The sequence below is a fragment of the Streptomyces sp. NPDC041814 genome (assembly GCF_055590565.1).
Genome location: NZ_JBVJAM010000010.1, coordinates 165128 through 276622, shown reverse-complemented (window position 1 = coordinate 276622; position 111495 = coordinate 165128). Strand labels below are relative to the sequence as shown.

Annotated in this window: 105 protein-coding genes and 1 pseudogene (1 of these 106 running past the window's edge); 48 read left to right on the top strand and 58 right to left on the bottom strand. The window is 72.9% G+C overall.

Going from position 1 to position 111495, the window contains the following annotated elements; genetic code table 11:
• Together ACZ6C6_RS25475 and ACZ6C6_RS25470 are read right to left on the bottom strand one after the other, a co-directional pair.
• Positions 1 to 990 carry the 5' portion of an amino acid adenylation domain-containing protein gene (locus tag ACZ6C6_RS25475; protein ID WP_469205620.1) on the bottom strand. 5499 nt of this gene lie to the left of the window's left edge, so only the first 990 of its 6489 coding nucleotides appear in the window; the start codon lies at positions 988 to 990; its stop codon lies beyond the left edge, outside the window.
• Positions 972 to 7415: an amino acid adenylation domain-containing protein gene (locus tag ACZ6C6_RS25470; RefSeq protein WP_469205618.1), complete on the bottom strand. Its 6444-nt coding sequence runs from the start codon at positions 7413 to 7415 to the stop codon at positions 972 to 974. Before ACZ6C6_RS25470 ends, ACZ6C6_RS25475 begins: the two co-directional genes overlap by 19 nt.
• A gap of 364 nt (positions 7416 to 7779) precedes the next feature.
• On the opposite strand from ACZ6C6_RS25470, the gene ACZ6C6_RS25465 reads away from it, so the two are divergent.
• Positions 7780 to 9411 carry an AMP-binding protein gene (locus ACZ6C6_RS25465; protein WP_469205616.1) on the top strand — a complete coding sequence of 544 codons (1632 nt, stop codon included), beginning with the start codon at positions 7780 to 7782 and terminating at the stop codon, positions 9409 to 9411.
• Positions 9412 to 9476: 65 nt separating this feature from the next.
• Here ACZ6C6_RS25465 and ACZ6C6_RS25460 read toward each other — a convergent pair whose 3' ends face one another.
• Entirely contained in the window at positions 9477 to 10739 is a 1263-nt protein-coding gene (locus ACZ6C6_RS25460) for a beta-ketoacyl-[acyl-carrier-protein] synthase family protein (protein WP_469205614.1), read from the bottom strand.
• A gap of 34 nt (positions 10740 to 10773) precedes the next feature.
• Complete coding sequence (locus tag ACZ6C6_RS25455) at positions 10774 to 11823, bottom strand: ferritin-like domain-containing protein (protein WP_469205612.1); 1050 nt, start codon at positions 11821 to 11823, stop codon at positions 10774 to 10776.
• A gap of 218 nt (positions 11824 to 12041) precedes the next feature.
• Here ACZ6C6_RS25455 and ACZ6C6_RS25450 point away from each other — a divergent pair, with 218 nt between their 5' ends.
• Positions 12042 to 13766 (top strand): acyl-CoA dehydrogenase family protein, encoded by a 1725-nt coding sequence (locus ACZ6C6_RS25450; RefSeq protein ID WP_469205610.1) that lies wholly within the window; start codon positions 12042 to 12044, stop codon positions 13764 to 13766.
• Between the two features lie 185 nt (positions 13767 to 13951).
• Positions 13952 to 14941, top strand: a complete 990-nt coding sequence (locus ACZ6C6_RS25445; protein ID WP_469205608.1) for a helix-turn-helix transcriptional regulator — start codon at positions 13952 to 13954, stop codon at positions 14939 to 14941.
• A 1-nt stretch (position 14942) separates the two neighbouring features.
• Here the strand turns inward: ACZ6C6_RS25445 and ACZ6C6_RS25440 are convergent, their stop codons facing one another.
• On the bottom strand, positions 14943 to 15254 hold the full coding sequence (locus tag ACZ6C6_RS25440) for a hypothetical protein (protein WP_469205606.1): 312 nt from the start codon (positions 15252 to 15254) through the stop codon (positions 14943 to 14945).
• A gap of 446 nt (positions 15255 to 15700) precedes the next feature.
• Between ACZ6C6_RS25440 and panD the strand changes: the two genes are divergently transcribed.
• Positions 15701 to 16072 (top strand): aspartate 1-decarboxylase, encoded by a 372-nt coding sequence (gene panD / locus ACZ6C6_RS25435; protein ID WP_469205604.1) that lies wholly within the window; start codon positions 15701 to 15703, stop codon positions 16070 to 16072.
• Between the two features lie 101 nt (positions 16073 to 16173).
• A complete protein-coding gene (locus ACZ6C6_RS25430) occupies positions 16174 to 17574 on the top strand; it encodes an ATP-binding protein (RefSeq protein WP_469205602.1) in 1401 nt (466 codons plus the stop codon).
• Between the two features lie 31 nt (positions 17575 to 17605).
• On the opposite strand, the gene ACZ6C6_RS25425 is transcribed toward ACZ6C6_RS25430, so the two are convergent.
• Genes ACZ6C6_RS25425 through ACZ6C6_RS25400 form a run of 6 tightly spaced genes read right to left on the bottom strand, consistent with a single transcriptional unit; the run spans position 17606 to position 28074 of the window.
• Entirely contained in the window at positions 17606 to 18862 is a 1257-nt protein-coding gene (locus ACZ6C6_RS25425; RefSeq protein ID WP_469205600.1) for a beta-ketoacyl-[acyl-carrier-protein] synthase family protein, read from the bottom strand.
• A 40-nt stretch (positions 18863 to 18902) separates the two neighbouring features.
• Positions 18903 to 19109 (bottom strand): MbtH family protein, encoded by a 207-nt coding sequence (locus tag ACZ6C6_RS25420; RefSeq protein WP_469205598.1) that lies wholly within the window; start codon positions 19107 to 19109, stop codon positions 18903 to 18905.
• Complete coding sequence (locus ACZ6C6_RS25415; RefSeq protein WP_469205596.1) at positions 19109 to 25342, bottom strand: amino acid adenylation domain-containing protein; 6234 nt, start codon at positions 25340 to 25342, stop codon at positions 19109 to 19111. Before ACZ6C6_RS25415 ends, ACZ6C6_RS25420 begins: the two co-directional genes overlap by 1 nt.
• A 35-nt stretch (positions 25343 to 25377) precedes the next feature.
• Positions 25378 to 25641, bottom strand: a complete 264-nt coding sequence (locus tag ACZ6C6_RS25410; protein WP_445063645.1) for an acyl carrier protein — start codon at positions 25639 to 25641, stop codon at positions 25378 to 25380.
• Positions 25638 to 26420, bottom strand: coding sequence for a thioesterase II family protein (locus tag ACZ6C6_RS25405; RefSeq protein WP_469205594.1), 783 nt, complete (start codon positions 26418 to 26420; stop codon positions 25638 to 25640). The genes ACZ6C6_RS25410 and ACZ6C6_RS25405 overlap by 4 nt, the downstream gene beginning before the upstream one ends.
• A gap of 4 nt (positions 26421 to 26424) precedes the next feature.
• Entirely contained in the window at positions 26425 to 28074 is a 1650-nt protein-coding gene (locus tag ACZ6C6_RS25400; protein WP_469205592.1) for a condensation domain-containing protein, read from the bottom strand.
• Positions 28075 to 28284: 210 nt separating this feature from the next.
• Here ACZ6C6_RS25400 and ACZ6C6_RS25395 point away from each other — a divergent pair, with 210 nt between their 5' ends.
• The gene (locus tag ACZ6C6_RS25395; RefSeq protein WP_469205590.1) at positions 28285 to 29601 is read left to right on the top strand and encodes an MFS transporter; all 1317 of its coding nucleotides are present in this window, start codon (positions 28285 to 28287) and stop codon (positions 29599 to 29601) included.
• Positions 29602 to 29641: 40 nt separating this feature from the next.
• On the opposite strand, the gene ACZ6C6_RS25390 is transcribed toward ACZ6C6_RS25395, so the two are convergent.
• The 3 genes from ACZ6C6_RS25390 to ACZ6C6_RS25380 are packed head-to-tail and all read right to left on the bottom strand — an operon-like array spanning position 29642 to position 31569.
• Positions 29642 to 30187, bottom strand: a complete 546-nt coding sequence (locus tag ACZ6C6_RS25390; protein ID WP_469205588.1) for a GNAT family N-acetyltransferase — start codon at positions 30185 to 30187, stop codon at positions 29642 to 29644.
• A gap of 60 nt (positions 30188 to 30247) precedes the next feature.
• Positions 30248 to 30844 carry a TetR/AcrR family transcriptional regulator gene (locus ACZ6C6_RS25385; RefSeq protein WP_469205586.1) on the bottom strand — a complete coding sequence of 199 codons (597 nt, stop codon included), beginning with the start codon at positions 30842 to 30844 and terminating at the stop codon, positions 30248 to 30250.
• Positions 30832 to 31569, bottom strand: coding sequence for an enoyl-CoA hydratase family protein (locus ACZ6C6_RS25380; RefSeq protein WP_469205584.1), 738 nt, complete (start codon positions 31567 to 31569; stop codon positions 30832 to 30834). Before ACZ6C6_RS25380 ends, ACZ6C6_RS25385 begins: the two co-directional genes overlap by 13 nt.
• A gap of 233 nt (positions 31570 to 31802) precedes the next feature.
• Between ACZ6C6_RS25380 and ACZ6C6_RS25375 the strand changes: the two genes are divergently transcribed.
• Positions 31803 to 32420, top strand: coding sequence for an HAD-IA family hydrolase (locus tag ACZ6C6_RS25375; RefSeq protein ID WP_469205582.1), 618 nt, complete (start codon positions 31803 to 31805; stop codon positions 32418 to 32420).
• A gap of 21 nt (positions 32421 to 32441) precedes the next feature.
• On the opposite strand, the gene ACZ6C6_RS25370 is transcribed toward ACZ6C6_RS25375, so the two are convergent.
• The 6 genes from ACZ6C6_RS25370 to ACZ6C6_RS25345 all read right to left on the bottom strand — a co-directional run bounded on the left by ACZ6C6_RS25370 (position 32442) and on the right by ACZ6C6_RS25345 (position 38829).
• Positions 32442 to 33644, bottom strand: coding sequence for a hypothetical protein (locus tag ACZ6C6_RS25370; RefSeq protein ID WP_469205730.1), 1203 nt, complete (start codon positions 33642 to 33644; stop codon positions 32442 to 32444).
• Positions 33645 to 33649: 5 nt separating this feature from the next.
• Complete coding sequence (locus tag ACZ6C6_RS25365; protein ID WP_469205580.1) at positions 33650 to 34825, bottom strand: serine/threonine-protein kinase; 1176 nt, start codon at positions 34823 to 34825, stop codon at positions 33650 to 33652.
• A gap of 4 nt (positions 34826 to 34829) precedes the next feature.
• Entirely contained in the window at positions 34830 to 35771 is a 942-nt protein-coding gene (locus ACZ6C6_RS25360) for a trypsin-like peptidase domain-containing protein (protein ID WP_469205578.1), read from the bottom strand.
• A gap of 8 nt (positions 35772 to 35779) precedes the next feature.
• Positions 35780 to 36262: a hypothetical protein gene (locus ACZ6C6_RS25355; protein WP_469205576.1), complete on the bottom strand. Its 483-nt coding sequence runs from the start codon at positions 36260 to 36262 to the stop codon at positions 35780 to 35782.
• Positions 36263 to 36388: 126 nt separating this feature from the next.
• On the bottom strand, positions 36389 to 37129 hold the full coding sequence (locus tag ACZ6C6_RS25350; protein ID WP_469205574.1) for a phosphotransferase family protein: 741 nt from the start codon (positions 37127 to 37129) through the stop codon (positions 36389 to 36391).
• A gap of 32 nt (positions 37130 to 37161) precedes the next feature.
• Positions 37162 to 38829, bottom strand: a complete 1668-nt coding sequence (locus ACZ6C6_RS25345) for a hypothetical protein (RefSeq protein ID WP_469205572.1) — start codon at positions 38827 to 38829, stop codon at positions 37162 to 37164.
• Positions 38830 to 38983: 154 nt separating this feature from the next.
• Here ACZ6C6_RS25345 and ACZ6C6_RS25340 point away from each other — a divergent pair, with 154 nt between their 5' ends.
• Complete coding sequence (locus tag ACZ6C6_RS25340; RefSeq protein WP_469205570.1) at positions 38984 to 39568, top strand: hypothetical protein; 585 nt, start codon at positions 38984 to 38986, stop codon at positions 39566 to 39568.
• Positions 39569 to 39713: 145 nt separating this feature from the next.
• On the opposite strand, the gene ACZ6C6_RS25335 is transcribed toward ACZ6C6_RS25340, so the two are convergent.
• Positions 39714 to 40310, bottom strand: a complete 597-nt coding sequence (locus ACZ6C6_RS25335) for a CGNR zinc finger domain-containing protein (protein ID WP_469205568.1) — start codon at positions 40308 to 40310, stop codon at positions 39714 to 39716.
• Between the two features lie 101 nt (positions 40311 to 40411).
• Between ACZ6C6_RS25335 and ACZ6C6_RS25330 the strand changes: the two genes are divergently transcribed.
• Together ACZ6C6_RS25330 and ACZ6C6_RS25325 are read left to right on the top strand one after the other, a co-directional pair.
• Positions 40412 to 41152, top strand: coding sequence for a metallophosphoesterase (locus tag ACZ6C6_RS25330; RefSeq protein ID WP_469205566.1), 741 nt, complete (start codon positions 40412 to 40414; stop codon positions 41150 to 41152).
• Between the two features lie 5 nt (positions 41153 to 41157).
• Positions 41158 to 41766 (top strand): LysE family translocator, encoded by a 609-nt coding sequence (locus tag ACZ6C6_RS25325; protein WP_469205564.1) that lies wholly within the window; start codon positions 41158 to 41160, stop codon positions 41764 to 41766.
• Between the two features lie 11 nt (positions 41767 to 41777).
• Here ACZ6C6_RS25325 and ACZ6C6_RS25320 read toward each other — a convergent pair whose 3' ends face one another.
• On the bottom strand, positions 41778 to 42743 hold the full coding sequence (locus ACZ6C6_RS25320) for an SDR family NAD(P)-dependent oxidoreductase (protein WP_469205562.1): 966 nt from the start codon (positions 42741 to 42743) through the stop codon (positions 41778 to 41780).
• Positions 42744 to 42797: 54 nt separating this feature from the next.
• Between ACZ6C6_RS25320 and ACZ6C6_RS25315 the strand changes: the two genes are divergently transcribed.
• Complete coding sequence (locus ACZ6C6_RS25315; RefSeq protein WP_469205560.1) at positions 42798 to 43214, top strand: MerR family transcriptional regulator; 417 nt, start codon at positions 42798 to 42800, stop codon at positions 43212 to 43214.
• Positions 43215 to 43239: 25 nt separating this feature from the next.
• Here ACZ6C6_RS25315 and lspA read toward each other — a convergent pair whose 3' ends face one another.
• From lspA to ACZ6C6_RS25270, 9 genes and pseudogenes are all read right to left on the bottom strand, one after another.
• Positions 43240 to 43773: a signal peptidase II gene (lspA, locus tag ACZ6C6_RS25310; RefSeq protein WP_469205558.1), complete on the bottom strand. Its 534-nt coding sequence runs from the start codon at positions 43771 to 43773 to the stop codon at positions 43240 to 43242.
• Positions 43774 to 43871: 98 nt separating this feature from the next.
• Positions 43872 to 44196: pseudogene (locus tag ACZ6C6_RS25305) on the bottom strand (Uma2 family endonuclease); the annotation flags it as partial.
• Positions 44197 to 44246: 50 nt separating this feature from the next.
• Positions 44247 to 45824, bottom strand: coding sequence for an AMP-binding protein (locus tag ACZ6C6_RS25300; RefSeq protein ID WP_469205556.1), 1578 nt, complete (start codon positions 45822 to 45824; stop codon positions 44247 to 44249).
• Between the two features lie 56 nt (positions 45825 to 45880).
• Positions 45881 to 47041: an acyl-CoA dehydrogenase family protein gene (locus ACZ6C6_RS25295; RefSeq protein ID WP_469205554.1), complete on the bottom strand. Its 1161-nt coding sequence runs from the start codon at positions 47039 to 47041 to the stop codon at positions 45881 to 45883.
• Positions 47038 to 48990: an acetyl/propionyl/methylcrotonyl-CoA carboxylase subunit alpha gene (locus tag ACZ6C6_RS25290; protein WP_469205552.1), complete on the bottom strand. Its 1953-nt coding sequence runs from the start codon at positions 48988 to 48990 to the stop codon at positions 47038 to 47040. The genes ACZ6C6_RS25295 and ACZ6C6_RS25290 overlap by 4 nt, the downstream gene beginning before the upstream one ends.
• A 6-nt stretch (positions 48991 to 48996) precedes the next feature.
• A complete protein-coding gene (locus ACZ6C6_RS25285; protein WP_469205550.1) occupies positions 48997 to 50595 on the bottom strand; it encodes an acyl-CoA carboxylase subunit beta in 1599 nt (532 codons plus the stop codon).
• Positions 50592 to 52292: an acyclic terpene utilization AtuA family protein gene (locus ACZ6C6_RS25280; RefSeq protein ID WP_469205548.1), complete on the bottom strand. Its 1701-nt coding sequence runs from the start codon at positions 52290 to 52292 to the stop codon at positions 50592 to 50594. Before ACZ6C6_RS25280 ends, ACZ6C6_RS25285 begins: the two co-directional genes overlap by 4 nt.
• A complete protein-coding gene (locus tag ACZ6C6_RS25275) occupies positions 52289 to 53083 on the bottom strand; it encodes a TIGR03084 family metal-binding protein (RefSeq protein ID WP_469205546.1) in 795 nt (264 codons plus the stop codon). Before ACZ6C6_RS25275 ends, ACZ6C6_RS25280 begins: the two co-directional genes overlap by 4 nt.
• A 111-nt stretch (positions 53084 to 53194) precedes the next feature.
• Entirely contained in the window at positions 53195 to 53962 is a 768-nt protein-coding gene (locus ACZ6C6_RS25270) for a helix-turn-helix domain-containing protein (RefSeq protein ID WP_469205544.1), read from the bottom strand.
• An 88-nt stretch (positions 53963 to 54050) separates the two neighbouring features.
• Here ACZ6C6_RS25270 and ACZ6C6_RS25265 point away from each other — a divergent pair, with 88 nt between their 5' ends.
• Positions 54051 to 54440: a nuclear transport factor 2 family protein gene (locus tag ACZ6C6_RS25265; protein WP_469205542.1), complete on the top strand. Its 390-nt coding sequence runs from the start codon at positions 54051 to 54053 to the stop codon at positions 54438 to 54440.
• A gap of 15 nt (positions 54441 to 54455) precedes the next feature.
• Here the strand turns inward: ACZ6C6_RS25265 and ACZ6C6_RS25260 are convergent, their stop codons facing one another.
• On the bottom strand, positions 54456 to 55421 hold the full coding sequence (locus ACZ6C6_RS25260; protein WP_469205540.1) for an EamA family transporter: 966 nt from the start codon (positions 55419 to 55421) through the stop codon (positions 54456 to 54458).
• A 250-nt stretch (positions 55422 to 55671) separates the two neighbouring features.
• Between ACZ6C6_RS25260 and ACZ6C6_RS25255 the strand changes: the two genes are divergently transcribed.
• The 8 genes from ACZ6C6_RS25255 (at position 55672) to ACZ6C6_RS25220 (ending at position 63002) form a co-directional block, all read left to right on the top strand.
• A complete protein-coding gene (locus ACZ6C6_RS25255; protein ID WP_469205538.1) occupies positions 55672 to 57114 on the top strand; it encodes a sensor histidine kinase in 1443 nt (480 codons plus the stop codon).
• A complete protein-coding gene (locus ACZ6C6_RS25250; RefSeq protein WP_425816062.1) occupies positions 57111 to 57548 on the top strand; it encodes a roadblock/LC7 domain-containing protein in 438 nt (145 codons plus the stop codon). The genes ACZ6C6_RS25255 and ACZ6C6_RS25250 overlap by 4 nt, the downstream gene beginning before the upstream one ends.
• On the top strand, positions 57545 to 57910 hold the full coding sequence (locus ACZ6C6_RS25245) for a DUF742 domain-containing protein (RefSeq protein WP_161211670.1): 366 nt from the start codon (positions 57545 to 57547) through the stop codon (positions 57908 to 57910). Before ACZ6C6_RS25250 ends, ACZ6C6_RS25245 begins: the two co-directional genes overlap by 4 nt.
• Entirely contained in the window at positions 57891 to 58541 is a 651-nt protein-coding gene (locus ACZ6C6_RS25240; protein WP_469205536.1) for a GTP-binding protein, read from the top strand. The genes ACZ6C6_RS25245 and ACZ6C6_RS25240 overlap by 20 nt, the downstream gene beginning before the upstream one ends.
• A complete protein-coding gene (locus ACZ6C6_RS25235) occupies positions 58538 to 59773 on the top strand; it encodes a cytochrome P450 (RefSeq protein ID WP_469205534.1) in 1236 nt (411 codons plus the stop codon). The genes ACZ6C6_RS25240 and ACZ6C6_RS25235 overlap by 4 nt, the downstream gene beginning before the upstream one ends.
• A complete protein-coding gene (locus ACZ6C6_RS25230) occupies positions 59770 to 61002 on the top strand; it encodes a cytochrome P450 family protein (protein WP_469205532.1) in 1233 nt (410 codons plus the stop codon). The genes ACZ6C6_RS25235 and ACZ6C6_RS25230 overlap by 4 nt, the downstream gene beginning before the upstream one ends.
• Before the next feature lie 104 nt (positions 61003 to 61106).
• Positions 61107 to 62225 (top strand): phosphoserine transaminase, encoded by a 1119-nt coding sequence (gene serC, locus ACZ6C6_RS25225; protein WP_469205530.1) that lies wholly within the window; start codon positions 61107 to 61109, stop codon positions 62223 to 62225.
• A 150-nt stretch (positions 62226 to 62375) separates the two neighbouring features.
• Positions 62376 to 63002: a Uma2 family endonuclease gene (locus tag ACZ6C6_RS25220; protein WP_469205528.1), complete on the top strand. Its 627-nt coding sequence runs from the start codon at positions 62376 to 62378 to the stop codon at positions 63000 to 63002.
• A gap of 4 nt (positions 63003 to 63006) precedes the next feature.
• On the opposite strand, the gene ACZ6C6_RS25215 is transcribed toward ACZ6C6_RS25220, so the two are convergent.
• The gene (locus ACZ6C6_RS25215) at positions 63007 to 63501 is read right to left on the bottom strand and encodes a GNAT family N-acetyltransferase (RefSeq protein WP_469205526.1); all 495 of its coding nucleotides are present in this window, start codon (positions 63499 to 63501) and stop codon (positions 63007 to 63009) included.
• 82 nt (positions 63502 to 63583) lie between these two features.
• On the opposite strand from ACZ6C6_RS25215, the gene ACZ6C6_RS25210 reads away from it, so the two are divergent.
• Positions 63584 to 63979 carry a PPOX class F420-dependent oxidoreductase gene (locus tag ACZ6C6_RS25210; protein ID WP_469205524.1) on the top strand — a complete coding sequence of 132 codons (396 nt, stop codon included), beginning with the start codon at positions 63584 to 63586 and terminating at the stop codon, positions 63977 to 63979.
• A gap of 24 nt (positions 63980 to 64003) precedes the next feature.
• Here ACZ6C6_RS25210 and ACZ6C6_RS25205 read toward each other — a convergent pair whose 3' ends face one another.
• The 3 genes from ACZ6C6_RS25205 to ACZ6C6_RS25195 all read right to left on the bottom strand — a co-directional run bounded on the left by ACZ6C6_RS25205 (position 64004) and on the right by ACZ6C6_RS25195 (position 65945).
• Entirely contained in the window at positions 64004 to 64204 is a 201-nt protein-coding gene (locus ACZ6C6_RS25205; protein ID WP_469205522.1) for a hypothetical protein, read from the bottom strand.
• Positions 64173 to 64844 (bottom strand): DUF6338 family protein, encoded by a 672-nt coding sequence (locus ACZ6C6_RS25200; protein ID WP_469205520.1) that lies wholly within the window; start codon positions 64842 to 64844, stop codon positions 64173 to 64175. Before ACZ6C6_RS25200 ends, ACZ6C6_RS25205 begins: the two co-directional genes overlap by 32 nt.
• 108 nt (positions 64845 to 64952) lie before the next feature.
• Positions 64953 to 65945: an SdiA-regulated/phytase-like domain-containing protein gene (locus ACZ6C6_RS25195; protein WP_469205518.1), complete on the bottom strand. Its 993-nt coding sequence runs from the start codon at positions 65943 to 65945 to the stop codon at positions 64953 to 64955.
• A gap of 58 nt (positions 65946 to 66003) precedes the next feature.
• On the opposite strand from ACZ6C6_RS25195, the gene ACZ6C6_RS25190 reads away from it, so the two are divergent.
• The 3 genes from ACZ6C6_RS25190 (at position 66004) to ACZ6C6_RS25180 (ending at position 67642) form a co-directional block, all read left to right on the top strand.
• Positions 66004 to 66690, top strand: a complete 687-nt coding sequence (locus ACZ6C6_RS25190; protein ID WP_469205516.1) for a GDSL-type esterase/lipase family protein — start codon at positions 66004 to 66006, stop codon at positions 66688 to 66690.
• An 88-nt stretch (positions 66691 to 66778) separates the two neighbouring features.
• Positions 66779 to 67198 (top strand): hypothetical protein, encoded by a 420-nt coding sequence (locus ACZ6C6_RS25185; protein WP_469205514.1) that lies wholly within the window; start codon positions 66779 to 66781, stop codon positions 67196 to 67198.
• 105 nt (positions 67199 to 67303) lie between these two features.
• Positions 67304 to 67642, top strand: a complete 339-nt coding sequence (locus ACZ6C6_RS25180; protein WP_469205512.1) for a hypothetical protein — start codon at positions 67304 to 67306, stop codon at positions 67640 to 67642.
• Between the two features lie 18 nt (positions 67643 to 67660).
• Here the strand turns inward: ACZ6C6_RS25180 and ACZ6C6_RS25175 are convergent, their stop codons facing one another.
• From ACZ6C6_RS25175 to ACZ6C6_RS25160, 4 genes are all read right to left on the bottom strand, one after another.
• The gene (locus ACZ6C6_RS25175; RefSeq protein WP_469205728.1) at positions 67661 to 68254 is read right to left on the bottom strand and encodes a helix-turn-helix domain-containing protein; all 594 of its coding nucleotides are present in this window, start codon (positions 68252 to 68254) and stop codon (positions 67661 to 67663) included.
• A gap of 44 nt (positions 68255 to 68298) precedes the next feature.
• Positions 68299 to 68973, bottom strand: coding sequence for a TetR/AcrR family transcriptional regulator (locus tag ACZ6C6_RS25170; RefSeq protein ID WP_469205511.1), 675 nt, complete (start codon positions 68971 to 68973; stop codon positions 68299 to 68301).
• 95 nt (positions 68974 to 69068) lie between these two features.
• Positions 69069 to 69947 carry a hypothetical protein gene (locus ACZ6C6_RS25165; protein WP_469205510.1) on the bottom strand — a complete coding sequence of 293 codons (879 nt, stop codon included), beginning with the start codon at positions 69945 to 69947 and terminating at the stop codon, positions 69069 to 69071.
• Between the two features lie 211 nt (positions 69948 to 70158).
• Positions 70159 to 70584, bottom strand: coding sequence for a hypothetical protein (locus ACZ6C6_RS25160; protein WP_469205509.1), 426 nt, complete (start codon positions 70582 to 70584; stop codon positions 70159 to 70161).
• A 117-nt stretch (positions 70585 to 70701) separates the two neighbouring features.
• Between ACZ6C6_RS25160 and ACZ6C6_RS25155 the strand changes: the two genes are divergently transcribed.
• The 4 genes from ACZ6C6_RS25155 to ACZ6C6_RS25140 all read left to right on the top strand — a co-directional run bounded on the left by ACZ6C6_RS25155 (position 70702) and on the right by ACZ6C6_RS25140 (position 73222).
• Positions 70702 to 71484: a helix-turn-helix domain-containing protein gene (locus ACZ6C6_RS25155; protein ID WP_469205726.1), complete on the top strand. Its 783-nt coding sequence runs from the start codon at positions 70702 to 70704 to the stop codon at positions 71482 to 71484.
• A complete protein-coding gene (locus ACZ6C6_RS25150; RefSeq protein WP_469205508.1) occupies positions 71474 to 71713 on the top strand; it encodes a DUF397 domain-containing protein in 240 nt (79 codons plus the stop codon). The genes ACZ6C6_RS25155 and ACZ6C6_RS25150 overlap by 11 nt, the downstream gene beginning before the upstream one ends.
• 79 nt (positions 71714 to 71792) lie before the next feature.
• A complete protein-coding gene (locus ACZ6C6_RS25145; RefSeq protein WP_469205507.1) occupies positions 71793 to 72368 on the top strand; it encodes a carboxymuconolactone decarboxylase family protein in 576 nt (191 codons plus the stop codon).
• Positions 72365 to 73222 carry an RNA polymerase sigma-70 factor gene (locus ACZ6C6_RS25140; RefSeq protein WP_469205506.1) on the top strand — a complete coding sequence of 286 codons (858 nt, stop codon included), beginning with the start codon at positions 72365 to 72367 and terminating at the stop codon, positions 73220 to 73222. The genes ACZ6C6_RS25145 and ACZ6C6_RS25140 overlap by 4 nt, the downstream gene beginning before the upstream one ends.
• Before the next feature lie 25 nt (positions 73223 to 73247).
• Here the strand turns inward: ACZ6C6_RS25140 and ACZ6C6_RS25135 are convergent, their stop codons facing one another.
• Positions 73248 to 74051, bottom strand: a complete 804-nt coding sequence (locus ACZ6C6_RS25135) for a carboxymuconolactone decarboxylase family protein (protein WP_469205505.1) — start codon at positions 74049 to 74051, stop codon at positions 73248 to 73250.
• A 94-nt stretch (positions 74052 to 74145) separates the two neighbouring features.
• Here ACZ6C6_RS25135 and catA point away from each other — a divergent pair, with 94 nt between their 5' ends.
• A complete protein-coding gene (catA, locus tag ACZ6C6_RS25130; protein WP_469205504.1) occupies positions 74146 to 74799 on the top strand; it encodes a type A chloramphenicol O-acetyltransferase in 654 nt (217 codons plus the stop codon).
• A gap of 55 nt (positions 74800 to 74854) precedes the next feature.
• On the opposite strand, the gene ACZ6C6_RS25125 is transcribed toward catA, so the two are convergent.
• A complete protein-coding gene (locus tag ACZ6C6_RS25125; RefSeq protein ID WP_469205503.1) occupies positions 74855 to 75244 on the bottom strand; it encodes an SH3 domain-containing protein in 390 nt (129 codons plus the stop codon).
• A gap of 331 nt (positions 75245 to 75575) precedes the next feature.
• Between ACZ6C6_RS25125 and ACZ6C6_RS25120 the strand changes: the two genes are divergently transcribed.
• The 8 genes from ACZ6C6_RS25120 (at position 75576) to ACZ6C6_RS25085 (ending at position 80093) form a co-directional block, all read left to right on the top strand.
• Positions 75576 to 76001: a hypothetical protein gene (locus ACZ6C6_RS25120; protein WP_469205502.1), complete on the top strand. Its 426-nt coding sequence runs from the start codon at positions 75576 to 75578 to the stop codon at positions 75999 to 76001.
• A 140-nt stretch (positions 76002 to 76141) separates the two neighbouring features.
• Entirely contained in the window at positions 76142 to 76552 is a 411-nt protein-coding gene (locus ACZ6C6_RS25115) for a hypothetical protein (RefSeq protein WP_469205501.1), read from the top strand.
• A 77-nt stretch (positions 76553 to 76629) separates the two neighbouring features.
• The gene (locus ACZ6C6_RS25110; protein WP_469205500.1) at positions 76630 to 77034 is read left to right on the top strand and encodes a hypothetical protein; all 405 of its coding nucleotides are present in this window, start codon (positions 76630 to 76632) and stop codon (positions 77032 to 77034) included.
• Positions 77035 to 77155: 121 nt separating this feature from the next.
• A complete protein-coding gene (locus tag ACZ6C6_RS25105; RefSeq protein ID WP_469205499.1) occupies positions 77156 to 77470 on the top strand; it encodes a hypothetical protein in 315 nt (104 codons plus the stop codon).
• Positions 77439 to 77963 (top strand): DUF6879 family protein, encoded by a 525-nt coding sequence (locus ACZ6C6_RS25100; protein WP_469205498.1) that lies wholly within the window; start codon positions 77439 to 77441, stop codon positions 77961 to 77963. Before ACZ6C6_RS25105 ends, ACZ6C6_RS25100 begins: the two co-directional genes overlap by 32 nt.
• Before the next feature lie 12 nt (positions 77964 to 77975).
• Positions 77976 to 78827, top strand: a complete 852-nt coding sequence (locus ACZ6C6_RS25095; protein WP_469205497.1) for a helix-turn-helix domain-containing protein — start codon at positions 77976 to 77978, stop codon at positions 78825 to 78827.
• Positions 78828 to 78893: 66 nt separating this feature from the next.
• Entirely contained in the window at positions 78894 to 79349 is a 456-nt protein-coding gene (locus ACZ6C6_RS25090) for an NUDIX domain-containing protein (RefSeq protein WP_469205496.1), read from the top strand.
• 225 nt (positions 79350 to 79574) lie between these two features.
• Positions 79575 to 80093 carry a hypothetical protein gene (locus tag ACZ6C6_RS25085; RefSeq protein WP_469205495.1) on the top strand — a complete coding sequence of 173 codons (519 nt, stop codon included), beginning with the start codon at positions 79575 to 79577 and terminating at the stop codon, positions 80091 to 80093.
• A gap of 28 nt (positions 80094 to 80121) precedes the next feature.
• Here ACZ6C6_RS25085 and ACZ6C6_RS25080 read toward each other — a convergent pair whose 3' ends face one another.
• Entirely contained in the window at positions 80122 to 80964 is an 843-nt protein-coding gene (locus ACZ6C6_RS25080; RefSeq protein WP_469205494.1) for an oxidoreductase, read from the bottom strand.
• Positions 80965 to 81030: 66 nt separating this feature from the next.
• Between ACZ6C6_RS25080 and ACZ6C6_RS25075 the strand changes: the two genes are divergently transcribed.
• Positions 81031 to 81675: a DNA-binding response regulator gene (locus ACZ6C6_RS25075; RefSeq protein WP_469205493.1), complete on the top strand. Its 645-nt coding sequence runs from the start codon at positions 81031 to 81033 to the stop codon at positions 81673 to 81675.
• 53 nt (positions 81676 to 81728) lie between these two features.
• Here ACZ6C6_RS25075 and ACZ6C6_RS25070 read toward each other — a convergent pair whose 3' ends face one another.
• From ACZ6C6_RS25070 to ACZ6C6_RS25045, 6 genes are all read right to left on the bottom strand, one after another.
• On the bottom strand, positions 81729 to 82082 hold the full coding sequence (locus ACZ6C6_RS25070) for a hypothetical protein (protein ID WP_469205492.1): 354 nt from the start codon (positions 82080 to 82082) through the stop codon (positions 81729 to 81731).
• 123 nt (positions 82083 to 82205) lie between these two features.
• Positions 82206 to 82907, bottom strand: a complete 702-nt coding sequence (locus ACZ6C6_RS25065; RefSeq protein ID WP_469205491.1) for a VOC family protein — start codon at positions 82905 to 82907, stop codon at positions 82206 to 82208.
• A gap of 105 nt (positions 82908 to 83012) precedes the next feature.
• Positions 83013 to 84017, bottom strand: a complete 1005-nt coding sequence (locus ACZ6C6_RS25060) for an endonuclease/exonuclease/phosphatase family protein (RefSeq protein ID WP_469205490.1) — start codon at positions 84015 to 84017, stop codon at positions 83013 to 83015.
• Positions 84014 to 84694, bottom strand: coding sequence for a TetR/AcrR family transcriptional regulator (locus tag ACZ6C6_RS25055; RefSeq protein WP_469205489.1), 681 nt, complete (start codon positions 84692 to 84694; stop codon positions 84014 to 84016). Before ACZ6C6_RS25055 ends, ACZ6C6_RS25060 begins: the two co-directional genes overlap by 4 nt.
• Positions 84691 to 85365 (bottom strand): DUF4166 domain-containing protein, encoded by a 675-nt coding sequence (locus tag ACZ6C6_RS25050; RefSeq protein WP_469205488.1) that lies wholly within the window; start codon positions 85363 to 85365, stop codon positions 84691 to 84693. The genes ACZ6C6_RS25055 and ACZ6C6_RS25050 overlap by 4 nt, the downstream gene beginning before the upstream one ends.
• A complete protein-coding gene (locus tag ACZ6C6_RS25045) occupies positions 85362 to 86063 on the bottom strand; it encodes an SRPBCC family protein (protein WP_469205724.1) in 702 nt (233 codons plus the stop codon). The genes ACZ6C6_RS25050 and ACZ6C6_RS25045 overlap by 4 nt, the downstream gene beginning before the upstream one ends.
• Positions 86064 to 86253: 190 nt before the next feature.
• Between ACZ6C6_RS25045 and ACZ6C6_RS25040 the strand changes: the two genes are divergently transcribed.
• Complete coding sequence (locus ACZ6C6_RS25040; protein ID WP_469205487.1) at positions 86254 to 87729, top strand: collagen-binding domain-containing protein; 1476 nt, start codon at positions 86254 to 86256, stop codon at positions 87727 to 87729.
• 7 nt (positions 87730 to 87736) lie between these two features.
• On the opposite strand, the gene ACZ6C6_RS25035 is transcribed toward ACZ6C6_RS25040, so the two are convergent.
• Positions 87737 to 88228 (bottom strand): hypothetical protein, encoded by a 492-nt coding sequence (locus tag ACZ6C6_RS25035; protein ID WP_469205486.1) that lies wholly within the window; start codon positions 88226 to 88228, stop codon positions 87737 to 87739.
• A 64-nt stretch (positions 88229 to 88292) separates the two neighbouring features.
• Between ACZ6C6_RS25035 and pip the strand changes: the two genes are divergently transcribed.
• Positions 88293 to 89261, top strand: coding sequence for a prolyl aminopeptidase (gene pip, locus ACZ6C6_RS25030; protein ID WP_469205485.1), 969 nt, complete (start codon positions 88293 to 88295; stop codon positions 89259 to 89261).
• Positions 89262 to 89311: 50 nt separating this feature from the next.
• Complete coding sequence (locus tag ACZ6C6_RS25025) at positions 89312 to 90307, top strand: aldo/keto reductase (RefSeq protein ID WP_018101512.1); 996 nt, start codon at positions 89312 to 89314, stop codon at positions 90305 to 90307.
• A 199-nt stretch (positions 90308 to 90506) separates the two neighbouring features.
• On the opposite strand, the gene ACZ6C6_RS25020 is transcribed toward ACZ6C6_RS25025, so the two are convergent.
• Positions 90507 to 91841, bottom strand: coding sequence for an MFS transporter (locus tag ACZ6C6_RS25020; RefSeq protein ID WP_469205484.1), 1335 nt, complete (start codon positions 91839 to 91841; stop codon positions 90507 to 90509).
• Positions 91842 to 91900: 59 nt separating this feature from the next.
• The gene (locus tag ACZ6C6_RS25015; protein WP_469205483.1) at positions 91901 to 92341 is read right to left on the bottom strand and encodes a MarR family winged helix-turn-helix transcriptional regulator; all 441 of its coding nucleotides are present in this window, start codon (positions 92339 to 92341) and stop codon (positions 91901 to 91903) included.
• A 177-nt stretch (positions 92342 to 92518) separates the two neighbouring features.
• On the opposite strand from ACZ6C6_RS25015, the gene ACZ6C6_RS25010 reads away from it, so the two are divergent.
• The gene (locus tag ACZ6C6_RS25010; protein ID WP_469205482.1) at positions 92519 to 92743 is read left to right on the top strand and encodes a hypothetical protein; all 225 of its coding nucleotides are present in this window, start codon (positions 92519 to 92521) and stop codon (positions 92741 to 92743) included.
• A 27-nt stretch (positions 92744 to 92770) separates the two neighbouring features.
• On the opposite strand, the gene ACZ6C6_RS25005 is transcribed toward ACZ6C6_RS25010, so the two are convergent.
• Positions 92771 to 94225, bottom strand: a complete 1455-nt coding sequence (locus ACZ6C6_RS25005; protein WP_469205481.1) for an NCS2 family permease — start codon at positions 94223 to 94225, stop codon at positions 92771 to 92773.
• A 189-nt stretch (positions 94226 to 94414) separates the two neighbouring features.
• Between ACZ6C6_RS25005 and ACZ6C6_RS25000 the strand changes: the two genes are divergently transcribed.
• Both ACZ6C6_RS25000 and ACZ6C6_RS24995 read left to right on the top strand, forming a co-directional pair.
• On the top strand, positions 94415 to 94681 hold the full coding sequence (locus ACZ6C6_RS25000; protein ID WP_469205480.1) for a DUF2530 domain-containing protein: 267 nt from the start codon (positions 94415 to 94417) through the stop codon (positions 94679 to 94681).
• A 97-nt stretch (positions 94682 to 94778) separates the two neighbouring features.
• Entirely contained in the window at positions 94779 to 97169 is a 2391-nt protein-coding gene (locus ACZ6C6_RS24995; protein ID WP_469205479.1) for an HAD-IC family P-type ATPase, read from the top strand.
• 19 nt (positions 97170 to 97188) lie between these two features.
• On the opposite strand, the gene ACZ6C6_RS24990 is transcribed toward ACZ6C6_RS24995, so the two are convergent.
• The 3 genes from ACZ6C6_RS24990 to ACZ6C6_RS24980 all read right to left on the bottom strand — a co-directional run bounded on the left by ACZ6C6_RS24990 (position 97189) and on the right by ACZ6C6_RS24980 (position 102599).
• Positions 97189 to 98124 carry a hypothetical protein gene (locus ACZ6C6_RS24990; RefSeq protein WP_469205478.1) on the bottom strand — a complete coding sequence of 312 codons (936 nt, stop codon included), beginning with the start codon at positions 98122 to 98124 and terminating at the stop codon, positions 97189 to 97191.
• Positions 98125 to 98281: 157 nt separating this feature from the next.
• Entirely contained in the window at positions 98282 to 101461 is a 3180-nt protein-coding gene (locus tag ACZ6C6_RS24985) for a sacsin N-terminal ATP-binding-like domain-containing protein (RefSeq protein ID WP_469205477.1), read from the bottom strand.
• A gap of 235 nt (positions 101462 to 101696) precedes the next feature.
• Positions 101697 to 102599 (bottom strand): DUF3027 domain-containing protein, encoded by a 903-nt coding sequence (locus ACZ6C6_RS24980; protein ID WP_469205476.1) that lies wholly within the window; start codon positions 102597 to 102599, stop codon positions 101697 to 101699.
• A gap of 435 nt (positions 102600 to 103034) precedes the next feature.
• On the opposite strand from ACZ6C6_RS24980, the gene ACZ6C6_RS24975 reads away from it, so the two are divergent.
• The 4 genes from ACZ6C6_RS24975 to ACZ6C6_RS24960 are packed head-to-tail and all read left to right on the top strand — an operon-like array spanning position 103035 to position 106528.
• Positions 103035 to 104474, top strand: a complete 1440-nt coding sequence (locus ACZ6C6_RS24975; RefSeq protein ID WP_469205475.1) for an MFS transporter — start codon at positions 103035 to 103037, stop codon at positions 104472 to 104474.
• Positions 104475 to 104501: 27 nt separating this feature from the next.
• Positions 104502 to 104984 (top strand): DUF2771 domain-containing protein, encoded by a 483-nt coding sequence (locus ACZ6C6_RS24970; RefSeq protein ID WP_469205474.1) that lies wholly within the window; start codon positions 104502 to 104504, stop codon positions 104982 to 104984.
• Position 104985: 1 nt separating this feature from the next.
• Complete coding sequence (locus tag ACZ6C6_RS24965; protein WP_469205473.1) at positions 104986 to 105690, top strand: futalosine hydrolase; 705 nt, start codon at positions 104986 to 104988, stop codon at positions 105688 to 105690.
• Positions 105665 to 106528 carry a 1,4-dihydroxy-6-naphthoate synthase gene (locus ACZ6C6_RS24960; RefSeq protein ID WP_469205472.1) on the top strand — a complete coding sequence of 288 codons (864 nt, stop codon included), beginning with the start codon at positions 105665 to 105667 and terminating at the stop codon, positions 106526 to 106528. The genes ACZ6C6_RS24965 and ACZ6C6_RS24960 overlap by 26 nt, the downstream gene beginning before the upstream one ends.
• Here the strand turns inward: ACZ6C6_RS24960 and ACZ6C6_RS24955 are convergent.
• The gene (locus tag ACZ6C6_RS24955) at positions 106441 to 106986 is read right to left on the bottom strand and encodes a hypothetical protein (RefSeq protein ID WP_469205471.1); all 546 of its coding nucleotides are present in this window, start codon (positions 106984 to 106986) and stop codon (positions 106441 to 106443) included. The genes ACZ6C6_RS24960 and ACZ6C6_RS24955 overlap by 88 nt on opposite strands.
• 88 nt (positions 106987 to 107074) lie before the next feature.
• The gene (locus tag ACZ6C6_RS24950) at positions 107075 to 111085 is read right to left on the bottom strand and encodes a golvesin C-terminal-like domain-containing protein (protein WP_469205470.1); all 4011 of its coding nucleotides are present in this window, start codon (positions 111083 to 111085) and stop codon (positions 107075 to 107077) included.
• Positions 111086 to 111495 lie beyond the last annotated feature (410 nt).

Genomic DNA, 111495 nt, shown 5'->3' with positions numbered 1-111495 from the left:
GCGGGCCTGCTGGTCCTGGAGCCGGGCCAGCATCGCGGACAGCGGCTCGTCCGGGTCGATGCGCAGCCGGGCGGGCACGGTGTTGATGAGCAGGCCGACCATGTGGTCGACGCCGGGGATCTGGGGCGGGCGGCCCGCGACGGTGGCCCCGAACACGATGTCGTCGCGCCCGGTGAGGGAGGCGAGGAGCAGCGCCCAGGCGCCCTGGACGACGGTGTTGAGGGTCAGCCCGCGCTGCCGCCCGGCCGTGCCGAGCGCGGCGGTCAGCTCGGCCGGCAGGTCCGCGATGACGCGCTGCTGGCGTCCCGGGGTGCCCGCGGCGGCGGCCGGGGCGACCAGCGTCGGTTCGGCGAGCCCGTCCAGCGCCTCGGCCCAGGCGCGTTCGGCCTCGGCCCGGTCCTGGGCGTCGAGCCAGCCCAGGTAGTCGCTGAACGGGGCGACCGCCTCCAGGTCGGGCAGGCCGGCGTCGCCCCGGGCGCGCCGGTAGAGGCGGAAGACGTCGCGCAGCACGATGGGCAGGGACCAGCCGTCGACCAGGATGTGGTGGTTGGTGATGACCAGGACGTGGCGTTCGGCGCCGAGGCGGACGAGGGTGAAGCGGACGAGCGGGGGCCGGGCCAGGTCGAAGCGGCGTTCGCGGTCGGCGGCGAGGAGCCGGGTGAGCCGAGCCCGCTGCTCGGACTCGCCGAAGCCGCTGAGGTCGCTCTCCTCCCAGGGCACCTCGACGGCACGGGCCACGGCCTGGACGGCCTGTCCCGAGCGGCGTTGCAGGAAGCCCGCGCGCAGACCGGAGTGGCGTTCCAGGAGCTGCCCGCAGGCGCGCTTCATGGCGTGCGCGTCCAGCGCCCCGGCCAGCTCCAGGGGCGTCTGCATGTTGTAGAAGTCGACGCCCTCGGTGTCGTAGAGAGCGTGGAAGAGCATGCCCTCCTGCAAGGGGGACAGCGGCAGCACCGCTTCCAGCGAGGTCTGCTTCACTTCGAGTTCTCCCATTGGGCTTCGAGCTCTTCGAGCTCGTCCAGGTCGAGCGGGACGAGGGGCTGCTGGGCGGGGGTCCAGGCGTCCTCGCCCGCCGCGACGTCCTTGGCGTGGGGGGCGAGCGCGGCGACGGTCTTGTGCGTGAACACGTCGCGCGGGGTGAGGTCGAGCCCTTCGGTGCGGGCGCGGCCGGCCAGCCGGATCGACATGATCGAGTCGCCGCCGAGGCCGAAGAAGTCGTCGTCGATCGAGACGCGTTCCAGGCCGAGCACTTCGGCGTACAGGCCGCAGAGCAACGTCTCGCGGGCGTCGCGCGGTTCGCGTCCGGCGGGGGCCGCCGAGGACTCCGGTACGGGCAGGGCCTTGCGGTCCAGCTTCCCGTTCGGGGTGAGCGGCAGGGCGGCGACCTCCATCAGGACGGACGGCACCATGTAGCCGGGCAGCGAGGCGGCGAGGTGTTCCCGGAGCGCGTCCGCGTCCAGCGAGCCCGTGGCGGGGACGGCGTACGCGACGATGCGCGGGGCGCCCGCCCGGTCCTCCCGGACGATGACGGCGGCGCGGGCCACCGAGGGGTCCGCGGTGAGCACGGTCTCGATCTCGCCGAGCTCGATGCGGTGGCCCCGGATCTTCGTCTGGTGGTCGGCGCGGCCCAGGTATTCCAGCTCCCCGTCGGCCCGGCGGCGGCCGAGGTCGCCGGTGCGGTACATCCGGGTGCCGGGCGCGCCGTACGGGTCGGCGACGAAGCGTTCGGCGGTGAGGCCCGGCCGGCCCGCGTAGCCGAGGGTGACGCCGGGTCCCGCGATGCAGATCTCGCCGCTCACCCCCGGGGGCACCGGCCGCAGCCGGGCGTCGAGCACGTAGACCCGCAGGTTGGAGGCGGGGCGGCCGACGGGCACGGCGGCGGGTTCGGCGCCCGCGACCGCCAGGTGGCTCGTGGAGTAGACGGACACCTCGGTCGGCCCGTACAGGTTGTGCAGGGCGGCCCCGCTCACGGCGCGGAATCGTTCCACCAGGCCGGAGGTCATGGCCTCGCCGCCGCAGAACACCCGCCGCAGCCCGTCGCAGCGGTCCGCGCCCGGCTCCTGGACGAAGACTTCGAGCGTGGAGGGGACGAACTGGGCGACGGTGACCTTCTCCCGGCGGATGAGGTCGGGGAGGTAGCCGGGCCGGGTGTGCCCGTCCGGCTCGGCGATCACGACGGCGGCGCCGGTGATCAGCGGCCAGAAGATCTCCCACACCGAGGGGTCGAAGCTCATCGAGGTGCGCTGGAGAACCCGGTCGCCGGGGCCGAGCGGGAACGCGTCCTGCATCCAGTGCAGGTAGTTGGCGACCCCGGCGTGCGCCACGACGATGCCCTTGGGGCGGCCGGTGGAGCCGGAGGTGTGGATGACGTAGGCCGGGTGCAGCGGCAGCGGGCGGACCGGGGCCGGGCCGTCGGCGGCCGGGGCGCCCGCGGTCAGGGCGTCGTAGTTCGCCGGGTCGATGACGAGGACCGGGTCGGCGTCGCTGAGCATGTTGCGGACCCGCTCCGCCGGGTACTCCGGGTCGATCGGCAGGTAGGCGGCCCCGGCGCGGTGCACGGCGTGCAGGGCGACGATCAGCTCGACCGAGCGGGGCAGGCTCACCCCGACGACCCGGCCGGGCCCGGCGCCCTTCGCGGCGAGCGCGGCGGCGAGGCGGCCGGCCCGTGCGTCGAGTCCGGCGTACGTGACGGTCTCGGCGCCGCACACGACGGCGACCGCGTCCGGGGTGCGGGCGGCCTGGGCCGCGAACAGCTCGGGCAGGGTGGCGTCCGGGAAGGCGCGGACCGGGCCCTCGCCCGCCGCGAGCGCCCCGGCCGTCTCCTCGGCGGTGAGCAGGGAGATCCCGGCGACCGGCCGGTCCGGGTCGGCGGCGAACGCCGCGAGGGCGAGCCGGAGCCGGGTGAGGACGGCGTCCGCCTCGGCCGCGCCGTACAGGTCGGCCCGGTAGGTGAGTTCCAGGCGCATCCGGTCGCCGGGGGCGGCGATCAGGCTGAGCGGGTAGTGCGTGGCGCCGGTGGCGTCGGACTCCTCGACGCTGATCCGCAGCCCCGGGACGGCCCGGCCGATGGACGCGCGGTCCACCGGGGCGTTCTCGAAGACGGTGCTGGTGTCGAAGAGTTCGGGCATCCCGGTCAGCCGTTGCAGCGCGGCCAGGCCGAGGTGGTGGTGCCCGGTCAGCGCGGCCTGCTCCGACTGCACAGTGGCGAGGAGCGCGGCGAACGGCTGCGCGGGGTCGACGCGGACCCGGACCGGGACGGTGTTCATCAGCATCCCGACCATCTCCTCGACGCCCGGGAGCAGGGGCGGCCGGCCGGAGACGGTGGTGCCGAACACGACGTCGTCGCGGCCGGTGAGCAGCGCGAGGAGCAGTGCCCAGGCGCCCTGGACGACGGTGCTGGTGGTCAGGCCCCGGGTGCGGGCGGCCGCGTTCACCGCCCGGGTCAGCTCCTCGTCCAGCTCGGTGACGGCGAGGGCGGGGGTGCCGGTGGCGGCCTGGGCGCCGGGGGCGACGAGGGTCGGCTCGTCCAGGCCCGCGAGCGCGGTGCGCCAGGCGTCCTCGGAGGCCGTGCGGTCCTGCGCGGCGAGCCACGCGAGGTGGTCGGAGACCGGGACGGCGGGCGGCAGCGCGGACCCGGTGCCGCCGTTCGCGTAGAGCAGGAACAGGTCGCGCAGTACCAGCGGCAACGACCAGCCGTCGTAGAGGATGTGATGGTTCGTGAGGACGAGCAGGTGCTCGTCCGGAGCGGTGCGCACGAGGCCGAAGCGGATCAGCGGCGGCGTGTCCATCGGGAAGCGGCGGGCCTTGTCCGAGGCGAGCAGCCCGCTCAGCGCGGCGGCGCGCTCCGGTTCGGCCAGGTCCGTGAGGTCGTGGAACGCCCAGTCCGGTTCGAGGCCGCCGCAGATCACCTGCACGGGCACCCCGGACCCGGCGCGGTCGAACGCGGCGCGCAGCGCGGGGTGCCGGTCGAGCACGCCCCGGCAGGCCCGGCGCAGCGCCTCGGCGTCGAGCGGCCCGGCGAGCCCGAAGACCTTCTGCACGTTGTACGGGTCGGGACCGGCGTCCGCGTCGCCTTCGCGGAGGGCGGCGCCGGAGTAGAAGGCGTGGAAGAGCATGCCCTCCTGGAGCGGGGCCAGCGGGAGCAGCGCCTCCGCGTTCCGCCCGGCCCAGCGGGCGCGCAGGGCCGCCGCGTCCTCGGGGCCGACGGGCTCGGGGACCGGCGGGGCGGCCGGTGTCCCGCCGCCGGGGGCGTCGATGCCCGCCGCGTGGGCGGCCATGGCGGCGACCGTGCGGTGCGTGAAGACGTCCTGCGGGGTGAGGCCGATCCCGGCGCGGGCGGCGCGGGTGACGAACTGGACGGCCACGATCGAGTCGCCGCCCAGGTCGAAGAAGTTGTCGTCGATACCGACGGCGGTGGCGCCGAGGAGTTCGCCGATGAGCTCGCACAGCAGGCGCTCGCGGTCGTCGCGCGGGGCGCGGCTCTCGGCGGCGCCGGTGAACTCCGGTGCGGGCAGGGCGTTGCGGTCCAGCTTGCCGCTGGGGGTGAGGGGCAGCGCGTCGAGCACCACGACGGCGGCGGGCACCATGTATTCGGGCAGCCCGGCGGCGGCCAGCTCCCGCAGCGCGGCGGGTTCGGGCACCGCGTCCGGGGCCGGCACCACATAGGCGACGAGGCGGCGCACGCCGGGGGCGTCCTCGCGGACGACGACCGTGGCGTGCCCGACGGCCGGGTCGGCCGCGAGGACCGCCTCGATCTCACCGGGCTCGATGCGGAAGCCGCGCACCTTGACCTGGTCGTCGCCGCGCCCCAGGTATTCCAGCTCGCCGTCGGGGGTCCAGCGCGCGAGGTCGCCGGAGCGGTACATGCGGGCTCCGGGCTCGCCGTACGGGTCGGCGACGAACCGCCCGGCGGACAGGCCGGGGCGGCTCAGGTAGCCGCGCGCCAGGCCGGAGCCCGCGATGTAGACCTCGCCGGCCACGCCCGCCGGGACCGGGCGCAGCGCCTCGTCCAGGACGCGCACCCGGGTGCGGTGCACGGGGCGGCCCATGCGGGGGACGGTGCGCCCGGCGAGCGGGTCGCTCATGGTGGTGATGACGGTGGACTCGGTGGGCCCGTAGGCGTTGACCATGCGGCGGCCGGGCGACCAGCGCTCCACGAGGTCGGGCGGGCACGCCTCGGCGCCGACGACCAGGGTGACGTCCGGCGGGATCGAGCCCTCGGTCATCACGGACAGCGCGGAGGGGGCGAGCAGCAGGCAGCTGACGCCGGTCTCGGCGATCAGGGCGGCCAGGGCGGGCCCCGGCCGCAGGCGTTCGGCGGGGGCGACGACCGCGCAGCCGCCGGTGAGGAGCGCGGTGCACAGCTCCCACACGGAGGCGTCGAAGCTGGGCGAGGCGAACATCAGGACGCGTTCGCCGGGCCGCAGCGCGAGCCGCTCGGCCTGGGTGGTGGCGAGGGCGGCGATCCCGGTGTGCGGGACCAGCACGCCCTTGGGGCGCCCGGTGGACCCGGAGGTGTAGATGACGTACGCGGTGTGGCCGGGGCGCAGGGGCGCGGTCCGGTCCGCGTCGGTGAGGTCGCTGTCGTCGGCGTGCGGCGCCAGGGACGCCTCGTCCAGGACGAGTTCGTCCAGGAAGAGGTCGCCGACGAACAGCTCGTCCAGGAACAGCTGCTCGGGTACGCCGGCGAGGCCGTCGAGCCGGGCGGCGGCGGCGCGGGTGGTGAGCATGAGGGCGGGTCGGGCGTCGTCCAGCATGTACGCGATGCGCTCGGCCGGGTACGACACGTCGACCGGCAGGTGCGCGGCGCCCGCCTTCAGGACGGCGAGGACGCCCACGACCGCCTCGGGTGAGCGGTCCATGGCGACGGCGACCCGGGTGTCGGGCCCGGCGCCCTTGCGGGCGAGGAGACGGGCCAGCCGGTTGGCGCGGGCGTTGAGCCGTTCGTACGAGAGCGTGGTCTCCCCGGCCCGTACAGCGTCGGCGTGCGGGGTGGCCCGGACCTGGCGCTCGAACAGCTCGGGGAAGGTGGTCCCGGCGTCCGGCCGGCCGGTGTCGTTCCACTCCACGAGGACGCGGGTCCGCTCGTCGGGGCCGAGGAGCGGGACGCGGCCGATGGGGAGGTCGGCGGGGGCGGTGGCCAGCGCGGTGAGGTAGCGCAGGAAGCGCTCCTGGTGGGCGGCGAGTTCGTCCTCGGTGTAGCGGTCGGCGGGCGCCTCGAAGTCGATGGCGGCGCCCTGTCCGGTGCCCTGGGGGCGGACGCTGATGTTGAGGTCGGGGACCGGGCCGCCCTGGAGGGTGCGGGCGTAGGTGGGGTGGCCGTCGAAGAGCAGGTCGCCGCTGCCCGGGATGATGTTGACCTGCACCCCGAAGAGGTGGCCGCCGCTGCCGACGAGCTTCAGGTCGCGCCGCAGGTCGTCGTACGGGTAGTTCTGGTGCTCCAGGAGCTCGGCCAGCCGGGACGCGACCTGGCGCAGCAGCTGGGAGCGGGTGGTGGCCGGGTCGACGGTGAGCCGCAGCGGGAGCTGGTTGGCCATCATCCCGGGGTTGTTGCGGGCGATGTCGGTGCGCCGGGCCGCGACCGGGACGCCGATGGTGAGGTCGCGCTGCCCGGTCATGCCGTGCAGGTACGCGGCGACCGCGGCGAGCACCGGGACCGTCCAGGTGGTCCGGGCCTCGCGTCCGGCGGTCCGGAGGGCGGCCAGCGCGGATTCGGGCAGCTCGGCGGTGCGGGTGGGCAGCACCTCTCCGGCCCGGCCCGGCACCGTGCGGTCCGACAGCGTGGCGGTCTCCGGCTGCACCGCGAACCGGTCGAGCCAGTAGGCGCGGTCGCGGGTGAAGCGGTCGGAGGCGCGGTAGGCGGCCTCTTCGGCGACCAGCTCGGCGAGGGTGTTCAGCGGGGCGCCCGCGGGCTCCTCACCGGCGGCCTCGGCGGCGTACAGGTCGGCGACCCGGCGGGTGAAGAGGACGCTGCCGAAGCCGTCGATGAGGATGTGGTGGCAGCGCTTGTACCAGATGAAGTGTGCGTCCCCGAGCTTCAGCAGCACCTCGTTGAACAGCGGGTCGCGGACGATGTCCAGGGCGGTGTGCCGGTCCGCGGCCATCCAGCGCAGTGCCTCGGCGTGCGGGTCGGGCCGGTCCGAGAGGTCGATCTCCCGCAGCAGTTCGCCGGCCTGTGCGACGGCCGTCTGGTACGGGCCCTGCGGACCCTCGCCGAAGGCGACGTCGAAGGTGCCGCTCTCGACCTCGGCCCGGCGGACCGCGCGCCGGAGGATGCCGGCGTCCACCGGGCCCCGGATCTCCAGGTAGTCGGCCAGGTTGAACGTCGAGGTGGGTGAGGCGAGCCGGTGTGCGAACCAGACCCCGCGCTGGGCGGCGGTCAGCGGAAACGGGGTGCCTTCGGTGACGAGCGGAGTCATCGGACGACGACCACCTTCCCGGCGCGCTCCAGCGCGCCTCGGTCTGGTGCCCTGGGCCGGATCGCGGGGTGTTCGGCGCGGTCCGCAGGGCGGGACGTCCGGCGGTCGTGGGGCGCCGGGGTGACGGCGGGCGCGGCCGCCCCGGGACGTGCGGGGCGGCGACGGCAGGGTGTCGACGGGCCGGCGCCGTGGCATCGATGCTCGCCGAACGCACGTGCGGTCACCAGGAAAGCGACCGGCAACCGGCGTCGCCCGGCTGCCGGTCGGCCGCCGGGGCGAGTTACCGGATTCTTGCCTGGAAGGGGCCCGCCGCCGCTCGGCATGATGCGCAGCAATGCCCGCAGAGGCTGAGAGGACCACTGCTTTGACCCGTCCCGAGAGCTATCCCGACCGCGCCCTGCTGGAGTGGCTGACCGACGCGCCGGCCGACCGCGGGCTCTACTTCGCCGGACCCCGTGACAGCTGGGACTTCCACTCCTACCGGTCGCTCGCCCGGCTGACCCTCACCACGGCCGCCGCGCTGCGCGCGCACGGGGTGCGCCACAACGACGTGGTGGTCGTGGTGCAGCGTTCCAGCCCCGGTTTCGCGGCCAGCCTGTTCGGCTCGCTCGCGGCCGGGGCGACGCCGTCCTCGATCGCGCCGCCGTTCGCGTTCCAGCGGAGCGAGGACTACCAGCGCCACGTCGACCACCTCTTCCGCACGGCGGCCCCGGCCCTCACCATCTGCGACGAGGACTCCTTCGAGGCGGTCAGCAAGACGTGCGCCGGGCTCGGCATCCGCCAGCCGGTGCTCTTCGACGAGCTGGTGCGGGACGTCGAACCGGCGCCCGCCCCGTATCCGCTGCCGGACCACGCGCTGCTCCAGTTCACCTCCGGGTCGAGCGGCTTCTCGCGCGGGGTGCGGGTGGCGTCCGACGCGCTGCGCGCCAACATCACCGCGATGCGGCGCCGGCTGCGGTGGCGGCCCGAGGACGCCGGGATCAGCTGGATGCCCGTGCACCACGACTTCGGCCTCACCGGCTGCCTGATCAACATGGTGGTCACCGGGTGCGACGGCTGGCTGATGCAGCCCGAGCACTTCCTGCGCGACCCGCTCCGCTATCTGCGCTGCATCAGCGAGCACCGGATCGGCCTGACCGCGATGCCCAACTTCGGCCTGGCGTACATCCTGCGCCGGGTCCGCCCGGCCGCCCTGGAGGGCCTGGACTTCAGCGCCCTGCAATCGGTCAGCCTGGGCGCCGAGCGCATCGACCCGGACGCCCTGGAGGCGATCGAGGCGCTGCTCGGCCCGTACGGCTTCCGGCGCGGCGTCTTCACCCCGGCGTACGGGGGCGCGGAGGCGACCCTCGGGGTGACCGGTCTGGCCCCGGACGAGGGCTGGGCGGCCTCCGCGCCGGACGGTGAGGACGGGCGGCCCGGCACGGCCCGCATCGTGGGCTGCGGGCGCCCGATGGAGGGCGTCATGGTGTCCGTGCTGGACGAGGACGACCGGCCCGTGCCGGACGGCACCGTGGGCGAGATCGTGGTCGGCGGTACGTCGGTGCGCGGCAACAGCTATGTGGGCGAGGCCGGTTCGGCGTCCGGCACCAGCCTGGCGTCGGGTGTGCTGCGCTCGGGCGACGCCGGATTCCTGCGCGACGGCCAGCTGTTCGTGCTGGGCCGCCTCGGTGACGGCATCAAGATGAACGGCAAGATGGTCTTCGCGGAGAGTCTGGAGGGCCGGCTGCACGAGCTGGGCGTCACCGAGCGCCGGGCGGCGGTCCTGCTGGGCTTCCGCGACGGCGTCGCGACGGCCGCCGTGGTCATGGAGGGCGCGAAGCCGGAGTGGGACGCGGTCGCCCGGGAGGTCGTCACGGAGTCGCTGCCCGACGCGGAGCTGCTGCTCGTCCACGTCCGCCGCAGCGGCCTGGCGGTCACGTCGAGCGGCAAGCCGCGCCGACGGCTGATGTGGAAGCAGCTGTGCGACGGCACGCTCGCGGACACGGCGGCGGTCTGACCCGTACGCACGCACACGGATGTGGGGGGCCGGTCCGCGACCGGCCCCCCACATCCGTTCCGGCGCTACGAGCGGAACGCCAGCACCACGTTGTGGCCGCCGAACCCCGCCGCGTTGGACAGGGCCACGAGGTCACCGGCCGGCAGGGCGCGGGGCACGGTGCGCACCACGTCCAGCGCGATGGCGTCGTCCTGGTCGGCCAGGTTCGCGACGGGCGGGACCGTGCGGTCGCGCAGGGACAGCACCGCGGCGAGCGCGCCCAGCGCCCCGGAGCCGCCGATCAGGTGCCCGGCGGCCGACTTGACGGCGGAGACGGCGTAACCGGACTCCCCCAGCACATGGTTGAGCGCCCGGCTCTCCGCGATGTCGCCCTGCGGGGTCGACGTGGCGTGGGCGCTGACGTGCTTCACGTCCGCCGGGGTCAGCCCGGCGTCCGCGAGCGCCTTGCGCAGGGCGCTCGCCAGGCCGAGTCCGTCCGGTTGGGGCCGCACCATGTGGTGGGCGTCCGCGCTCACCCCGGCCCCCGCCAGCACGCAGTGGACCCGGGCGCCCCGGGCGCGGGCGTGCTCGGCGGACTCCAGGACGAGGACGGCGGCACCCTCGCCGAGGACGAACCCGTCGCGCTGCTTGTCGTAGGGGCGGGAGGCGCCCGCCGGGTCGTCGTTGCGCCGGGAGACCGCGTGCATCGAGGCAAAGGCGGTGAGCGTCAGCGCGCCGATGATGGCCTCGCTGCCGCCGACCGCGACCACGTCGGCCCGGCCGAGGCGGATCATGTCCAGGCCCGCCGCGACCGCCTCCGCCCCGGCCGCGCAGGCCCCCGCCGGGGAGAGGGCGGCGGCCCGGGCGTTGAGCGCGAGGCTGACCGCCCCGGCGGCGCCGTTCACCATGACCATGGGCACGGTGTACGGGGAGATGGCGCGCTCCCGTCCGGTGCGCAGCTGTTCCTGGGCGCGCAGGAGGGCGCCGACGCCCCCGATGCCGCTGCCCATGACGACGCCGACGCGCTCGGCGGGGGGCCCGCCGTGGTCGCCGGCCGGGCCGCGGAATCCGGCGTCCGCCCATGCCTCCTCGGCGGCGACGAGCGCGAACCGGGCGGCCCGGTCGAGCCGGCGCGCCCGCGTCCGGTCCAGGACGGTGTCGGGTTCGACGGCGGCCCGGGCGGCGATGCGGACGGGCAGCGCATCGGCCCAGGGCTCGGTGAGGGCGCGGGCGGCGGACCGGCCCGCGACGATGCCCTCCCAGGTGGCGGGGGCGTCGCCGCCCAACGGGGTGGTGGCGCCGAGGCCGGTGACGACGACCTCGGGCAGGCGCGTACGGACGACTGACATCGCCGGCCCTCTCCTTCCGCTTCGGGGTGCGGGGTCAGGCGGCGGTGCGCAGCGCCTCGGGCCGGGCCAGGTTCTCGGCGAGGAACAGGTCGCGCAGCTTCGGGGTGAGCAGGCCGAGCTGCCGCAGGACGTGGATCACCTGCTGGAACAGCAGCTGCCGGTAGCCGAACATCATCGGGTCGGTCCGGGCGAAGGCCAGGCCGCGTTCGACGTCGAGGCCCATGTTCTCCCAGACCTCGCGCAGCAGGAACCGGCGGGACATGAGGTGGACGGCCTCCAGCAGGAACGCCTCGCGCTCGTCGCGCTCCCGGGTCGTCATGTCGTTGTAGAGGCCGGTGAGCGAGACCACGCCGAAGCCGATGTGCCGGGCCTCGTCCTTGGCGATCATCCGGGTGATCGAGGTGATCAGCGGGTCGCCGAAGCCGCTGCTGGCGAGCCGGGTCGCGGCCAGGGCGAGCCCTTCCACGATGACCTGCATGCCGAGGTAGACGACGTCCCAGCGGGACTCGGCGAGCAGGTCGCGCAGCAGGGCCTTGAGGCCGGGGTTGATCGGGTAGGAGACGCCGATCTTCTCGTCGATGTACCGGGCGAACGCCTCGACGTGCCGGGCCTCGTCGGCGACCTGGGAGGCCGCGTACACCTTCGCCTCCAGGTCGGGGACGGTCTCCACCAGCCGGGCCGTGGTGACGAGGGCGCCCTGTTCGCCGTGCAGGAACTGGCTGACCATCCACGCCTGGTACTCCCAGCGGAAGCTGTTGAGCAGTTCGCGGGGGACGGGGCTGCCCTCGGAGACGACGAACGAGGCGAGACCGGCGCTCTGGTCGTCGGAGAGGGGCGCGCCGAAGCGGACGTCGTAACTCCAGTCGATGTCCGTGTCGGCGTCCCACTGGTTCTGCTTGTTGCGCTGGTACAGCTTCCAGATACGGGTGTCGCGCCCGTCGTAGTCCCAGGTGAGGCAGGCGCGGATGGAGGCGTCGACCTCCATCAGGTCCTCGCGGGCCCGGTCGAGGGTGAAGAGCGTCGGGTCGGCGGAGCCGTCCTCGGCGCGCGGAGGGGCCGAGCCCTCAACGGAAACGTCGGTCATCGGGAACGCGATCCTTTCATCCACCGTGGCCCGTCGGCCCCGGCCCACACCCTCGCCCGCCCGGGCGCACCCGGCCAGGAAGGCCCTGGGCAATTTGCGGGCATCAACAGCTGCCGGTCGGTTGCCTGGTGGCCCGCGCGCCCGCGCCCCGAGCATGGGCGCCACCCGCCCCCGTGACCCGGTGGGCACACCTCCCACACCCTCATGGAGCTGTTCCGATGACGCTGGAGCACGCCCGGCCCACCCTCGCCACCGTCGCCTCGCTCGAACGGCTCCTCGGCGACCCGGTCGACGGCGATGGGCCCTTCTCGTTCGCCGCGATCGTCCCGGCCGAGGAGCGCGACGAACTGCCGGCCGGCGCGAAGAAGCTGTTGCTGGACTGGGGGTTCGCCGACTTCCTGGTCCCCGAGGGCGACGGCGGACGGCTGCGGAACCTGGAGTCGGCCTTACTGCTGACCCGCACCCTGGCCCGGCGCAACCTCACCTTCTCCGTGCTGTTCGGCTCGACCCTGCTGGGCGCCGCGCCCGTGTGGCTGTGGGGCACCGACGAGCAGCGCGCCCCGGTGGCCGCGGGGCTGGCCGCCGGGGCCATGGCGTGCTTCGGCATCTCGGAGCGCGACCACGGCAGCGACCTCGCGGCGAGCGGCACGACGGCCGTGTCGGACGGCGACGAGATCGTCCTCAACGGGGAGAAGTGGCCGGTCGGCAACGCGACCAGGTCGCGGTTCGTCAGCGTCCTCGCCCAGCACGACGGGCGCGGGCTCTCGCTGTTCCTGGTGGACAAGGAGCGGCTGGCGGACGGGGCGTGGACGAACACCCCGTTCGTGAAGGGCGCCGGTCTGCGCGGCCACGACCTGAGCGGGATCACGTTCCACGACGCGCGCGTCCCCCGCTCGGCACTGGTCGGCCGGCCGTACCGGGCGCTCGCCTCGGTGCTGAAGACCCTCCAGATCACCCGGACCGCCATCGGCGCGATGTCCCTGGGCACCATGGACTCGGCGCTGCGGATCGGGGTGCGGTACGCGAATGAGCGGGTGCTGTACGGGTCACCGGTCAAGGAGCTCCCCGTGGTGCGTGAGCACCTGGTGGGCGCCCATCTGGATCTCCTGATCGCGGAGTGCGTGGCGCTGCCCGTGGCGCGGGCCCTGTCGGTGGTGCCGTCGCGGATGAGCCTGTGGTCCTCGGTCGTGAAGTACCTGGTCCCGGTGATGGGCGAAGAGGTGCTCGACCACGTGGGCAAGGTGCTGGGGGCGCGTGGCTACCTGCGCGAGGGCGTCGCCTCGGGGGCCTTGCAGAAGCTGCGCCGCGACCACGCCATCACGACGGTCTTCGAGGGCACGACCCACGTCAATCTGCACAGCATCGCCACGCAGCTGCCGACGGTCGCGGCCGTCGCGGACCGGCCGGCCGAAGGCGGCCGCGAGGTGCTGCGCGCCCTGTTCGACTGGTCGCGCGAGGCGCCGGTGTGGTCCCCGTCCGGCGACGCGCTCCAGCTGACCAGCGCCGCCCAGGACGAGATCACCCGGGGCTGGACGGAGGCCGTCGAAGAGTCGGCCGTCGTCGCGAAGGAGCGCCTGGACGAGCGGTCGGCGGCCGAACTCGCAGTCCTACTGGCGGAGCTGACGGTCCAGCGGCAGGCCCTGTACGCCGAGGTGACCGGGGCGGGCCGGGCTCCGGACTCGGTGGCGGCGTCCCGCACGGCGGCCCGGCACTGTGTGCTGCACGCAGCGGCGTCCTGCCTGTACGCGTGGCTGTACGGCGGCGAGCGGGCGGGAAGCGCGGTGCGCGGTGACGGATGGCTGGTTCCGGCGCTCCAGCGCCTCCTGCAGCGGCTCGACCCCGGCCGGCTGCCGGATGAGCGACACCACGACGAGTTTGTGCGTGGTGTGGAGGAAGCGTTGGCGAAAGGTGAAGACTTCTCGCTTCTGCCTACCGTCTCTTGACCCTCTTTTGACCGGCACTAGGCCAACCGTGCCGTCAAAAGGGTAGGACATATACGCATACACGCACCTACAGTCAACCCTTCACCGGAGCTACACTCCTGCGGGTCGAGGGGCCGAAGGACAGGGGCCCCATAGGGGTGCGCGCCTGTCGCGTCACCCCTCGGTATGCGTTGTGGGGGACAACAATGCTGAGCAGATTGGGCTTCGAATCCCATGAAGAGGATGTGTACCGGCTCATCCTCGAAAACCACGGGCTGCGGCCGAGCGATGTGCGGCAGCGGCTGAACCTGACCGAGGAGCAGGTGAGTCGGGCGGTCGACCAGCTGATCGACCGCAAGCTCCTGGCGGTCCCGCGCCATGACGAGCTGCGGCCCGTGGACCCGAACCTGAGCCTGTACTCCCTGTTGAGCGACCAGCTCACCGAACTGCACGACCGGCAGAAGGAGTACGAGCGCACCCGGGCAGACATCCGCGCGATGCTGGCGGAGTTCGGGCATCTGTACCCGTCGCGTTCACAGCCGGACGCGGAGCGCCTGATCGGCATGGACTCCGTACAGGAGCGCATGCAGGATCTGGCGGACGCGGCCCGGCAGGAGTGCATGACGTTCAATCCGGGCGGCGGCCAGTCGGCCGCGAGCCTGGCCGCCAGCAAGCCGCTCGACAGCGACGTCATCGGACGCGGGGTGCGGATGCGCACGGTCTACCTGGACAGCGTGCGCAACGACCCGACCACCGTGGAGTACGCCGGCTGGCTGACCGGCATCGGCGGCCACGTCCGGACCGTGCCGGTGCTGCCGATACGGATGGCGGTGATCGACCGCGCGGTGGCGATCCTGCCCATGGACCCGGACCACACCCGCAAGGGGGCCGTCCAGATCAACTCGCCCGGCGTGGTGAAGGCGCTCGTGGAGCTCTTCGAACGGGTGTGGGCGGACGCGGTCCCGCTCGGCGACGGCCACGACCGCTGCGAGGAGCTGGACGAGCACGGACTCGCCCGCCGCGAACAGGAGCTGCTGCGGCTCCTCGCCCAGGGTCTCACCGACGCGGCCGCGAGCAAGAGCCTGGGTGTCTCGCTGCGCACGGTGCGCAGGATGACGGCCGACCTGAGCGAACGCCTCAACGCCCGGAGCCGGTTCGAGGCCGGTCTCCGGGCGGGGCAGCGCGGCTGGCTCTGAACTAGTTGACCCCGGCGGCGGCCGTGCAGACGGGCGCCGAGTCCCAGTTGAGGTTGCCGTCGGGCAGCTCCACGTCGAGACCGAGGTCCAGGTCCAGGCCGTCCGGCACGGAGTCCCAGTTCAGGTTCCCGTCGGGCACCAGGTCCCAGTTCAGGTTCCCCTCCAGCGACCCGCCCGCGGCCTCGCAGCGCAGGGAGACCCCGGCGTCCGCGGGACCGGCGCCGGTGTCGGCCTGGGCGGTCGCACCCAGGGAAGCGAATGAGAAAACAACCGCGGCGGTCGCGAAGCCCAGAATTCGACCAGCGCTGCTCATGTCTTTGTCCCCCAATTGTCATCCCCCGCCCGCCGGTGGTCCTGTAACCGGGCGGCAGCGGGCAACTCTGCTCTGTCCGTGATCCATTCTGGGCGAAAGGGAGGCGGCAGGAAAGGTTTCCCGGTGGCAGGAAAGGACCAGCGGCAGCCTCATGCCACCTCGGCCTCCGGGCCGAACGTCGCCGCAGATGGCGAGGGGTGCGGCGGGCCGGCGGGCCCGGACCCGCGCCACGCCGTTGGCACGGTGCTGCCACCGGGAAAATGCTGCCACCAATACCCCCTTCCGCGCGTGTGTTCGCATGAGCAGAATCCACCCGGCGGGGGTTTCTTCCATCATGTACGGACGACCCCCCACCTGAAACGCCAACGTCAACATCTGGCCGGATTCCCTCCATCTCTCATTCGCTTCACCGGAATCCCGGCCCGCTTCGAAGGGGGAACTTCCCGATGCGCCGCACCATGCTCAAGTCCAAGATCCACCGGGCGACGGTCACCGAGGCCGACCTGAACTACGTCGGCTCACTCACCCTGGACCCCGACCTCATGGAGGCGGCGGACCTGCTGCTCGGCGAGCAGGTGGCCATCGTGGACGTCAACAACGGCGCGCGCCTGGAGACGTACATCATCGAGGGCGAGCGCGGCTCGGGCGTCGTCTGCATCAACGGCGCGGCGGCGCGGCTGGTCGCCCCGGGCGACATCGTCATCATCATCGCCTACGGGTCGGTGGAGGAGGACGAGATCGGCAAGCGGGAGCCCCGCGTCGTCTTCGTGGACGAGGCCAACCGCATCGCCCACATCGGCAGCGACCCCGCCTCGTGACCCGGTGACACCGGACGCCTCCGGCCTCGGTCCGCTCCCGGGCGGACGGGGCGGGGCGTCACACCGCCACGGCCACGAGAAGCAATCGGGGGATCTGGAACATGATCGAGGCCATCGAACAGCCCATGTCCGCGACGCCGGACGTCCGCCGCCTGCGCCATCTGCTCGCCGAGCGAAGACAGGCGCGCGGCTGGACCCAGGAGGAGCTGGCGGAGCGCTCCGGGGTCAGCGTGCGCACCATCCGCAATATCGAGACCGGCTCCAACAAGCGGCCCCGCCGCGCCTCCGTCGACCTCCTGCTGGGCGCCTTCGGGACCTCGCTCGCCGAACTCGCCGGCGCCGAGGGACTCCACCCCGGCCACGAGGTCACCCCGCTCTTCCTGCCCCGCCGGCACGACGCCTCCGGGCACTGGCCGCACCCGGTCGACCCGGACCGCTGGCGCGGCCCCCGCCCGCTCACCGAGGCCATGGCCGGGCGCGACGACGACCTCCGCCATGTCCTGGGCACCATGCGCCGGGGCAGGCTGCTCGTCCTCACCGGGCCCGGCGGCGTCGGCAAGACCCGGCTCGCCCTGACCGCCGCCGCCCGCCTCCAGGAACGCTTCCGCGACGGCGTCGGCGTGGTCGAACTCGGCCCCTGCACCCCCGAATCGGCGGACCCGGCCGCGGCGCGGGACCAGGTGCACCGGGCCGTGGACGCGGTCCTCGCGGACGCGGTCGCCCGCGAACCCGGCCGGGAGCTGGACCTGCTGCTCGTCGTGGACAACGCGGAGCACGTCGTCGCGACGGTCTCCCGGCTGGTCCTGCGGCTCGTCGTGACGCATCCCGGACTGCGGGTCCTGATCACCTCACGGCGGCCGCTGGCCGTGCTGTCGGCCGACGTGTGGGAGGTGTCCCCGCTCCCGGCGGGCGAACCGTGCGCGGACGAGGCGGCCTCCCCCGCGGCCGACGGCCGCACGGAGGACGGGGCGGCCCTGCCCGCCGCCGTCGAGCTGTTCCTGCGCCGCGCCAGGTCCACCGTGCCCACGCTCGACCTGGGCAGCCGCCTGCCGCAGGTGGCCGAGCTGTGCCGGCGCCTGGACGGGCTGCCGCGCGCGATCGAGGCGGCCGCGCACAGCATCCGGACCGTGTCGCTGGAGTCCCTGCTGTACAGCGGTCCCGCGCTGTACATGTTCGACCGCTTCGACCTGTCGGCGGTCTCGCACCACAGGACCCTCGCGGACAGCGTGCGCTGGAGCTACGACCTGCTCACCGCCGAACAGCGGGACCTGCTGCACCACTTGGCGCGGTCCTTCGACTCGTTCACCGTCGAGGACGTGGTGAGCGACCATCCGGCGGGCGCCTGGACGGCGGGCAGCGTCGTCTGCGGCCTGGCCGAGCTCGCCGACGCCTCCCTGATCCGCGTGCACCGCGGCACCCGCTACGGCTACCGGGTCTACGGCTGGATCAAGGCGTACATCGACACGCTCGACGAGGAGTCCGGCCGCACGCTCGGCGCCTGACGGTCCCGCCGCGCCCCCTCCCCCCTCCCCCTCACCCCGCCCGCAGGGCCAGCGCCACCTGGTGGCCGCCGAAGCCCGACGCGTTGCTCAGCACGGCGGCGGGCCCGGCGGGCAGGGGGCGGGGGGCCGCGCGGACCACGTCCAGCTCGATGGTCTCGTCCAGCTCCTCGATGTTCACGGTGGCCGGAGCCACCCGGTCCCGCAGCGCGAGCACCGCCGCCACCGCGGACAACGCCCCGGCGGCGCCCAGCAGATGGCCCGTCATCGACTTGATCGCCGAGACCGGGACCCCGTCCGGCCCGAACAGCGCGCCGATCGCCCGGCTCTCGATCATGTCGCCGCCCGGGGTCGAGGTGGCGTGCGCCCCGACCTGGACCACGTCGGCGGTGGTCAGGCCGCCGTCCACGAGGGCCCGCTCCATCGCCCGGGCCAGGGACTTCCCGGTCGGCTCGGGCCGGGCCATGTGGTGGGCGTCCGCGCTCATCCCGGCCCCGGCGACCTCGCAGTAGATCCTGGCGCCCCGGGCCCGCGCGTGCCCGGCCCGTTCCAGGATCAGCACCGCGGCCCCCTCCCCCATGACGAACCCGTCCCGCCCGGCGTCGAAGGGGCGCGAGGCCCGCTCCGGGTCCTCGTTGCGCCGGGACAGCGCGGTCATGTTCGCGAACCCGGCCATCGCCAGCGGGTTGATCGCCGCGTCGCTGCCGCCGACCGCGACCACATCGGCGCGGCCCAGCCGGATCAGGTCGAGCCCGGCCGCCACGGCCTCGGCGCCCGCCGCGCACGCGGTGGCCGGGGCCTGCGCGCAGGCACGGGCGCCGATGACCATGCTGGCCTGGGCGGCCGGGCTGTTGGCCATCAGCATCGGGATCGCGATCGGGGAGACCCGCCGGGGCCCGCCCGTCCGCAGCACCTCCTCGCCCGCGAGGGCCGTGCCGAGCCCGCCGAACGCGGTGCCGACGACCGCCGCCGTCCGGTCGGCGTCGGGGCCGCCGTCCTCCCCGGCCGGGGCGGAGAACCCGGCGTCCGCCCACGCCTCGCGGAGCGCGACGACGGCGAACTGCCCGGCCCGGTCCATCCGTCGCGCCTCGATCCGGTCCAGGACGGACGACGGCTCCACGGCGGCCCGGGCGGCGATCCGCACCGGCAGGTCCTTGGCCCAGCGCCCGGTGAGCGCGACCGTGCCGCCGCGCCCGGCGAGCAGCGCCTCCCAGGTGGCCGGGGCGGTGCCGCCGAGCGGGGTGGTGGCTCCGAGGCCGGTGACCACGACGTCGTGCAGGGTGCGGGGCATGGACTCGTTCTCCTCAGCGGCGTACGGCGGGGGCGGGGTGCTACGCGGTGGCGTCGATGAGGCTCTTGGGCCGCATGTCGGTCCAGTGGGCCTCGATGTACGCGAGCGCCGACGTCCGGTCGGACTCCCCGTGCGCGACGGTCCAGCCGGCCGGGACCTCCGCGAAGGACGGCCACAGCGAGTGCTGCCCCTCGTCGTTGACCAGGACCACGAAGGTCCCCTCCTCGTTGTCGAACGGGTTCGCCATCACTGACTTCCTTCCTGGTGGTCCTGTACGGGTACGAGCACGGCGGCCAGGGCGGCCGGAGTGCGGTGGCGGTGGATCTGTACGAGGTCCGGCTCGGCGCCCAGCGCCTCCCGGACGCGTCCGGCGAGGCGGAGCGCGCGCAGCGAATCGCCGCCCGCGTCGAAGAAGTCCTCGTCGGCGCCGTGGTGTTCGCGTCCCAGCACCGAGGCGAACAGCGCGCACAGCGCCTCGGTGCGCGGCGCCGGGGAACCGGCGGCGGGCGCGGGCGGCGCGACCGGCGCGGCACTCGCGTCCAGGACGGGCAGCACGGTCCCGGGCAGCGCCCCGGTCGCGGTCTCCGGGTCCTCGGCGAAGGCGGTGAGCAGGGCTGTGAGCCGGTCGAGCACGGCGGCGGCGTGTCCGGCGTCCACCAGCTCGGCGCGGTGGCTGACCTCCAGGTACATCCGGTCGCCGGGGACGGCCATCAGCTTGAGCGGGTAGTGGTAGGCGTCCCGGCCGTGGAAGTCCGCGACGCGCAGCCCCGCACCCGGCACGGCGGGCAGGGCTGCCGCCCTGGGGTAGTTCTCGAAGACGATCGACGTGTCGTACAGCGGCCCCGCGCCCGCGAGGCGCTGGACGTCGGCCGGTCCGAGGTGGTGGTGGTCCGCCAGTTCCGCCTGCGCGGCCTGTACGCGTACGAGCAGGGCGCGCAGCGGTTCGGCGGGGTCGGCCGCCTCGACGCGGACCGGCACGGTGTTGATGTACAGCCCCACCATGTCCTCGATGCCGGGGAGTTCGGGCGGCCGGACGGAGACGGTCGCGCCGAACACCACGTCCCGGCACCCGGTCAGCTCGGCGAGGAGCAGCCCCCAGACGCCCTGGACCACGGTGTTCAGGGTCACCCCGGCCGTGCGGGCGGCGGCGGTGAGCGCGGCCGTGAGGTCCTGCGGGAGCTCGGCGGTGATCCGCTCGGGAAGGGTCGTGAGGGTGCCGGTGTCGTGGCCGGGGGCGATCAGGGAGGGCCCGGGCAGGCCCTTGAGCGCGGTGCGCCACGCCTCGCGGGCGGCCTCGCGGTCCCGGTCGGCCAGCCAGGCGGCGTACTCCCGGGCGGGGACGGGCCGGGGCAGCGCGGCGGGGTCGCCGCCGTTCAGGTACAGCGTGAACAGGTCGCGCAGCAGCACCGAGGTGGACCAGCCGTCGGTCAGGATGTGGTGGCTGGTGAAGACCAGGGCGTGCCGGTCCGCCCCCGTCCTGAGCAGCGTGAAGCGCAGCAGCGGCGGACGGTCCATGGCGAACCGGGCCCGCCGGTCGCGGGCGAGGAAGGCGTCCAGGCGGGGGCGCGGCGGTGATCCGTCCGGGCGGGTCAGGTCCAGCTCGGCCCAGGGGACTTCGACGCGTGCGGCGACGGCCTGGACGGGTTCGCCGGAGTCGAGGAGCGGGAAGCCGGTGCGCAGGGCCTCGTGCCGGTCGGTGAGGGCCTGGCAGGCGCGGCGCAGGGCGGCGGTGTCGAGGGCGCCTTCGAGTTCGGCGACGAGCTGGACGTGGTAGACGTCGGCGGCCCCGCTGTCGTACCGGGCGTGGTGCAGCAGCCCTTCCTGGAGCGGGGTCGCGGGCAGCAGCCCGGTGGGCGGGCCCGCCGGCCAGGTTGCCTCCAGGGCCTCCAGCTCGTCCTGCCCGATGTCCACCAGCGGCACGTCGGAGGGGGTGAGCCCGCCCGCTCCGGGGCGCGCGATGCGGTCGACGAGGTCGCGCAGGGCGGCGAACCACGCCTCGCCGAGCTCCGCCGCGTCCGCCTCGGTGAGCAGGGCGCCGGGCCAGGACCAGGTCGCGGTGAGACGGGGCCCGTCGGGCAGGTCGTGGGTCGCGGCGTTGACCTCGATGACGTGCGGCATGGGCAGCGCGTCGTCGGTCCCGGAGACCACGGCGTCCGCCTCGGCCGCGATGTCCCATACGCCTTCGCCGGGTCCGGAGATCCTGCCGAGGTAGTTGAAGCCGATCTGCGGGGCCGGGTGGGCGGCGAGGACACCGGCCGTCTCCGGGTTGAGGTGGCGCAGCAGCCCGTAGCCGATGCCGTTGCCGGGGATCGCCCGCAGCTGCTCCTTGACCCGCTTCACGGCCCGGTTCAGGTCTCCGGTCCCGGGGTCCACGCGTACGGGGTAGAGGCTGGTGAACCATCCCGCGGTGCGCGACAGGTCGAGGCCGTCCGCGATCTCCTCCTCGCGGCCGTGCCCCTCCAGGTCCACGAGGACCCCGCCCGCGCCGCCCGTCCCGCGCGCCCGGCGCCAGGAGTCGACGGCCAGGGCGAGGGCGGTGAGCAGGATGTCGTTGACCCCGGTCCGGAAGGCGGCGGGCACCCCGGTCAGCAGCGGTTCGGTATAGGCGGCCGGCAGGGTCAGGGTGAGCGAGCGGGCGGTCCCGTACACGTCCCGCGCGGGGTCGAGCGGGCGCGCGGCGAGGGCGGGGTCGCCGCCGGACAGGATCTCCTCCCAGAGCGGCAGCCGGTCGGTGTGCCAGGGGTCCCGGGCCGCCGTGCGCAGCCGCTCGGACCAGGTACGGAAGGACGTGGGCACGGCGTCGAGCCGGGCCGTACCGCCGTCGGCGGCGCCCTCCCACGCCCGGTGCAGGTCGGGGAGCAGGACGCGCCAGGAGACGCCGTCCACGGCGAGGTGGTGCACGGTCAGCAGGAGGCGGCCGTCGGCGCCGGGGCCCGCGTCGAGCCAGACCGCCTCGGCCATGCGGCGCGCGGCCGGGTCGAGGCGGTCGCGCGCGGCGGCGGACTCCTCGGCGACGGCCGCCCGCAGCGCGTCCGGGCCGAGGCCGCTGATGTCGCGGCGGCGCACCAGGTCCTCGGCGCGGACCGTGCCGGGCGCGGCGATGTCGAGGGCCCAGTCCCGGCCGTCCGGCCCGGTGGCGAGGCGGCGCATGCGGAGCGCGTCGTGCCGGTCCAGGACCCGCTGCACCGCCCGGGCCAGCCGGCCGGTCGTGCCGAGGTGCGGGACGCGGACCAGGACCGACTGGTGGAAGCCGTCCGAGGGCCCGCCGCGCTCGCGGAGCCAGTGCATGACGGGGGTGGGCCCGAGCGGTCCGATGCCCGCGTCCGGGTGCTCGGCCGGGCGGTCGGCGACCGTCCGGGCGACCCGGGCGAGCGCGGCGACGGTCCGGTGCGTGAACACGTCTTTCGGGGTGATCACCAGGCCCGACTTGCGGGCCCGGGCGACCAGTTGGATGGAGACGATCGAGTCGCCGCCGAGGTCGAAGAAGCTGTCGTCCACGCCCGGCGCCGCCACCCCCAGCACCTCGGCGAACAGCGCGCACAGGGTCTCCTCCGCGCGCCCCGAGGGCGTCCGCCCGCCGGAGCCGGTCGCGGCGGCCGGGGCGGGCAGCGCGCGGCGGTCCAGCTTCCCGTTCGGCGTCAGCGGCAGCCGGTCCAGCCAGACGACCGCCCCGGGCACCATGTACTCGGGCAGGGCCCCGGCGGCGTGCTCGGTGAGCGCGGCCGTGCGCCGCCCGGCGTCCGGGTCCCCCGCGGCCACCACGTACGCCACCAGGCGCTTCACTCCCGGCTGGTCCTCCCGGACCACGGTCGCGACCTGGGCCACGGACGCGTGGCCCGCCAGGACGGTGTCGATCTCGCCGAGCTCGACGCGCAGGCCCCGGATCTTGACCTGGTCGTCGCTGCGGCCCAGGTATTCGAGGACCCCGCCGGCCGTCCAGCGCACCACGTCACCGGTGCGGTACATGCGGGCGCCGGGCTCCCCGTACGGGTCGGCGACGAAGCGTTCGGCGGTGAGGACGGGCCGGTGCGCGTAGCCGTGGGCCAGCTGCGCGCCCGCGAGGTACAGCTCGCCGGGGACGCCGGGCGGGACGGGCAGCAGCGCCTTGTCGAGCACCAGCAGGCGGGTGTTCCAGACGGGCCGGCCGATGGGCACGGACCCGGCCCCGGTGACCGGGCGGCACTGCCAGTACGTGACGTCGACGGCGGCCTCGGTCGGCCCGTACAGGTTGTGCAGCTCGGCCCCCTCGGGACCGAGCAGGTCCAGGAAGCGGTTCTGGGTGGCCGCGGGCAGCGCCTCGCCGCTGGAGAAGACGCGCCGCAGCCCGGTGCGGCGCGCGGCGGCCGGTTCCTGGAGGAAGACCTGGAGCATCGAGGGGACGAAGTGCGCGACGGAGACGTTCTCGCGCCGGATCAGCTCCGCCAGGTAGGCCGGGTCCTTGTGGCCGTCCGGGCGCGCCACGACCAGGGTGGCGCCGGTGTGCAGCGGCCAGAAGAACTCCCAGACCGAGACGTCGAACCCGCACGGGGTCTTCTGGAGCACCCGGTCACCGGGCCCGATCGGATAGCGGTCCTGCATCCAGCGCAGCCGGTTGACGACGGCGGCGTGCGGCACCATGACGCCCTTGGGCCGCCCGGTCGACCCGGACGTGAAGATGACGTAGGCCGCGCTCGCCCCCCGCGGCCCGTCCGGCGCCCCGGAGACGTCCGCCACCGGCTCCCCCGGCGCGTCCAGCAGCAGCCGGGGCGCGTCCGTCTCCGGCAGCGCGGCGGCCGTCGCGGTCTCGGTGAGCAGCAGCGCGGGGGCGGCGTCCTCCAGGAGCCACCCGATCCGCTCGGCGGGCAGGTCCGGGTCGACCGGCACATAGGCGGCGCCCGCCGCCTGCACCGCGTGCAGGGCGACGACCAGGGCGGCCGACCGGGGCAGCGCGACGGCCACGGTGTCGCCGTGCCGGACCCCGTGCCCGCGCAGGAGCGCGGCCAGGGCGCGGACCCGCTCGGCGGTCTCGGCGTACGTGAGGGTGGCGTCCTCGGCGACGAGCGCGACGGCGTCGGGCGTACGGGCCGCCTGCTCGGCGAACATCCGGGGCAGGGTGGTGTCCTCGACCGGGTGCGCGGTGTCGTTCCAGGTGTCCAGCACCCGGTGCCGCTCGTCCGGGGTGAGCAGCGCGACGCGCCCCACCGGGGTGTCCGGGGCGGTGAGCCAGGTCTCCAGGAGGTGGCGGACGCGGGCGGCGACGCTCTCGGCCTCGGCCCGCTCGTACAGGTCCTGCCGGTAGTTGACCTCAAGCCGCAGCCGCCTGCCGGGGACGGCCATCAGGCTGAGCGGATAGTGCGTGGACCCGGCCGACCCGTCGCCCTCGACGGCGGTCAGCCGCAGCCCGCCGGCCGGGGCGCGCACGTCGTCCCAGCTCATCGGGGCGTTCCCGAACGCCACGGACGTGTCGAAGAGTTCGCCGAGCCCGGCCCGCCGCTGGATGTCGGCGAGGCCCACGTGGTGGTGCGGTTCGAGCGCCGACTGCTCCCGCTGGATGCGGGCGGCCAGCGCGCCCAGCGCCTCGTACGGGTCGAGCCGCACCCGGACCGGGGCGGCGTTGATGAGCAGGCCGACGATGTCCTCCACGTCGTCCAGCCCGGCCGGGCGGCCGGACACGGTCTGCCCGAAGACCACGTCCCAGCGCCCGGTCAGCCCGCCGAGGACCAGCGACCAGGCGGCCAGGACCACGGAGTTCAGGGTGAGTCCGGCCGCGCGGGCGGCGGCGGTGAGCGCCCCGGTGGCCTCCTCGGCCAGCTCGGCGGCGGCCACGCGGGGCATCACGGCGCCCCCGGCCGCTTCGGCGCCGGGCGCGACGAGGGTGGGCTCCCCGAGCCCGGCCAGCGCCTCGGCCCAGGCGTCCTCGGAAGCGGCCCGGTCCTGTCCGGCGAGCCAGGAGAGATAGCGGGCGAAGGGGACCGCGGGCGGCAGCGCCCCGCCGTCGCCCCCGGCCGCGTACAGCACCAGCAGGTCGCGCAGCACGATCTGGAACGACCAGGCGTCGAGCAGGATGTGATGGTAGGTCAGGATCATCGCGTGCTCGTCGTCGGCGAGCCGGGCCAGGGTGAAGCGGATCAGCGGCGGGCGGCCCATGTCGAAGCCCCGGGCCCGGTCGTCGGTCCGGTAGCGGGCGAGCCGGTCCTGCTGCTCGTCCGCCGGGAGCCCGGTCAGGTCGAGGTCCGTCCAGGGCACCGCGGCCCGCCGCCGTACCAGCTGGACGGGCTCGCCCGTCTTCCGCTGCTGGAAGCCCGCCCGCAGCACCGGATGCCGCTCCAGGAGCGCCCCGCACGCGGCCCGCAGCCGGTCCGTGTCGAGCGCGCCGCTCAGCCCGAAGGCGACCTGGATCGTGTAGACGTCGACGCCCTCCTCGTCGTACAGGGCGTGGAAGAGCATCCCTTCCTGCAACGGCGACAGGGGCAGGGCCGCTTCGAGAGGAGACGGCTTCACGGGGAGCCTCCGGCAGGAGAGGGCGGGCGGGGTGGTCAGGCGGCGGAGCGCGACGGCTTGGCCGCCACGAACGCGGTGATCGCGTCGACGGAGCAGAAGTGCACTTCGTCCAGCTCGTCGGTGCCGACCTGGACGCCGAAGGCGCGCTCCACGTAGGTCACGAGCTGGATGGTGAACAGCGAGTTGGCGAGGCCCGCGCCGAAGATGTTGAGGTCGTCGGCGACGGGTGTCGCCAGTTCCTCGGTCAGATAGGCCCTCACCTGGGTACGGATGGCTTCGGTCTGCTCGGTCGTGGTCACCGTGGCGGTCCTTCCTGTGATGGGTGTGCGGATACCGGCAGGACGCCGGCCAGTGCGGCGACGGTCGCCGCCGGTTCGGACTGCGGGAAGCCGTGCCCGCCGGGCAGCAGCGTCGTGGTGTGCTCGCCGCCCGCGCAGGCGCGCCACTCCTCGATCAGGGCGGGCGGTGCGAGCGTGTCGTCCGCCCCGCCGAACGCGTGGAGCGGGCAGCCGACCCGGACCGGCCCGGCCGTCCCGATCCGCTCGGCCAGCGCCAGGTCGGCGCGGACCGTGCGGAACACGTACGCGGCGTAGGCGCCGTGCCGCAGCAGCTCCGGCGGCAGCCCGCCGATCCGGGTCAGCCAGGCGGCCAGGCGCTGGTCGTCGTACTCCGCGACCGAGGCCCCGGGCGGGGTGTGCGGCGCCCGCGACCCGGACACGACGAGCGCGGCCGGTGCGGGCAGCCCCTCCCGGGCGGCCCGGACGGTCACCGCGTGGGCCAGCAGCGCGCCCAGGCTGTGGCCGAACAGGACGTAAGGAACGTCGAGTTCGGGGCGCAGCCCGTCGAGCAGCAGGCGCGTCACGGTCTCCGGGTCCGGCGGCAGCGGTTCGGCGGTCCGGGGGCCGCGGCCGGGCAGGGCCACGGTGGCGATCTCGACGCCGGGCGGCAGATGGGGCCGCCAGGCGGTGAACGCGGCGGGCCCCGCACCCGACTGCGGCAGGCAGATCACCCGCGTACGCGGCCGGTCCACGGCGCCGATCCGGCTGCCGATCCACGGGTTTTCCCCGGACGTGGTCATCGGATCAGGCCAGGTATCCGGTGAGCCGGGCGAGCATGGCCTCGGCGAGCCGGGTGCAGAAGGCGCCGGAGGTCCGGTCCGGGTGATAGCCGATCACCAGCCGCCCGTGCGTCCCGGCGGCGGGCCAGACCTCGGCGTGCACCTCGCCGGAGACACCGGGGTAGCGCGGCCGGAAGAACTGCGACGGCAGCCCCTTCAGGGCCAGTTCGCCGAGTCCGTTGTCCTGGAGCACGAACATCGTCTGGAACATCCGGTTGCGGTCCGTGGACTCCGTCTTCAGCTGGAGCCCGGCGATCTCGGAGATCGACAGGTCCTGCGCCGAGAAGGCCTCCGCGACGGCCGCGGCGGTGGCGGCGATCGACGCGGCGGGCGAGGCGTCGGGGTCCGTCCGGGGCCGCAGCGGCAGGATGTCGATGAGGCAGCCCGCGGCCCGGCTGAGGACGCTGTTGCCGCGCCGGTTGACGGGCGTGCCGACGCCGAAGTCGTGCTCGCCGATGAGCTCCGCCATGGCCTGCCCGTACGCGCTCAGGTACACGGCGAACGGGCTGACCCCGTGGCGCTGCGCCAGTCCCCGCACCCCGTCGGCGAGCCCGGCGGGCAGCGGCAGGTCGATCATCCGGCAGGGCGTCCCGCGCGGCGCCTCCGCACCGCCCGGGTAGTCCAGCGGAGTCATGCCGTTGATCGTGCGCCGCCAGTACTCGCGCTGGGCGTCGAGATCCACGTACGGCAGATGCGCCTCCAGCGCCTCGGCCACCTCGCGCGGACCGGGGGCGGGCTCCAGGCCGGGCGTCCGGCCCTCGGCGTACGCGTTGTAGGCGGCCGACAGGTCGTGTGCCAGGACCTCGGACGAACCGCCGTCGAACGCCACGTGGTGGACGGCGTACCCGAAGAGGGTGACGTGCGCCTGGCGCACCGCCACGAAGACCGGCCGCCACACGTCGCCGCGCACCAGCCGGAAGGGCTTGGCCAGTTCGCGCGCCAGGACGTCCTTCGCCTCCTCCTCGGTGTCCGCGAGGAACGCGCCGAGCGGCGGGGCGGGCAGGTCGGCGGGGCGGACGTACGGCTGCTCCTGGAAGAGGTATTCGGCGCTGAGGTAGCGGTGCCTGCGGTGCAGGTACTCCACGGCGGCGGCCAGCGCGGCCCGGTCCGGGCGGCCCTCGATGCGCCAGCAGCGCACCGAGTGCAGCGACAGGTCGTCGGGCTTGAAGACGTGCTTCATGAACATGAAGGTCTGCGTCGGCGACAGCGGGGCGCGCGTGTCGTCAGCGGCCCCCGTGCCCTCGCCGGGTGCCGCGTGCGGCCGCCCGTCCGTGGCGTGGATCCACTCCGCGAGCCCGGCGGCGGTCCGCTGCCGGTAGATCTGCGAGATCGGCACCGGCCGCCCCAGCGCGTCGCCGAGCCGGGCGCAGACGCGGCCGATCTCCAGCGAGGTCACGCCGAGCGCGGTCAGCCCGGTGTCCCACGGCACGTCGTCGGCCGGCAGTCCGGTGACTCCGGCGAGCGCGGCGGCGACGGCCGCCCGGATCTCGGGCAGCCCCCGCCCCGCCACGTCCCCGCCCCGCTCCGGGCGGCCGGGGTCGCCGGCCGCCACCCCCTCCGCTGCGACGGCCGCCGCGAGCGGGACGACGGCGTGGGGGCCGGTGCTGGCGGGCATAGCGGGTCTCCTCTGTACGTCTGCCGGGGGGCGGGTCCCCGGCGATCCTGCCAACGCCGGGGAACGCCTTCCAGGCAGGAACCCGGCAACTGACGGCACGCGCCCACCCGCCCCGTACTGCCGGTTCGTTGCCTGGTCGGCGGCGTTTCCCACCGGCAGCATCGAATGGGACCAGTGCGCGAACCCCGCCGCCGAAAGGAACCCCAGGGCATGCGACGTGACGGTACGGAGACGGGGCCGCCCCAGGACGGTCCGCCCGCCGGCGCCCGGCCCTCGCTGTGGCGCAACCGGGACTACGTCGGCTGGTGGGCGGGGCACGGCCTCTCCGCGCTCGGCACCAGCGTCTCGAACATCGCCTTCCCCCTGCTGATCCTGTACGCCACCGGATCGGTCGCCCGGGCCGGGGTGATCACCGCCGCCACGATGGTCGGCACCCTCGCGACCACGCTCCTCGGCGGCGCCCTCGCGGACCGGGTCTCCCGCCGCCTCATCCTGGTCACCGGCCCCCTGGTGCAGGCGGCGGCGCTCGGCGCGGTCGCGTACGCGGTCCACCGCGGCGACGCGGCGGTGTGGCTGCTCTCCGCGCTGGCCGGCGTGGCCGGTGCCGCGTCCGGGATCACCTCGGGATCGACGATCCCCTCGCTGCGCCGGATCGTGCCGAAGGAGCAGATCGGGGAGGCCACCGCCCGCTCGATGGGCCGGGACATGGCGGCCCGCGTCATCGGCGCCCCGCTGGGCGGGCTGCTGTTCTCCGCGGCGCGCTGGGCGCCCTTCCTGGCGGACGCGGTGTCGTTCCTGTTCGCGTCCCTGGGCGCCGCGCTCATCCGCCGCCCGCTCGGCCCGGACCGCGAGCCGGGGGCGGAGCGCCCCGGCATCGGCCGGGACGTGGTGGCCGGTTACCGCTTCGTCCGCGACCACGCCTATCTGCGGTTCACGGTGATCTGGATGGCGCTGCTCAACGCGGTGGCCCAGGGCTTCTTCCTGCTGCTGATCGCCCTCGTGAAGCACCGCGGCGGCGACCCGCAGACCATCGGCTTCGTCAACGCGACGGCCCTGGTCGGCGGGGTCGTCGGCGCGGTGATCGGCCCGCTCCTGCTGGCCCGGGTCCGCGCCCGGACCGCCCTGCTGGTCTCCGCCTGGGTCTTCGTGGAGTCCTTCGCCGTGGTCGCGCTGGTCCCCGAGCCCTGGCAGATCGGCGCGGTGCTCCTGGTGGCGACGGCCGCGATGGTCCCGCTGAACGTGATCCTGGAGTCGTACGAGGTCCGCCTCGTGCCCGACGAGTACAGCGGCCGGGTCTCCGCCGTGAGCCGCTTCGGCATGCAGGCCCTGCAGTGGACGGGCCCGCTGGGCGCGGGCTTCCTGGGCGAGCGCATCGGGGTGCAGGGCGCGGTGCTGTTCCTGATGGTGCTGATGGCCGCGCTGGCGGTCGCCCTGCACCTGACCCGCTCGCTGCGGGTGCTGGACGGGCCGGTGGACGCGGTGGAGGAACTGCCGGTGCCGGGGGCGCGGGAGGAGGCGGGGGTCTGAGGGCGTCGGGGTCCGGGGCGTCGGGGGTCCGGCGCGGGCCTCAGCCCCGGTCGAGCGCCCAGGTCTGGAGGGCGTACCGGCGCCCCTTCTCCTCGCCCTCGATGAGCGGGACGCCGAGCAGCCGGAAGCCGTTCGCGGTGGCGACGGCGACGCTCGCCGCGTTCTCCGCCTCCAGCTCCAGGATGACCCGGTCGACGCCCAGTTCCCCGAAGGCGTACGCGGCCATCACCCGCACCGCCCGCCCGGCGAGCCCCTGCCCGCGGTGGGCGGGGCCGACCGCGTAACCCAGCTCCGTGCCCTCGGGGGCGCGCCGGAGCATGACCTCGCCGAGCGGGGCGCCGCCGTCGAGCGTGATGGCGAGCAGCACGGCCGTGCCGTCCGCCCGGAGCTGCCGGGCCTTCGCCAGCCGGTTGCGGGCGGCCTCGGCGTCGAAGGGCGAGACGATCGGGGTCCAGTACGCGATGTCCGGGTGGTCGAAGAGCTCCGGCATGGCGGCGAGGTCGTCCTCGGCCCAGTCGCGCAGGACGAGCCCCTCGCCCCTGAGCTCGATGTGCTGGGGGAAGGGGGGCGTGGCGCTGCTGGTCATGGTGGGGACCCTATCCGGGCGCTCCCCGGACACCAAGGCGTTTGTGCCGCCCCGGTCCGCTCACCCCAGGGCCTCGTCCAGCAGCTCCGCCCACTGGGCGACCACCTTGCGGCGGCGGGCGGTGTCGTCGGTGAGGACGTTGGCGAGGCCGAGCCCCCGGGCCATGTCGAGCAGCCCCTGCACGGTCTCGCGCACCCCGGGCCGCTCCTCGTCGGCGCGCAGGAGGTGGACGGCGATGCGGTGGGTCTCGCGCCCGACCCGGGCCTCCAGTTCCGTCACGCGGGGCCGCAGTTGCTCCTCGTTGGACGCGGCGACCCAGAGCTGGAGGGCGGCGCGGAAGAGGGGGCCGGTGTAGAGGTCGACCAGGGCGGCGACGACGGCGGCCCGGTCCTGGTCGGGGACGGCGCGCAGGGCGGCGGAGCGTTCCTCGGCGACGTATTCGACAGCGGCGGTGAACAGGTCCTCGCGGGTGGGGAAGTGGTGCTGGGCCGCGCCCCGCGAGACCCCGGCCCGTTCCGCGACGACGGCGACGGTGGACCCGGCCCAGCCGTGTTCGGCGAGGCAGGCCACGGCGGCCTCCAGGAGGCGGCGGCGGGTGGCGCGGCTGCGGTCCTGTTTGGGGCCCGGGCTCGTGCCGCCCGGTGTCACAACGCCCATGCGGGGTCCCGTCGTTCGAGGAAGGCCGTCATCCCCTCCCGGGCCTCGTCGGAGGCGAAGAGCTGGGCGGAGCGGGCGATGAGGTCTTCGGCGTGCTGGTCGAAACTCTGGAGCACAGTAGCCGTGACCAGTGCCTTGGAGGCCGCCAGCCCCTGCGGCGAGGCCCGCCGCAGATCGTCCAGTACGCCGTCGACCGAGCCGTCCACGTCGTCGGCGGCCATCGTGACGAGCCCGATGCGCTCGGCCTCGTCCGCGTGGAACTTCTCGCCGGTCAGGTAGTAGCGGGCGGCGGCGCGCGGGTCGATGCGCGGGAGCAGCGGCATCGAGATGACGGCGGGCGCGAGCCCGAGCCGGGACTCGGTGAGCGCGAAGGTCGCCCCCGCCCCGGCCACGGAGATGTCGCACGCCGCGAGCAGCCCGAGCCCCCCGGCCCGGACATGCCCGGTCACCCGGGCCACCACGGGCTTGGGCAGCGCGACGATCCGCCGCATCAACGCCACGAAGTCGTGCGGATCGGCCGGGGCGCGCAGATCGGCGCCCGCGCAGAAGGTGGTCCCGGTGTGGGTGAGCACGACGGCCCGCACGGACGCGTCGGCCGCGCACGCGTCCAGCGCCTCCGCCAGCCCGGCGACGAGCCCGGCGCTGAGCGCGTTGCGGTTGCCGGGCGAGTCGAGCGTGAGGGTGGTGACGCCGCGCGTGTGGGCGGGCGGTGCGAGCGGGCTCATCCGCGGTCTCCTTCTCTGCCGTCCGTCGCGTCGAGCGTGGCAGCAGCCGCCGGAACAATCAAGCACGCTTGCATGATTCTGCTCAGCGGGGCCCGAGCCCCGTACGGCCGTCGAGGAGTTCGCGGACGATGTCCGGACGACCGGAGCTCCTCCCTCATGTGCGGAATGAGCCCGCGCACACCGGCCACTGACAACCGGCCCGGGAGCGCCGTCCCGGTGGCAGGATCGAGGTCATGGACAACTCACCCTTCGACGCCGTGCTCTGTGACTTCGACGGTGTCGTGCGCCTCTGGGATCCGGACGGCATGGCCGCTCTCGACCGCCGGGCGGGCCTGCCCGAAGGCACCCTCGCGAGCGCCGCCTTCCGGCCCGCTCTCCTGGACGAGGCCGTCACCGGCCGGATCAGCGACGAGCGGTGGCGGCTGCGGGTGGCGGAATCCCTGGCCGGGAGCTGCGGGTCGGCGGCCCTCGCCCAGGACCTCGTACGCGACTGGACGGCGCTGACCGGTCGCGTCGACAGGGAGGTCCTGGACCTGCTGACACCCCTCCGGGCCCGGATCCCCGTGGTGCTGGTCTCCAACGCCACGACCCGGCTGGAGGCCGACCTCGCCGCGCTGGGCCTGGCGGACGCGTTCGACGCGGTGGTCAACACCGCCCGCACAGGCGTCGCCAAGCCCGACCGCCGGGTCTTCGAGGCCGCGGCCCGCGCCGTGGGCGCGGAACCGCGCCGCTGCCTGTTCGTCGACGACACCACCGGCCATGTGGAAGCGGCACGGGACGCGGGCCTGACCGGCCACCACTACCGCGGCGTCGAGGACCTGCGCGACGCCCTCGCGTCGATGGGGCTGTGACAGGACCGGCTCACACGCCGCTCATCCCGGCCCGTCGGAGAACGGCGCGAGCGAGGTGCTGCCTTCCGTGGCGATGCCGTACACGTCGTCCGTGGTGAGGCCCTGCTCCTGCGTGCGGTCGCCCTCGAAGAACATGACGCGGCGCGACTGCCCCATGCGCTCGAAGCGTTTGATGATCCCCTGCGCGATGCCCGGGAGCGCTTCGGCCGGTGCCGAGAGGGCGCCGAACGTGCCCTCGTGGAAGTCTCCGGTGCGCGGGTCGCGCAGCGTGGCCCAGTTGCCCCGGAGGGGCAGGATCTGCAGGAGGTAGGTGTACGTGCCCGGGGCGGACGCGGCGTGCGGAGCGGCCGGTCGGACGCGCCCGGGGCTCTTCCGGACCGGCACGAGCAGGTAGTCGCCGTCCCCCGCGGGACCGGCCAGGATGTGCATGCGGCTGGAGCGTCCCCAGGAGGCGGGGGCCAGCACGCCTTCGCGTTCCAGGTCGAGCAGCAGGGACTGGGCGAGCGCGTCGCGGGTGCCGTGGTCGCTCATGGTGCCGGGACGGGCCCCGCGGATGTGGAGGAGGGGCGCGTCCTCGGGGAGGAGGGGGAGGAACCTGGTCACCACGGTGAGGGCGTCGTCCGTCGTCGGACGGATGGGGCCGTCCCGTACGACGAGTACGCCCTCGATCGCGTTCGGGTCCATGGGGGTGACGTCGGAACGGCCGGTGGGGAGGACCGGTACGTTCAGTGCCCGGCCGTCGCAGGCGGTGTTCGCGCAGGAGCCCGCGACCACTTCCGGCGCGTCGACGGACTCTGTGTACGAGGTCGGCCGCTGCGCCTTCAGACACTCCCTGCACAGCGTGTACCGGCACTTCTGGCATTGCAGGCCGATGGGGTTCGCCGGCTGGAACTCCACATCGTGGTCGGCGAACAGGACCGCGTGCGTCGAGTACCAGCAGGCGTCGCAGGCCGAGCACGCCGTCATGATCGGCGCCAGCAGTGCGTTCCACCGCTGCATTTCGGTGATGGGTTCGGGAGACCCGAGCCGCACCGTCCGATTCTGGGTCAGCGCCGTGAGCGCCACGAACAGGCCGTCGAGATTCTCCGGATCACGGCGCAGACCGCGCAGGGCTTCGTCCAGCGCGCTACGGTGCCGCCCTTCCGTCAGCAGCCCCGCCACCGTGCCCCGTAGGCCCGTCAGGCGCGGGCTCCGTTTCCATTCCGCCAGGTCGAACCGCCGCATGGAGGTCACCGCCAATCCGCTAGTTCGGTTGCTTCGGCATGCCGCCCGGCCCTCGTCAGCGCCCGCACCGCCGTCTGCCGTGCGGTCTCGAAGAGAGCCGGGGGCAAGGGCGACGCCAGCAGCCGGTTGAGCCGGCTGATGGCCTCGTCGAGCCGGTCGAGCCGGATCAGCACCTCGGCCAGCGAGAGCGACCGGCGCTGCTGGTCGATCTGCGCCAGCGGAGTCTCCGGGGCGTCGACCGGTGGCCTCCGGACCGCTCGGGCCAGCATCTCGGCGACCATGGTGAACGACTGCGGCCGCTCCGACAGGTGCTGCTGCAGGCAGCTCGACAAGAGGATGCTGATGCCCTCACCGGGCGGGGTGACGGGCACCTGGGTCAGCCTGGACTGCCCCCAGTAGTAGAGCTCGCTCTGCCGTTCGCCCGGGCCCGGGGACGCGTAGTAGTCCAGCAGTTGCGCCCGCTGGGCGACCGGGTCGGGCGCCAGGGCGAAGGGGTAGGGGAGCCTGCCCGTGCACGCCTCGTACAGGAGCACGCCGAAGGAGAAGATGTCGGCGCGGGTGTCGCACGGCTCCCGGCGCAGCACCTCGGGCGCCGCGTACGCCCAGGTGCCGCCCCGCGCGCCCGCGAAGCGCCCGTCCTGGATGCGCACCCGCTGGGCCAGGCCGAAGTCGGCGACCTTGGCGTGACCGTGCTCGTCGACGAGTACGTTCGACGGCTTGAGGTCGAGGTGGGCCACCTCGACGATGTCGGAAAGATGCGCCATTCCGGCGCACACCTGCTGCAGGACTCCGGTGAGTGAGAGCCCGTGGCCGAGCCGGATCAGGTCGGTCAGGGTCGAGGGCGCGTAGTCGAAGACGATGCCCTGCTGCCCGCGCACGTCGATGACGCCGAGCGTGGTGACCGTGTGCCGGTGCGGTTGGAGCCTGAGCAGCATCTCCAGTTCGTCGTCGCCGACGAGTGCTCCGGACAGCGGGACCTTGATCGCGCGGCGGCCGCCGCGTTCGAGGTCATCGACGATGAGGACCCATGCCTGCCCGCCGCGGCGGATCTCCGCCACCGCCCAGCGGTCGGACAGCACCTCGCCGATGGCAGCGGGTGCGCCGGAGGGCGGTGGAGGCGGCTCGTACGGCCCGGCGGCCGTCAGGTCCGTATCGGAATCGGCGTCCAACTGGTTGATCACCCCTTCATTCAGGCGCCTCCGGCGTCACGTTGGCGTTCGGGTCGTACAGGTCGGGTGCGGAGAACTCGACCAGCAGCGTTCCGCTCCCGACGCTCAGCCGGTCCTTGTCCCCGACCGGGCAGGAGTCCCCCTTGGCGAGCCTCAACTGGCGTGTGGGGCCCGCCAGATACGCGGGGTGGGAGCCCAGGTGCTGGTAGGTCAGACCGGCACCGATCAGCGAGAGATGCCCGTGGAACCGGCTGTCGCGGTGGTCCGGCAGATACACCCGGTTGTGCACGTTGCGGCCCAGCGAGACGGTGAAGTCGTCGGATTCCAGGATGAGTTCAGCCGAACCGCCGCGCAACCAGGACAGCCGCAGAGTCCCGTCGGCATGACGGTGGGCGGGTGCGGCCAGACGCAGACGCCCGGGGGCGAGCGCGACGAGTTCCGAGGCGGGGGCGAGCAGCACGGAATCGCGGTTCCAGCTGCCTGAGTTGAGACGGGCCGACACGATGCCGATGGCGCTGCCCGTGCCGGTGAGCAGGACCGGTGCGCCGCTCATGCCCGGCTGGGCGTGCCGGCAGCTCACCTTCACCCAGGCCCGGCCGTTCTGCGCCGCCGGGCCGACGTAGTGGCCGACGCCGGAGTCGTAGTCGCGGGACGCGGCGAATCCGCGGAGGTGGACCGGGGCGCCGGGGGTGGCGCCCGCGTGCGAGGTGAGCGTCACCGGGTCCCAGTCACCGGCTTCGCGCACCTGGATCAGCGCCACGTCGGCCGCGCTGTCCGAGGGCGGCGAGCAGTCGACGGGGAACGAGAATCCGGGAGCGGCGATCGGCTCGAAGGTCCACTGCGCGGCCTCGTGCGACGCGAGGACATGAGCAGCGGTCGCGGCGAGTCCGTCGGCGGTGAGCACGGCCGCCGTCGCGACGGGCTCGCCGTCGCGCACCAGCCTTCCGATGGGGTCCACGGCCGCGCCTAGGGCCTTTCGACCGGAAACAGCCGGTTGGCCAGTTCGAGCAGGGGGTCCTGGCCGGACCGGCGGTCGGCGGACAGCTGTTCCGTGTCCGGGCCGCTGCCGCCGGGGGCGCGGGACGCCTGGACCGCCGACGCCAGTCTGTGCCCGTTGAGGGCCGCTGTCTCGTTGGCCTGCGCACGGGACTCGGCGGCCTCGGTGCGGGCCGCCAGATCCGCCACCCGCTGCCGCTGCACCGTCGTGCCGAACAGGGCACCGATGGCCGCGAACGCGACGGCTTCCACCGAGCCGAGCACGATGAGCAGGCGCGACCAGGCGACTTCGCTCGCGTCGGTGTGGAACGCCAGCCAGGCGAGAAGCCCGAGCCACAGCACGATGACCGTGACCGCGACGACGAGCGCGACCCCGACGAGCGGAGTGCCCGGCGCTGCCGCGTCCGTCGTCCCGGCGCCCGTGTCGACAGCCGGATTCTCGGTATCGGACATGTGCCCCCCTGCGTACGGACGCCTGATCGTCACCATGGTGCGCGAAATGAGGCTGAGGCGCCCGTGATTCCCGCGACTTGACGCACAAAGGCCGTCAACGGCGCACGGTGCCGGGGAAGTTGTCCGTCACATCGCGGCCCGCAGGACGTCCAGTTCGCACCCCGGCGCCGCCGGGTCGAAGCCGTGCTGAACCAGCCAGCGGTACGCGGTGAGGCTGCGCAGCGACCACCAGGCGCGGACGATGTCCGGATCGACGTCGGTGCCGTAACCCGCCAGGAGGTCGGCCAGGCGCTCCTCGTGCCCCAGCGTCAGCGTGGCGAGGTCGTACAGCGCGTCCCCGCGCGCCGCCTCGGACCAGTCGATGATGCCGGTGACCTCGTCGTCGTCGCCGGTGAACACATGGATGATCTGGAGGTCGCCGTGCACGAACACCGGCTCCCACGGCCGCAGCGCCGCCTCCGCGATCCCGCGGTTGCGGATGACCAGCTCGGCGGGCAGGACCTCATGGGCCAGGAGCCAGTCGCACTCCCGCTCCAGCTCGGCCGCCAGGGCGTCCACGCTCCGCCCGGGCCACGGAGGCAACGGCGCCTCGTGCAGCCTGCGGATCGCGGCCCCCGCCGCCGCCCACGCCGCCGGTGACGCGGGCGACGGCTCCCCGAGGCGGCCGAGCGCGGTGCCCCGGACGGCGGCGAGCGCCAGCACGGACGGCTTGTGCCAGAGCACCTCCGGCGCCGGGACCGGCGCCAGCGCGATCGCCTCCGCCTCGACGGCGAGCCGCGCCCGGTCGGCGTCCACCTTCAGGAACATGTCCCCGACCCGCAGCGTCGTCCGCTCGGAGTGCGCGACGACGACCTCGATCTCATCCATGCCGCCCAGTGTCGCGCGCCTGTTCCTTGAGGTCACCGCCCGTCCAGCTGCAACGGCGGGTTCGGGTCGGTCTCGTCGCTCATGAAGTCCTTCATGCCCTGCCAGAGCGAGCGGGCCTGGTGGACCGTGGCGCCCCGGGCGTCGGCCAGGACCTCGGCGCGCTCGCCGAAGCCGACCGGGAGGGGCGGGAGGCCGAGCGCGGTCAGGGTGCGGATCAGGAGCTCCGACGGGTCGCCCGGGTCCCGCAGCAGCCGCGCGATCTCGCGGGCGTCGCCCTGGCCGGCCGCCGCGACGAGCGCCTGCGCGTGCTGGTGCGCGGTCTCCTGGGAGGGCACCGAACCGGCCCCCGCCCACTGGTGCCGTGCGGCCGTCCGGCCCTTGGCGACGACGGTGAGGACGCGCGCGTCGCTCCCCTCGCAGCGGGCGACCAGCGTAGTCATCCCGGCGGAGTCGAACGCGGTCTCCGCCACCGCCGCCAGACCGTCGAGCCGCAGCACCGTCGCCCGGCGCCCGCGCTTGCCCGGGGCCTCCTGCGAGGGGGCCGACTCCATCAGCGTCCACCGCCCGGCCGGGGCGAGCCGGACGGTGGCCCCGCACAGCAGCAGCTCCTGCGAGACGCGCTGCGGCGCGCCGGGCACGTACGCGATCTCGTGGGCCGCCTCCGTCCGCACGGACTCCGGCAGGGGCACGGCGGGAGCGGGGACGGTGCCGTTACGGGGGATGGAGCCGGCGAGTCCGGCGCGGGCGCTGTCCCGGATCGCCCGGAACATCTCCAGCGGCTCGCCCGCGTAGACCCACGGGTGCCTGGTGGCGTACCGCCCGATGGAGCGGTAGACGTCCAGCGACTCGGCCCAGCGCTCGCGCCCGTTCAGCACCCACACCAGGTGGTTGCGGATCAGCCGCGCCGCGCGGTCCTCGGGCGGGCGCGAGGCGGAGTACGCCTGCGCGGTGGCGATGATCGCGTCGATCCCGTCCGGGCCGGGCACCCCGTCCTCGGGGCGCCGGCCCTCCTGCGGGACGACCTCGGTCAGCGCCACGACCTCCAGGGCGCGCAGGGGGGAGCCCTCCGGGGCGTCGGCGGCGACGCGGGCCGCGTAGCCGAACATCTCCGCATGGCTGCCGTACCACTTGGCGGCGAGGTACTGCACGGCGTGCAGGTGGGTGGGCAGGTGGTGGGGCGCGCAGGCGAGCGCCTGGCCCAGGCACTCTTCGAAGACCTCGCGCGGGGCCTGGGCACCGATGCAGTGCGGCAGCGCGGCGGACCACGGCACCGGGTCGCCGGGGCTCGCCGCGACGGCCGCCTCGATGACCGTCAGCGCGTCGTCCAGCAGCGCGTGGAAGGCGCGGGCCTGCTCCTCGCTCACGTCCTTGGCCCGCGCGGCCGTCCGGACCGTCCACGCCTCCTCGATGCGCCGGAACGCCTCGACGGCGAGTGCGTCGGGATCCTCCGGCGACTCGTCCAGCCAGGCGCCCAGCCAGGCCGCGTCGTCCACGGCGATCTCGGCGAGGGCGGCGACGGCCTCGTGCCGGAGCGCCCAGTCGGCCTCCGCGCGGGTGGCGGCGAGCAGCGCCCGGGCCGGTGCGTACGCGCCGCGGCGGGCGGCATCCAGCGCCTCGACGGCCCGCGCGTCCGGCGCGTCGACCACGACCGCGTGATCGGGCACCAGCCCCACCCCGGTCGCCTCCAGGTTTCTGACCATCCGCCCCACTTTGCCGAACACGCGAGCCCCCTCCGTGAATCCGTATGTTCCGGCCATGATCCCCGCCGCACCGCGCGCACGGCACTCCGGCACCCGAGTCGTGTCCGTCCCGCCGCCCCGGCGTGACCCGTGGGCGCCCCGTACCGTGCAACCCATGGGATTCTCAGGTCACCTGGTCTTCGCCCGCAGCCAACGCCCCCTGCTGGAGGCGCCCTTGTTCGCCGACATCGCCCCGGGACAGTGCGACGAGGCACACGAGTGGCCGATCCGCCCGGGCGGCTGGCGAACCCTGCAACTGGAAGCCGGCATCTGGGAGTACGAGATGCTGTCCGGCCTGGTCGAGTGGACCGGCGCACCCGCCTGCGTCGCCCAGGTCACCGACAGCGGCACCGCCCTCGTCACCGGCCTGGGCCCCGAGGGCCACCACTGGCACGCGTGGCTCAATCCGGACAACGCCGCGTCCTCGTTCCTCAGGACCGCCGCGGACGTGGGCGACGAGGGCGTGTGGACCGACTCCCCGGAGTTCGAGGAGGCCCGCGCCCGTAAGCGGGCCGAACTCGACGCCGAGATCCCCGCCAACGCCGAACGCGCCCTCGCCTGGGCGACAGCGGCCGGCGTCCGCACGACGGCCGAGCAACACCACATAGAGGAACTGCTGCGCACCCACACCACGTTCGCGGAGGATCTGTTCGCATCACTCCTGGACGAACTGGACTTCCCGGAAGCGCCGTTGTCCTGACCGAAACCCGAGTGACCGGCGGGAACCTCTCGTCGAGGCCCCCGCAGATGCGCCGCTGGCAGACCGCGCCCCCTCACGGCCTCCGCGCGCAACCCGTCGCCGCGCGCCTACTTCGTTTCCGGGCCCCGTCGCCCACCCGCAGCCGTCAGGACGAAGCGCCCCCGCCCTCCCCCCGCTGACGCCGATAGTGGCGAGCCGCCCGTGCGCGGTTGCCGCAGGACGGCTTGCACCACTCCTGGCGGCCGTGGGCCTTGACGAAGTAGCGCACGCAGCGGGGCGCGGTGCAGGAGCGGAGTTGTGTGCGTTGCGGGCCGCTCAGGAAGGTGATCGCGTCACGGGCCAGGGCCGCGACGAGGCGGACGTACGGGTCGGTCTCCGCGGTCAGCAGGGTCGCGGCGGGGGTGCCGTCGGCCGGCCAGTCGAGCTGCGGGGCGACCGGTTCCCGCGCGGCGGCCGTGTTGAGGCGGGCCGTCGCCTCGGCGGCGGGCATCAGGCGGTGGGCGTCCGCCGGGCTGGCGGGCGCGGGGCTGACCGCTCGCGCGAACAGGGCGCGGACCGCCTGCCGCAGCTCGACGAGGTCGAGGCGGAACGCTTCGTCCGCCACGAGGTCACCGGCCGAGGGCTCCCCGTGCTCCCGGATCCAGCGCGTCGTACCGGCGACCGTCGCCAGGTCGTCCGCGACGCCGCCGTCCCCGTCGTGGCGGATCGTGCTCGCCAGTTCCAGCGCGGGCCACCGCTCCACAAGGCACCCCTTCCTGTCGCCGCCCACTTGAACACACCCTCGCGCACACCCTAATGTCCCTAACGGAAAAACTGAAAACTACCGTTAGAGGTGACCGCGGCATGACCCTGCTCGCACAGATCAGCGACCTGCACCTGGACGGCAGCGCGCGGGCGACCCGGCGCGCCATCCGCGTCATGGACTACCTGCGCGCCCTGCCCCACCCCGTCGACGCGCTCCTGGTCACCGGCGACATCGCGGACCACGGCGCGGAGGCGGAGTACGAGGAGGCGGCCCGCATCCTGGCCGCCCCGTTCCCCGTGCTCACCTGCCCCGGCAACCACGACGCCCGACCGGCGTACCGCAAGGCCCTCCTCGGGGAGGCGCCCGACGACGGCCCCGTCAACCGGGCGCACCACATCGCCGGGACCGCGGTCCTGATGTGCGACGCCACCATCCCCGGCCGCGACGAGGGGCGCCTCGACGCCGAAACGCTCGCCTGGATCGACGCCACGCTGACCGCGCTGCCGCGGGACACCCCCGCGCTGATCGCCTTCCACCAGCCGCCCGTCGAGCTGCACCACCCGCTGCCCGACTCCTGCATGCTCGAACAGCCGCAGGAGCTGGCCGACTTGCTCGCCGCGCACCCGCGGGTCGTCGCCGTCCTCACGGGCCACGCCCACACGGCGGCGGCGTCCGCGTTCGCCGGGCGGCCGTTGATCGTCGGACCGGCGGTCACCTGGACCCTGCGCCTGCCCTGGGAGGGCACCGAGTTCGCCGACCTCGACCAGCCGCCCGGCCTCGCGTTCCACGTCCTGTCCGACGACCGCCGTCTGACCACCCACTACCGGGTCGTGCTCTGATCCCCGTGGTCCGCCCCGTCGCCGTCGCCGGATTCCTGGTGGCGGTCCTCCCTCTGATCGCCACCCCCGGCGCCAGCCTGACCCTGCTGGTCCAGCACGTCACCGAGGGCGGCCGCCGCCGGGCGCTCCCGGTCGTCCTCGGCACGGTCACCGGCCTGTACGCACACGCCGCGCTCGCCGTGGCCGGCCTGTCGGCCCTGGTCATGCACTCCAGCGTGGCCTTCACGACGGTCAAGCTCATCGGCGCGGCCTACCTGATCGGCCTGGGCCTGTGGACCTGGCGCTCCGCCGCACCGGCCGCGCGCCGGCCCCGCCCGAGGCGTACGGACTCCGTCTGCGCCCAGGCGCTCCTCGCCAACGTCCTCAACCCGAAGGCCGCCGCGATCTACCTGACCCTGGTCCCCCAGTTCGTCACGCCCCAGCGCCCGCTGCCCGGCCAGATCCTCACCCTGGCCACGGCCCACGCCCTCCTGATCACCCTCTGGCTGACGGCATGGACCTTCCTCATCCTCCGCGCGGCCCGCGTCCTCCGGACCCCCCGCTTCAAACGCACCACCGCCAGGGCCACATCGGCGATCCTGATCGCCCTCGGAATCCGGAGCGCCGTGACGTAGCCCCGCCCTGCCTACCCCCCGAGCGGCCCCACCCCCGTAGCCGCGACGGACAGGTCCCACAGCCGGGCCGCCGCGTCGGTGTCGACCGCGTGGGCGCGGACGCCCGCCTCGTCCTCGGGCCCGGTGACGGAGGCGATCTCGCAGTCCTCCAGATACACGCCGCCCCGGTCCGCCAACAGCGGTGACGTGGCTGCCCACAGGCCGGTGGCGGCGCCCTGCGAGGCGGTCTTGAAGCCCTCGCCGATCACGTTGCCGTGCGCGTCCACCCAGCCGTTGTCCATCTGCTCCTGGAGCGTCATCTCCCGCTGCAGGCCGGTGATGATCTTGCCCGGGTGGAGCGAGAAGGCCCGGACGCCGTCCTCGCGGCCGAGGGCGTCGAGGTGGACGGCGAAGAGCGCGTTGGCGGTCTTGGACTGGCCGTACGCGTGCCACTTGTCGTATCCGGTACGGAAGTGGGGGTCGTGCCAGCGGATGCCGGTGATGCCGTGGGCACCGGAGCTGTAGGCCACGACCCGCGCTCCGTCGGCGGCGGCCAGGAGCGGGTAGAGCTCGCAGGCGAGGGTGAAGTGCCCGAAGTGGTTGGCCGCCAGCTGGCTCTCCCAGCCGGGCCCGACGCGCCGTTCCGGGGTCGCCATGACTCCGGCGGTGGCGAAGAGCAGGTCGAGCGTGGTCAGCGACGCGCGCAGGTGCGCGGCCGCCGCCCGTACGGTTCCGAGGTCGGACAGGTCCATGGGGACGACCTCGACGTCACCGCCCGTCCCGGCGAGCGCGGCACGGGCGACGTCGGGCCGCCGTGCCGGAACGATCACGCGCGCCCCGGCGGCGACGAGCGCCCGGGTGGTTTCGAGCCCGAGCCCGGAGTAGCCGCCGGTCACCACGGCGTTCCGGCCGGAGAGGTCGAAGCCCGCGATGACGTCCTGGGCGGTGCTGGCGGCGGAGAAGGGAGAGCCGAGAGGCTGTTGTCCGTTGGGGTCCATGCGCCGAAGCTATGACCTGGACCGCGCTCTAGATCAAGTCCTACGCTGCGCCGCATGGCAACCACCGACACCCTGGGCATCGGCGAGGTCTCCGCCCGCACCGGCCTCGGCGTCCACGCCCTCCGCTTCTACGAACGCGAGGGCCTGCTCGTGGGCCCGGTGCACCGCACCTCCGGCGGCCGGCGCCGGTACAGCCCGCTCGACGTCGACTGGCTGCTGATCTGCGTGAAGCTGCGGGAATCCGGCATGCCCCTGTCCGAACTGAAACGGTTCGCCGACCTCGTACGCCAGGGCCCGGGGAACGAGACGGAACGCCTCCGGCTCCTGGACACCCACCGCCAACGCGTGGACGACCGCATCGCGGCCCTGGAGGAGTGCCGCTCGGTCATCGCCTGGAAGGTCGGCGTCTACGCGGACCACCTGGCGCGCGGAGAGGCGGACGGCCTCTGGGACCCGACGAGCGGAGCGTGAGCGCACCGGCGCCGCGGTAGCCGCGCTACGCCCGCGCCCCCGGCGCCTCCTCGGCGGCGGAACGGTCGGCGGCGGTCGTCGGCGACCCCCGGAAGGACAGCAGTACGGCCAGCGCGCAGCCGCAGGTGATCGCCCAGTCGGCCAGGTTCATCACGCTGAAGTCCCGGACGGCGATGAAGTCGACCACCGCACCCTGGAAGTCGCCGGGGCTGCGGAAGAGGCGGTCGGTGAGGTTGCCGAGGGCGCCGCCGAGGAGCAGGCCGAGGGCGACGGCCCACGGGGCGCTCGCCAGGCGGCGCGAGTAGCGGACCACGACGACGGCGACGGCCGTGGCGACCAGGGTGAAGACGATCGTCGTCGCCTCGCCCACGCCGAAGGCGGCGCCGGGGTTGCGCTGGACCCGCAGCACCAGCCAGTCCCCGAGCACGGACACGGACGTACGGCCTTCGAGCTTCGCGACCACCGCGAGCTTGGTGCCGAGGTCGACGGCGTACGCGAGGGCCGCGACCACCCACAGCAGCCGGGCGCGCCCGCGCGCACCCGTGTCGTCGGTCGTCACGTCCGGTCTCCTCGCACTCGTGTACCTCAATGAACCCGGCCTCCAGCATCTTCCGGTACGGGTGCCGAATCAGCCGCGGCGGGGTGGAGCGAGCTTCGCCAGTAGTGCGGAATGCCGGCCTCCGCATATTTCCGGAGCTTCACCGTGCGGTCCCGGTGTGCGGACTCGGGCGAGACCACCTCGACGGCGAGTCGTGATGGTCATCTCCCGTCCGACCCGCACATCGGCCGGTGCCTGCTCCATGAGAGCCACAGTGAGCATCGTGACGAGATGGCCGTGCCACCACCGCTGCGGGGACCTCATGAAGACGAGGGCTCCGTCGATCAGCTCGGTGTGACGCGGTGCCTCGGGGAGGCGGTCCAGGTCGTCCGCGAACCAGCCTTCCGCGCGGGGCGGGCGCATCCAGTCGGGCAGTGCGGACATGGCTCAGCCGTAGCCACTCGACCGGATCCGGGCCACGAGATCGACGCCCGTCACCCCCGGTCCCGCAGCTCCCGCCGCAGGATCTTCCCCGAGGCCGCCCGGGGCACCGTCTCGATGAACTCGGCCTCGCGCACCTTCTTGTACGGCGATACCCGCTCCGCCACCCACTCCATCAGGCCCTCCGCCGTCACCGTCGACCCCGGGCCCCGGACCACGTAGGCCTTCGGGATCTCGTTGCCGTCGGGGTCCTGGACGCCGATCACCGCCGCATCGGCCACCCCCTCGTGGCCGAGCAGCAGCGCCTCCAGCTCCGCCGGGGCGACCTGGTAGCCCTTGTACTTGATGAGCTCCTTCACGCGGTCGACCACGAAGAGCCAGCCCTCCTCGTCGACCCGGCCGACGTCACCGGTGTGCACCCAGCCGTCCGGGTCGATCATCTCGGCGGTGGCGTCGGGGCGGCCCAGGTATCCCTTCATGACCTGGGGCCCCCGGATCAGGATCTCGCCGGGCTCGCCGGGCGGGGCGTCGGCGGACGGGTCGTCCAGGGACACGATCCGCATCTCGGTGCTCGGGAGCAGCGTGCCGACCGCTCCGGGCGGCGGGTTCTCGGCGGCGAGCGGGACGACGTGCGTGCCCGGGGACAGCTCCGTCATCCCGTACGCCTGGCGGACCGGCGGCAGACCGAGGCGGCGGGAGCACGCGGCGGCCAGGTCCGCGTCCAGCGGGGCGGCGGCGCTGACGATGTACTCCAGCGAGGACAGGTCGTAGCGGTCGACCACCGGGTGCTTCGCGAGGGCCAGCACGATCGGCGGAGCCACGTACAGGCCGTTGATGCGGTGCGTCTCGATCGCCGCCAGGAACTGCGCGAGGTCGAAGCGCGGGAGGACGACGACCGTGGCGCCGAGGCGCAGCGGGGCGTTCATCAGGGCCGTCAGGCCGTAGATGTGGAAGAAGGGGAGGACCGCCAGGATGCGGTGTCCTTCACCCAACGGCACGAACGGGCCCAGCTGTTCCAGGTTCGTCGCCATCGACCGGTGCGTCAGCATGACGCCCTTCGGGGCGCCCGTCGTGCCCGAGGAGTAGGGGAGCGCCGCGACGTCCTCGGCCGGGTCCACGGTCACCATCGGTTCCGGGGCGGTCGTGGTGAGCATGTCCAGGAGCGAGGCGTGCCCCTCCGCGTGGTCGCAGACGAACACCTCCTCGATGCCGCCCACGAGTTCGGCGGCCCGGCGGGCGACCGCCAGCAGCGGGGACACCGTGACGATCCAGCGCGCCGAGGAGTCGCGGAGCTGCTTCGCGAACTCCTCGGCCGTGGCCAGCGGGTGCACCGTCGTGACCGTGGCGCCCGCCCGCGTCGCGGCGTGGAAGACGGCGGGGTACGCGATGGTGTTCGGGCTGTGCAGGGCGAGCACGTCTCCCTTGACCAGCCCGGCCGCGGCGAGGCCGGCGGCGATCCTGCGGTGGAAGGAGTCGAGCTGCGCGTAGGTGAGGCGGCTGCTCTCGTTGGTGCCGTCGATCAGGGCGACGGTGTCGCCGAACCGTTCGGTGGCGTGCCCGAGCACCGCGTCGTGGATGGCGGTGTCGAGCGGCTGTACGTCGGGGTAAGCACTGCGGAACACGTGCGCCATGTCGGTCCCTTCGATGCGGGGGGATGGCCTCTCGCGTAGGTACGACTGTGGCCCCCTCAGTACGACTTGGGGAGACCCAGGGTCTGGTGGGATACGTAGTTGAGGATCATTTCCCGGCTGACCGGGGCGATCCGCGCCACCCGCGCCCCCGTGATCAGCGAGGCCAGCCCGTACTCCCGGGTGAGCCCGTTGCCGCCCAGCGTGTGCACCGCCTGGTCCACCGCCTTCACGCACGCCTCGCCCGCCGCGTACTTCGCCATGTTCGCCGCCTCGCCCGCGCCGAAGTCGTCGCCCGCGTCGTAGAGCCGGGCGGCCTTCTGCATCATCAGGCGGGCCAGTTCGAGTTCGATGTGGGCCTGGGCCAGCGGGTGGGCGACGGCCTGGTGGGCGCCGATGGGCTCCTTCCAGACCTGGCGCGTCTTCGCGTACTCGACCGCCCGGCCGAGCGCGTAGCGACCCATCCCGATGCCGAAGGCCGCGGTCATGATGCGCTCCGGGTTGAGGCCCGCGAACAGCTGGAGAAGCCCCGCGTCCTCATCCCCCACCAGCGCCTCGGCGGGCAGCCGCACGTCGTCCAGGACCAGTTCGAACTGCTTCTCCGGGGCGTGGAGCTCCATGTCGATCCGGTTCCGCCGGAAGCCGGGCGTCTCGCGCGGGACGATGAACAGGCACGCCTTGAGCTTGCCGGTCCTCGCGTCCTCGGTGCGGCCGACGATCAGCGTGGCGTCCGCGATGTCGACGCCCGAGACGAAGACCTTACGGCCGGTGAGCAGCCAGTCCCCGCCGTCCCGGCGCGCCGTGGTCGTGATGCGGTGCGAGTTGGAACCGGCGTCCGGCTCGGTGATGCCGAAGGCCATGGTGAGGGAGCCGTCGGCGAGCCCGGGGAGCCACTGCCGCTTCTGCGCGTCCGTACCGAAGCGGGATATCACCGTGCCGCAGATCGCGGGCGACACGATCATCATCAGGAGCGGGGAGCCGGAGGCGCCCAGCTCTTCGAGGACGATGGACAGTTCGGCCATGCCCGCGCCCCCGCCGCCGTACTCCTCGGGGAGGTTCACGCCGAGGAAGCCCGCCTTCGCGGCCTCGGCCCACAGCTCGCGGGGGTGGCCGCCCTCGCTGACGAGGGACTGCATGTACTCCCGCCCGTACCGCTTCCCGAGGGCGGCGACGGCGGCGCGCAGGGCCTGGTGCTCTTCGGTTTCGAGGACGGTGCTCATGCGGGCTGCTCCTCAGAGGGGTCGGTGACTACGGCGAGCAGGGCGCCGACCTCCACCTGGAGGCCGGGCGCGGCGTGCAGGGCGGTGAGCGTGCCGGAGGCGGGGGCGAGGATGCGGTGCTCCATCTTCATCGCCTCCAGCCAGATCAGCGGCTGCCCGGCCTCGACGGCGGCCCCCTCCGCCAGGCCGTCCGCGAGGCGGACCACCGTGCCGGGCATGGGGGCGAGCAGCGATCCGGGCTCGGTGCGGTCGGCGGGGTCGGTGAAGCGGGGCAGAGCGGTGAAGGTGTACGCGCCGGACGCGGTGTCCACGTACGCCTTGGTGTCGTGGACGGCCACGTGGAAGACGCGGGTCACGCCGTCGATGTCGAGGGTGACGCGGATCCGGTCCGCGGAGACCACACGGACGCCCTCCGTGCCGACGGCCAGGCCGTCGCGGGTGGGGCGGTAGGTGATCTCGTACTCGCGGCCGTCCGGTTCGCTGCGGTAGCGCCGGAGCTGAGGCTGCGAGGGCAGGTTGCGCCAGGCGCCGAAGCGCATGAAGCCCCCGACATTGAGCGTGGCGTTGCGGGCCGCCTCGACGACGGCGGCGGCGGTCGCGGCCTGCCGTACGGACGTCTCGTCGGGCATCGGGGTCAGGGCCGTCAGGTGGCGGTCGTAGAAGCCGGTGTCCAGCCGGGCCGCCAGAAAGTCGGGGTGGCGCAGGGAGCGGACAAGCAGCTCGCGGTTGGTGACCGGGCCGTGGATCCGGGCGCGCTCCAGGGCCCGGGCGAGGAGCCGTACGGCCTTGTTGCGGGAGGGCGCCCGGGCGATCACCTTGGCGATCATCGGGTCGTAGTGCACGCCGATCACGTCGCCGCCGGTGTACCCGGTGTCGAGGCGCACCCCCGGCTCCCCCGGCACGTCCAGCGAGAGCAGTGCTCCGGTCTGCGGCTGCCAGTCCCGCGCCGGGTCCTCCGCGTACAGCCGGGCCTCCACGGCGTGCCCGGAGGGTGCCGGGGGCTCGGCGGAGGGCAGCGGCTCGCCCTCCGCGATCCGGAGCTGGAGCGCGACGAGATCGAGCCCGTACACCTCCTCGGTCACCGGGTGCTCCACCTGAAGCCGGGTGTTCATCTCCAGGAAGTACGGCCGCCCGTCGGCGGCGACCAGGAACTCCACGGTCCCGGCCCCCCGGTAGCCCACGGCCCGGGCGGCGGCCACCGCCGCCTCGTGCAGCCGACTCCGCAGCCCGTCCGGCAGACCCGGGGCGGGCGCCTCCTCGATGACCTTCTGGTGCCGCCGCTGGAGCGAGCAGTCCCGGGTCCCCAGCGCCCACACCCCGTCGTGCGCGTCCGCCATCACCTGGACCTCGACGTGCCTGCCGCGCTCCACGTACGGCTCGGCGAACACCTCGCCGTCCCCGAACGCGGACAGCGCCTCGGCCCGGGCGGCGGTCAGCTCCCCCGGCAGGTCCCCCAGGTCCCGTACGACCCGCATCCCCCGCCCCCCGCCACCGGCCGCCGCCTTCAGCAGCAGCGGCAGGTCGCCGGCGGTCGCGGCGGCCGGGTCCACCGGCGCGAGGAGCGGCACCCCGGCGGCGGCCATCAGCTCCTTGGCCCGGGTCTTCGACGCCATCAGCTCGATCGCCTCGACGGGCGGCCCGATCCACCGCAGCCCGGCCTCGCCCACGGCGGCGGCGAACCCGGCGTTCTCGGAGAGGAACCCGTAGCCGGGATGCACGGCGTCCGCCCCGGCGGCGAGCGCGGCGGCCACGGCGAGATCGCCGCGCAGATACGTATCGGCGGGGGCCGCGCCCGGCAGCCGTACGGCGGTGTCGGCCTCCCGGACGTGCAGCGCACCGGCGTCCGCGTCGGAGTACACGGCGACGGTGGCGATGCCGAGCGCCCGGCAGGTGCGGAAGATCCGGCACGCGATCTCGCCCCGGTTCGCGACGAGCAAACTGTTGATCATCTCTACTCACATCCGGAAGACGCCGAAGCCGCCCCGGGCGCCCTCGACCGGTGCGGTGTGGATGGCGGACAGGCACAGGCCGAGCACGGTCCGGGTGTCGCGCGGGTCGATGACCCCGTCGTCGTACAGCCGCCCGGACAGGAACATCGGCAGCGACTCGGACTCGATCTGCTGCTCGACCATCGCGCGCAGGGCGGCGTCCGCCTCGTCGTCGTACGGACGCCCCTTCGCGGCGGCCGAGGCGCGGGCGACGATGGAGAGCACCCCGGCGAGCTGCTGCGGCCCCATGACGGCGGACTTGCTGCCGGGCCAGGCGAAGAGGAAGCGCGGGTCGTACGCCCTGCCGCACATCCCGTAGTGCCCGGCGCCGTACGAGGCGCCCATCAGGACCGACAGGTGCGGGACCTTCGAGTTCGAGACGGCGTTGATCATCATCGCGCCGTGCTTGATGATGCCGCCCTGCTCGTACTCCTTGCCGACCATGTAGCCGGTGGTGTTGTGGAGGAAGAGCAGCGGGATGTCGCGCTGGTTGGCGAGCTGGATGAACTGGGCGGCCTTCTGCGACTCCTCGCTGAAGAGGACGCCCTGCGCGTTGGCGAGGATGCCGACCGGATAGCCGTGCAGAGCGGCCCACCCGGTGACCAGGCTCGTCCCGTACAGCGGTTTGAACGCGTCGAAGTCCGAGCCGTCGACCAGCCGGGCGATCACCTCGCGCGGGTCGAACGGCACCTTCAGATCGCCGGGCACGATGCCGATGAGCTCGTCCGCGTCGTACTTGGGCGGCTCGGCGGGCCCCGGATCCGCGTGCGCCTTGCGCCAGTTGAGGCGGGCGACGATGCGGCGGGCCTGGCGCAGGGCGTCCTGCTCGTCCACGGCGAAGTGGTCGGCGAGCCCGGACGTACGGGCGTGCATCGCGGCCCCGCCGAGCGATTCGTCGTCGCTCTCCTCACCGGTCGCCATCTTGACCAGGGGCGGTCCGCCCAGGAAGACCTTGGAGCGCTCCTGGATCATCACGGTGTGGTCGGACATGCCGGGGACGTAGGCGCCCCCGGCGGTCGAGTTGCCGAAGACCACGGCCACGGTGGGGATCCCGGCCGCCGAGAGCCGTGTGAGGTCGCGGAACAGCGCGCCGCCCGGGATGAAGATCTCCTTCTGCGACGGCAGGTCGGCGCCCCCGGACTCGACCAGGCTGATGACCGGCAGCCGGTTGGCGAAGGCGATCTCGTTCGCGCGCAGCGCCTTCTTCAGCGTCCACGGATTCGACGCCCCGCCGCGTACGGTCGGGTCGTTGGCGGTGATCAGGCACTCGACGCCCGACACCACCCCGATCCCGGTGACGAGCGAGGCGCCCACCGCGTACTCGCTGCCCCAGGCGGCCAGCGGCGACAGCTCCAGGAACGGTGTGTCCGGATCGACCAGCAGTTCGACGCGCTCCCGGGCGAGCAGCTTGCCGCGCTTGCGGTGGCGTTCGACGTACTTCTCCCCGCCGCCCTCCAGGGCCTTGGCGTGCGCGGCCTCCAGCTCGGCCAGCTTGTCGAGCATGGCGGCCCGGTTGGCCGCGTAGTCGGGGCTCGCGGTGTCGAGCCCGGTGGGCAGGACGGTCATGCGGGCACCTCCAGAAGGGTCACGGGTATCTCCAGGTGGCGGGCGCGCAGCCACTCCCCCAGCGCCTTGGCCTGCGGGTCGAAGCGGTGCTGCGCGGCGACGCCTTCGCCGAGCAGTCCGTGCACGGTGAAGTTCAACGCCCGCAGGTTGGGCAGGACATGGCGTACGACGGTCAGCCCATCGGTCTCCGGGAGGAGCGCGCGGAAGCGGTCGACGGTCAGCTCGTGCGCCAGCCACCGCCAAGCGTCCTCGCCCCGGACCCACACCCCGACGTTGGCGTCCCCGCCCTTGTCCCCGCTCCGGGCCCCGGCGACGCGGCCGAGGGGGGCGCGCAGGGTGCGGCTCGGCTCCAACGGCGCGGGCAGGGGCGGCTGTTCGACGTCGTGCAGTGGCTGCGTACGGGCGGGGGCTTCGATGACCCGGCGCGTCCCGTCCGGCAGTACGGCGACGTGCTCCACGTCCTCCGCCGGGACGTACCGCGCCTCGAACACCCCGTACGGCGCGCCCTTCCCGGGCGGGGCGGTGACGTGGAAGCCGGGGTAGCTGCCGAGCGCCAGCTCGATCGCCGCGCCGGACAACGCCCGCCCCACGGGCTCCTGTTCGCGGTCCCGGACCACGAGCCGGAGGAGGGCGCTCGCCGTCTCCTCGGTGTCCGCGTCGGCCTTGTCCGTACGGGCCAGCTCCCAGCGGACTTCCTCGGGCCGCCGTCCGGCGCGCGCGAAGGCGTCCGCGAACTGGTCCCGGACGAGCGCGGCCTTGGCCTCGATGTCGAGACCGGTGAGCACGAAGACGACCTCGTTGCGCCAGCCGCCGAGCCGGGTCAGCCCGGCCTTGAGCGTGGGGGGCGGGGCCTCCCCGCGTACGCCGGTGATCGCGACCCGGTCCGGCCCGTCCTGGGCCAGCCGCACGGTGTCGAGCCGGGCGGTGACGTCGGGGCCCGCGTACCGGGCGCCGCCGGTCTCGTACAGGAGCTGGGCCGTGACCGTGCCGAGGTCCACGACGCCCCCGGTGCCGTCGTGCTTGGTGATGACCGAGCTGCCGTCCGCGTGGATCTCCGCGACCGGGAAGCCGGGGCGGCGGAGGTCGTGGTCGCGGAAGAAGGCGTAGTTGCCGCCCGTGGCCTGCGTACCGCACTCCAGGACGTGCCCGGCGACGACGGCCCCGGCGAGCGCGTCGTGGTCCTCGGGCCCCCAGCCGAAGTGGGCGGCGGCTGGGCCGGTGACGAGGGCGGCGTCCGTCACCCGGCCGGTGACGACGACCTCGGCACCGGCCCGCAGGCAAGCCGCGATGCCTGCTCCCCCAAGGTACGCGTTCGCGGTGAGGAAGCCCTCCGGTACGGGGATGCTGTCCCCCTCCACATGCGCCACCCGCACCGGCACGCCCACCTTTTCGGCCAGCTCCCGGATCGCGTCGGCGAGCCCGGCCGGATTGAGCCCGCCCGCGTTGGCGACGATCCGCACGTCCCGCTCGCGGGCGAGCCCGAGCCCGTCCTCCAACTGCCGCAGGAACGTGGAGGCGTAGCCGCGCGCCGGGTCCTTGAGGCGGCTGCGGCCGAGGATGAGCATCGTCAGCTCGGCGAGATAGTCCCCGGTGAGGACGTCGAGCGGACCGCCGGTGAGCATCTCGCGCAGGGCGTCGAAGCGGTCCCCGTAGAACCCCGAGGCGTTGCCTATGCGGAGGGGCGCGGGCTCCGTCATCGCTCCCCCTTCGGCGCCCGCCCCGTCCCCGCGGGCCCCGCGAATGCCTGCGCGATCGACAGCCAGGCGTCCGCGTCCGCCCCGTCCGCGCGGACGGCCAGGTCGTCGCGGTGGGCGCGCTGCGTGACGAGCAGGCAGAAGTCGTGCAGCGGCCCGGTGACCCGCTGGGCGGCGTCCTCGGGGCCGTACGTGATCAGCTCACCGCCGGGCGCGGCCAGTTCCACCCGGAATTCCTCGGCGGGCGGCTGCTTCCCCCGTACGAAGAAGGCGTAGTCGCGGGCCCGGACCCCGATCCGGGCCACGTGCCGCAGCCGGGCGGTCGGGGTGCGGGTGGCTCCGAGGGCGTCGGCGATGTCCTGGCCGTGGGCCCAGGTCTCCATGAGCCGCCCGGTCGCCATGGAGGCGATGCTCATCGGCGGCCCGTACCAGGGGAACTTCGACCCGGCGGGCGCCGCGCGCAGGGCCTCCTGCAACCGCTCGCGGCCCTCACGCCAGCGGACGAGCAGCGCGTCCGGCGGGTACGCGGCGACGACCTCGTCGGCGGCCCGGTCCACGAAGCCCCCGGGGTCCGCCATGGCCCTCGCCACCTCGTCCCCGAAGCGGCCGGGGTCGGTGACGGAGATCAGCGCGACGTCGTCGGTCCAGCTCAAGTGCGCGATCTGGTGGGCGAGGGTCCACCCCTCGGCCGGGGTCTCCCCCGCCCACTGTCTCGCGGTCGCCCCGGCGACGAGCAGGTCGAGCTCCTGGCTCTCGCTGCGCAGATCGTCCAGCACGGCTGAGGCATCGGACACGGTGCGCTCCCCTCGGGGCGTGACGGCGTGTCCGGGAGCCTGCCAGCGGAACCCGAAACAATCAAGCACGCTTGCATGATTTTTTCCGCGCGGGCCGCCGACGGGGTCCGCTCAGTGGAAGTACGCCGCGCTCTCCTCGTCCGCCGGGTAGTACAGCTCGATCGCGATCTCGTCCAGCGTGATGTCCATCGGGGTGCCGAAGGTGGTGATGGTCGAGAACATCCGCACCTCGCGTCCGCCGAGCCTCAGGATCATCGGGATCACGACATCGGACCCGGCGGCGATCGACGCGCCTTCCTCCTCGTCCTCCCCGCCGGGGGCCAGCAGCTCCTCGTACAGGGCGGCGAGGCGGGCGTCGGGGGCGGCGGCGAGCTGACGGCCGACCCGGGCCCGGAACAGCGTCCGTACGTCGGCGAGATTGGCCACCAGGGGCGCGAATCCCCGGGGGTCGAGGCCCAGGCGTACGAGGTTGACCGGCGGGCGCAGCAGCTCGGGGGCGACGCCCGCGAAGAACGGCTCGACGGCCCGGTTGGCGCGCACGATGTCCCAGTGGCGGTCGAAGGCCACCGCCGGATACGGCTCGTGCGCCCGGAGCACCCGCTCGACCGCCTCCCGGGCCGCCGCCAGCGCGTCGTGCCCCAGGGGGCGTTCCGCGTACCGGGGCGCGAAGCCTGCCGCGAGGAGCAGCCGGTTGCGCTCGCGCAGGGGGACGTCCAGGTGCTCCGCGAGCCGCAGGACCATGTCGGCGCTGGGGTTCGACCTTCCGGTCTCCACGAGGCTGACGTGCCGGGGCGAGACGCCGGCCGCGAGCGCCAGGTCGAGCTGGCTGACGCCCCTGCGGTGGCGCCAGTGCCGCAGGAGTTCGCCGACGGTCCGCACGAGCGCCGACCGTACCCGCCGCCCGGGCCGCCCGCCATGACATGGCATTTCATCGACAGCCGGGGCGGCGGCGGAAAGCATGGGCCGCATGAGCGACGAGAACAAGAACATCGTGCGACAGGCCCTGGCCACCCTCCTCGAAACCGGCAGCACCGAGGCGCTGGCCCCGCTTCTCAGCGAGGATTTCACGCACCACCGGCCGGGCGGGATCGCCTCCACCAAGGCGGAGTGGCTGGCGGCCGTGGAGGCGGCGATCGCCCCGACCGCCGGGATGGAGGTCGGGATCGATCACCTGCTGGCCGACGGCGACCACGTCGTGGTGCACTCCCGGCGCCGCCTCCCCGACGGAGGCCCGGAGATCGTGGTGGTCGACATCTGGCGCGTCGAGGAGGGGCTGATCGCGGAGGGCTGGGAGATCATCGAGCCGGTGGCACGGGCCGCCGCGAACCTGACGTGGTGGGCTCCGGACGGGAGCTGACCGCGTCGGCCCCCGTCACCGCTGCGCGGCCCCCCGCACCTGACTCCGTACCGCCCCCATGCTCGCCCCGATGACCAGTGCGATGGCGAGGGCGTCCGTGACGGACAGGGCCTGGTGGAGGATGAGGAATCCGGCCATGGCGGCGATCGCGGGCTCCAGGCTCATCAGGATGGCGAAGGTGGGCGCGGGCATGCGGCGCAGCGCGATGAGTTCCAGGGTGTACGGGAGTACGGAGCTGAGCAGGGCGACGGCCGCGCCGAGGCCGAGGGTCGTGGGGACGAGGAGCCTGGAGCCCGCGTCCATGATGCCGAGGGGCAGTGAGAGGAGCGCGGCGACGACCATCGCCAGGGCGAGGCCGTCCGCCTGCGGGAAGCGGCGGCCGGTGCGGGCGCTGAAGACGATGTACGCCGCCCACATCGCCCCGGCCCCCAGCGCGTAGGCGGCTCCGGCCGGGTCGAGCCGGTCGAAGCCCCCGCCGCTCAGCAGGACGACGCCGCCGAGGGCGAGGGCCGCCCAGACGACGTTGACCAGGCGGCGCGAGGCGACCACGGACAGGGCGAGCGGGCCGAGCACTTCCAGGGTGACGGCGGCGCCGAGCGGAATGCGGTCGGCGGCCTGGTAGAACAGCGTGTTCATACCGCCCATGGCGATGCCGAAGGCGGCCACGGTGCCCCAGTCGGCCCGGGAGTGGCCGCGCAGTTTCGGCCGGCAGACGACGAGCAGGACGAGCGCGGCGGCGGCCAGCCGCAGCGTGACGACGCCGAGCGCCCCGGCCCGGGGCATCAGCAGTACCGCGATGGCGGCGCCGAACTGCACCGACAGCCCGCCCGCGACGACCAGCGCGACCGGGGCGAGCGCGGCCCGCCGCCCGCCGGGCCGCTGTCCCGCGCCGAGCGCCGGCGAGGCGACCGCCTCCGGCACGGCGAGGGCAGCCGCTGCGGCCGGATCCGCGGCGGCGGTGGTGGTGGGCCGGTCATTCACTGGAGCCTGTCCTTCTGAGTCCTGAATCGTGCGGTATTTCCGCTCGTCCCAGGCTAACGGTCAGAAATTGACAAGTTGAAATCAGAAACAGAACAGTTTTCACCACAAGTTCTTCCCAACCGGTTCCCCAATTCTCATATAGTGACGGGGACTTACTCCAGATTCAGCTGCCCCGGTTGTCCCACACACCCCTGGTGCCGCGCTCGTCCGAACCGCCCCGTCCGCCGCCGTCCGCCCCAAGGACTCCGCTTTGCGCCCCTCTACCCGGCCGACCGCACTGGCCCTTCTGGTCACGGCGGCCCTCTCCGCAGCCCTGAGCGTGTGGGCGACCTTCGCCGCTCCCGAATCGGCCAGGACCGCGGTGGCCTGGGGCTCCGGCGGGGCCGCCGTGCTGCTCGTGGCCGCCGTCACCACCGCCGTCCACGCCCGCGCCACCGTGCGCCGCCTCCGCGCGACGCACGCCGCCGAGAGCGACCGGTTCACGGCGGAGGTGTCCCGCCTGGTCTCCGCCTCCGCCGCCGACGCCCAGCGGTTCACCGCGGAGAACGCCCGCCTCAAGGCGGCCGCAGCCGCCGCGACGGCGAAGGCCAAGGAGGAGGCCGAGGCCGGCACCGCCCGCCTCACCGCCGAGAACGCCCGGCTGAAGGCCCGCGCCTCGCGCGCCGAGACCGAGCGCTCCGCCGCCCTCACCGCCTGCGCCAACGCCGCCGGCCGGATGCAGGCCCTCTCCACGAGCATGCTCGCCGACCTCCGCGAGATGGAGCACCGGCACACCTCCGAGGACGTCCTCGCCGACCTGCTCCACCTCGACCACCGCACCGCCCAGGCCGGCCGCCTCGCCGACTCCGTCGCCGTGCTCACCGGCGCCCGCTCCGGACGGCGCTGGGCCAGGCCCATCGTCATGGAGTCCGTGCTGCGCGGCGCGATGGGCCGGATCAGCGGCTACCAGCGCGTCCGGCTCCACTCCTCCAGCGACGTCGCCGTCGCCGGCCACGCCGCCGAGGGCGTCATGCACGCCCTGGCCGAGCTCCTCGACAACGCCGCGAACTTCTCGCCGCCCACCGCCGAGGTCCATGTGTACGTGGAGGAGGTCCCGGCCGGGATCGTCCTCACCGTCGAGGACAGCGGCCTCGTCATGAGCGACGTGCAGCTGCGCCGGGCGGAACGCGCGGTCGCCGCCGAGGACGCCGACCTCACCGGCCTGACCGGCACCCGCCTCGGGCTCGCCGTCGTCGGCCGGCTGGCCCGCAAGCACGGGCTCACCGTCTCCTTCCGGCCCTCCGCCCGCGGCGGCACCGGCGCGCTGATGATGCTCCCGCAGGAGATCATCACCCGCACCACCGCGGTCCGGACCACCCCCGGACCCGCGTCCGCCCCCGCGGAGCCCGAGCCCGTCCACACCCTGGGGACGGACCCCGCCGCCCGGCCGCCCGCCCAGGAGCCCCTGCGCTCCGACTCCGCGTCGGACACCACCGGCAACCTCCCGAAGTTCGGCGAGAGCGGCCTGCCCAAGCGTTCGCGCGGGCGCACCCTGGCCGCCGCCGAGGCCAGGGCCCGGGCCACCGCACCCGCGCCCGCCGAGGCCGGCGCCACGGACGACGCGCCCGACCCCAAGGCCCGGGCGGCCCGCTTCAGCAGCTTCCGCAACGCCGTACGGCCCGACCCCCCAGCCCCGGAGGACAGCTCCCGATGACCGCGACCACCGACGAGAAGCTCAACTGGCTGCTGGAGGGGCTCCTCGAACGGACCCCCGGCGCCCGCCACGCCCTCGTGCTGTCGAGGGACGGCCTCAAGCTGTGCCGCACGCCGGAGCTCTCCGTCGACCAGGCCGACCAGCTCGCCGCGATCTCCGCCGGCATCCAGAGCCTGTCCCACGGCGCGTCCGTGGAGTTCGGCAACGGCAGCGGCGGCGTCCGCTCCGCCATGGCCGAGTTCTACGGCGGCATCCTGTTCATCGTGGAGGCGGGCGCCGGCGCCCACCTCGCGGTCGTCGCCGCCGAGAGCGCCGACGTGGGCCTCGTCGGCCACAACATGAGCGAGCTGGTCGAGCAGCTGGGCGAGCACCTGGTCGCCCCGCCGCGCGAACCCGCCGACGCGGTCGCCGCCGCCCGGGGCACGGCCGTATGACACCCCGCCCCCGCCCCGGCCGGGACGACGCGCCGGACCGGCTCTACACCCTGACGGGCGGCCGCACCCGGTCCGACTCCGCCGCCTTCGACCTGGTCACCCTGGTCGTCGCCGAGTGCGAACCGGCCCCCGGGATGCAGTCGGAGCACGTGGCGATCCTCCGGATGTGCGAGCGCCCCACCGCCGTCGTGGAGATCGCCGCCGACCTCGACCTGCCCGTCAGCATCGTGCGCATCCTGCTCTGCGATCTTCTCGACACCGGCCGGATCAGCGCCCGCCATCCGCGTACCGCACGCGTATCGGACCGGCTCCCCGCCCCCGACATCCTGGAACAGGTGCTCGTTGGACTCCGCAACCTCTGACCGCGCCGCCCTGAGAGCGACGGCCGACAACGGACTGAAGATAGTCGTGGTCGGCGGCTTCGGGGTCGGCAAGACCACCATGGTCCGATCCGTGAGCGAGATCCGTCCGCTCAACACGGAGGAGACGATGACCCGCGCGGGCGAGGCGGTCGACCACCTCGACGGCGTCGGGTCCAAGACGTCCACCACGGTCGCCTTCGACTTCGGCCGCATCAGCCTGGACGAACGCTCGGTGCTCTACCTGTTCGGCGCGCCCGGCCAGGAGCGCTTCTGGTTCCTGTGGGACCGGCTGTTCTCCGGCACCCTGGGCGCCGTCGTCCTCGTCGACACCCGCCGCCTGGCCGACTCCTGGTACGCGATCGACCGGCTGGAGCACCACGGCACGCCGTTCATCGTGGCCTGCAACGACTTCGGCGGCCCGCTCCACACCGAGCAGCAGATCCGGGAGGCGCTCGATATCTCCCCGGACGTCCCGCTCGTGGAGTGCGACGCGCGCGACCGGTCCTCCAGCAAGTACGTCCTGATCACCCTGGTCGAGCATCTGCACCGGCTCTCCGCTGCCCGCACCGCGGACGCCCCCGCGCCCGCCGGAGGCGGCACCCCCGCCCTGACCCCGGAGCCCGCCCCGTGACCGAGTGCCCCCACGCCTCCGGTGCCGTGCCGCTGTCCGGGCCCCGCTTCCAGGGCGAACCGGCGCAGCTGTACCGGGAGCTGCGGCGCGACCACGGCCCGGTCGCCCCGATCGTGCTGCCCGGTGACGTCCCGGCCTGGCTCGTCCTCGGCTACCGCGAGCTGCACCAGGTCACCGGGGACCCGGCCCTCTTCACCCGCGACTCGCAGCTGTGGAACCAGTGGGACGCCATCCCCGACGACTGGCCGCTGATGCCGATGATCAGCCGGACCCAGCCGTCGATCCTCTACACGGTCGGCGAGCGCCACAGCCGCCGGGCGGCCGTGATCTGCGAGGCGCTGGAGGCGACGAACCCCTTCGAGCTCAGGAAGGGCACCGAGGAGTTCGCGGACGAACTGATCGACACGTTCTGCGCGGCCGGCTCGACGGACCTCATCGCCGATTACGCGATGCTCCTCCCCGTCCGCGTACTGGCGAAGCTGTACGGCTTCCCCGACGACAAGGGCCCCGCCCTCGTCACCGCGATGAACGACATGATCAACGGCGGGCCCACCGCCCTCGCCGGCCAGAAGCACATCGCCGGCTCCATGTACGCGCTGCTCGCCGACCGGCGCGCCGAGCCCGGGGACGACGTCGCCTCGCGGATGCTCGCCAACACGGCGGGGTTCACGGACGAGGACGTGGCCCGGGACCTCATGGTGATGATGGCGGCCGGGCACCAGCCGACCGCCGACTGGATCGGCAACTCGCTGCGGCTCATGCTCACCGACGACCGCTTCGCCGCCTCGCTCTCCGGCGGCAGGCACAGCGTCGCCGAGGCCATGAACGAAGTGCTGTGGGAGGACACCCCCAGCCAGAACATCGCCGGCCGCTGGGCCGCCCGCGACACACACCTCGGCGGCCGCCACATCAAGGCCGGCGACCTGCTCGTCCTCTCCCTCGCCGGGGCCAACGCCGACCCCCAGGTCCGTACGGACGGCTCGACGCTCACCGGCGGCAACAACGCGTTCTTCTCCTTCAGCCACGGCGAGCACCGCTGCCCGTTCCCGGCGCAGGAGACCGCCGAGGTCATCGCCCGTACGGCCATCGAGGTCATCCTCGACCGGCTGCCGGACGTCGACCTCGCCGTCCCCGCCGAGCGGCTGACCCGGCGCCCCTCCCCCTGGCTGCGCGGCCTGACCGACCTGCCCGTGACCTTCACGCCGACCCCCGCCATCGGAGGCCCCAGATGACCGCGCCCGCCGCAGAAGAAACCGACCGCATCGTCCTGGACCCCTTCGTCAGCGACCTCGCGGGCGAGAGCGCCCGGCTGCACGCGGCGGGCCCGCTCGCCCGGGTCGAGCTGCCGGGCGGGGTGCCCGTCTACACCGTCACGCACTACGCCGAGGCGAAGGCGCTGCTCACCGACAGCCGCCTGGTCAAGGACATCAACGTGTGGGGCGCCTGGCAGCGCGGCGAGATCCCGCTCGACTGGCCGCTCATCGGCCTCGTCAACCCGGGCCGCACCATGCTCACCGCCGACGGCGCCGAGCACCGCCGCCTGCGCGGCCTGGTCGCGCAGGCGCTCACCGTGCGCCGGGTGGAGCGGCTGCGCGAGGGCATCGAGGCGCGGACGAAGGTGCTGCTCGACCGCCTGGAGGAGCACGCGGCGGGCGAAACGGTGGACCTGAAGGCGGAGTTCGCCTACCCGCTGCCCATGAACGTGATCAGCGAACTGATGGGCATCGACTCGGCGGACCTGCCCCGGATGAAGGAACTGTTCGACAAGTTCTTCTCCAACATGACGCCCCGCGCCGAGGTGCCGCAGATGATGGCGGACATCCACACCCTCTTCTCGCGCATCCTGGACGAGAAGAAGGACACCCCCGGCGACGACCTGACCGGGGCGCTGCTCCTGGCCTCCGAGGACGGGGACCACCTCACCGACGACGAGATCCTCAACACCCTGAAGCTGATCATCGCGGCGGGCCACGAGACGACGATCAGCCTCATCGTGAACGCGGTGGTCGCGCTGGAGACCCACCCCGAGCAACGGCGGGCGGTGCTGGCCGGGGAGGTGGGCTGGGACGGGGTGATCGAGGAGACGCTGCGCTGGTCGGCGCCGACCTCGCACATCCTGATCCGGTTCGCCACGGAGGACATCGAGGTGGGCGACCGGGTGCTGCCGAAGGGCGAGGGCGTCATGACCTCGTTCGCGGCCATCGCGCACGACGAGGGGCAGTGGGGGGCCTCGGCCACGGAGTTCGACGTGACCCGCTCCCCGAACCGCCACATCTCCTTCGGGCACGGCCCGCACGTCTGCCCGGGCGCCGCGCTGTCCCGCCTGGAGGCGTCGGTGGCGCTGCCCGCGCTGTACGCCCGCTTCCCGGAACTGTCCCTCGCCGTCCCGGCGTCCGGGCTGCGCAACAAGCCGATCGTCACGCAGAACGACCTGTACGAACTCCCGGTCACGCTGCGCTGACACCGCGCGCACGGATGTTCCTCCGACGACCACGAGTCGGAAGCCCTGTCTCATCCGACGGACAGGGTGCGTGGCCTCCGCACGGAGGCGTTACGCTCCGACTCGTGGCCGACATCCAGATTCCCGCTGACATCAAGCCCGCAGACGGGCGCTTCGGCGCCGGTCCCTCCAAGGTGCGGACCGAGGCGCTCGACGCGCTGGCCGCCACCGGCACGTCTCTGCTCGGTACGTCCCACCGCCAGGCCCCGGTGAAGAACCTGGTCGGCGCGGTGCGCGAGGGCGTTCGCGACCTCTTCTCCCTCCCCGAGGGCTACGAGGTGATCCTGGGCAACGGCGGCTCCACCGCCTTCTGGGACATCGCGACGCACGGTCTGATCGAGTCGAAGTCCCAGCACCTCAACTTCGGTGAGTTCTCCTCGAAGTTCGCGAAGGCCGCCAAGCTGGCCCCGTGGCTGGCGGACCCGACCGTCATCGCCTCCGACCCGGGCACGCACCCGGACCCGGTGGCCGAGGCGGGCGTCGACGTCTACGCCTTCACGCACAACGAGACCTCCACCGGTGTCGCCGCGCCGGTCAAGCGCGTCGCGGGCGCCGACGAGGGCGCGCTCGTCCTGGTGGACGCCACCTCCGGCGCGGGCGGCCTCCCGGTCGACATCGCCGAGACGGACGTCTACTACTTCGCCCCGCAGAAGTCCTTCGCCTCCGACGGCGGCCTCTGGATCGGCGTCTTCTCGCCGGCCGCCCTGGAGCGCGCGGCCCGCATCCACGCCTCGGGCCGCCACATCCCGGAGTTCTTCTCGCTGCCCACGGCGATCGACAACTCGCTGAAGAACCAGACGTACAACACCCCGGCGCTCGCCACGCTCTTCCTGCTGAACGAGCAGCTGACGTGGATGAACACCCAGGGCGGCCTGGACTTCACGACCGGCCGCACGGCCGCCTCCTCCGGCCACCTCTACGGCTGGGCCGAGGAGTCCAAGTACGCGACCCCGTTCGTCACCGACCCGGCCAAGCGCTCCCAGGTCATCGGCACGATCGACTTCGCGGACGAGATCGACGCCTCCGCGATCGCCAAGGCCCTCCGCGCCAACGGCATCGTGGACACCGAGCCGTACCGCAAGCTCGGCCGCAACCAGCTCCGCGTGGCGATGTTCCCGGCGATCGACCCGTCGGACGTCCAGGCCCTGACGGCCTGCATCGACTACGTGATCGAGAAGCTGTAACCCGCACGCCCCGGAACGGCCCTGCGCACCTCGCGGTGTGCGGGGCCGTTTCTGCTTCACTCCACCGTGTGGCATATGCCAGAAACACGGTCTGGGGCTGTTCCGCCCTACGATGATGGTCTCGACACCAGCCGTTCCAGGAGGCCCGCAATGTCTGCATCAGCAGTCGAGCACCCCTGTGACGATGGACCGGAGCCCCTGCTCGTCACGGCCAACCGGCTCGCCGAGCAGAATCCCGGCCATCGCGTCGAGATCATCGGAGGCGTCATCACCGTGGCTCCGCCCCCGGACGGCCCCCACGCCCGCGCGCTGACCAAGCTCATGCGTCCGTTCATCACGGCCGGACTCGACGACGGGGAGACGGCAGTCCTCCAAGGCATCGGCCTATGGCTGCCGGGTGGCCCCGAGGACTTCGCGGTCCCCGATCTCGCCCTGGTGGACGCGGACTTCGATGAACACCTGATCAAGAACAACAGTTACGACCCCGCCGTCTTCCGCCTCGTCCTGGAGGTCACCTCCAGCAACTACGCCAGCGACCTGCGGCACAAGGTCGCCGCGTACGCCGAGGCGAAGATCCCCGTCTACGTGATCCTCGACCGGAAGCACGACCGCGTCCACGTCCTCACGGACCCGCTGGGCAGCTCGTACGACCGCCACGAGGTGTACGCCCCCGGCCAGCAGGCGCCCCTGCCCGCGTCGATCGGCGCCGAGGTGAGCCTCGATGTCGCCGAACTGGTCCGGGCGGGCCGCGCCAAGCCCCGCACCCCGGACGCCTGAGGCGCTAGAGGACCAGCCGCCACCGCTCCTCGCCGTCCTCCCACTCCCCCGTCCGCGCCAGACCCGCCCCGGCGGCCACGGCGGCGGACGCCGTGTGTTCGGGGTGGATGTGGGCGATCACCGTGCGCACGCCCGCCTCGCGGAGATGCGCGACCAGGCCCCCCGCAGCCTCGCGGGCGTACCCCTTCCCCTGCCACGGGACGCCGACCACCCACGCGATCTCGGCGCGGTCACCGCGCACCGTGGCCTGCACGTAACCCACGAGGGCGTCTCCGGCCCTCAGCACCCAGTTCCACCACCGTTCGTCCGGGTCCGGCGACCCGGCCGTCTGCCGGGCGTAGCGCGCCCGCAGCGCCTCCGGGGTCTCCGGGGCGCCCCCGGTGAAGGTGTGCAGGGCCGGGTCGGCCAGGACGGCGGCCATCTCGTCCGCGTACTCCACCCGCAGGGGCAGCGCGTGCAGGCGGGGCGTGGCGAAGGGCTCGGGGATGCGGGGGCTCATGATCCGGGGACCTTACGCGAAACCGCTGCGGAGCACCCCGCGCCCGGATGAGCCCCGGCCCGCACCGGCGGACCATGGACGTATGGATACGGTCCCGCAGCTCAGGCCCTTCGTGAAGCAGTACACCGTCCTGCTGAGCACGCGGCGGCAGGACGGGACGCACGCCCACACCCCGGTGCACATCGCGGTCGAGGGCGACCACGCCTACATCCGGACGTTCTCCTCGGCGTGGAAGGTGGAGCGCATGCGCAACCACCCGGTGGTGCGGATCGGCCCGTGCACCGTGCGCGGCCGCCCCACGGGCCCCCAGATCGAGGCCCACGCACGCCTCCTCCCGGCGGGCTCGAAGGAGAACACGCACGCGTCGCGGATGCTGTCCCGCAAGTACCCGGCGACGCAGGGGGTGCTCGTCCCGCTCACCCACCGGCTGAAACGGGACCGGACCCTGCACTACGAGATCCGGCCCATGGATTCCTGAGTCCTCCCAGGGCCGTAAGGACTCTCAGTCCTCCCCCGGCTCCGGCGGCTCCGGCGGCTCCGGCGGCTCCGGCGGTCCGCTCATCACCGACCCCGAGGGCCCCTGCGGCGGTTCGTCCGGTTCGACCACGAGGCGCGTGGGCCGGTACGTCTTGGTGTGCCGGGACTCCTCCACACATTCCACGAGTTCGTCGTCACTGCCCGGCTCCGGTTCCCGTTCGCTCACCCTCGTCCGCTCCTCTCACCACCGGCCGCTGCCGCTCGGGCGGCAGCAGCATCTCCAGTACGTCGATCTCCTCGGCGCGCACGTACACGCCCCCGGTGCCGGGCACCCGGCCCACGAAGCTGCCGTCCGGCGCCATCCGGTACTGGGCCTCCAGATAGAGGTCCCCGCTGTGCGGATACGCCGACACGGCGGACCGCGTACCCAGCCAGCCGCCCACCCACAGACCGCTCTTGAGCCGTACGCGCACGAAGCAGGAGCCACGCCCCCGGAACAACGCGTCCCAGGCGGTCGGCGTCGGTTCGTACCGGGCCCGTGCGTCCCGTCGCCGCCAGGCCGCCTCCGCCCAGGCGAGCGCGGCCGGTACGACGACGATCAGCAGCAGCGCGGCGAGACCCGCCTGCCGGGGCTGCCGTGCCACGCCCGCGAGGGGCCCTTCGCCGTCGCCCAGGAGCAGCCGCAGCAGCCAGGGCCCGGCGGCCACCACGTACAGGGTGTCGAGCAGGGCTCCGGCGGCGATGGCGCGTACGAGGCGGTTCTGCGGCTCCTGCTCGGCGGCGAGCGGGCCGCGCAGGCGCTCCCGGACGGCCTGGTGGAAGACGCCGGGCAGCACGAGGATCAGCAGGATGGTCAGTTGCTGCACCGTTCCAGGAACCATCGTGGTGCCGCACCCCCGTGCCGTGTACGTGCCCGGACCCCGCCACCCCAGGATGACGCACCGGACACTCCGGCGTCAGGGGATCGGGCGCGCTCAGCCCTTGCGGCGCCGCCGCCCCAGGAGGAGCAGCAGGCCGATCCCGGCGAGCACGGCGACGCCGGTCAGCGTCGTGCCCTTCACCGGCACGCCGTCCCCGTCGTCGTCGGCGGTGTCCTCGATCCCCCCGGCCCGGTGCGCGGCCCCGCCGCCGCCCCCGTCCCCGGTCTTCTTCAGGTCCACCCGCACGACACTGCTCCGCTCGCCCTCGGAGCCGTACATCAGGGCGGAGCCGTCCGCCGTGTACGTGACGGACTCGGACTGCGGGAGCAGCGGCGACTCGACGTCGTAGTCCTTGCCGAGGCGGCCGTTCGCGAAGGTGTAGCCGCGGGCGCTGAAGTAGGAGCGCAGGACGAGCTCCTTGCCGTCCGGCGAGAAGGCCCCGTCCGTCACCCACGGGACCTCCCCGACCCGCCGGAAGACGTTGTCGCCGCCGGTGCTGAGCTTCGCGGGCCCCTCGTACAGGCCGCCGCCGTCCTCGTTCTTCGACGCGATGTAGACGCGCCCGGTCTTCGGATGGACCATCAGCGCCTCCGCGTTGCGCGGCCCGTCCGCGTACTTCACGTCGAACTGCGTGGCCCGGACGGTGGCGTCCTTCAGGGTCTTCGGCTCCGGGAAGCGGTAGATCCAGACGTGGTCCCAGCTGCCGTTGAGGTTGTCGCCGATGTCGCCGACGTAGACGTTCCCGTCCGGGCCGATCGAGATGGCCTCGACGTCGCGGGGAGCGCCGACGCCCTTCATGGTGATCGTCGCGACGGTCTTCCCGGTCCGCGAATCGACCGCGAAGACGTACGGGCCGTCGTCGCTGTCGTTGTGCGTCCAGTAGATCCCCGGGTGGAGGCGGCTCGCGGCGAGTCCACTGGATTCGGTGATCCGGGGGTCCTCGATGGTGAAGCTCCGGTCGGCCCCGTCATCGGCGAGCGCGGGGGCCGCGGCGAGGGCGAGGAGCACGGCGGCGCCGAGGGCGGAGGTCAGTCGGTACGAACGCATGGCACAAGTGTCCATCGTCACCTACCGGCGCGTAGCCCGGATCGGCCATGATGACGCCATGCGTTTCATGTGTGTCGGCGATTCCATGACCATCGGGCGCGCCGGCGACTTCACGTGGCGCTACCGCATGTGGCAGCACCTGGAGACCGCACCGGACGGCCCGCACGAGCTGGTGGGCCCGCGCACGGGCCTCTACGACGCGGATACGGACGCCGCCTCGTCCTCCGCGTACGCCGCCGACGACTTCCCGCCGCCCGCCCGCCGCCACCTCGCGGGCTGGGGCGAGGGCTGGCTCCACATGGCCCCGCTGATCGCGGACGCGGTGACCGCGCACCGCCCGGACGTCCTGCTGGTCTCCCTCGGCCTGATAGACCTCGGCTTCTACACGGACAGTGCCCGGACGGCGGAGAACGCCGCCGCGTTCCTGACGGCGGCCCGCGGGGCGAACCCGCACATCCGCGTGGTCCTGCTCCCGGTGATCCCGAACATACGCGCGGAGACGGACGCCCCGTTCGCGGCGGAGTGCGCCCGCTTCAACGAGCTCCTGGCCAAGGCCACGGCCGACCTGGCCACCCCCGCCTCCCCCCTCCTCCTGGCCTCCCACCCCCCGGCGTACGACATCCACACCGCCACGTACGACGGCACCCACCCGAACCCCACGGGCGAACACCACCTGGCCTCGGCCTTCGCCGACGCGATGCACCAGGCGTGGGGCCTGGGCTGCCGGTACGCGGGCGCGCCCTGACCCCCGGCGCGAAATGCCTTGACACACAGTCATCCTCGTTGGCTTCATGGGGCACTCACATCCCACCCGCCCCACCAGGAGGTCGCTCATGCGCATATCCCGCAAGGCCGCGTTCGCCGTCGGCGGCGCCGCGTTTCTGACGATGATGAACCCGGCCACGGCGTCGGCGGCGTACTACGGTTCCGAGACGGACTACGCGACCAACTACGTGCCGTCCGGGAAGTACTGGGCCCCGGCGCAGCAGATGCAGGGTGTCAGTGTGTACTTCTCGTCCGACGGTGACTGGTTCCGGGTGAAGGACACCGAGAAGGACGGCTACGCGGCCGTCGTCGAGTGGTACGACAACAACGGGCGGAAGGGCTCCTGCGTCAACAAGCTGGGCGGGGGGTCGGACGGGACCTGCAACAAGAACTTCCACGAGGGCTACACCATCACCTACCGGGCCACGCTCTACGACTCCGGCGAGCAGGTCGGCTTCACCCACTACTGGACCGACGAGACCGCCTAGGACCGCCGTGTGACGCACGTCTCCCCTCGTTGCGGCCGTCCGACCTCACAGGTCGGGCGGCCGTTTCGTCGCAGATGAGGAAACCATCGAAAGGATCACCGCGCCATGGAAGCTCTTCGGTACGTCTTTCTCGTCTTCCACCTCTTCGGCTTCGCCGCGATCATGGGCGGGCTCTTCTACCAGCTGCGGGGCAAGGACCCGGTGACCGCCGGTTACATGCCCGTCAGCGCCGTCGTCCAGCTGGTCACCGGCGCGAGCCTGATCTGGACCAGGCACTCCCTGGACCTGCCGGTCATCGACGCGAAGATGTGGGTGAAGCTCGCCCTGGACGCCCTGGTGGCGGCGGTCGCGCTGATCGGCATGCGGAACAAGCAGGCGTGGGCCTTCTACGGCGTCGGCACGCTCACCGCCGGGGCGGTCGTCGTCGCCGTCGCCTGGACGTGACCTCGGCGCCCCCTGCCCTCACCCGGCCCCCGACGGCTTCGCCCGTACGTGCATCCGCTCGCCCTGCGGCCCGAACAGGCTGAGGAACTCCACCGGTTCCGGCCCGGCCGCCCCCCACCAGTGCGGCGTATGGGTGTCGAACTCGGCCGCCTCGCCCGCCGTCAGGACCAGGTCGTGATCCCCCAGGACCAGCCGGAGGCGGCCCGAGAGGACGTACAGCCACTCGTAGCCCTCGTGCACCCGTTGCTCGATCGGGCCGGACGGGCCCGTCGCGCCCGGCATGACCTGCTTGTACGCGTTGACGCCGCCGAGATGCCGGGTCAGCGGGACGAAGGTCATCCCGTGGCGCTTGAAGGGGCGGAAGGTGACCCGGGGGTCGCCCGTGTCCGGCGCGCCGACCAGCTCGTCCAGCTGCACGCCGTACGCCTTCGCCAGGGGCAGCAGCAGTTCGAGCGTCGGTTTGCGGCCGCCCGACTCCAGGCGGGACAGCGTGCTGAGCGAGATGCCCGTCGTCTCGCTCAGCTGCGTCAGCGTCGTCCCGCGCTCGGTGCGCAGTGCGCGCAGGCGGGGGCCGACGCCGGTCAGGACGGCGGCCAGGTCGTCGTCACCCATGGGATCTGCCATGGTTCCATTTGCCGACCCGGCAACGCCGTTTGTCAAACGGTGGCGCCCCCGGAGGCTCCCGGGGCATCCGGATGCGCCGGACCGATCATCGCCATCGACAGCCGCGTGAACTCGCTGGTCAGCCACGAAGGCGGCACCTGCCGAGGGCGCCGCCCGTGGTGCGCGAGCAGTTCGTCCACGGACCGGGTCAGCACCTTCACGACGACTTCCAGGTCGCCGTCCACCCCGTGGCCCCGCGTCCGGGCCCGTTCGGACTCCGCCGTCAGGAACTCCACCCACACCGAGCGCCACATCGTGAGGTGCTCCTCCATCGCCCGGCTCACGCCCAGCACCTCCACGAAGGCCACCCGGGCCGCCTGCGGGTCCCGCGTCACGGCCCGGACGTACGCCTCGAAGAGCCTGCGGACCCGCTCCTCGGTCGGGCAGGTCTCCATGTCCTCCGCCGCCAGCTCCGCCTGCGCGGCCTGCATCCCGGCCATCGCGACCTCGTCGTACAGGTCGGTGAGCAGCGCCTCGCGCGAGGCGAACTCACGGTGGAAGTCCCGGACCTCCACCTGCGCCTCCGCGCACAGGTCCTCGACGGACGTGTGCGCGTAGCCGTAGATCGCGAACAACGTCCGTCCGGCCGCCATGAGTTGCGCACGCACCCGCGCGGGGTCGCGCACCGCTCGTACGCCGTCCCAAAGCTCCACCACGGTATCCACCACGGGTCCTCCTCAGTCCGTCCGGCCCCCGAGCCACCACTGTCCCCGCCCCGCCGCGTCCACGGCAAAGACCGCCACACCACGAACGGACGTACGCCTCATGGCGTGGCCGCGCCCGCTTCCAGAATCGTCGCGACCCGTTCCCGCCAGGGCTGCTGCCGGGACGGGTACTTCGCGAAGTGCGCCTCCTCGGCCGCCTGCCGGGCGCACGGGCCGCACAGCGTCTCGTCCGCCCTGGGCCGGAACACATGCTCCGGCCCGTCCCCCTCGCACGTCACGTGCGGCCTGACCGTCGCCACCGGCGCGAGGGGCGCGGGTGCCTCCGGCAGCTTGTGCACGAGGCGGTGGCGTACGAAGCCGTAGGCCGACCGTACGCCTTCCACCGGGAGGCCGTTCACCAGCGCCTGCCGCAGGTCCGCCGCCTTCACGCCCCGCCGCAGCCAGTCCGCCGCCGTCTCGGAGAGGCTGCGCGCCTCGCGTACGCCGAGGTGCAGTTGCGGGTTCGCGTGCCGCAGCGAGAGCAGCACGCGCTCGGCCTGGGCGACGTCCGGGTCGGTCGCCGCGACCGGCTCCACCGCTTCGGCCGCAGGCGCGTTGGCCGCAGGCGCGTTGGCCGCAGGCGCTTCGGTGGGTGGGTGGGGGTTGTTCTCCCTACGTTCTTCTTCAACCTCTGGTTGGGAAGCCCCGACCGGCCGAGTGCCCGCCTGACCGCCCGCCGGTGACCGATCAGCCGGTGCGGCCTGCGCGTTCGCCTTCCTGAGCCCCCGCGCCTCCTCGTCCGTGAGCGGCACGTTGGAGAACAGCTGATCCGTCATCCACAGCCCACCCTGGCCCTGCCAGCGCCACTCGTGGACGTAACCGGCCTCCTTCAGCTGGGACTTGGCCTTCTGGTACGCCCGGCCCTTGATGCCGATCCGCTTCGCGTGATCGCTGAGCGCTTCGCTCGCGCGGGACTCGGGCAAACCCTGCACATACATGATCAGAACCTTTGCGTCACTGCTCAGGTTCGAATGACGCACGACATCGTGCGCGGCCTTCACATAGGCGCGGGAGGGCGAGATAGCATGCCAAAGCATCTTCGGTGGACCTCGTGAATCCATCAGGGGTGAAGGCCCTCGGACCCGGTGTTGCGAGCACCCCCGAGGGCCGCCCCGTGTGCACGGTCGCACACGGAGCGTAACGACGCCATCAACGTACAGCAGAAATTCCGTCCGACACCACCTTGGTTACCAGCTCGAACAGAAGTGCTGTATCCACGAACGGATCGTCGGTCGTCGGCTCCGAACGCCAGTCCAGCGGGTACGTCAGCCCGCACAGCGCGGGCACGCCCACGAAGTCCGAGCCCTTGCGCACGAGCGCGTCCACACCCGCCGGCCAGCGGTACGCGCTCGCCGTGCCGGGCTCGACCAGGAAGTACATACTCCGCATCCCGATCCAGGACCGGATGATCGGCCCGGCCTGAAAATCCGTGAACTGCATGATCTCGTATGCAACTTGCTCTCCGAACACGCCGGAGATCCGGACCGCGTCGAAGTGGATGCCCGCGTGACGGAGGGCGTGACCGCTGGCGGGAATCCAGCAGGGCACCGGGTTCGGTGAATTTTTCGGTTCCATACGGTAAGCGTCGACGCCCGCACCTACTGTGACCAGGGACACAAGGCATCTGTGCACTGCTGTGCACTTGGAGGTGGGGCTGTGCACTCCAGTAATACCGGCGGCAGTACCCCCCGCATGTTCGGTGCGCTGCTGCGCTACTACCGCGACAGAGCGGGACTGTCGCAAGAGGCGTTAGGGCTCCGTATCGGCTTCTCCAAGTCGCAAGTCGCGATGGTGGAGAGGGGCCAGAGGCCGCCGAAGGGGGACTTCATCCCGAAGGCGGACTCGGCGACGGGGGCCAGAGGCGCGTTGCTCGTCGCCGCAGCAGAGCTGAAGTTCAGCAACGTGGCGACCTGGTTCGAACCGTTCGCCGACGAGGAAGCCAAGGCCGTAGCGCGCTACGAATACGAGTGCCACGTGGTGCCCGGACTGCTGCAGACCGAGGATCACGCACGCGCTGTGTTCAGCCAAGCCTGCCCGCCGTTGGACGACGAGACCATCGAGGGGCTGGTTGCCGGACGTCTGGCACGACAGACGCTACTGACACGCAAACCGCTTCCGGACATCAGCTTCGTACTGGAACCGGGCGCGCTCAACCGCCCCATCGGAGGTCGAGAGGTGCACCGAGCCCAGCTCCAGCACATCCTCGACATCAGTCGTCTGCGTCACGTAAGTATCCAGGTGATGTCGCCCCACCGGGAAGCACACGCCGGCCTGGGTGGGTCGTTCGCACTGCTGGAGACCGAGGACCGGCGTTGGCTGGCATATCTGGAGGTCCAGGGGCGCAACTTCCTCGTCAGCGAACAGCCCCAGCTGGGTGAGCTGTTCGCCAGGTATGGCATGCTGCGGTCCCAGGCTCTCAGCCCGGAAGAGTCGCGCGAGCTGATCAAGCAGATGGTAAAGGACTATGAGCACTGACCTTGAGTGGTTCAAGAGCAGCTACAGCGGCCCAGAAGGCGGCAACTGCGTCGAGGTCGCCCTCTCCTGGTCCAAGTCCAGCTACAGCGGCGAAGGCGGCGGCAACTGCGTAGAGGTCGCCACCTGCCCCCACACCGTTCACATCCGCGACTCCAAGGACATCACCGTCCCCGCACTCGCCGTCTCCCCCGACGCCTGGGACACGTTCATCCGCCACACCGCCGCGTAACGCGGCCCCGCGCCGATGTCACATTCGGCGGCCGGGCGGTGTCTCCATGTCAAACAGCCGAACGACTACGGAGAACACCATGGCGCTGCGCATTCCCAAGGCCGAGATTCCTACCGGGCTCCGCGAGAACCTGATCGAGCAGCTCGGCTCCGTGCCGGAGCCCCACGAGGTGCTGTGGAACCACCCCGCGCTCGCTGAGGCCAACCAGCAGTTCGCGTCCCAGGTGGCGACCTGGGACGCGGCCGACGCGGGCCTCAAGACCTTCGCGCACATGGCGGTCGCGGCGCAGATCGGTTGCAGCTGGTGCCTGGACATCAACTACTTCGCCGCTCTGAACCAGCGTCTGGACCTGGCCAAGGCGAGCCAGGTCCCGCGCTGGCGGGAGTCGGAGGTGTTCACGCCGCTGGAGCGGGAGGTCATGGAGTACGCGGAGGCCATGACGAACACGCCCCCGACCGTCACCGATGAGCTGTCGGCGAGTCTGCTCGACCGGCTGGGCCCGGCCGCGCTGGTCGAGCTCACCGTGTTCATCGGCTTCGCGAACCTGGCGGCCCGGTGCAACACGGCGCACGGGATCACCTCGCAGGGCTACTCCGATGCCTGCGAGGTCCCGCTGGCCGCTCGCGGGACGTCCGACGGGGCGCCGACGGCATGACGCAGGACCCGTTCGTCACCCATCGCAGCCTGCTCTTCACGGTCGCCTACGAAATGCTCGGCTCGGCGGCCGACGCGGAGGACGTGCTTCAGGAGTCCTGGCTGCGGTGGGCCGGGGTGGACCGGGCGCGGGTGAGCGACCCGCGGGCGTACCTCGTCAGGACAGTGACGCGGCAGTCGCTCAACCGGCTGCGGACGCTGGCGCGCAGTCGCGAGGACTACGTGGGCGAGTGGCTGCCGGACCCGTTGCTGACCACGCCCGACGTCGCCGAGGACGTGGAGCTCGCGGAGAACATCTCGATCGCGATGCTGACCGTCCTCGAAACGCTCGGGCCGACCGAGCGGGCGGTGTTCGTGCTGCGCGAGGTGTTCGAGCTGCCGTACGACGAGATCGCCGGGGCCCTCGGGAAGTCGGCGGCGGCCGTCCGGCAGACCGCGCGGCGGGCACGCGAGCATGTGGCGGCCCGGCGGCCGCGCGTACGGGTGAGCCGGTCGGAGCAGCAGGCCGTGGTGGAACGGTTCCTGCTCGCCCTGCGCACCGGGGAGCTGGAGGCACTGGTCGAGATCATGGCGCCGGACGTGGTCCTGATCGCCGACGGTGGCGGACTCGCGCCCGCCGCGCTGGCCCCGGTCCACGGGGTCGACCTCGTGGCGCAGGTCCTCGCGCGGGCGGCCGGGGTGACAGCGACCGCCGTGTGGCTCAACGGGGCCCCCGCGGGCCGCATCGAGATCGACGGCGAGCTCGCCACTGCGGTGAGCCTCGTGGTGGAGGAGGGCCGGATCAGCCGGGTCTACCTGGTGCGGAATCCGCGGAAGCTGACGCGGCTGGACGAGCCTGTTCCGCTCGCCACGTAGGCCCGCCGCTGCTGCCCCCGCAGGGCTATGCGCCGTCCCGCGCCGCGAACACCTCGCGCGCAGCCGTGAGCCCGTTCAGCGCGGCCGGGAAACCGGCGTAACCGGCCATCTGCGTGATGACCTCCACGGCCTCCTCCCGCGTGCCGCCCACGTTGAGGAGGCCGTGGAGGTGTACGCGGAGCTGCGGGCCGACCGTGCCGAGGGCGGTGCACAGGGCGACGGTGACGAGTTCGCGGGTCGGGAGGTCGAGGCCCGTGCGGGAGTACACGTCTCCGAAGGAGAACTCCAGCACGTAGCGGGCGAGGTCGGGCGCGATGTCCTTGAGGGAGTCGATGACCTGCTGCCCGGCGTGCCCGTCGATGTCGGCGAGGGCCTGCCGACCACGTTCGAGGCGGTCGCCGCCCTGGTCGGCGGAGGAGTCGGCGGGTACGAACGGAGGCTCGTCCGGACGGGACTCGAAGACCTCGCGGGCGGCGGTGAGGCCGTTGAGGGCGGCCGGGAAACCGGCGTACACCGTGACGTGGATCAGGACCTCGACGATCTCCTCACGCGTGCAGCCGACGTTGAGCGCGCCGCCGATGTGGAAGCGGAGCTGGGGCGCGGCGTTGCCCATCGCGGCGAGGGCGGCGACGGTGCTCAACTGGCGCTGGCGGCGGGTGAGTCCGGGGCGGGTGTAGATGTCGCCGAAGCCGAACTCCACGATGTAGCGGCCCATGTGCGGGGCGATGTCGGCGAGGCCGTCGATGACGGCGTCCTGGGCTCCGTTCGCGACCTCGCTGAGGGCCGCGTAACCACGCTCGTACCGGTCGTTCTGCTGTTCGGTGCTCATGCGGATGACGGTAGGAGTTGGAGTGCACTCCAACGCAAGCGCGCCCCGCGAAAACGGGTGGGGCGGGGGCGGGGGTGGCTGCGATGATGCCCGGATGGACGTGCCGAACCCGATCGATCTGGACACCTGGCCGCGCCGGGAGCACTTCGCACACTACCGGCGGCGGGTGCCGTGCACGTACTCGATGACGGTGGAGGTGGACGTCACCGCGTTCACGGCCGCGCTGCGGCGTTCGCCGCGCAAGTCGTACGTGGCGCAGGTGTGGGCGCTGGCGACGGTGGTGAACCGGCACGAGGAGTTCCGGCTGTGCCTGACGGAGTCCGGGGACCCGGCGGTGTGGCCGGTGGTGCACCCGGCGTTCACGGTGTTCAACGCGGAGCGTGAGACGTTCGCGTGCGTGTGGGCGGCCTATGACGCGGACTTCGGGGCGTTCCACGAGGCGGCGGCACCGCTGCTGGCGGAGCACGCGGGGGCGACGGAGTTCTTCCCCCAGGGCCCGCCCCCGGCGAACGCCTTCGACGTGTCGAGCCTCCCGTGGCGCGAGTTCACGGGCTTCAACCTGAACATCCGGGACGGCTACGACCACTTGGCCCCGATCTTCACGCTGGGCCGGTACCTGTCGCGCGACGACCGCGTCCTCCTCCCGCTGGCGGTGCAGGTGCACCACGCGGCGGCGGACGGCTTCCACACGGCGCGCCTGGTCGATGAGGTGGAGGCGCTGATGGCGGAGGCGGAGGGCTGGCTGTAGGGCCGGGGGCCCGGCCGCAGGCCGGCGGACGGGCCCGCCGGGCGGCCGGGTCGGATCAGCACTTCTTCGTGGACCCGATTCCGTCGAGGTTGCCCTCGTAGATCCAGCCGCTGATCTCGTCGCCGGTGAAGCGGTTGTAGGCGCGGACGTGGTCCCAGATGTTCGCGGAGCTGTTGATCGTGTAGCAGTGCAGGTAGACGTCGTAGTTCCAGTCGGCCCTGCCCACCACGCCGCAGCCCTCGTTCGGGCCCGTCCTGATCGGCGCCCCGTTCAGCAGGTCGTAGCGGACCTGGTCGACCCCCGCGTCCTTGTTGGACCAGCTCGGGTGGGTGCAGGTGTCGGCGCTCTCCACGGCTGCCGTGGCGGCGGGTGCGGTGACGAATCCCGCCCCCGCGAACAGAACGGACAGACCGACCGCCGCAAACCGGCGTGACATCGCAGTCATTTCATTCCCTCTCAGATCCCTGTCGGTGGTTTTCTCGCAGTCCGGGAAGAACCGCCCATGCCGAACGCCGGGCGCTCCTCAGTCGCGCACACTGCCAGCAACTCGACTGGGAGCGACGGGACTTGAGCATCATCTGAGCTTCAAGACCGCATTCGCAAATGGTTCCAGCAAAGAGTATTGACACGTCCTCGAACGGTGGTGCTTGATGTCTCCCACACGGCGGCCGGCAAGACAGCAACTACCGGTTGCGCAAGCGGTGTTGCACCTCTCCCCCGTCACAGCCGGCCGCCGTTCCCCACCCCTCTGCACACAATCCCCTGGAGGTTCCCACGTGCGCCGTTCCGGAAAGGCACTACTCACCGCGGGTGCCGCATCGGCCTTGATGCTGCTGACCCCCTCCATCGCCTCCGCGGCCTACTACGGCTCGGAGACGGACTACGCGTCCAGCTCGTACCCCGCGGACGTCGACCAGCACTGGGAGTACCAGGACATCACCGGGGCCGCCGTCTCCTTCACGGGCCTGGGCGACTGGTTCAAGGTGCACGACACGAAGGCGGATGGCTACGCCGCGGTCGTCGAGTGGCGTGACGTCGACGGATCGCGAACCGGAGCCTGCGTCAGCAAGCTCGGCGCGGGGACTTCGGGCGGCTGCAACAAGAACTTCACCGAAGGCCACGAAATCCAGTTCCGTGCCGCGCTGTACAACAACGGGAGCTTTGTCCGGGCTTCATCCTCGTGGTCCCACAGCTTCGCCTGACACCACCGGCACCCGAATACCGGAGGGCTCGGAATTTTCGGGTGTGAAGCATGCCGTCGGACTCGATCCGTCTCTATCCACGCCCGCGCCGACCGCGTCGCAGGGCGTATTCAGTCACTCACTCAATTCGGGGGTACCTCATGTCCAAGAAATGGTTCGGCAGAGCGGCGACGATGGTGGCTGTTCCCGCCCTCGTGGTCGGATTGGGCACCAGCCCGGCATTCGCCACCGACCAGTCCGTGTACCTCTGGAAGGGCGACAACATCGTCGCCGCGCTGCGGTTCATCGACGACGGCGACGACTTCGTGCTCTGGGACCACTACGCCGACGGCCACGGAGTGCGGGCCTACATCCAGGTCCGTGCCACGGACAAGTGGTACGACTGGTCCGGAGGGTCCTGGTACAACGGCAAGGGCGTCGGTACCTACGTCAAGAAGACCGACGGGAACCTCCTGACCATCAACGACTACCGGGCCCAGGTGTGCACCGTGGACGGGCCGGGAGACACGACTCCGGTCTCGTGCTCGCCCTGGATGACCATTCACGAGTAGTCGACCTCGTGAAGTTCCGCGTGCAGGCCGGCGGGCAGTCCCGCCGTATTCATCATCGTTTCGATCCGGGGGTTCTCATGTCCAAGAAGTGGCTCGGCAGAGCGGCGGCGGTGCTGGCTGTTCCCGCCCTCGTGGTGGGGCTGACCAGCAGTCCGGCGTTCGCCACCGACCAGTCCGTCTACCTCAAGGTCGGTGACTACAACGTCGCCGCGCTGCGGTTCATCGACGACGGCGACGACTTCGTGCTCTGGGACCACTACGCCGACGGCCACGGAGTGCGGGCCTACATCGAGGTCACCGGCAACGGGACGTGGCAGGACTGGGCCACCTTCTACAACGGCAAGGGCGTCGGCACCTACGTCAGGAAGACCGACGGAAACATCCGCTCCTTCGACAGCTACCGGGCCCAGGTGTGCACCGTGGACGGGCCGGGTGACACGACTCCGGTCCGCTGCTCCAGCTGGATGAGCATCAAGGAGTAGCCCTGTCCCCGGAGCCGCCCGGCCCTGATGGCGGGCGGCTCCGGCGCCAGGGGCAGGACCAGCTGGACCCGGGCGGTCGTGGCGCTCGCGGATGAATCCAGCCGCCCGAGGACAGGCGGTCTTGACGCTGCGCAGTCGACGGACGACGCTCATGCAACAAGACGCAACCGAGTATCCGGGGGTCGACGTCATGGCTTTACTGCTCTTCGGCAAGGACCCGAACACCAACGGCGACAACTGCCCGACGGTGTGGGTGGACGGTGTGTCGGCCGATCTGGTGGTGCAGGGCTGGAAGGCCGACGAGGGGACCGAAGCGGAATGTCTGGCGGTCGGGCACATTCCCGACTCCGAAGCGGTGATCCGTATCCCAGCGCGCATGGTGCCGCTGATCAGGAAGGCGTGCGATGAGGCCGAGCAGCGTTCCGCCGTTCAGTGAACTGATCGGGGAGTGCCGCCGTTCGGCCGTGCATCTGGAGCTCCGGGACTCGTACGAGGGATACGACGACGGGGGACGGTTCGCCGAATGGAAGCGGGAGGGCGGGATCACGCCCGCCTTCGAGGAGGACTTCCGGGCGTGGACCGGCCTCGTGCGCGAGGCCGTGGCCCGTGGCGTCGAGATGCGCCGCGTCCGCGTGGTCTCTGTACCGGTCAGCGAGTACATCCGCTTCGAGTACGAGGCGACGCACCTGAACCAGGAGGCCGGCGAACAGGTGCGCTGGCTGCCGCGCACCGAGGCCGCCACCCTGCTCGTACCGGGCGCCGACCTGTGGATCTTCGATGACCGGGCGATCCGATTCGGGCACTTCACCGGGGACGGGGCGCTGGTCCGCAACGAGATGTGCCACGACGCGTCGGTGATCGCGAAGTGCAGCGAGTCGTTCGAGACCATCTGGCGGCGCGCGACCCCGCACGAGCTGTTCACGGTCTAGCCTCGCCCGCTCATGCCCCAGTACCAGTCATCCAGTGTCGAAGGCGCCCGCAAGGCTGTCGCGGGCCGGCTCCGTGAAGTGCGGCTGGACTCCGGCCTGAAGGGCCATGAGCTGGCCGCACGCTGTGGCTGGCACAAGTCCAAGACGTCGCGGATCGAGAGCGCCCGCACGCCGCCGTCCGACGCCGACATCCGCGCGTGGTGTGCGGCCTGCGGCGCGGACGCCGAGGCGGACGACATCGTGGCGGCCTCCCGCACGGCCGACTCCATGTACATGGAATGGAAGCGGCTGCAGCGCACTGGGCTGCGTCGCCTGCAAGAGGCGCGCATGCCGCTGTACGAGCGCACCAGGCTGCACCGGGGCTACGCGTCGCACGTCGTGCCCGGCCTCTTCCAGACACCCGCGTACGCCGCGGCGCTGCTGTCGTCCGTGAGCCGGTTCCACGGCACCCCGGACGACACGGAGGCGGCCGTGGACGCGCGCATGGCTCGCGCCCGTGTGCTGCACCAGGGAAGCCATCGCTTCGCGCTGCTCATCGAGGAGGCGGTCCTGCGGTACCAGGTGGGCGATGTCGAAGCGATGGCGGGCCAGCTGGGCCACCTGCTGTCGGTCATGTCTCTGCCCGCCGTCTCCGTGGGCGTCATCCCGTTCTCCGCACGAAGCCGGAACATGTGGACTCTTGAAACCTTCGACGTCTTCGATGATCAGCGCGTACATGTGGAACTGCTGACGGCTCAGGTCACCCTGACCGCGCCGAGTGAGGTCGGCATGTACGTCAAGGCTTGGACGGCCCTGTGCGGTCTGGCCGTCCACGGGGCCGGCGCCCGCTCGCTCGTGGCGGATGCCCTCGCGGCTCTGGGCTGAGACTGGTGTGCAACTCCGTAGAACCTGCTCGGTGACGGGGCTGCGGACGCTCTAGCGTTGTGGCCCATGAAACGGATCGTCGCCCGCGTGTGGAAACTGATGCGCGGCCCGCTGCAATGGCGTGTCCTGTGGTTCGCCCACGCCAAGTTCATGGTCGGCGTCACGGGTGTTGTGCGCAACGAGGCGGGGGAAGTCCTGCTCCTGAAGCACCGCATGTGGCCGACCGACCGCCCCTGGGGCCTTCCGACCGGATACGCCGTCAAGGGCGAGGAGTTCCCGATGACGGTGGTGCGCGAAGTCCGGGAGGAGACCGGCCTCGTCGTGGTGCCCGGGCGGCTCGTCCAGGTCACCAGCGGCTACAAGCTCCGCGTGGAGATCGCGTACGAGGCCCTGCACGTCGGCGGAACGCTCAAGATCGACAGCTTCGAGATCCTGGAGGCGCAGTGGTTCAGCCCGGACACGCTCCCGGAAGGGTTGCAGGAGTCCCACGTCCAACTCATCAAGTCGGCTCCCCCGCGTTGACGGCGCTCGCCCCGAACGAGTCCGTCGCGGGAGCGGGGGCCCTGGCATCCCTCGCCGCCATGCGTGCCGACACGTCCGTGCTCAGGGCGAAACACCCCGACCACGTGTTCCACCCGCTCTCCGACATCCTCGGCCGGTGGGCCGCCGAAGGGCGACCTGCTGCGTGCGTACGCCCATGACTGCCTCCACTACGGCTCGCGTCGCCGGTACGTGGAGGCGGCCGGGGTGCCCGTCCGCACCCAGTACGGGATCAACTACCGCCGCGTGACGGGTCAGTCGTACTCGGTCACCGATGAGCAGGGGAGTCACCACACCCGCAATCTCGGGATCGTCATGGAAGGAGCATGCGACAGGGAAGCACGCTCCATAGCCCGGCGGGCCGCCGAACGCTCCGCTGTCACCGCGCCCCCGGACGTCCTCGGCGCGCTCGCCTTCCGGGACGTGACGGGAACGCTCACCGAGGACGACCGCCTGCGAGCGGTGCCCTTCCCGGACAGTGCCGAGCGAACGCGATACGCCGCCGCGCTCCGGAGCTACGAAGCGGGCGTGAACCGCCGGTACGCCCACTTCCTGCGGGAGTTCGCCCCCGGCGAGGAGCACGAGTGCCACGGACACCTGCTCGCCGCCATCATCAGCGGCGACACGACGGGGCTCGGCACCTGGCTCGACGACCGCCACGGCCCCGGCACCTTCGCGGGCCTGTTCCGCACACCCGGCTACTTCGAGCCCGCCCCGACCACGTAGGGGGGCCGGACGGCCCGGGCCCCAGGCGTCAGCCCCGCAGTTCCGCCACGTCCTCCTCGCTCAGGACCAGGTCGCGGGCCGCCATGTTCTCCTCCAGGTGGGCGAGGTTCCCGGTGCCGGGGATGGCCAGCATGGCCGGGGACGCGGCCAGGAGCAGGGCCAGCTGGACCTGGGCGGTCGTGGCGCCCAGGCGGGTCGCGACCTTTTCCAGGCGGGTCGTGTCCAGGGGCTCGCGGCCGCCGCCGAGGAGGAAGAACGGGACGTACGCGATGCCGGCGGCCTCGCACTCCGCGAGGAGGGCCAGGTCGTCCGCGTACGGGTTCTGGACGCAGACCACGGGGGCGATGGCGCGGGCCTCCGCGAGCTGGGTGGCGTCGATGTTGCTGACGCCGAGGTGGCGGATCAGGCCCTCCTCGCGGAGGGCGGCCAGGGCGGCGAAGCGTTCGGCCACGGACTCGCCGCCGGGGCCGTTCATGCCGCCCACCCGGAGGTTGACGACGTCGAGCCGGTCGACGCCGAGGGCGGTCAGGTCCGCCTCGACCAGGGCGCGCAGCTGGTCGGGCGTGGCCTGGCCGCTGGGCACGCCGTCCGGTCCGGGCAGCGGGCCGACCTTCGTCACGATGACCAGGTCGTCGGGGTAGGGGGCCAGCGCCTCCCGGATGAGGTCGTTGGCGCGGACGTCGCCCCGGGCGTAGAACGCGGCGGTGTCGATGTGGTTCACGCCCAGCTCGACGGCCCGGCGGAGCACCGCGATGCCGTTCTCCGGGGAGCGGGCCGGGCCGTCGAACGTGCCCATGGGCAGGCGCATCGCGCCGAAGCCGAGACGGTTGACGGGGAGGTCGCCGCCGAGGGCGAAAGTGGTGGTCGTCATGGATTCATGCTCTCCGGGGACCCCGGGGCGGCCCAGCGCGTGGCAGGTTACTGCCAGACTGGCGGTATGCGGAACGAACAGATCTTCTCGGTCCACGGCGACGCGGAGCTGCTGGCACGCGCCGGACACCTGCTGGAATCCGCCCGCACCGAGTTCCTGTGCGCCGCCCGTACGCTGACGACCTGGCCCCGGCCGCAGACCTGGACGACCCCGGGCCCCGGCTTCACGACCCGGAAGCTGCTCACCCCGGCCGCCCTGGCGGACGAGGCGACCCGCGACCACCTGCGCCTCGTGCTGGACCGCGGCGCCCAGGTGCGCATCACGGACGCGGAGCTCCCGCACGAGACGATCATCATCGACCGCCGGGTCATGATCCTCGCGGGCCGCGAGGCGCCCACCGGTCGCGAGTACTCCGTGACGACCGCGAAGACCATGATCGACGGGGTGCATTCGCTGTTCGACGCGATGTGGGACCGGTCGGCGGACTACGACACGTACCTCGCCACGGACACCCCGCAGCTGACCCCGGACGCCCGCCGCATCCTGGAAGCGCTGAGCACGGGCCGCACCGACGACTCGGCCGCCCGCCACCTCGGCCTCTCCCTGCGCACGTACCGCCGCCGGGTGGCCGAACTGATGGTCACGCTCCAGGCCGCGTCCCGCTTCCAGGCCGGGCTGCGGGCCGGAAGGCTGGGGCTCCCGGGGAGCTGAACCTCCGGCGGTCTCTCCGCGCTCCGGGAGCGCGGAGAGGCCCGGGGCCGGGGTCAGGAGATGCAGCCTCCGGTGGGCGACGCCTCCAGGGACTCGATCGTGTGCGTGACCTGGATGGACTGGCCCGGCCTGATCGAGAAGTTGTACTCGGCGCCGACGCAGTACGTGACCGACGTGTCGTTCGAGATCGTGGTGACCTCGGTGGGCCGCAGGAACGTGTAGTCGTCGCCGTCCGCGACGTAGACCGTCGGCTCGTAGATGTCGTTCGTGGTCATGCAGACGTAGCCGCCGACGTGGCAGGGCGTGGCGTCGGCCGACGCCGCCGTCGCCGCGCCCGAGCCGAAGGCGGTGAGGCCCGCCAGGGTGGCGCCGACCAGGACTCCGCGCATGACGTTGTGTCGCAACATGAGGGTATTCCTTCGCAGTTGGGCGCGGGGGGTGACCGCGCTCTCCGAACTTCGCCGGTCCGTATGGGGGTTGCCGCGAACCGGCTGGCGATCGGAAGCTAGGGAAGGCCCGTTACAACCGCGTTACTGCGGAGTCGGCGCACGCAGTACGCGGAACTCGTTGCCGTCCGGGTCCAGGAAGACCCCGTCCGGTCCGCGCCGCGCGCCCAGGTCGACGAGGCGGGCGGTCTCCGCCTCCCCGTCCGCGTCCGGCGGGAGCGTCAGCTCGAAGTACAGGCGGTTCACGTCCGGCTTCTCGCGCACCGGCGGGCCGCCCCAGGTGAGCTTCGTACCGCCCTCCGGGGACTGGATCGCGGTCTCCTCGTCCTGGTCCCAGACCAGCGGCCAGCCCAGGGCCTCACTCCAGAAGTAGCCCACCGCCTGGGAGCCGTCACAGGCGACCGCCCCGATCGCCCCGGTGTCCGCGAGAAACGTGTTGCCGGCCTCGATCACGCAGAACTCGTTGCCGTCCGGGTCGGCGAGGACGATGTGGCCGTCCTCCGGGGTCTGGCCGATGTCGATGTGCCGGGCGCCGAGCTCCAGCGCCCGGGCGACGGTCTCCCGCTGGGCCTCCGGCGTCGCGCTCGTCAGGTCGAAGTGCGCCTGGTTCTGCCGGGTCTTGGGCACCTGGCTCCCGGTGAAGCGGAGCGCGTAGCCCGTGCCGTCCGGGGGAACGACGAGCGTGCCGTCACCGGACCGCTCCCAGCGCAGCAGCCCGGCCCAGAAGCGGGCCAGGTCCGCCGGGTCGGTCGCGTGGAAGCCGATCGCCGAAAGGTGGGGCGTCATGTGAAGGTGGGGCGCCATGTGCCGTACGTCTCCGATCCGTTGGCGTGCCGCCCGCGCATCCTAGGGACGGCGTGCGGGAAGGGCATCCCGATTTCGGGGGCGCCCTCAGTCCAGCGTGACCCGCGCCGTCACCGGCAGGTGGTCGCTGCCCGTCGCCGGAAGCGTGCGGACCCGGCCCACCGTCGCCTCCCTCGCCATCACCTGGTCGATCCTCGCCACCGGGAAGGACGCCGGGAAGCTGAACGCGAACCCGCGCCGCGACACGTCGAGCCGGGACGTCAGGGGGGCGATCCCCCGGTCGTCCACCGTGGCGTTGAGGTCGCCGAGCACGATCACCGGGCCCGTGGTCTCCGCGTCCAGCGCCCGGCCCAGCAGCCGGGCGCTCTCGTCGCGGCGTGCGGTGCCCAGGCCGCCCGCGCCGAGCCGGAAGGACGGCAGGTGCGCCACGTACACCGCGACCTCGCCGTGCGGGGTGCGGGCGACCGTGCGCAGGCCCCGGCTCCACGGCCCCGCGATGGACTCCGGCTTGATGTCGACCGCCCGGGTGCCGCCGAGGGGGTGGACCGACCAGATCCCGACCGTGCCCCGGACCTCGTGGAACGGGTAGCGCGCCGCGAGGCCGTTCTCGTACGCGGGCAACGCCTCCGGGACCAGTTCCTCCAGCGCGATCAGGTCGGCGCCCTGGGCCGCCAGCGTGCGGGCGGTGCCCGCCGGGTCCTCGTTCACGTCGCTGACGTTGTGCTGCACCACGACCAGGTCGCGCGGGCCCGGGTCCGCCGCCGGGAGCAGCAGCCCGCCGCACGCGTACGCCCACGCCGCCACCGGCAGGACCACGGCCACCAGCGCGAGCGCCGACCGGCGCAGCACGGCGAGGGTCAGCAGGGGGACGACAGCGAGCCCGAGCCAGGGCAGGAACGATTCCAGCAGGCTGCCGAGGCGGCCGGGGGTGTTGGGGACGAGCCCGGGGGCGACGAGGAGGAGCGCGGCCAGGGCGGCGAGGACGGCGAGGGCCTTCCCGTGCCGCCAGGGGCCGGGAGCGGCGCCGGGGGCCTGCCCGTCGCCCCGTTCCCGTACGCGCCACTTCACGGCGGCCCGCCACCGCGCGCTCACGCCCGCCCCCGGTTCCCCGACCTGCGCAACCGGGACCGTACCGCTCGCTGCGCCACCGGCCCCAGGCCCTCCAGCGCGGCGGCCAGCGCGGCGAGCTGGTCCAGGGACGCCAGGGCCCGTTCGGCGCCCGACGGGTCGACGCCCTCGTACAGTTCGAGGCCCACGAACGCCGCCGAGGCCGCCTTCGCCAGGCCCGTCACGTCCACGAACTCGGCGAGCGGTGTGCCCGCGAGGACGCGCGCGAGGACCCGCTCGATCTCGTCGGTCCAGAGGGTGAGGCCCGCCGCCGTGGCCGCCGCGAGGCGCGGTTGCGTCTGGCCCCCGGCGAGCAGCTGGCCCAGCACGGCGACATGGCCGCCCGCGCGCTCGGAGGCGTTCAGCTCGCGGGCCACGGCGAGGAGTTCGCCCAGCGAGCGGACCGCGTCCAGGCGTTGCCGGTAGGTCGCGAGGCGCTGTTCGGCGCCGTACCGGCAGGCGGCGGCGAGCAGGTCGTCGACGGTGCCGAAGTGGTAGAAGACCAGCGCCTGATTGACCCCGGCGGTCGCGGCGATGCTGCGCGCGGAGGTCTTCGCGATGCCCTGCTCGGTGAGCGTGGCGAGGGCCCCGGTGAGGAGCTTGGTACGGGTGTCCTCGGCGGACGACGACCGCCCGGCCCTGCTCCGGGATTCCCCGCTCATGCCCGTACCTCCTCGCGTACCGGACGCAGATCCTGCCGTATCCCGCGCGCCCGTGCGTACTCCGCCGTGAACGAGCCCTCGTAGCCGAAGAGGGGGCCGAAGCGGCGGTTGGTGACGCGGACCTGGATGCGGAAGCGGTCCGCCGCCTCGTCGTACGACTCGCGGACGACCGCGTCGCCCCCGATCAGATGCGGCACCCGGACGTCCACCGGGCCCTCCCGGAAGCGGTGTTCGCCGGAGCGGATGACGAGGGCGCCCGCGTCGTCCACCGAGAGGTGCAGATCGGTGGCGAGGTGCTGGTGCGTCCCCAGGTAGTCGACCACGCAACCGCGCTCCGGGCTGTGGACCATCGTCGCGTCGAAGCGCCGGGGCCCGTCCGGGAAGGCGAACGTCCGCACGAAGGTGACCGTCTCACGGCCGAAGGAGTCCGTGAAGGGCACGTTCTCGATGGTGAAGGGAATGTCGCGGCCGGTGCGCGGGAGCAGGATGTTGCGCGTGCCGCCCAGCGCGAGGAACGGCCGCAGCCACGGGCCGCCGTGCCAGACGCGGTCCATCACCCCGCGTCCCGTACAGGACTCGCCGCTGTCCAGGCCGACGGAGAAGCGGCGCCGGATACGGGGGTGGAGGCGGTCGAAGTCGGCCCCCAGGGCCTGCCGGAAGATCGAGTTCACGGGCGCTCCAAGCGGTCGAGCAGGGCGGCTGGCGCGGTGGTGGCGGGCCCCCGCCCCGGCGGGCGGCGCAGGCAGCGGCGGGCCGCCGGGGTGCCGGGCAGCGGCGGCACCAGGACGGCGGCGACGAGCACCGGCACGGCGGCGAGCGGTGCGGCCCAGGCCGCGGCGGCCACGACGAGCAGCCGGGCCGCCACCTCCCCCAGGGCCCGCCACAGCGCCCGCTCCGGGGTGATGCCGCGCTCGCACCAGAGCCGCAGCCGGTCGAACGACCAGGCGGTCGCCCAGCCCATCAGCGGCCGGAAGAGCAGGCGGTCCACGAGCCCGCCCCAGCGCGGCGCGTAGTCGTAGCCCGTGAGGAAGCGGAGCCCGCCCTCCGCGCAGGGCACGTAACGCCAGTAGCCCCGCCCCTCCGTCAGGAACGACAGCGGATGCGCGCAGGCGAACCGGAGGGCCGACGTCCGCGTGCCGTCCGGGCGGTGGCGCTCCCCGGCGGAGATCCCGGTGCCGGAGACGAGGAACCCGGGCAGCACCCGTACGCCGTACGTGAAGCGCTGCGGCTCCCCCTCCGGGCCGGGCAGATACGCGATCCGCGTGAACCGGAGATCCCAGCGCTGATGCCGGGCCGGGTCCTGCGTGCGTTCCCAGACGAGGTCCGGGTCAGCCCCGATCCGGGCCTCGATGTACAGGCCGCCACCCACGATCCCCACCCCCCTCGGGTCGATTGAGCAGTCGCTCAAATCGCAACGGTGCAGAGAGTAGGCGAATTTGAGCGACTGCTCAAGTGCCGGTGCCCGTAACCGCCAGTGGGGGGACGCGGGCGCGTACGTGCGGGTGGACCACGGCCCCGCCGCCCGGGAGCGCCGGGCGCACGGGCTTACGTTCCCGGGCATGAAACGCACCGCTGCCTTCGCCGCGACGGCCTGCCTCCTGTGCCTGGCCGCCGCCACCGCCGCCACCGCCCCCGCCTCGGCCGACTACTCCGGCAACCCGCTGGCCGGGGACAACGGCTTCGGGGTGCTCGTCCAGGACGACGCCGTCCTCGGCAGCACGGAGACCGAGGGGTCGGTGGCCATCGGCGGGAACCTCACCTACGGGCCGGGGTACAACGTCGCGCTGCACACCCCCGGCACCTTCACCGCGCCCGGCGACGACCGCCCGACCGCCCTGCTCGTCGGCGGCAGAATCGATCATGCGGCCAGCTCGCCGCAGGGCGTGCTCCAGGTCCTCAGCGACGGCTACGTGAAGGTCGGCGACCCGACCGGCTCGTCGGTCCTGGACGAGGACTCCAACGGCGCCCAGGTCAACACCCGCATCGTCGCGGCGGGGTCCGGCTACGACTCGACGCCCCGCGTACAGGAAACGGTTCGCCAGCCCGCCGAGTCCGTCACCGACACCACGGGCCTGCCGGACCTCGACGCCCTCTTCGCGTCCTTCCGCGACCGCTCGGACGCCATCGACACCTGCGCCACCAACGTCGTCCTGCGCGACGCCGAGGGGGAGCCGCTGCCGGACCAGACGGGCTTCCCCGCCGGGACGAGCGCCCACATCACCCTCACCGAGGGCGAGACGAACGTACTCCGGCTGACCGGCGAGCAGCTGAACAACCTGTCCGAGCTCACCTTCGACAACCAGCCGAACGCGACGACCCCGTTCGTCGTCGACGTCGACACGACCGGCACGGACAGCGTCTACGAGTGGCACATCCCGAACCTCGCGGGCGTCTCCGGCGACCAGGCCCCGTACATGCTGTGGAACTTCCCCGACGCCACCGACATCACCATCACGGAGGGCGACTCGCTGGAGGGCACGATCTACGCGCCCCGCGCCCACCTCACGGACCTCGACGCGTCCAACATCGAGGGCACGATCGTCGTACGGGAGCTCACGGCCGGGCCGCTCGACGCCGACGGGAACTCGGTGGACGCGGGCGAGATCCACCAGTTCCCGTTCGCCGCCGACATCGACTGCGACGGCGAGGAACCGTCACCGTCCCCCACCCCGAGCCCGACGGGCTCCACGGAAAGCCCCACGCCGACCCCGAGCCCGACCGGCTCCACGGAAAGCCCCACGCCGACCCCGAGCCCGACCGGCTCCACGGAAAGCCCCACGCCCACGCCCACGGGCTCGACGCCCGCCCCGTCCCCCACCGAATCCACCCCCGGCCCGCACCCGACGCACAGCCGCCCCGTGCCGCCCGGCCACGGCGACCACGGCAACCACGGCAACCACCACCACCGTCCCCCGCACGGCGGCTGGCTCGCCGACACCGGCACGGCCTCCACCCTCTACGCGGTGGCCGGAGCCTTCGCCCTGGCCACGGCCGGGATCTTCCTGATGGGTCGCAGGCGCCGCCCGAAGCACTGACGCGGCCTCACCGCCCCGGGAACCGCTCCCCGCACGCACTGCAGAACACCGGCGCCGACTCCGGGGACATCCGCCCGCACTCCGGGCACACCCGGTCCAGCGCGCAGGGTGCCTCGCCGCCCTCCCGCGCGTACACCGTCGGCTTGAGCGTCAGGCCGGGGCGGCGGCGGTGCACCGTGAGGTAGGCGAGCCCGTCCGGGCCCGCCGTCAGGGAGCGGCGCGAGGAGCGGGGCAGCCACGTGACCGTGCTCGGGGCCAGCGTCAGCGGCGCCGAACCGTCACCGGGCACGAGCCTGCCACCGCCCGCCAGGACCACCAGGAGGACGTCGAGCACGTCCTCCTGGTGCTCCCCGACCTCCGCGCCCGGCGGCAGCCGCACGAGGTTCGCGTCCAGCTCCCTCCCCCGGCGGTCGAGCTGCCACAGGGCGCCCCGGTCGTCGGGGGCTGCGGCGGCGAGCAGTTCGTCCAGTACGGCCAGTACCTCGGGAGTCGCGTTCACGCCGCCCAGGCTACGACCGCGTATGCCTAAGGTGTACGCCGCCGACCCAGGGAGACGCAGCGCCATGTCCGACGACAGATACCCGCCGATCGAACCCCACGACCACGGCCTGCTCGACGTCGGCGACGGCAACCACGTCTACTGGGAGGTCTGCGGCAACCCCGCCGGGAAGCCCGCCCTCGTCGTCCACGGCGGCCCCGGCTCCGGCTGCACCGACCGGCCCCGGCGGTTCTTCGACCCGGAGCGCTACCGCGTCGTCCTCTTCGACCAGCGCAACTGCGGCCGCTCCACGCCGCACGCGAGCGACCCGGCCGTCGACCTGCGGCACAACACCACGGACCACCTGGTCGCCGACATGGAACGCCTCCGCGCACACCTCGGGATCGACCGCTGGCTGCTGTACGGGGGTTCGTGGGGGTCCACGCTGATCCTGGCGTACGCCGAGCGGCACCCGGAGCGGGTCACCGAGATCGTGATCCCGGCGGTGACCACGACCCGGCGCACCGAGATCGACTGGCTGTACCGGGGCGCCGGCCTCTTCCACCCGGAGGCGTGGGACCGCTTCCGGGCCCACGTCCCGGAGGCCGCGAGCGACGCGACCCCGGACGTGCTCGCCGCGTACGCCCGGCGCACCGTGGACCCCGACCCGGCCGTACGGGAGCGGGCGACGGCCGCGTGGTGCGCCTGGGAGGACGCGGTGCTCTCCGGGGAGGCTCACACCGGGCCGCCCCCGTACAGCGGGCGGCCCGGCCGGGCCCGGGAGGCGCTGGTGCGGATCTGCTCGCACTACTTCTCGCACGGCGCCTGGCTGGAGGAGGGGCAGCTGATCCGGGAGGCGGGGCGGCTGGCCGGGATCCCCGGGGCGCTCATCCACGGACGGCGGGACATGGGCGGGCCGCTCGGCACGGCGTGGGAGCTGGCCAAGGCGTGGCCGGACGCGGAGCTGACGGTGATCGAGGACGCGGGACACCTGGGCGGGGCCACGACGAGGCGGGCGATCCTCACGGCACTGGACCGGTTCGCCGCGGCGTAGGCGAGGACCCGCTTGCTTCGAGCGCGCTCGAAGGAGTTGGCTTGGGGTCCATGAAGTACACGCAGCTCGGACGCACCGGACTCAAAGTAAGCCGCCTCGTCCTGGGGACGATGAACTTCGGCCCCCAGACCAACGAGAGCGACAGTCACGACCTCATGGACGCCGCGCTGGACGCCGGCGTCAACTTCTTCGACACCGCGAACGTCTACGGCTGGGGCGAGAACAAGGGCCGCACCGAGGAGATCCTCGGCACCTGGTTCGCCAAGGGCGGCGACCGCCGCGACAAGGTCGTGCTCGCCACCAAGGTCTACGGCAACATGGGCGCCGACGGCGAGGCGTGGCCGAACCACGACAAGCTGTCCGCGGTCAACATCCGCCGGGCCGTCGACGCCAGCCTGAAGCGGCTCCAGACGGACCACATCGACCTGTACCAGTTCCACCACGTCGACCGGGACACCCCGATCGAGGAGATCTGGCAGGCCATCGACGTACTGATCCAGCAGGGCAAGATCCTGTACGCCGGTTCCTCGAACTTCTCCGGCTACAAGATCGCCCAGGCCAACGAGCGCGCCCGGCAGCGCGGCAGCTACGGCCTGGTCAGCGAGCAGTGCATCTACAACCTGATGGAGCGCGGCGCCGAGATGGAGGTCATCCCGGCCTCCCAGGAGTACGGCCTCGGCGTCATCCCGTGGTCGCCGCTGCACGGCGGCCTCCTCGGCGGCGCCCTCCGCAAGGAGCGCGAGGGCGGCGGCGCCCGCTCCACCTCCGGCCGCTCCGGCGACGCGCTGGCCGACCCGAAGGTGCGGGCGCAGATCCAGGCGTACGAGGACCTGCTCGACAAGCACGGCCTGGAGCCGGGTGAGGTGGGCCTCGCCTGGCTGCTGACCCGGCCCGGGATCACCGGCCCGATCTCCGGCCCGCGCACGCGGGAGCAGCTCGACTCGGCGCTGCGCGCGGTGGAGCTGGAGCTGTCGGCGGAGGTGCTGGACGCGCTGGAGGAGATCTTCCCCGGCCCGGGCCCGTCGCCGGAGAACTTCGCCTGGTAGCAGCCGGTCAGCCGAGCGCTGCCGCCACGGCGACGACGGCGAACATCAGTACGAGCACGGCCGCCATGATGCGGTTTCTGGTCTTCGGGTCCACCCGACGAGCGTAACCGCCCCGGCTTTCGTGAACGCGACGCGGCCCCGCCCCGGAGAACCGGGAGCGGGGCCGCGTAGTCGCGTGGTCACGTACGGGCTCAGCGGCTCACGCCGCCGTGGCCAGCTGCTCGCGCTGCACGAAGCGGACGTGCGGGCGGCCCGGGCGCAGGTCCACCTTGAGGCGCAGACCGCCGAGGCGGGCCAGGACCACCCCGATGCCGACCGCCGCCGCGAGGGACAGGGCGCCGCCGACCACCATGCCGGTGCGGGCGCCGTACGCGTCGCTGATCCAGCCGACGATCGGGGCGCCGACCGGCGTACCCCCGGCGAAGACCATCATGTACAGGCTCATCACCCGGCCGCGCATGGCCGGGTCGGACGCCATCTGGACGCTGGTGTTGGCGCTGATGTTGGTCGTCAGACCGATCATGCCGATCGGCACCAGCAGGACCGCGAAGACCCAGACGTTCGGCGCGAGCGCCGCGATGATCTCCAGCAGGCCGAACGCCGTACCGGCGGCGACCAGCATCCGCAGCCGCGAGGAGCGGCGGCGGGCGGCGAGCAGGGCACCGGCCAGGGAGCCCGCGGCCATGAGGATGTTGAAGAACGAGTACATCCCGGCGCCGCCGTGGAAGATCTCGTCCGCGAAGGCCGTCAGCCAGATCGGGAAGTTGAAGCCGAAGGTGCCGACGAAGCCGACCAGGACGATCGGCCAGATCAGCTCGGGGCGCCCGGAGACGTAGCGCAGCCCCTCACGGAGCTGGCCCTTCGCACGCGGCACGACCACGGACTTGTGGAGCTCGCTCGTCCGCATCATCATCAGGCCGACGAGCGGCGCGAGGAACGACAGGCCGTTGAACATGAAGGCCCAGCCGCTGCCGACCGTGGTGATCAGCACACCCGCGACGGCGGGACCGACGAGCCGGGCGGACTGGAAGTTCGCCGAGTTCAGGCTGACCGCGTTGCGCAGCTGCGCGGGGCCGACCATCTCGGAGACGAACGCCTGCCGGGCCGGGTTGTCGACCACGGTGACCATGCCGAGCAGGAACGCGATCAGATAGACGTGCCACACCTGGACCACACCGGAGAGCGTGAGCACGGCGAGCACGACACCGCAGGCGCCCAGGGCGGCCTGGCTGACGAGCAGGAGCTTGCGCTTCGGCAGCCGGTCGGCGATGACGCCGCCGTACAGGCCGAACAGCAGCATGGGGAGGAACTGGAGTGCCGTGGTGATGCCGACGGCGGCGGCGGACCCGGTGAGGCTCAGGACGAGCCAGTCCTGCGTGATGCGGGACATCCAGGTACCGGTGTTGGAGATCACGGCGCCCGTGGCGAACAGGCGGTAGTTGCGGATCTTCAGCGACGAGAAGGTCCCGCCGGTCTTGCTCTCGTGGGTGGAAGTCGGTGCGGGGGCGGAGTCTGCTCCGGATCCCGTACTCAAAAGGGTTCGCCTCCTCGGCGTGGACATCTTGCTGATCGACGGGACGGAGAGCGCGTCTCCTACAGGTGGGCGAGCTTCTCCAGCACGGGCGCCGCGTGGCGCAGCGTCTCCCACTCGTCCTCGTCCAGACCCTCGGCCAGCGTGGCCAGCCAGGCGTTCCGCTTCTTGCGGCTCTCGGCGAGCATGGCCTCGGCCTGCTCGGTCTGGCTGACCATCTTCTGACGACGGTCGTCGGGGTGCGGTTCCAGCCTGACCAGACCCTTCGATTCCAGCAACGCGACGATGCGGGTCATCGACGGCGGCTGCACATGCTCCTTGCGGGCCAGCTCACCCGGAGTGGCGGAACCACAACGGGCGAGCGTCCCGAGCACCGACATCTCGGTCGGGCTCAGCGACTCGTCGACGCGCTGGTGCTTCAGGCGCCGGCCGAGCAGCATGACGGCGGAACGGAGGGAGCTCACGGCGGCGGCACTGTCGCTGTCGTGGATCAGGTCAGGCATGTTTGTTAGCGTAACTCATTACCTACTCTAAAGACTACTTGTGTTACACGCGCGTAAGCGGGATCACGCCGGATCAACCCGACCGCTGTAGCCGGATCACCAATCGATCACCCAAACGAGTGAGCCAGCGGCGGAAAATCTCGCGCGGCGGGCCCGTGGGGCGTAACCCTGCTTGCCATGGGATCGACAGTGCTCAGCCTGCGCATAGACGGTGAGCTGCTCGACCGGCTCAAGCAGCATGCCGCAAAACGCGGAATGAGCGTCCAGGACTATGTGGTCCGGACGCTCATTCGCGACGACTTCGACGAGCGCTTCCAGGCGGCCGTCGAGGAGACGGAGAAGTTCTACGGGCCGGAGAAGCTCTGCCCGGCGGACGGCGTGCCGGCCGAGGAGTCGAACTGACCCCCGGGCCCGGCCCGCGCCCCGCTCCTACGTGAGGCCGAGCGCCGGCATCATGTAGTAGAAGACGAAGACCGCCGACACCACGTACATCGCGGCGGGCACCTCGCGGCCCCGGCCGGAGGCCAGGCGCAGCACGGTGAAGGCGATGAAGCCGATGCCGATGCCGTTGGTGATCGAGTACGTGAACGGCATCATGACCATGGCGAGGAACGCCGGGATCGCGAGCGTGAAGTCGCTCCAGTCGATGTCCCGCACCGAGCCCGCGATGATCAGGAAGCCCACCGCCAGCAGGGCGGGGGTCGCCGCCTGCGAGGGGACCATGGTCGCCAGCGGCGTGAGGAACAGCGCCACCGTGAACAGCAGGCCCGTGACGATGCTGGCCAGACCCGTGCGGGCCCCCTCGCCGACGCCCGCCGTGGACTCCACGAAGCAGGTCGAGGCGGAGGAGGAGCTCGCACCGCCCGCGGCGACCGCGACACCGTCCACGAAGAGCACCCGGTTGATGCCCGGGAAGTTGCCGTTGGGGTCCGTCAGCTTCGCCTCGTCGCCGACACCGAGGATGGTGCCCATCGCGTCGAAGAAGCAGGACAGCAGCACGGTGAAGACGAACAGGATGCCGGTCAGCACGCCGACCTTGTGGAAGCCGCCGAACAGGCTGAAGTGACCCAGCAGCCCGAAGTCCGGCGTTGCCACGGGATTGCCCGGCCACTCCGGCACGGTCAGCCCCCACGCCTCGCCCGGCAGGTCCGCGACCGCGTCGATGATCAGCGCGACCACGGTCATCGCCACGATGGAGATCAGGATCGCGCCCGGCACCTTGCGGACGATCAGGACCAGCGTGAGCAGCGCGCCCAGCACGAAGACCAGGACCGGCCAGCCGTTGAGGTGGCCGTCGGAGCCGAGCTGGAGCGGCACGGTGGTGTGCGCGGCGTCCGGGATGCGGGAGACGAAGCCCGAGTCGACCAGGCCGATGAGCAGGATGAACAGGCCGATACCGATCGCGATGCCCTTGCGCAGCGAGCCCGGTACGGCGTTCATCACGCGTTCCCGCAGCCCGGTCGCGACGAGCAGCATGACCACGATGCCCGCGAGGACCACCATGCCCATGGCGTCGGCCCAGCTCATCCGGGGGGCGAGCTGGAGGGCGACGACGGTGTTGACGCCGAGGCCCGCGGCCAGGGCGATCGGCACGTTGCCGATGACGCCCATGAGCAGCGTGGAGAACGCGGCGGTGAGCACGGTCGCGGTGACCAGCTGGCCGCCGTCGAGCTGGTGGCCGTACATGTCCTTCGCGCTGCCCAGGATGATCGGGTTCAGCACGATGATGTAGGCCATCGCGAAGAAGGTCGCGAATCCGCCGCGGATCTCGCGGGCGACCGAAGACCCCCGCTCGGAGATCTTGAAAAAGCCGTCCAGGCCGCCGGACGACGGGGAGGGCGGGGGCGGCGTGGCGTCGACCTTAGCGGTGGCCGAGGGGGACATGTATGACCTCAGTCAGGGTGCGTAGAGGGGTTCAAAAGTGGTCAGCTTTGGACTTTCACACGAATAATTCGAGCCAGCCGTAAGCAGATTCAGTATGAATACATAAGGCGAAGATCGCTATCTCCGCGCGTAGACCCTTGGGCCGACTGGCCCGACGATGCTTATATACGCGCCGCATACACTGGCCGCATGGCGAAGTGGACACCCAAGCACGAGGCGCCGGAGCCCCTGGAGGGCCCGGTCGTCGCGACCATCACCGGCGGCACGATCCTCTGGTTCGTCCTCTTCCTCGTCCAGATCCCGTTCTACAACTGGTTCGACGACCACGGCCACCTGTGGTGGGTGTGGACCTGCCTGGCCGGCGCGGGCCTCGGCCTGATCGGCATCTGGTACGTACGGGGGCGGGACGCGGCCCTCAAGCGCGCGGCCGCGGCGGGCGCGGCGCAGGACGACTGAGCCCGCGTACGACCACGGGACGATTCCCGTCCTCCCCCGGTCCGATCTTCGTACCTTCCGGCGGGTGCCCCGCTCGTTCCGCCCGTACCGTCGAACCATGACGCAGCGGGCATCCGAACTTTCCGGGGAGCGGCGCGGCGCTCCCGGACGCGGGCTGACGGCGGCCGAGGTCGCCGAGCGGATATCGAGGGGCGAGGTCAACGACGTACCGGTGCGGTCCTCGCGGTCGCTGACCGAGATCGTCCGGGCCAACGTCTTCACCCGGTTCAACCTGATCATCGGCGTGCTCTGGGTGATCATGCTGGCCGTCGCGCCGATCCAGGACAGCCTGTTCGGCTTCGTGATCATCGCCAACACCGGCATCGGCATCGTCCAGGAGTGGCGGGCCAAGAAGACGCTGGACAGCCTCGCGGTCGTCGGTGAGTCGAGACCCGTGGTCCGGCGCGACGGCCGGGCCGCCGAGATCCACACCTCCGAGATCGTCCTCGGCGACCTGGTCGAGCTGGGCCCCGGGGACAAGGTCGTCGTGGACGGCACCGTCGCCGAGGCGGACGGCCTGGAGGTGGACGAGTCCCTGCTCACCGGCGAGGCGGACCCGGTCCTCAAGAAGGCCGGCGACACGGTGATGTCCGGCAGCTTCGTCGTCGCCGGGGGCGGGGCGTTCACCGCGACGAAGGTGGGGCGCGAGGCGTACGCGGCGCAGCTCGCCGAGGAGGCGTCCCGCTTCACGCTCGTCCGGTCCGAGCTGCGCAGCGGCATCTCGACCATCCTGAAGTACATCACCTGGATGATGGTGCCGACCGCGACCGCCCTGGTGATCAGCCAGCTGGTGGTCAAGGAGCACAACTTCAAGGACTCCGTGGCCCGCACCGTCGGCGGGATCGTGCCGATGATCCCGGAGGGCCTGGTCCTGCTGACGTCGGTCGCCTTCGCGATCGGGGTCGTACGCCTGGGCCGCAAGCAGTGCCTGGTGCAGGAGCTGCCCGCCATCGAGGGCCTGGCCCGGGTCGACGTCGTCTGCCTGGACAAGACCGGCACGCTCACCGAGGGCGGCATGGACGTCACGGAGCTGCGTGCTCTGGGCGGTGCCGAGAAACCGTATCTGCGCCGCGTCCTGGGGGCCTTCGGCGCGTCCGAGCCCCGGCCGAACGCCAGTCTCCAGGCCATCATCGACGCCTACCCGGCCCCGGCGGAGGGCGGCTGGACGACCACCGGCACGCTGCCCTTCTCCTCCGCCCGCAAGTACAGCGGCGCCTCCTTCACCGAGGACGGCGGCGCCTCCTCTGCCTGGCTGCTCGGCGCGCCCGACGTGCTGCTCTCCGAGGACGACCCGGCGCTCGCGGAGGTCGGGCAGCTCAACGAGCAGGGCCTCCGGGTGCTGCTCCTGGCCCGGGCGCGGGGCGGGCTGGACGCGCCGGACGCGGCCGAGGGGGCGGAACCGGCCGCGCTCGTCGTGCTGGAACAGCGGCTGCGGCCCGACGCGGGGCGCACCCTCGCGTACTTCGGCGAACAGCGGGTCGCGACGAAGGTGATCTCCGGGGACAACGCGGTCTCGGTCGGCGCCGTGGCCGCGAAGCTCGGGATGGAGGGCGCGGAGCACCCCCAGGACGCGCGCCGGCTCCCCGAGGACAAGGACGAGATGGCCACCGCGATGGAGCAGAACGCGGTGTTCGGCCGGGTCACGCCGCAGCAGAAGCGGGAGATGGTCGCCGCGCTCCAGTCGCGCGGCCACACGGTCGCGATGACCGGCGACGGCGTCAACGACGTGCTCGCGCTGAAGGACGCCGACATCGGCGTCTCCATGGGCTCGGGCTCCGAGGCGACGCGCGCCGTCGCCCAGATCGTGCTGCTGAACAACAGCTTCGCGACCCTGCCGTCGGTGGTCGCCGAGGGCCGCCGCGTGATCGGCAACATCACCCGGGTCGCGACCCTGTTCCTGACGAAGACCGTGTACTCGGTGCTGCTGGCGGTCCTGGTGGTCTGCTTCCAGGTCGAGTACCCGTTCCTGCCCCGCCATCTGACCCTGCTGTCCACGCTGACGATCGGCGTCCCGGCGTTCTTCCTGGCGCTCGCCCCGAACAAGGAGCGCGCGCACCCGCACTTCGTACGCCGCGTGATGCGGTACGCGATCCCGTCCGGCGTCATCTGCGCCGCCGCGACCTTCGTGATGTACCTGATCGCCCGCCACCACTACTCCGGCACGGGCGCGCTCGACGCGGAGACGAGCGCGGCGACGCTGACGCTCTTCCTGGTCTCGATGTGGGTCCTGGCGATCATCGCCCGCCCGTACACCTGGTGGCGGATCTGCCTGGTGGCCGCGATGGGCCTGGCCTTCCTGATCGTGCTCGCGGTGCCGTGGCTCCAGGACTTCTTCGCGCTGAAGCTGGTGGGCAGCCAGATGCCGTGGACGGCGGTGGGCGTCGCGGTGGTGGCGTCGGTGGCGCTGGAGTACGTGTGGCGGCTGGTGGGCCGCCGCTTCGGAGGGTGAAACGGCGGCCCGGGACGGCCTACTTCACGTCGACGTAGTCACCCGTGGCGGTGGCCGCCGGGGTGGTGGACGTCCCCGCGAAGCTGTAGCGCCAGTAGCCGTCGACCGCGGCCTTCACGGTCGTCTTCGCGTCGCCCTTGTTGTTCGTCCTGACGGTCTTCACCGTGGTGTAGGTGCTGCTGCCCTTCTTGCGGAACTGCAGCTTCACCGGCTGGTTGGTGTACCCGTGGTACTTGAAGTCGTCCCAGTTGGCCCGGGACAGCCAGCCGGTGACGGTGAGGGTCCCGCCCTTCCTGACGGGCTCGGGCGAGGCGTTGACGGTCTGCTTCGACGCGCGCTGCACCAGGGTGGTGCCCAGGTTGTCCTGGACGACGAAGCCGATGTCGCCCGGGTCGACGTCCTCCGGGTCCTGGCCGTTGAGCGCGACCGCGTAGCCCACGGCCTTCCACTTCGTGGCGTCGGCGTTGCCGAACAGGTCGAACTCGGGGTAGACCGCGATGTTCCCCTTGCAGCTGGCGACCGTGGCGGAGACCGCCTTGCAGACAGGGGTGTCGTCGCCGTAGAACTCGTTGGCCGGGTTGTCGAACGACCCGCGGTAGAGCCCGACCTCCAGCATGAAGTCCTCGGCGAAGATGTTCACGTCGGCCGCGTGCGTGACGGTGAAGCTGGTCGGGACCCGCTTGGTGTACGTGGTCCCCACCACCAGCGGCTTGCCACCGTTGATCGTGAACTTGGAGAAGGTGAGGTCGAGCGGACCCGGCTCGGCCGCGGCCGCGGCGGAGCGGGCGCCGGTCTTGGCGCCGGAGGGCGCGGCGGCGGACTGCGCCGCGCGCGCCAGCTCGGCGGTGCTGCCGGTCGAACCGTGCGCGCCGTCGGCCTGGGCGGCCGACGGAAGGGCGAGAGCGGAAAGGGCCAGGGCGCCGCTGACAGCGGCCACGGTGGCACGTATGCGCATGTTCGTTCCCCAAGGTGGAGAAGGGGCCCGCCGCGACAGTCGTCGCGGGGGCCCGGTCGTCTGTGGAGCCTGGTGGCTCCACAGACGAGACGGCCCTCGCCTGTGAACGGTTGTGTGCGTCCTGCGACTTTTTCGTGAAGGCGCCCTTCCGGGCCGGTCAGTCGAACCAGCGGTCCCGGGCCAGTTCCCGTGTACGGGACGGGTCTTCGAGCAGCGCCGCCACCTCGAAGCGGCGCGGCCACTGGGCGGCGGCCCAGGCCAGGCCCGCCGCGACGCCCTCCAGGGTCGAGGCGTGCACCACCCCGTCCGGGGTGCGGCGCCAGTCGAGTTCCACGCCGCCCGCGCGGAGTTCGGCGTGTTCGATGTACGTCGCCGGGGTGGCGGGCCCCAGCAGGACACGGACGGACTCGGGCACGTCGTGCTCCTCGCCGTCGCTCGTGACCTCGGCCTCGACGCTCTCGCCGAGCCGCCGCACCTGGAACAGCTCGGCCAGTTCGGTCGCGTACGCCGGGGCGACGGGCAGCAGCGGCAGCCCCCCGGTGAGCGGCAGCAGGTCCGGCGCGTCCGCGATCACGGCGTCCGCCGCGTCCACCACCCGCACCTCGCCGTCCACGACCGCCCGCAGCTCGTCCGGCAGCGTGACCTGTTCCGGGTCGAGCGCGGACAACGCGGTGTACAGCGCGTGCAGTTGTACGGCGGTGACCGGACGGTCCCCGTCGGCGAGGCGGCCCAGGAGCTCGGCGGCCCCGCCCGGCTCGTCCAGGAGGGCGGCGACCGACGTCCGTACGCCCAGGGCGCGCAGCACCTCGGCGTCCTCGAAGCCGGTCGCGTCGGCGGAGTCGTACAGCCCCGCGAGCAGGGCGTCCCCGCCGTGGGTGCGCAGGCCCGCCGGGCGGCGGCCGTCCAGCACCGGGTGGCCGCGCAGCCACCAGGCGGTGTACGGACGCACGGACTCCGTGGTGCCGTCCGGGAGCAGCACCCGGACCGGCTGGGTGAGCGCGTCCCGCAGCGGCGGCCGGGCCAGCATCGCGAGGGCCTGCGGCCAGGCGTCGTCGTCCACCAGGTCCAGATCCCGTACGGCCACGAGCTCGGTCGCGACCGGCGGGACCGGACTGTCCGGCAGCTGATCGAGGATGTCCTCGCACCAGACGTCCACCGCGTCGAGCAGCCCGGCGTCGTCCGGCTCCGCGAAGTCGCTGTCGCGCGGCTCCAGTTCGTCCGGGTCCAGGACGACGTCGGTGGCCCGTACGAGGGCGAAGGTGGCGAGCACCCCGCAGGCGGTCAGCGGCTGTTCGCCCCAGCGCTCGGCCAGCTCCGCGTCGCACAGGGCGAGTTCGCCCTCGCGCATGACCCCGGCGAACGGGCTGTCCGGCAGCACGAGTTCCCCGGCGGGGGCGGGTTCGCCGTCCTCGTCGGGCAGCGCGAGCGCGCCGAGCCAGGGCTCCTCGCCCGGCTCCAGGGCGGCGTCGCGGACCAGAGTGAGCACGGTCTCGGCCAGCTCGTCGGCGTCGAGCGCGTCCTCGTCCCAGATCTCGCCCGCGTCCAGCGACCCGGCGACGGCCGCCCGCACCTGCGGAGTCGTCAGCACGGCGCGCGGCGTGGCGGGCAGGGCCCCCAGCTTCTCCAGGAGCGGGTGCGCGGCGTCCGGGTGCGCGACCTTGAGCCCGAGCCGCCCGAGGCGGTCCAGGACGGCACCGGACAGCGCGTCGGGGAGCGGGAGGAGGACCTGGCGGGGGCCGATGGTCGTACGGGGCAGCGCGGGCGCCTCGGGGTCGCCGCCCGCCAGGGGCACCGGGAGCCCCGAGAGGCGGTCCGGGTCCACCCCGGCCAGGCTGTCGTAGAGCCGCCGCCACCAGGCCGGTTCGCGCTCCAGGCCCGCCAGGCGGTCGATCGCCTCGGTCAGCGGGACGCGGGCGACGCCCAGCGTGCGCAGCTCCACGCGCCGTTCGAGGCCCGCGGGCAGCAGGCACGGCAGCACCTCCGCCAGCACGGCGACCGTCGCCGCACCGGCCCCCTCCACCACCTCGGCCTCGACGGGGCGCAGCCCGACGGTGTCCTTGTCCTTCCGGAGCCCATCGTCCCAGTCCTCCCAGCGCTCCGGTTCACGCGGAGCGGCGGGCTCCAGGAACGCGACGCGCGGCAGCCGCTCCAGGACCGCCCCGCGCAGCGCGCCGTCCAGCACGCCCTGCCCGAGCGGCCCCGGGACCAGGCCGATCGTCGCGACGGACACCGGCTCCCAGTCGCCGAGCAGCTCCGCGTACGCGTCGGCGGCGCGCTGCACCAGGAAGTCGGTGAGCGGTCCGGGGGCGGGGTGCCGGCGGGTGGTGTCCAGCGGCAGCGACGCGATGAGCAGCGCGGGCAGCCCGAGCGGTTCGTCGGTGGGCGTCGGCGCGTGCACGACGGGTGCGGTACGGGGGTGGACCGGGGCGCCGTCCGCGTCCACCGGGACGGCCCAGGTCACCGACCAGTGCGGGCGGAGGCGTTCCTCCAGCGGGCGGTCGGCGAGCAGGGCGGGCTCGATGGGGCCGTGGTGGACGGCGGTGCGCCAGCGGTTCGTACCGTGCGCGGAGTCCTCGATGTGGGTGTACGGGCCGTGCTGGGAGCGGCGGAGCGTGCGTACGCCCTCCGGGGTCTCCACGACGACCTCTTCCAGGCCGGTCAGCGTGAGGAGCAGGGCGTCGTCCACGGCGGCCAGCAGCCGTTCGACCAGGTCCTCGGCGACGCCGTCGCGCAGGGGCAGCACGACCACGGTGTCGTAGCCGTCGGGTGCGGTGCCCTCGGCGGGCAGGGGGAGGCGCAGCAGGGGCACGTGGCCGTCGCGGCGGCGCAGCTCGTCGCCCAGGCCGGGGCTGCCGACGGCGGCCTCCCGGGCGAGCTCGCGGGCCTCCGCGAGGGACCAGCGGACGCCGCCGTGCCGGCCCGTGACCGCCGGCTCGTCGCTCACCGCGAGCACGGCGGCGAACCCGACGCCGAACCGGCCCACGGCGCCCTCGTGCCCCTCGCGCTTCGCGGACGCGCGCAGCGTGGACAGCGATTCGACGCCGGTGGCGTCCAGGGGTGCGCCGGTGTTCGCGGCGGCGAGGACGGCGGGGGTGCCGTCCCCCGCGGGGTGCAGCGTGAGCCTGAGGCGGCCCGGGGTCCCGGCCCTGGCCGCGGCGTCGGCGGCGTTCTGGGCCAGCTCGACCACGAGGCGGTCGCGGTAGCCGCCGAGCGCGAGGTCCTCCTCGGCGTTGGCGTCCTCCCGGAACCGGGCGGGCCCGGCGCCCCAGGCGGCCAGCACGCCACGCCGCAGCCGCGCGGTGCCGAACGGATCGCCCTCCGTCGCGATGGTGCCCATGGGGTACTCCCTCTGCCGGTGCGGTGTCGCGTACCCCGCGAAGTTACCGGGTACTGCCCGGGCCCTCCGACTCAACGCCCCCCGGGGTGCGCGCTCCCCACCTCAAGGGTTCCGTCCTCAATCGCCGGACGGGCTGGCTTTCCGCGGAGTCCCGAAGGACGGCACCAGCCCTCTCAAGCCCGTCCGGCGATTGAGGACGGAACCGGTGCGCCGGAGGGACCCGAGGCCGCAGGGGCTACGCGTGGCCCGGGTCCTCCGGCGGAGCCGCCTCGTGCAACGGATACTCATCCACCCGCACCGTGTCCAGCGCATGAGCCGCCGCCGCAGGCGGCTTCGGCATGACCGCCGCCTCCGAGTGCCCGCCGCACCCGTACGACAGCGACACGACGTGCCCGTCCGCCGGGCCGAACTCGTTCGCGCACACCCCGAACGCCTGCCGCAGCGAGCCCGCCAGCGGCACCAGGAACGCACAGGACACGCACGACGCCGGCGCGGCCTGCGCCATCGGGGTCTTCGGGCCGAACTCCTCGTCCCAGCGGTCCGCCGCCGAGTGCAGCCCGTAACGCGACAGCACCCGCGCCCGTCGCATGCCCAGCTCGTCCGCCAGCGCCGCGATCGACCCGCGCGCGGCCGGATCCGGGCGCGTCGTCAGCTCTGCGTCCTCGACATCCACCAGGTCGGCCAGCCCATCCGTGGCCGGCGCGTTCGGCAGCGGCTCGTCCGCCCCCGTGTACCCGGGTTCGAGGCGCAGGTCGTCCGCCTCGGTCGGCAGCAGGTCCCCGGGGCCCATGTCCCCCGGCCGCAGCCGCTCGCTCCACGGCACCCACTCCGGCGCGAGCAGCGCGTCGGAGCCCGGCAGCAGCACGGTCTCGTCGAGCGTCACGTTCTTCGCGCGGGAGGCCCGGGCGACCGTCACGGCCCAGCGCCAGCCCCGGTAGCCGGGGTCCTTGCACTCGAAGTAGTGCGTGACGACCCGGTCCCCCTCGGAGACCACCGCCACATGTTCACCCACGATCCCCGGCGCGGCCGCCTCCTCCGCCGCCGTGCGGGCGAGGTCTACCGCCTCGGCGCACAGACGGTCGGGAGCGGGGGTACGGGCGGTACGGGCCGTACGGCCTCGCGTCGTCGCAGCACTCACAGGTCTCGCTTCTCTCCTACGCCAGTCTCACGAGCGCGCCAGCACATCGACCATCGATTCCGGCCATACGGTCGCGGACGGAGCGGACCTGAGGGCCGCGTCGACGTCCACACCCGCTGAGCCAACCTCGGGCACGCCTTCCGCTATCCATTCTGAGGGATCGCCGAGAGGCGCGCGGCCGAGAACAACCGCCGGTGGCGCGCTACGCACGCTACCCTCTCCGCCGCTCCCCGCCCACCTGCCGTCCGAAACGGCGCCGTATCCGTCCCCGCGCCGACCCCTCGCACGGCCCTGCCGAAGGCCCCCGCGCACGACCGTTCCGGCGCCTCCGCCGCGTCGCGTGCCCCGCCCCGTCACTGACCCGACGGGGCGGTCCCGATCGCGCCCGGCCAGGATGCCGGTTCGCATTGCCCGGTCCTGGGGCACTATGACCAAGTGGCTTCAGCCAGGTCGCACGACGGTCCCGGCCCGCTCCGCAGTGCGGGCCGGTCGATCGGTCATGCCCTGCGCGTCCCCTTCACCGGCACCGCCCGTGGCATCCGCAGGGCGACCCACGCGCACGGCGCCGGCGAGAGCGGCCTCGGCAAGCTGATCGAACTGCACGCGGTGAACGGCGCGGGCGATGTGATGATCACCGTCGCGCTCGCGTCCACCGTGTTCTTCTCCGTACCGACCGACCAGGCGCGCGGCCGGGTCGCGCTGTACCTCGCGGTGACGATGGCCCCGTTCATCCTGCTGGCCCCGGTCATCGGCCCGCTCCTGGACCACCTGCCGCACGGCCGCCGGGCCGCGATGGCCGGATCCATGCTGGCGCGGGCGGTGCTGGCGCTGACCATGTCGGGCGCGGTCGCCACCGGCGACCTGGAGCTGTACCCGGCGGCGCTCGGCGTACTGGTCTGCTCGAAGGCGTACGGAGTGGTGCGCAGCGCCGTCGTGCCGCGCCTGCTGCCACCGAAGTTCTCGCTGGTGAAGGCCAACTCCCGGGTGACCCTCGCCGGGCTGCTGGCCACCGGGGCCGCCGCGCCCGTCGGGGCCGGGCTGCAGACGATCGGCCCGCAGTGGCCGCTGTACGGGGCGTGCGCGATCTTCGTCGGCGGCGGCATCCTGGCGTTCACGCTGCCGCCCAAGGTGGACTCGGCGAAGGGCGAGCGCCGGGCGCAGCTCGTACCGCCGCACGGCGAGGGCACGCCACGCCCGGAGCCGTCGCGGTCGTCCACGACGAAGGCCGGGGCCGCCGGAACGGGGACCAAGGCGGGAGCCAAGGGCCGCGAGCGGCGGCCGGGGCTGCGCTCCGTGGGCCCGTCCGTGCTGCACGGCCTCCAGGCCAACGCGGCGCACCGCGCGCTCTCCGGGTTCCTGATCTTCTTCCTGGCGTTCCTGCTGCGCGAGCACCCGCTCGCCGGTCAGAGCGCCGCGATCTCGCTGGGCATCGTCGGCGTGGCGGCGGGCGTGGGCAACGCGCTGGGCACGGCGGTGGGCTCCTGGCTGCGGGCGCGCGGCCCGGAGGTCATCGTCGCCTCTGTGCTGGGCCTGGCCCTGGGAATGGCGGTCCTGGCGGCGGTCTTCTTCTCGACGGTCATGGTCGCCGCGCTCGCCGCGACGGCGGGCCTCACGCAGGCGCTGTCGAAGCTGTCGCTGGACGCGATGATCCAGCGGGACGTGCCGGAGGAGGTGCGGACCTCCGCGTTCGCCCGCTCCGAGACGCTGCTCCAGATGGCCTGGGTGGTGGGCGGCGCGATCGGCATCGCCCTCCCCCTCAACGGCGTACTGGGCATGTCCGTGGCCGCCGGGCTGCTGGCGCTGGGTGCTGCCGCCTCCGTACGGGGGCTGCTGGGTGCCGCGCGGCGCGGCTCGCCGCACCCCCGCGTGGCGTGAGCGGGAGCGACCGATAGCCTTCGGCCCATGACCGTTGCGTTCTTCTCCGGTAAGGGCCGTCGAATCGGCGTCGCTCTTGGTGCCGTGTCCGCGGGACTTCTCGTCCTCTCCGCCTGCGACAAGCCGACGCCGCTCGCCACCGTGACGGTCGGCGACAACTCGGTGAGCTCCGAGGCCGTCTGCTACAACGACGGCAAGGCGCTCAAGAACTCCGAGGCGCAGAAGTGCCTCAACAAGGAGGCCGAGAAGTCCATCAAGGTCTCGATGACCGACACGGTGCACTTCGGCGTCGACCCGGAGATCGCGGACAACGGCTGGACCCTCTTCCTCGACGGTCAGCGCGGCGAGCCGGAGCCCTCCAAGAAGACCTACCGGTCCATCAACGGCAGCGCCTTCTTCTCCACCCAGACCGAGGGGGCCGCGCCCAAGAACTCCCAGGTCAGCATCGTGGAGACCAAGGGCGCGAAGGTGATCGGCATCTGGCACTTCAAGCTGGAGAAGACCGACTGACGTGGCAGTACTCGTCGTGACCGCGGTCCCGGTGGAACGGGACGCGGTCACGCGTGCGTACGGGGACGAGCCGACGGTCCACCGCACGCGCGGCGCGGAGATCCACCGCACCGGCCCGCTGGACGTGCTCGCGGGCGGTGTGGGCCCGGCCGCGGCGGCGGCGTCGACGGCGTTCGCGCTGGCCGCGGACCGCTACGACCTGGTCGTCTCGGCGGGCATCGGCGGCGGCTTCGCCCCGGTCGCCCCGGTCGGTTCGCTGGCCGTGTCCCGCCGCATCGGCGCGGCGGACCTGGGCGCCGGGACGCCGGACGGCTTCGTGCCGGTGACCGACCTCGGCTTCGGCCGCACCTGGCACATCCCGCCCCCCGCCCTCGTGCGCGCCGCCGCCGGGGCGACCGGGGCGACGGCCGGCGACATCCTGACCGTCTCCACCGTCACCGGCACGGCGGACCGGACCGCCGCCCTGCTGGCCGCCCACCCGCACGCGGTCGCCGAGGCCATGGAGGGCTTCGGGGTCGCGGAGGCGGCGGACCTGGCCGGCGTACCGGTCCTGGAGATCAGGGCCGTGTCGAACACCGTCGGCCCGCGCGACCGCGACGCCTGGCGCATCGGCGACGCGCTGACCGCGCTGACCGAGGCGTTCGGGAAGCTCATACCCGTACTGGAAGGCTGGACCCGCCATGACCGAGACGAACCCGCAGGCTGACGCGCTGCGCATCGCCTTCTCGCCCTGCCCGAACGACACGTTCGTCTTCGACGCCTGGGCGCACGGCAGGGTCCCCGGCGCACCGGCGCTGGACGTCACGTTCGCGGACATCGACATCACCAACGGCATGGCCGAGCGCGGCGAGCTGGACGTGCTCAAGGTGTCGTACGCGGTGCTGCCCTGGGTCCTGGAGGAGTACGCGCTGCTGCCGTGCGGCGGCGCGCTGGGCCGGGGCTGCGGCCCGCTCGTCCTGACCCGCGAGGCGGGCACGGACCTGACCGGGAAGACGGTCGCCGTACCGAGCGAGCGCTCGACCGCCTACCTCCTGTTCCGGCTCTGGGCCGCCGAGGTGGTGCCGGGCGGGGTGGGCGAGATCGTCGTCATGCCCTTCGACGAGATCATGCCCGCCGTCCGGGACGGCAAGGTGGACGCCGGACTGGTCATCCACGAGGCGCGCTTCACGTACCAGAACTACGGCCTGCACAACCTGGCCGACATGGGCCGGCACTGGGAGGACACCACCGGCCTGCCGATCCCGCTCGGCGCGATCATCGCCAAGCGCTCGCTGGGCGCGGACACGCTGAAGCTGCTCGCCGAGTCCGTACGCACGTCGGTCCGCATGGCCTGGGACGACCCCGAGGCGTCCCGCCCGTACGTCACGGCCCACGCCCAGGAAATGGACCCGTCCGTCGCGGACCAGCACATCGGCCTGTACGTGAACGAGTTCACCGCGGACCTGGGCGAGGACGGCTACGCCGCGATCCGCGGCCTGCTGACCCGCGCGGCGGCGGAGGGCCTGGTCCCGGCACTGGCACCGGACGCGCTGTCGTTCGTCTGACGGGGCCCTGAGCAGACCTGGTCGGCCGCTCTCTTCGACCTGGGGTGCCCGAGCTTCCTGATCAGCTCGACCTGGTAGCAGGCCGTCGTCTCCTTGAGGTCGTCGGGGCGCCCGTAGCGCGCGTGCGTGGAATAGGTCACGACCGTGGCCCCGCCCTCCTCGGACAGGCCGACGACCTCGATGGTCACGCCGTCCGGCCGGGGCACGGTGGCGAGCCGGGCCTCGGTGAGCGGGCCGCCGCTGAGGGCTTCGTAGAGCCGGGCGTCGTACTCCATCGCGCCCCGATCCATGCGGTAACCGGCCTGTCGCTCGTTCGTGGTGCCGGGCGGTGGCGGCTCGGGGAGCGTCGCCATCACCCACACGAAGCCGATGACGACAACGGCCGCGAGGGTCCCGCCGCAGCCGGCGATGGCACGGTAGGTCGCGGACTGACGCGGCGGGGAACAGCCGGCGCTCATAGCGGTCCTTCTGCGCATCAGGGGGTGGCCCCCGCGCGTTGCGGAGGTCACCCCCTGATGCCGGTTCGGAGGGCGGGAGCCCTCGGGGTCAGTACTTCGCCTCGGTCAGAGCCTGCTGGAAGGCCAGGGCGTAGCGGGAGGTGCCGGTGTTGGTGGGGTGGTAGCTCTCCATGCTGGGGCAGATCAGTGCGCCCGGGCAGGAGAAGTCGCCCAGTACCCCGTCGGCGGGACCTGCGACGAAGTCGTTGATGCCCGAGGGGTTGTCACACATCCGGTAGCCGTCGAACGCGTCGTCGGGAGAATGGAAGGTCACCGGGACCCCGTTCGCCTTGGCGGTGTCGACGGCGCTCTGCTGCCTGTCCCTCATGTCGTTCGCCCAGCCGTTGATCAGGACCTGGGCACCCGTCGTCATCACACTGGTGCAGGTGAGGCTGTTCGGGTTGAACAGCCTCGGGTACCCGAGAAGAATGATCTTGGCGTACTTCGCCTCCCTGTGGATGTGCGCGAGGATGTCCGGCAGATTGGTCATGGCGTCCTTGAGATGCTGCTGGACGGTGGCGTCGTCCGGGCAGCCCACGAGAGGGTTGCCGCAGTCCCCCACGGTGGCCCCGAATTTGGCGTCGTTCCCGCCCAGGGTGAGGGCCACCAGCGTGGTGTCATCGTTGAGGAAGCCCGAGTCCAGCTGGGCCACCTCCCCGTAGCGCCCGAGCGAGCCCGGCTGACCGGCTCCCCCGGTGGCGTAGGCGGGATCCACATCGTAGGTAAAGGCCCCGCTGCACGCCACGGAGTGGAAGTCCAGGGTCTTGTCCAGGGCGTCCGCGCGGCCCCCCACCGAGGTGGGCGAGCTGGGCAGGACCGCCTTGCGCGCCCAGGAGTTGCGGCTCCGCATGCAGGCGTTCCAGTTGTGCCCGGGCGAGCTCTGGCTGCCGATGGAGGCGTACGGGCCCGTGACCGTCCCGTAGTCGTACGCGCCCGCGCCGGTGCCCGAGGAGTAGGAGTCGCCTAGCTGCACGACGAAGTCCTTGGGCTTGGCCGGAAGCGGCTGGAAGGCGACGGCGTCCCAGGTGATGTCCTCGTCCGCCGTGCCGTCGGGCGCGTAGTTGCTCAGCGAGACGCTCTGGGTGCCCGATGCGGAGGAGAAGTTGAAGACGCCGAGGCTGACCCAGGTGTTCTCCTGCACGTGCACGTTGATGATGCGGTTCTGCGGATCACCCGCGCCCGCGTCGATGGTGTAGACCGCGTCCTGCGTCTGGGAGCCCGTGTCAGGCAGATGGACCATGACGCGGGTCCAGCCGTCGATCGGCTGGTTCAGCTTCCAGGTGCCGGTGATCGCCATGGGCCCGCTGACGTCCGGGGCCTCGGAGAGGTCGTCCCAGTGCGAGTTGCGGGCGCCGGTATAGGCGTCGCGGGTATGGGCGTACCAGAAGTGGTCACCGAAGCCTCCGCCGATCTGGTGGAGGTCCCCCTTGGCCTCGTAGTGGTTGTCCGAGTCCGCCTCGAACGGGCTGAACTTGAAGGTCCCCTTGTTGGACCAGGCCGCCTTGGAGCAGCCGTCCGTCATCGTGGGGACGTCGTTGGGCACGTTGTCCACGACCAGGGCACCGGCGGGCACCGAGTTGTTGCACATGTGCCCGGCCCCGTTGTTGCCGTTGGGCAGCTCCGACCTGAGGGTCTTGTACGTCATGTACTCGTGGCCGCAGCTGGTGGGGCAGTTGACCTTCCAGGTGGTCTGGGTCGCGTGGTACCAGTGCGGCGGGTCGCACGTCGGGCCGAGGTGGTCGACCTCGCAGCGCGGCGGGTTGGCCGGGTCGCAGTCGTTCACCAGCGGATCGCAGAAGGTGTCGAGACCCGGCTTGACGGTGGAGCGGTCGTTGTCGGTGCTCCACCAGGCGGGCGAGTATCCGGCGGTGTTGCTGTCGTCCACCACGCCGTCGGAGCCGTAGGCGCGCCCGGTGTCCATCGGCCAGGCGCCCCAGCCGAGCACCTTCTCCTCGTACGACCACTTCTGCGGGTGCGCGGCGTCGGCGTAGGTGTTGTTGTCCAGGAAGGCGTGCCGGTCCGGCGGGTAGAGCGGGTTCGACGGGTTGTTGAGGTAGCCGAGGCCCCACGGCTCGGTCGGGCCGCCGCCCGGGACGTAGAAGTTGAACCCCGAGTTGTAGTTCCACAGTGCGGCGAACCAGTTCTCCGGCGCGGCGGGGTCGTCCGTGTTCAGCTTGAGGGTGGTCGAGGCGTTGTCGGTGTGGATCTCGTTCCACTTGTCCGAGAGCGTCCTCGCCGCCACTGCGATGTTGGACGTGTAGTCCAGGGCGATGGCCTTCTGCTCGGCGGCCGTGAACTCACCGATGCCCCCGGTCTTCATGCCGTCGGTCTGCTGGCCGATGCCGTAGCCGCAGTCCGCCTCGTCCCAGTCGATCCGCCAGTGGTCCGCGGGGGTGGCCGGGTCGTACGGGTGGCCGTAGAAGCCGTTGGTGCTCGCCAGGGTGGAGCTGGTCTGGCCCGGCAGCGCACCGCCCTCGGCCTGCCACATGTTCGACTCCTGGGCCACCACGCCGAGCAGGACCTGGGCGGGGATGCGGCCCCCGTTCGTCCCGTTCAGCGTCGGCAGCGGGAACATGCCCTGCGGGTTGACCGTGCCGAGCCCGTTGGCCGTGCGCCAGCCGCCCTGCCGGACGTACCCGCTGGTGAGCGCTCCGCGTACGGCCATGTCGACGGCCCACTCGACCTGGTTGGGCGTCGGCTGGTACGCCTGCTGCTTGGGGTCGTTCCGGGGCTGCGAGCAGGACCGGTCGTTGTCGATGGTGGTGTTGGGGTCCCCGGCCACGGTCGCCGCCAGGGTGGTGCTCCCGGCCTCGGCCGCCGCGGTGCTCTTGGCGGCGCCGGTCTTGGCGGTCGTGCCCTTGGCGGTGGCCGTCAGGGCCGGGGACGCCTTCTTGCCCTGAGCGGCGGCGCGCTCCGCCTCCAGGCCGGTGGCCGCGGCCGCGGGGACCGTGAAGGAGATCTTCTTCGAGGTCTCCGGGACCTCGGTCTTGATCTGGAGGGGTGAGGGCGCGTTCCACCCCGTCGCCGCCAGCGGGCTGGACACGTGGCTGCGCAGGCTGGCCGCGACCGCCTGGTCGACGGCGAGCGCGCCCGTGGAGGAGACCTTCGCGTCGGCCGGCACCTTCAGATGCCGTACCGGGGCGGGCAGGTCGCTCGTGGAGGTGGGCGTGCCGGTGAGGAAGACCCGTCCGGCGGTGCCGGCCTCCAGGCCCAGCTTGCCCGTGCCGCCCTGCGCGAAGGTGGCGGTGCGGCCGTCCAGCGAGCGGCGCGCCCGCACCGTGTCGCCCTTGCGGTCCAGGAAGTTGACGCCGCCCTCGGCGTCGGCCCGCAGCTCGAAGGCGGGCCCCGAGGTGGTGGCGAGCTGGGTCCTGCGGTCCTGGCGGTCGAACCGGATCAGCCGGCCCGCGGCGGCACCGACGATGGAGTCGCCGACCGGGACCGCCGAGGTGACCTGGACGCTCTCGGTCCGCTTCCCGGTGACGGTTCCCGTGACCGTGTCGACGGTCAGCAGCCGGGTGCGGTTCTGGTCGTCGTCGCCGAGCTGCGTCAGTACGGCGGTCTCGCCGGTGCCGCAGCCGGGGTTGAAGTACCCGAGGGTGACCGTGTCGGGGAGCTTGGTGACCTCGCCGTTCGTCAGATCGACGACCGCCGCGAAGGCGCCCCGCTCCATCAGTTCCGGCTTGTTGGTGAACTCCCGGGGGGCGTACACCACGACGGCCCGCTTGCCGGACCCGGTGACACACGAGTTCCCGATCCACAGAGCGGTGCCGAACCCGGGCTCCGAGAGCGTGGCCACGGTGCGCCACTGGTACGCCTGCTTGCTGTCGGCGGCGAGGACATGGAGGCCCGCCCCGTCACCGGCGACCGTGACCGCGCGGTCCGCGGACTTCTTCCACGCCTTCGGCAGGTCCTTCTCGGGGGCCAGCACCTTGGACGACTGGTCCTGGCGCTGCTTCTGCGGGCCGGTGCTCTCCGCCGCCGTGGCGCCCCCGTGGGACGGACCGGCCCATGCCTGTCCTCCCTGGATGAGCCCCGCCGCGACGACGGCCATGGCGACCATCGCGCAGGGGATACGCGTTCTCTTCCTGACTCTCAAGGATTCTCCAAGTTTGCATATGAGCCTGGCAAAAAAACATGCCCTCGACATGACCGCCGCGGCATGTACGAGCTCGGCGGCCACCCCGCCCGGTAGCCACCAAAAAGAGGCCCGGGCAGGGTGGGGACTTATTGGCGCGAGGTACCCTTCAGGACCGCGCCATTCTTTTTCCACTTCCTGCTGGACGGAAGTCCATTACCTTTGAATTCTGCGGATAAATTCTCACCCGGCACGATCGGCCACACATTCACCCGCCGGACTGCATACGCCTGGGGAACGGCCGATCAATTCTGCGGGACCGGGCGCCGACCAGGGGTGCCACACCCCTTGCCGCCACGCCGGGGCGACCGGCCATGGCGACCGTGATTCCACAG

What these genes read in the sequence shown, in the direction of transcription:
- ACZ6C6_RS25470 (WP_469205618.1), bottom strand. Translation starts at nt 7,415, where the DNA reads ATGACTCCGCTCGTCACCGAAGGCACCCCGTTTCCGCTGACCGCCGCC.
- ACZ6C6_RS25460 (WP_469205614.1), bottom strand. Translation starts at nt 10,739, where the DNA reads ATGTCAGTCGTCCGTACGCGCCTGCCCGAGGTCGTCGTCACCGGCCTC.
- ACZ6C6_RS25455 (WP_469205612.1), bottom strand. Translation starts at nt 11,823, where the DNA reads ATGACCGACGTTTCCGTTGAGGGCTCGGCCCCTCCGCGCGCCGAGGAC.
- ACZ6C6_RS25450 (WP_469205610.1), top strand. Translation starts at nt 12,042, where the DNA reads ATGACGCTGGAGCACGCCCGGCCCACCCTCGCCACCGTCGCCTCGCTC.
- ACZ6C6_RS25445 (WP_469205608.1), top strand. Translation starts at nt 13,952, where the DNA reads ATGCTGAGCAGATTGGGCTTCGAATCCCATGAAGAGGATGTGTACCGG.
- ACZ6C6_RS25440 (WP_469205606.1), bottom strand. Translation starts at nt 15,254, where the DNA reads ATGAGCAGCGCTGGTCGAATTCTGGGCTTCGCGACCGCCGCGGTTGTT.
- panD (WP_469205604.1), top strand. Translation starts at nt 15,701, where the DNA reads ATGCGCCGCACCATGCTCAAGTCCAAGATCCACCGGGCGACGGTCACC.
- ACZ6C6_RS25430 (WP_469205602.1), top strand. Translation starts at nt 16,174, where the DNA reads ATGATCGAGGCCATCGAACAGCCCATGTCCGCGACGCCGGACGTCCGC.
- ACZ6C6_RS25425 (WP_469205600.1), bottom strand. Translation starts at nt 18,862, where the DNA reads ATGCCCCGCACCCTGCACGACGTCGTGGTCACCGGCCTCGGAGCCACC.
- ACZ6C6_RS25420 (WP_469205598.1), bottom strand. Translation starts at nt 19,109, where the DNA reads ATGGCGAACCCGTTCGACAACGAGGAGGGGACCTTCGTGGTCCTGGTC.
- ACZ6C6_RS25405 (WP_469205594.1), bottom strand. Translation starts at nt 26,420, where the DNA reads ATGACCACGTCCGGGGAAAACCCGTGGATCGGCAGCCGGATCGGCGCC.
- ACZ6C6_RS25400 (WP_469205592.1), bottom strand. Translation starts at nt 28,074, where the DNA reads ATGCCCGCCAGCACCGGCCCCCACGCCGTCGTCCCGCTCGCGGCGGCC.
- ACZ6C6_RS25395 (WP_469205590.1), top strand. Translation starts at nt 28,285, where the DNA reads ATGCGACGTGACGGTACGGAGACGGGGCCGCCCCAGGACGGTCCGCCC.
- ACZ6C6_RS25390 (WP_469205588.1), bottom strand. Translation starts at nt 30,187, where the DNA reads ATGACCAGCAGCGCCACGCCCCCCTTCCCCCAGCACATCGAGCTCAGG.
- ACZ6C6_RS25385 (WP_469205586.1), bottom strand. Translation starts at nt 30,844, where the DNA reads ATGGGCGTTGTGACACCGGGCGGCACGAGCCCGGGCCCCAAACAGGAC.
- ACZ6C6_RS25380 (WP_469205584.1), bottom strand. Translation starts at nt 31,569, where the DNA reads ATGAGCCCGCTCGCACCGCCCGCCCACACGCGCGGCGTCACCACCCTC.
- ACZ6C6_RS25375 (WP_469205582.1), top strand. Translation starts at nt 31,803, where the DNA reads ATGGACAACTCACCCTTCGACGCCGTGCTCTGTGACTTCGACGGTGTC.
- ACZ6C6_RS25370 (WP_469205730.1), bottom strand. Translation starts at nt 33,644, where the DNA reads ATGCGGCGGTTCGACCTGGCGGAATGGAAACGGAGCCCGCGCCTGACG.
- ACZ6C6_RS25355 (WP_469205576.1), bottom strand. Translation starts at nt 36,262, where the DNA reads ATGTCCGATACCGAGAATCCGGCTGTCGACACGGGCGCCGGGACGACG.
- ACZ6C6_RS25350 (WP_469205574.1), bottom strand. Translation starts at nt 37,129, where the DNA reads ATGGATGAGATCGAGGTCGTCGTCGCGCACTCCGAGCGGACGACGCTG.
- ACZ6C6_RS25345 (WP_469205572.1), bottom strand. Translation starts at nt 38,829, where the DNA reads ATGGTCAGAAACCTGGAGGCGACCGGGGTGGGGCTGGTGCCCGATCAC.
- ACZ6C6_RS25340 (WP_469205570.1), top strand. Translation starts at nt 38,984, where the DNA reads ATGGGATTCTCAGGTCACCTGGTCTTCGCCCGCAGCCAACGCCCCCTG.
- ACZ6C6_RS25330 (WP_469205566.1), top strand. Translation starts at nt 40,412, where the DNA reads ATGACCCTGCTCGCACAGATCAGCGACCTGCACCTGGACGGCAGCGCG.
- ACZ6C6_RS25320 (WP_469205562.1), bottom strand. Translation starts at nt 42,743, where the DNA reads ATGGACCCCAACGGACAACAGCCTCTCGGCTCTCCCTTCTCCGCCGCC.
- ACZ6C6_RS25315 (WP_469205560.1), top strand. Translation starts at nt 42,798, where the DNA reads ATGGCAACCACCGACACCCTGGGCATCGGCGAGGTCTCCGCCCGCACC.
- ACZ6C6_RS25300 (WP_469205556.1), bottom strand. Translation starts at nt 45,824, where the DNA reads ATGGCGCACGTGTTCCGCAGTGCTTACCCCGACGTACAGCCGCTCGAC.
- ACZ6C6_RS25295 (WP_469205554.1), bottom strand. Translation starts at nt 47,041, where the DNA reads ATGAGCACCGTCCTCGAAACCGAAGAGCACCAGGCCCTGCGCGCCGCC.
- ACZ6C6_RS25290 (WP_469205552.1), bottom strand. Translation starts at nt 48,990, where the DNA reads ATGATCAACAGTTTGCTCGTCGCGAACCGGGGCGAGATCGCGTGCCGG.
- ACZ6C6_RS25285 (WP_469205550.1), bottom strand. Translation starts at nt 50,595, where the DNA reads ATGACCGTCCTGCCCACCGGGCTCGACACCGCGAGCCCCGACTACGCG.
- ACZ6C6_RS25280 (WP_469205548.1), bottom strand. Translation starts at nt 52,292, where the DNA reads ATGACGGAGCCCGCGCCCCTCCGCATAGGCAACGCCTCGGGGTTCTAC.
- ACZ6C6_RS25265 (WP_469205542.1), top strand. Translation starts at nt 54,051, where the DNA reads ATGAGCGACGAGAACAAGAACATCGTGCGACAGGCCCTGGCCACCCTC.
- ACZ6C6_RS25250 (WP_425816062.1), top strand. Translation starts at nt 57,111, where the DNA reads ATGACCGCGACCACCGACGAGAAGCTCAACTGGCTGCTGGAGGGGCTC.
- ACZ6C6_RS25245 (WP_161211670.1), top strand. Translation starts at nt 57,545, where the DNA reads ATGACACCCCGCCCCCGCCCCGGCCGGGACGACGCGCCGGACCGGCTC.
- ACZ6C6_RS25230 (WP_469205532.1), top strand. Translation starts at nt 59,770, where the DNA reads ATGACCGCGCCCGCCGCAGAAGAAACCGACCGCATCGTCCTGGACCCC.
- ACZ6C6_RS25220 (WP_469205528.1), top strand. Translation starts at nt 62,376, where the DNA reads ATGTCTGCATCAGCAGTCGAGCACCCCTGTGACGATGGACCGGAGCCC.
- ACZ6C6_RS25215 (WP_469205526.1), bottom strand. Translation starts at nt 63,501, where the DNA reads ATGAGCCCCCGCATCCCCGAGCCCTTCGCCACGCCCCGCCTGCACGCG.
- ACZ6C6_RS25210 (WP_469205524.1), top strand. Translation starts at nt 63,584, where the DNA reads ATGGATACGGTCCCGCAGCTCAGGCCCTTCGTGAAGCAGTACACCGTC.
- ACZ6C6_RS25195 (WP_469205518.1), bottom strand. Translation starts at nt 65,945, where the DNA reads ATGCGTTCGTACCGACTGACCTCCGCCCTCGGCGCCGCCGTGCTCCTC.
- ACZ6C6_RS25190 (WP_469205516.1), top strand. Translation starts at nt 66,004, where the DNA reads ATGCGTTTCATGTGTGTCGGCGATTCCATGACCATCGGGCGCGCCGGC.
- ACZ6C6_RS25185 (WP_469205514.1), top strand. Translation starts at nt 66,779, where the DNA reads ATGCGCATATCCCGCAAGGCCGCGTTCGCCGTCGGCGGCGCCGCGTTT.
- ACZ6C6_RS25180 (WP_469205512.1), top strand. Translation starts at nt 67,304, where the DNA reads ATGGAAGCTCTTCGGTACGTCTTTCTCGTCTTCCACCTCTTCGGCTTC.
- ACZ6C6_RS25175 (WP_469205728.1), bottom strand. Translation starts at nt 68,254, where the DNA reads ATGGGTGACGACGACCTGGCCGCCGTCCTGACCGGCGTCGGCCCCCGC.
- ACZ6C6_RS25165 (WP_469205510.1), bottom strand. Translation starts at nt 69,947, where the DNA reads ATGTATGTGCAGGGTTTGCCCGAGTCCCGCGCGAGCGAAGCGCTCAGC.
- ACZ6C6_RS25160 (WP_469205509.1), bottom strand. Translation starts at nt 70,584, where the DNA reads ATGGAACCGAAAAATTCACCGAACCCGGTGCCCTGCTGGATTCCCGCC.
- ACZ6C6_RS25155 (WP_469205726.1), top strand. Translation starts at nt 70,702, where the DNA reads ATGTTCGGTGCGCTGCTGCGCTACTACCGCGACAGAGCGGGACTGTCG.
- ACZ6C6_RS25150 (WP_469205508.1), top strand. Translation starts at nt 71,474, where the DNA reads ATGAGCACTGACCTTGAGTGGTTCAAGAGCAGCTACAGCGGCCCAGAA.
- ACZ6C6_RS25145 (WP_469205507.1), top strand. Translation starts at nt 71,793, where the DNA reads ATGGCGCTGCGCATTCCCAAGGCCGAGATTCCTACCGGGCTCCGCGAG.
- ACZ6C6_RS25140 (WP_469205506.1), top strand. Translation starts at nt 72,365, where the DNA reads ATGACGCAGGACCCGTTCGTCACCCATCGCAGCCTGCTCTTCACGGTC.
- ACZ6C6_RS25135 (WP_469205505.1), bottom strand. Translation starts at nt 74,051, where the DNA reads ATGAGCACCGAACAGCAGAACGACCGGTACGAGCGTGGTTACGCGGCC.
- catA (WP_469205504.1), top strand. Translation starts at nt 74,146, where the DNA reads ATGGACGTGCCGAACCCGATCGATCTGGACACCTGGCCGCGCCGGGAG.
- ACZ6C6_RS25125 (WP_469205503.1), bottom strand. Translation starts at nt 75,244, where the DNA reads ATGACTGCGATGTCACGCCGGTTTGCGGCGGTCGGTCTGTCCGTTCTG.
- ACZ6C6_RS25115 (WP_469205501.1), top strand. Translation starts at nt 76,142, where the DNA reads ATGTCCAAGAAATGGTTCGGCAGAGCGGCGACGATGGTGGCTGTTCCC.
- ACZ6C6_RS25110 (WP_469205500.1), top strand. Translation starts at nt 76,630, where the DNA reads ATGTCCAAGAAGTGGCTCGGCAGAGCGGCGGCGGTGCTGGCTGTTCCC.
- ACZ6C6_RS25100 (WP_469205498.1), top strand. Translation starts at nt 77,439, where the DNA reads ATGAGGCCGAGCAGCGTTCCGCCGTTCAGTGAACTGATCGGGGAGTGC.
- ACZ6C6_RS25095 (WP_469205497.1), top strand. Translation starts at nt 77,976, where the DNA reads ATGCCCCAGTACCAGTCATCCAGTGTCGAAGGCGCCCGCAAGGCTGTC.
- ACZ6C6_RS25090 (WP_469205496.1), top strand. Translation starts at nt 78,894, where the DNA reads ATGAAACGGATCGTCGCCCGCGTGTGGAAACTGATGCGCGGCCCGCTG.
- ACZ6C6_RS25080 (WP_469205494.1), bottom strand. Translation starts at nt 80,964, where the DNA reads ATGACGACCACCACTTTCGCCCTCGGCGGCGACCTCCCCGTCAACCGT.
- ACZ6C6_RS25075 (WP_469205493.1), top strand. Translation starts at nt 81,031, where the DNA reads ATGCGGAACGAACAGATCTTCTCGGTCCACGGCGACGCGGAGCTGCTG.
- ACZ6C6_RS25070 (WP_469205492.1), bottom strand. Translation starts at nt 82,082, where the DNA reads ATGTTGCGACACAACGTCATGCGCGGAGTCCTGGTCGGCGCCACCCTG.
- ACZ6C6_RS25065 (WP_469205491.1), bottom strand. Translation starts at nt 82,907, where the DNA reads ATGACGCCCCACCTTTCGGCGATCGGCTTCCACGCGACCGACCCGGCG.
- ACZ6C6_RS25055 (WP_469205489.1), bottom strand. Translation starts at nt 84,694, where the DNA reads ATGAGCGGGGAATCCCGGAGCAGGGCCGGGCGGTCGTCGTCCGCCGAG.
- ACZ6C6_RS25040 (WP_469205487.1), top strand. Translation starts at nt 86,254, where the DNA reads ATGAAACGCACCGCTGCCTTCGCCGCGACGGCCTGCCTCCTGTGCCTG.
- pip (WP_469205485.1), top strand. Translation starts at nt 88,293, where the DNA reads ATGTCCGACGACAGATACCCGCCGATCGAACCCCACGACCACGGCCTG.
- ACZ6C6_RS25025 (WP_018101512.1), top strand. Translation starts at nt 89,312, where the DNA reads ATGAAGTACACGCAGCTCGGACGCACCGGACTCAAAGTAAGCCGCCTC.
- ACZ6C6_RS25015 (WP_469205483.1), bottom strand. Translation starts at nt 92,341, where the DNA reads ATGCCTGACCTGATCCACGACAGCGACAGTGCCGCCGCCGTGAGCTCC.
- ACZ6C6_RS25010 (WP_469205482.1), top strand. Translation starts at nt 92,519, where the DNA reads ATGGGATCGACAGTGCTCAGCCTGCGCATAGACGGTGAGCTGCTCGAC.
- ACZ6C6_RS25005 (WP_469205481.1), bottom strand. Translation starts at nt 94,225, where the DNA reads ATGTCCCCCTCGGCCACCGCTAAGGTCGACGCCACGCCGCCCCCGCCC.
- ACZ6C6_RS25000 (WP_469205480.1), top strand. Translation starts at nt 94,415, where the DNA reads ATGGCGAAGTGGACACCCAAGCACGAGGCGCCGGAGCCCCTGGAGGGC.
- ACZ6C6_RS24995 (WP_469205479.1), top strand. Translation starts at nt 94,779, where the DNA reads ATGACGCAGCGGGCATCCGAACTTTCCGGGGAGCGGCGCGGCGCTCCC.
- ACZ6C6_RS24990 (WP_469205478.1), bottom strand. Translation starts at nt 98,124, where the DNA reads ATGCGCATACGTGCCACCGTGGCCGCTGTCAGCGGCGCCCTGGCCCTT.
- ACZ6C6_RS24985 (WP_469205477.1), bottom strand. Translation starts at nt 101,461, where the DNA reads ATGGGCACCATCGCGACGGAGGGCGATCCGTTCGGCACCGCGCGGCTG.
- ACZ6C6_RS24970 (WP_469205474.1), top strand. Translation starts at nt 104,502, where the DNA reads ATGACCGTTGCGTTCTTCTCCGGTAAGGGCCGTCGAATCGGCGTCGCT.
- ACZ6C6_RS24960 (WP_469205472.1), top strand. Translation starts at nt 105,665, where the DNA reads ATGACCGAGACGAACCCGCAGGCTGACGCGCTGCGCATCGCCTTCTCG.
- ACZ6C6_RS24955 (WP_469205471.1), bottom strand. Translation starts at nt 106,986, where the DNA reads ATGAGCGCCGGCTGTTCCCCGCCGCGTCAGTCCGCGACCTACCGTGCC.
- ACZ6C6_RS24950 (WP_469205470.1), bottom strand. Translation starts at nt 111,085, where the DNA reads ATGGTCGCCATGGCCGTCGTCGCGGCGGGGCTCATCCAGGGAGGACAG.